The sequence below is a fragment of the Streptomonospora sp. PA3 genome (assembly GCF_009728995.1).
GTDB lineage: Bacteria > Actinomycetota > Actinomycetes > Streptosporangiales > Streptosporangiaceae > Streptomonospora.
Genome location: NZ_VTZW01000004.1, coordinates 1 through 115,343, shown reverse-complemented (window position 1 = coordinate 115,343; position 115,343 = coordinate 1). Strand labels below are relative to the sequence as shown.

General features: G+C 73.1%; 90 protein-coding genes and 2 pseudogenes (1 of these 92 running past the window's edge). 45 read left to right on the top strand and 47 right to left on the bottom strand.

The genetic code is table 11. The annotated features are described in order from the left end of the window. A protein-coding gene (locus tag FZ103_RS03305; RefSeq protein ID WP_155998765.1) for a 2-hydroxy-3-oxopropionate reductase crosses the window boundary here: on the bottom strand, positions 1–725 show its 5' portion. 163 nt of this gene lie to the left of the window's left edge; 725 of the gene's 888 nt are visible here — the first part of the coding sequence; the start codon lies at positions 723–725; the stop codon falls past the left edge of the window. A gap of 169 nt (positions 726–894) precedes the next feature. Further along, the gene (locus FZ103_RS03300; RefSeq protein ID WP_155998764.1) at positions 895–1,695 is read right to left on the bottom strand and encodes a hydroxypyruvate isomerase family protein; all 801 of its coding nucleotides are present in this window, start codon (positions 1,693–1,695) and stop codon (positions 895–897) included. Between the two features lie 804 nt (positions 1,696–2,499). Between FZ103_RS03300 and FZ103_RS03295 the strand changes: the two genes are divergently transcribed. Then, entirely contained in the window at positions 2,500–3,234 is a 735-nt protein-coding gene (locus FZ103_RS03295; RefSeq protein ID WP_343233368.1) for an IclR family transcriptional regulator, read from the top strand. Positions 3,235–3,267: 33 nt separating this feature from the next. On the opposite strand, the gene era is transcribed toward FZ103_RS03295, so the two are convergent. The 6 genes from era to FZ103_RS25285 form a co-directional block, all read right to left on the bottom strand. Further along, positions 3,268–4,236 (bottom strand): GTPase Era, encoded by a 969-nt coding sequence (era, locus tag FZ103_RS03290; RefSeq protein WP_155998762.1) that lies wholly within the window; start codon positions 4,234–4,236, stop codon positions 3,268–3,270. Positions 4,237–4,298: 62 nt separating this feature from the next. After that, on the bottom strand, positions 4,299–4,652 hold the full coding sequence (locus FZ103_RS03285; protein WP_186355746.1) for a cytidine deaminase: 354 nt from the start codon (positions 4,650–4,652) through the stop codon (positions 4,299–4,301). A 72-nt stretch (positions 4,653–4,724) separates the two neighbouring features. Next, a complete protein-coding gene (locus FZ103_RS03280) occupies positions 4,725–6,107 on the bottom strand; it encodes a hemolysin family protein (protein ID WP_155998761.1) in 1,383 nt (460 codons plus the stop codon). Continuing rightward, on the bottom strand, positions 6,104–6,601 hold the full coding sequence (gene ybeY / locus FZ103_RS03275; RefSeq protein ID WP_155998760.1) for an rRNA maturation RNase YbeY: 498 nt from the start codon (positions 6,599–6,601) through the stop codon (positions 6,104–6,106). The genes FZ103_RS03280 and ybeY overlap by 4 nt, the downstream gene beginning before the upstream one ends. A gap of 92 nt (positions 6,602–6,693) precedes the next feature. Next, complete coding sequence (locus FZ103_RS03270) at positions 6,694–7,734, bottom strand: PhoH family protein (protein WP_155998759.1); 1,041 nt, start codon at positions 7,732–7,734, stop codon at positions 6,694–6,696. Positions 7,735–7,987: 253 nt separating this feature from the next. Continuing rightward, on the bottom strand, positions 7,988–8,344 hold the full coding sequence (locus FZ103_RS25285) for a histidine triad nucleotide-binding protein (protein ID WP_343233356.1): 357 nt from the start codon (positions 8,342–8,344) through the stop codon (positions 7,988–7,990). 524 nt (positions 8,345–8,868) lie between these two features. Between FZ103_RS25285 and FZ103_RS03260 the strand changes: the two genes are divergently transcribed. After that, entirely contained in the window at positions 8,869–9,399 is a 531-nt protein-coding gene (locus FZ103_RS03260; protein WP_155998879.1) for a SigE family RNA polymerase sigma factor, read from the top strand. Next, on the top strand, positions 9,396–10,142 hold the full coding sequence (locus FZ103_RS03255; RefSeq protein ID WP_155998757.1) for a hypothetical protein: 747 nt from the start codon (positions 9,396–9,398) through the stop codon (positions 10,140–10,142). Before FZ103_RS03260 ends, FZ103_RS03255 begins: the two co-directional genes overlap by 4 nt. Before the next feature lie 61 nt (positions 10,143–10,203). On the opposite strand, the gene FZ103_RS03250 is transcribed toward FZ103_RS03255, so the two are convergent. The 3 genes from FZ103_RS03250 to hrcA all read right to left on the bottom strand — a co-directional run bounded on the left by FZ103_RS03250 (position 10,204) and on the right by hrcA (position 13,268). After that, a complete protein-coding gene (locus FZ103_RS03250; protein WP_186355745.1) occupies positions 10,204–10,980 on the bottom strand; it encodes a 16S rRNA (uracil(1498)-N(3))-methyltransferase in 777 nt (258 codons plus the stop codon). Between the two features lie 122 nt (positions 10,981–11,102). Continuing rightward, positions 11,103–12,254: a molecular chaperone DnaJ gene (gene dnaJ / locus FZ103_RS03245; RefSeq protein WP_186355744.1), complete on the bottom strand. Its 1,152-nt coding sequence runs from the start codon at positions 12,252–12,254 to the stop codon at positions 11,103–11,105. Further along, positions 12,255–13,268 carry a heat-inducible transcriptional repressor HrcA gene (gene hrcA, locus FZ103_RS03240; RefSeq protein WP_186355743.1) on the bottom strand — a complete coding sequence of 338 codons (1,014 nt, stop codon included), beginning with the start codon at positions 13,266–13,268 and terminating at the stop codon, positions 12,255–12,257. A gap of 191 nt (positions 13,269–13,459) precedes the next feature. Here hrcA and FZ103_RS03235 point away from each other — a divergent pair, with 191 nt between their 5' ends. The 3 genes from FZ103_RS03235 to FZ103_RS03225 all read left to right on the top strand — a co-directional run bounded on the left by FZ103_RS03235 (position 13,460) and on the right by FZ103_RS03225 (position 16,433). Continuing rightward, entirely contained in the window at positions 13,460–14,272 is an 813-nt protein-coding gene (locus tag FZ103_RS03235) for a DUF3097 domain-containing protein (RefSeq protein ID WP_186355765.1), read from the top strand. 99 nt (positions 14,273–14,371) lie between these two features. Continuing rightward, positions 14,372–15,664 (top strand): DUF4870 domain-containing protein, encoded by a 1,293-nt coding sequence (locus FZ103_RS25845; RefSeq protein WP_275548846.1) that lies wholly within the window; start codon positions 14,372–14,374, stop codon positions 15,662–15,664. 202 nt (positions 15,665–15,866) lie between these two features. Further along, on the top strand, positions 15,867–16,433 hold the full coding sequence (locus FZ103_RS03225) for a DUF4870 domain-containing protein (RefSeq protein ID WP_155998756.1): 567 nt from the start codon (positions 15,867–15,869) through the stop codon (positions 16,431–16,433). 49 nt (positions 16,434–16,482) lie between these two features. On the opposite strand, the gene hemW is transcribed toward FZ103_RS03225, so the two are convergent. From hemW to FZ103_RS03210, 3 genes are all read right to left on the bottom strand, one after another. Next, entirely contained in the window at positions 16,483–17,715 is a 1,233-nt protein-coding gene (gene hemW / locus FZ103_RS03220) for a radical SAM family heme chaperone HemW (protein ID WP_155998755.1), read from the bottom strand. Between the two features lie 47 nt (positions 17,716–17,762). Further along, positions 17,763–18,401 (bottom strand): MOSC domain-containing protein, encoded by a 639-nt coding sequence (locus tag FZ103_RS03215; RefSeq protein ID WP_155998754.1) that lies wholly within the window; start codon positions 18,399–18,401, stop codon positions 17,763–17,765. An 88-nt stretch (positions 18,402–18,489) separates the two neighbouring features. Next, positions 18,490–19,527, bottom strand: coding sequence for a LacI family DNA-binding transcriptional regulator (locus tag FZ103_RS03210; RefSeq protein ID WP_155998753.1), 1,038 nt, complete (start codon positions 19,525–19,527; stop codon positions 18,490–18,492). A 117-nt stretch (positions 19,528–19,644) separates the two neighbouring features. Here FZ103_RS03210 and FZ103_RS03205 point away from each other — a divergent pair, with 117 nt between their 5' ends. The 4 genes from FZ103_RS03205 to FZ103_RS03190 all read left to right on the top strand — a co-directional run bounded on the left by FZ103_RS03205 (position 19,645) and on the right by FZ103_RS03190 (position 25,331). Then, positions 19,645–21,297, top strand: coding sequence for a glycoside hydrolase family 13 protein (locus tag FZ103_RS03205; protein WP_155998752.1), 1,653 nt, complete (start codon positions 19,645–19,647; stop codon positions 21,295–21,297). Positions 21,298–21,576: 279 nt separating this feature from the next. After that, entirely contained in the window at positions 21,577–22,812 is a 1,236-nt protein-coding gene (locus FZ103_RS03200) for a maltose ABC transporter substrate-binding protein (RefSeq protein WP_155998751.1), read from the top strand. 3 nt (positions 22,813–22,815) lie between these two features. Continuing rightward, positions 22,816–24,432, top strand: a complete 1,617-nt coding sequence (locus FZ103_RS03195; protein ID WP_186355742.1) for an ABC transporter permease subunit — start codon at positions 22,816–22,818, stop codon at positions 24,430–24,432. Next, positions 24,432–25,331, top strand: a complete 900-nt coding sequence (locus tag FZ103_RS03190; protein WP_155998750.1) for a sugar ABC transporter permease — start codon at positions 24,432–24,434, stop codon at positions 25,329–25,331. Before FZ103_RS03195 ends, FZ103_RS03190 begins: the two co-directional genes overlap by 1 nt. A 116-nt stretch (positions 25,332–25,447) precedes the next feature. Here the strand turns inward: FZ103_RS03190 and lepA are convergent, their stop codons facing one another. Further along, complete coding sequence (gene lepA, locus FZ103_RS03185; protein ID WP_186355741.1) at positions 25,448–27,292, bottom strand: translation elongation factor 4; 1,845 nt, start codon at positions 27,290–27,292, stop codon at positions 25,448–25,450. 185 nt (positions 27,293–27,477) lie between these two features. Between lepA and FZ103_RS03180 the strand changes: the two genes are divergently transcribed. From FZ103_RS03180 to FZ103_RS25275, 8 genes are all read left to right on the top strand, one after another. Next, positions 27,478–28,491, top strand: coding sequence for a hypothetical protein (locus FZ103_RS03180; RefSeq protein ID WP_186355740.1), 1,014 nt, complete (start codon positions 27,478–27,480; stop codon positions 28,489–28,491). A gap of 208 nt (positions 28,492–28,699) precedes the next feature. Further along, positions 28,700–28,972 (top strand): 30S ribosomal protein S20, encoded by a 273-nt coding sequence (gene rpsT / locus FZ103_RS03175; protein WP_155998749.1) that lies wholly within the window; start codon positions 28,700–28,702, stop codon positions 28,970–28,972. A gap of 162 nt (positions 28,973–29,134) precedes the next feature. Continuing rightward, positions 29,135–30,151: a phosphotransferase gene (locus FZ103_RS03170; protein WP_155998748.1), complete on the top strand. Its 1,017-nt coding sequence runs from the start codon at positions 29,135–29,137 to the stop codon at positions 30,149–30,151. 2,666 nt (positions 30,152–32,817) lie between these two features. Next, the gene (locus tag FZ103_RS03165; protein WP_343233354.1) at positions 32,818–33,405 is read left to right on the top strand and encodes a ComEA family DNA-binding protein; all 588 of its coding nucleotides are present in this window, start codon (positions 32,818–32,820) and stop codon (positions 33,403–33,405) included. A gap of 450 nt (positions 33,406–33,855) precedes the next feature. Further along, positions 33,856–36,309 carry a ComEC/Rec2 family competence protein gene (locus FZ103_RS03160; RefSeq protein WP_186355739.1) on the top strand — a complete coding sequence of 818 codons (2,454 nt, stop codon included), beginning with the start codon at positions 33,856–33,858 and terminating at the stop codon, positions 36,307–36,309. Positions 36,310–36,474: 165 nt separating this feature from the next. After that, positions 36,475–37,359, top strand: a complete 885-nt coding sequence (locus FZ103_RS03155) for an LLM class flavin-dependent oxidoreductase (RefSeq protein WP_155998746.1) — start codon at positions 36,475–36,477, stop codon at positions 37,357–37,359. Positions 37,360–37,420: 61 nt separating this feature from the next. Further along, on the top strand, positions 37,421–38,383 hold the full coding sequence (gene holA / locus FZ103_RS03150; protein ID WP_155998745.1) for a DNA polymerase III subunit delta: 963 nt from the start codon (positions 37,421–37,423) through the stop codon (positions 38,381–38,383). A gap of 500 nt (positions 38,384–38,883) precedes the next feature. Beyond that, a complete protein-coding gene (locus FZ103_RS25275; RefSeq protein WP_343233353.1) occupies positions 38,884–39,273 on the top strand; it encodes a GNAT family N-acetyltransferase in 390 nt (129 codons plus the stop codon). Between the two features lie 624 nt (positions 39,274–39,897). On the opposite strand, the gene hutI is transcribed toward FZ103_RS25275, so the two are convergent. Further along, positions 39,898–41,106 carry an imidazolonepropionase gene (gene hutI, locus FZ103_RS03140; RefSeq protein WP_155998744.1) on the bottom strand — a complete coding sequence of 403 codons (1,209 nt, stop codon included), beginning with the start codon at positions 41,104–41,106 and terminating at the stop codon, positions 39,898–39,900. 281 nt (positions 41,107–41,387) lie between these two features. Next, the gene (gene hflX, locus FZ103_RS03135; protein WP_155998743.1) at positions 41,388–42,872 is read right to left on the bottom strand and encodes a GTPase HflX; all 1,485 of its coding nucleotides are present in this window, start codon (positions 42,870–42,872) and stop codon (positions 41,388–41,390) included. Between the two features lie 607 nt (positions 42,873–43,479). Here hflX and aceB point away from each other — a divergent pair. The 5 genes from aceB to FZ103_RS03110 all read left to right on the top strand — a co-directional run bounded on the left by aceB (position 43,480) and on the right by FZ103_RS03110 (position 52,071). Next, on the top strand, positions 43,480–45,084 hold the full coding sequence (gene aceB, locus FZ103_RS03130) for a malate synthase A (RefSeq protein ID WP_155998742.1): 1,605 nt from the start codon (positions 43,480–43,482) through the stop codon (positions 45,082–45,084). A 141-nt stretch (positions 45,085–45,225) separates the two neighbouring features. Continuing rightward, the gene (locus FZ103_RS03125; protein WP_155998741.1) at positions 45,226–46,689 is read left to right on the top strand and encodes an FAD-linked oxidase C-terminal domain-containing protein; all 1,464 of its coding nucleotides are present in this window, start codon (positions 45,226–45,228) and stop codon (positions 46,687–46,689) included. Between the two features lie 73 nt (positions 46,690–46,762). Next, a complete protein-coding gene (locus FZ103_RS03120; protein WP_343233352.1) occupies positions 46,763–48,013 on the top strand; it encodes an FAD-binding oxidoreductase in 1,251 nt (416 codons plus the stop codon). Between the two features lie 124 nt (positions 48,014–48,137). Continuing rightward, positions 48,138–49,466 (top strand): heterodisulfide reductase-related iron-sulfur binding cluster, encoded by a 1,329-nt coding sequence (locus tag FZ103_RS03115; RefSeq protein WP_186355738.1) that lies wholly within the window; start codon positions 48,138–48,140, stop codon positions 49,464–49,466. Positions 49,467–50,013: 547 nt separating this feature from the next. Then, positions 50,014–52,071, top strand: a complete 2,058-nt coding sequence (locus FZ103_RS03110; RefSeq protein ID WP_155998739.1) for a glycosyltransferase — start codon at positions 50,014–50,016, stop codon at positions 52,069–52,071. Positions 52,072–52,116: 45 nt separating this feature from the next. Here the strand turns inward: FZ103_RS03110 and dapF are convergent, their stop codons facing one another. Then, a complete protein-coding gene (gene dapF, locus FZ103_RS03105; protein WP_155998738.1) occupies positions 52,117–52,941 on the bottom strand; it encodes a diaminopimelate epimerase in 825 nt (274 codons plus the stop codon). Between the two features lie 197 nt (positions 52,942–53,138). On the opposite strand from dapF, the gene miaA reads away from it, so the two are divergent. Both miaA and FZ103_RS03095 read left to right on the top strand, forming a co-directional pair. Continuing rightward, on the top strand, positions 53,139–54,101 hold the full coding sequence (miaA, locus tag FZ103_RS03100; RefSeq protein WP_343233351.1) for a tRNA (adenosine(37)-N6)-dimethylallyltransferase MiaA: 963 nt from the start codon (positions 53,139–53,141) through the stop codon (positions 54,099–54,101). Positions 54,102–54,181: 80 nt separating this feature from the next. Next, the gene (locus FZ103_RS03095; protein WP_155998736.1) at positions 54,182–54,940 is read left to right on the top strand and encodes a VOC family protein; all 759 of its coding nucleotides are present in this window, start codon (positions 54,182–54,184) and stop codon (positions 54,938–54,940) included. A 19-nt stretch (positions 54,941–54,959) separates the two neighbouring features. On the opposite strand, the gene FZ103_RS03090 is transcribed toward FZ103_RS03095, so the two are convergent. After that, complete coding sequence (locus FZ103_RS03090; protein WP_186355737.1) at positions 54,960–55,640, bottom strand: hypothetical protein; 681 nt, start codon at positions 55,638–55,640, stop codon at positions 54,960–54,962. Positions 55,641–55,778: 138 nt separating this feature from the next. Here FZ103_RS03090 and FZ103_RS03085 point away from each other — a divergent pair, with 138 nt between their 5' ends. Both FZ103_RS03085 and FZ103_RS03080 read left to right on the top strand, forming a co-directional pair. Next, entirely contained in the window at positions 55,779–56,561 is a 783-nt protein-coding gene (locus tag FZ103_RS03085) for a TetR/AcrR family transcriptional regulator (protein WP_155998735.1), read from the top strand. Between the two features lie 21 nt (positions 56,562–56,582). Beyond that, complete coding sequence (locus FZ103_RS03080) at positions 56,583–57,869, top strand: cytochrome P450 (RefSeq protein ID WP_343233350.1); 1,287 nt, start codon at positions 56,583–56,585, stop codon at positions 57,867–57,869. 49 nt (positions 57,870–57,918) lie between these two features. Here the strand turns inward: FZ103_RS03080 and miaB are convergent, their stop codons facing one another. The 5 genes from miaB to FZ103_RS03055 form a co-directional block, all read right to left on the bottom strand. After that, positions 57,919–59,385, bottom strand: coding sequence for a tRNA (N6-isopentenyl adenosine(37)-C2)-methylthiotransferase MiaB (miaB, locus tag FZ103_RS03075; RefSeq protein WP_343233367.1), 1,467 nt, complete (start codon positions 59,383–59,385; stop codon positions 57,919–57,921). A 142-nt stretch (positions 59,386–59,527) separates the two neighbouring features. After that, the gene (locus tag FZ103_RS03070) at positions 59,528–59,932 is read right to left on the bottom strand and encodes a Uma2 family endonuclease (protein WP_155998734.1); all 405 of its coding nucleotides are present in this window, start codon (positions 59,930–59,932) and stop codon (positions 59,528–59,530) included. 79 nt (positions 59,933–60,011) lie between these two features. Beyond that, a complete protein-coding gene (locus tag FZ103_RS03065) occupies positions 60,012–62,294 on the bottom strand; it encodes a TRAP transporter permease (RefSeq protein ID WP_155998733.1) in 2,283 nt (760 codons plus the stop codon). A gap of 58 nt (positions 62,295–62,352) precedes the next feature. Beyond that, positions 62,353–62,862 (bottom strand): DUF1850 domain-containing protein, encoded by a 510-nt coding sequence (locus FZ103_RS03060; protein ID WP_343233349.1) that lies wholly within the window; start codon positions 62,860–62,862, stop codon positions 62,353–62,355. A 64-nt stretch (positions 62,863–62,926) separates the two neighbouring features. Continuing rightward, entirely contained in the window at positions 62,927–63,916 is a 990-nt protein-coding gene (locus tag FZ103_RS03055) for a TAXI family TRAP transporter solute-binding subunit (RefSeq protein WP_155998732.1), read from the bottom strand. 322 nt (positions 63,917–64,238) lie between these two features. Between FZ103_RS03055 and FZ103_RS03050 the strand changes: the two genes are divergently transcribed. Beyond that, positions 64,239–66,470, top strand: a complete 2,232-nt coding sequence (locus tag FZ103_RS03050) for a prolyl oligopeptidase family serine peptidase (protein WP_155998731.1) — start codon at positions 64,239–64,241, stop codon at positions 66,468–66,470. 832 nt (positions 66,471–67,302) lie between these two features. After that, on the top strand, positions 67,303–67,824 hold the full coding sequence (locus FZ103_RS03045; protein ID WP_155998730.1) for a GNAT family N-acetyltransferase: 522 nt from the start codon (positions 67,303–67,305) through the stop codon (positions 67,822–67,824). Between the two features lie 58 nt (positions 67,825–67,882). Here the strand turns inward: FZ103_RS03045 and FZ103_RS03040 are convergent, their stop codons facing one another. From FZ103_RS03040 to FZ103_RS03025, 6 genes and pseudogenes are all read right to left on the bottom strand, one after another. Continuing rightward, the gene (locus tag FZ103_RS03040) at positions 67,883–68,614 is read right to left on the bottom strand and encodes a MerR family transcriptional regulator (protein ID WP_343233348.1); all 732 of its coding nucleotides are present in this window, start codon (positions 68,612–68,614) and stop codon (positions 67,883–67,885) included. Between the two features lie 113 nt (positions 68,615–68,727). Further along, positions 68,728–69,297: a recombination regulator RecX gene (recX, locus tag FZ103_RS03035; RefSeq protein ID WP_155998729.1), complete on the bottom strand. Its 570-nt coding sequence runs from the start codon at positions 69,295–69,297 to the stop codon at positions 68,728–68,730. Then, positions 69,290–70,045: a hypothetical protein gene (locus FZ103_RS25955; protein ID WP_343233366.1), complete on the bottom strand. Its 756-nt coding sequence runs from the start codon at positions 70,043–70,045 to the stop codon at positions 69,290–69,292. The genes recX and FZ103_RS25955 overlap by 8 nt, the downstream gene beginning before the upstream one ends. Positions 70,046–70,090: 45 nt before the next feature. Then, positions 70,091–71,347 (bottom strand): annotated as a pseudogene (locus FZ103_RS26145) (hypothetical protein); the annotation flags it as partial. A gap of 6 nt (positions 71,348–71,353) precedes the next feature. Beyond that, positions 71,354–72,865: pseudogene (locus tag FZ103_RS25940) on the bottom strand (LAGLIDADG family homing endonuclease); the annotation flags it as partial. A gap of 386 nt (positions 72,866–73,251) precedes the next feature. Beyond that, positions 73,252–73,446, bottom strand: a complete 195-nt coding sequence (locus FZ103_RS03025; RefSeq protein ID WP_155998727.1) for a DUF3046 domain-containing protein — start codon at positions 73,444–73,446, stop codon at positions 73,252–73,254. Between the two features lie 122 nt (positions 73,447–73,568). Here FZ103_RS03025 and FZ103_RS03020 point away from each other — a divergent pair, with 122 nt between their 5' ends. Then, entirely contained in the window at positions 73,569–78,335 is a 4,767-nt protein-coding gene (locus tag FZ103_RS03020; protein ID WP_155998726.1) for an ATP-dependent helicase, read from the top strand. 112 nt (positions 78,336–78,447) lie between these two features. After that, entirely contained in the window at positions 78,448–78,966 is a 519-nt protein-coding gene (locus FZ103_RS03015) for a GNAT family N-acetyltransferase (RefSeq protein WP_394350068.1), read from the top strand. Between the two features lie 60 nt (positions 78,967–79,026). Here the strand turns inward: FZ103_RS03015 and FZ103_RS03010 are convergent, their stop codons facing one another. Further along, on the bottom strand, positions 79,027–80,241 hold the full coding sequence (locus FZ103_RS03010; protein ID WP_155998724.1) for an ROK family transcriptional regulator: 1,215 nt from the start codon (positions 80,239–80,241) through the stop codon (positions 79,027–79,029). Positions 80,242–80,471: 230 nt separating this feature from the next. Here FZ103_RS03010 and FZ103_RS03005 point away from each other — a divergent pair, with 230 nt between their 5' ends. The 5 genes from FZ103_RS03005 (at position 80,472) to FZ103_RS02985 (ending at position 86,001) form a co-directional block, all read left to right on the top strand. Beyond that, a complete protein-coding gene (locus tag FZ103_RS03005) occupies positions 80,472–81,758 on the top strand; it encodes an extracellular solute-binding protein (protein WP_155998723.1) in 1,287 nt (428 codons plus the stop codon). A 143-nt stretch (positions 81,759–81,901) separates the two neighbouring features. After that, on the top strand, positions 81,902–82,897 hold the full coding sequence (locus FZ103_RS03000; protein WP_155998722.1) for a carbohydrate ABC transporter permease: 996 nt from the start codon (positions 81,902–81,904) through the stop codon (positions 82,895–82,897). Continuing rightward, positions 82,894–83,817: a carbohydrate ABC transporter permease gene (locus tag FZ103_RS02995; RefSeq protein ID WP_155998721.1), complete on the top strand. Its 924-nt coding sequence runs from the start codon at positions 82,894–82,896 to the stop codon at positions 83,815–83,817. Before FZ103_RS03000 ends, FZ103_RS02995 begins: the two co-directional genes overlap by 4 nt. Positions 83,818–83,931: 114 nt before the next feature. Further along, complete coding sequence (locus FZ103_RS02990; RefSeq protein ID WP_155998720.1) at positions 83,932–85,383, top strand: glycoside hydrolase family 3 protein; 1,452 nt, start codon at positions 83,932–83,934, stop codon at positions 85,381–85,383. 165 nt (positions 85,384–85,548) lie between these two features. Continuing rightward, on the top strand, positions 85,549–86,001 hold the full coding sequence (locus tag FZ103_RS02985) for an Rrf2 family transcriptional regulator (protein ID WP_155998719.1): 453 nt from the start codon (positions 85,549–85,551) through the stop codon (positions 85,999–86,001). 203 nt (positions 86,002–86,204) lie between these two features. Here FZ103_RS02985 and FZ103_RS02980 read toward each other — a convergent pair whose 3' ends face one another. The 9 genes from FZ103_RS02980 to dapA all read right to left on the bottom strand — a co-directional run bounded on the left by FZ103_RS02980 (position 86,205) and on the right by dapA (position 97,284). Beyond that, positions 86,205–86,672 carry a Dps family protein gene (locus FZ103_RS02980; RefSeq protein WP_155998718.1) on the bottom strand — a complete coding sequence of 156 codons (468 nt, stop codon included), beginning with the start codon at positions 86,670–86,672 and terminating at the stop codon, positions 86,205–86,207. Between the two features lie 358 nt (positions 86,673–87,030). After that, positions 87,031–87,390 (bottom strand): helix-turn-helix domain-containing protein, encoded by a 360-nt coding sequence (locus FZ103_RS02975; protein WP_155998717.1) that lies wholly within the window; start codon positions 87,388–87,390, stop codon positions 87,031–87,033. A 158-nt stretch (positions 87,391–87,548) separates the two neighbouring features. After that, on the bottom strand, positions 87,549–88,073 hold the full coding sequence (locus tag FZ103_RS02970; protein ID WP_155998716.1) for a CinA family protein: 525 nt from the start codon (positions 88,071–88,073) through the stop codon (positions 87,549–87,551). Further along, positions 88,070–88,669, bottom strand: coding sequence for a CDP-diacylglycerol--glycerol-3-phosphate 3-phosphatidyltransferase (pgsA, locus tag FZ103_RS02965; RefSeq protein ID WP_155998715.1), 600 nt, complete (start codon positions 88,667–88,669; stop codon positions 88,070–88,072). The genes FZ103_RS02970 and pgsA overlap by 4 nt, the downstream gene beginning before the upstream one ends. After that, entirely contained in the window at positions 88,666–90,114 is a 1,449-nt protein-coding gene (rimO, locus tag FZ103_RS02960; protein WP_155998714.1) for a 30S ribosomal protein S12 methylthiotransferase RimO, read from the bottom strand. The genes pgsA and rimO overlap by 4 nt, the downstream gene beginning before the upstream one ends. 155 nt (positions 90,115–90,269) lie before the next feature. Next, a complete protein-coding gene (locus tag FZ103_RS02955; RefSeq protein ID WP_155998713.1) occupies positions 90,270–91,658 on the bottom strand; it encodes a RodZ domain-containing protein in 1,389 nt (462 codons plus the stop codon). 280 nt (positions 91,659–91,938) lie between these two features. Further along, complete coding sequence (locus FZ103_RS02950) at positions 91,939–94,467, bottom strand: DNA translocase FtsK (RefSeq protein WP_155998712.1); 2,529 nt, start codon at positions 94,465–94,467, stop codon at positions 91,939–91,941. Between the two features lie 157 nt (positions 94,468–94,624). Beyond that, a complete protein-coding gene (locus tag FZ103_RS02945; RefSeq protein WP_155998711.1) occupies positions 94,625–96,310 on the bottom strand; it encodes a ribonuclease J in 1,686 nt (561 codons plus the stop codon). Continuing rightward, positions 96,307–97,284 carry a 4-hydroxy-tetrahydrodipicolinate synthase gene (dapA, locus tag FZ103_RS02940; RefSeq protein ID WP_155998710.1) on the bottom strand — a complete coding sequence of 326 codons (978 nt, stop codon included), beginning with the start codon at positions 97,282–97,284 and terminating at the stop codon, positions 96,307–96,309. Before dapA ends, FZ103_RS02945 begins: the two co-directional genes overlap by 4 nt. Positions 97,285–97,648: 364 nt before the next feature. Here dapA and FZ103_RS02935 point away from each other — a divergent pair, with 364 nt between their 5' ends. Further along, on the top strand, positions 97,649–99,085 hold the full coding sequence (locus FZ103_RS02935; protein WP_155998709.1) for a short-chain fatty acid transporter: 1,437 nt from the start codon (positions 97,649–97,651) through the stop codon (positions 99,083–99,085). A 63-nt stretch (positions 99,086–99,148) separates the two neighbouring features. Here the strand turns inward: FZ103_RS02935 and FZ103_RS25270 are convergent, their stop codons facing one another. Then, positions 99,149–99,529 carry a phage holin family protein gene (locus FZ103_RS25270; protein WP_186355733.1) on the bottom strand — a complete coding sequence of 127 codons (381 nt, stop codon included), beginning with the start codon at positions 99,527–99,529 and terminating at the stop codon, positions 99,149–99,151. Positions 99,530–99,749: 220 nt separating this feature from the next. On the opposite strand from FZ103_RS25270, the gene FZ103_RS02925 reads away from it, so the two are divergent. From FZ103_RS02925 to FZ103_RS02915, 3 genes are all read left to right on the top strand, one after another. Beyond that, positions 99,750–100,292, top strand: a complete 543-nt coding sequence (locus FZ103_RS02925) for a GNAT family N-acetyltransferase (protein WP_186355732.1) — start codon at positions 99,750–99,752, stop codon at positions 100,290–100,292. Between the two features lie 105 nt (positions 100,293–100,397). Next, on the top strand, positions 100,398–101,279 hold the full coding sequence (locus FZ103_RS02920) for a 1,4-dihydroxy-2-naphthoate polyprenyltransferase (RefSeq protein WP_186355763.1): 882 nt from the start codon (positions 100,398–100,400) through the stop codon (positions 101,277–101,279). 337 nt (positions 101,280–101,616) lie between these two features. Then, complete coding sequence (locus FZ103_RS02915) at positions 101,617–102,369, top strand: MIP/aquaporin family protein (protein ID WP_155998706.1); 753 nt, start codon at positions 101,617–101,619, stop codon at positions 102,367–102,369. A gap of 19 nt (positions 102,370–102,388) precedes the next feature. Here FZ103_RS02915 and dapB read toward each other — a convergent pair whose 3' ends face one another. From dapB to egtA, 5 genes are all read right to left on the bottom strand, one after another. Then, positions 102,389–103,138, bottom strand: coding sequence for a 4-hydroxy-tetrahydrodipicolinate reductase (gene dapB, locus FZ103_RS02910; RefSeq protein ID WP_155998705.1), 750 nt, complete (start codon positions 103,136–103,138; stop codon positions 102,389–102,391). A 133-nt stretch (positions 103,139–103,271) separates the two neighbouring features. Next, positions 103,272–104,234, bottom strand: coding sequence for an L-histidine N(alpha)-methyltransferase (egtD, locus tag FZ103_RS02905; protein ID WP_155998704.1), 963 nt, complete (start codon positions 104,232–104,234; stop codon positions 103,272–103,274). Positions 104,235–104,246: 12 nt separating this feature from the next. Continuing rightward, complete coding sequence (gene egtC / locus FZ103_RS02900; protein WP_155998703.1) at positions 104,247–104,990, bottom strand: ergothioneine biosynthesis protein EgtC; 744 nt, start codon at positions 104,988–104,990, stop codon at positions 104,247–104,249. Between the two features lie 43 nt (positions 104,991–105,033). Beyond that, positions 105,034–106,380: an ergothioneine biosynthesis protein EgtB gene (egtB, locus tag FZ103_RS02895; RefSeq protein WP_155998702.1), complete on the bottom strand. Its 1,347-nt coding sequence runs from the start codon at positions 106,378–106,380 to the stop codon at positions 105,034–105,036. A 159-nt stretch (positions 106,381–106,539) separates the two neighbouring features. After that, entirely contained in the window at positions 106,540–107,745 is a 1,206-nt protein-coding gene (gene egtA / locus FZ103_RS02890) for an ergothioneine biosynthesis glutamate--cysteine ligase EgtA (protein ID WP_186355731.1), read from the bottom strand. 305 nt (positions 107,746–108,050) lie between these two features. On the opposite strand from egtA, the gene FZ103_RS02885 reads away from it, so the two are divergent. The 3 genes from FZ103_RS02885 (at position 108,051) to FZ103_RS02875 (ending at position 110,851) form a co-directional block, all read left to right on the top strand. Next, complete coding sequence (locus tag FZ103_RS02885; protein WP_343233347.1) at positions 108,051–108,350, top strand: type II toxin-antitoxin system RelE/ParE family toxin; 300 nt, start codon at positions 108,051–108,053, stop codon at positions 108,348–108,350. Continuing rightward, positions 108,350–108,658, top strand: a complete 309-nt coding sequence (locus FZ103_RS02880) for a helix-turn-helix domain-containing protein (protein ID WP_155998700.1) — start codon at positions 108,350–108,352, stop codon at positions 108,656–108,658. The genes FZ103_RS02885 and FZ103_RS02880 overlap by 1 nt, the downstream gene beginning before the upstream one ends. Positions 108,659–108,877: 219 nt before the next feature. Beyond that, positions 108,878–110,851: an acyl-CoA dehydrogenase gene (locus FZ103_RS02875; RefSeq protein WP_155998699.1), complete on the top strand. Its 1,974-nt coding sequence runs from the start codon at positions 108,878–108,880 to the stop codon at positions 110,849–110,851. A gap of 32 nt (positions 110,852–110,883) precedes the next feature. Here the strand turns inward: FZ103_RS02875 and FZ103_RS02870 are convergent, their stop codons facing one another. Further along, entirely contained in the window at positions 110,884–113,268 is a 2,385-nt protein-coding gene (locus FZ103_RS02870) for a phosphoketolase (protein ID WP_155998698.1), read from the bottom strand. A 212-nt stretch (positions 113,269–113,480) separates the two neighbouring features. Between FZ103_RS02870 and FZ103_RS02865 the strand changes: the two genes are divergently transcribed. Then, on the top strand, positions 113,481–114,095 hold the full coding sequence (locus tag FZ103_RS02865; RefSeq protein WP_155998697.1) for a hypothetical protein: 615 nt from the start codon (positions 113,481–113,483) through the stop codon (positions 114,093–114,095). A gap of 341 nt (positions 114,096–114,436) precedes the next feature. Further along, positions 114,437–115,343 (top strand): polysaccharide lyase family 1 protein (locus tag FZ103_RS02860; RefSeq protein ID WP_155998696.1); only part of this gene is annotated, 907 nt, incomplete at its 3' end.

Here is a 115,343-nt window from a genome sequence, read left to right as displayed (position 1 = left end):
TCCTTGTCGTGCAGCGCGATGCGGAATCCGGGCTCGAAGCGGCGGTGGCGCATGGCCTCGCCCTTGCGGGTGAGCACGGTGCTGCCGGCCAGGCCGCCGTTGAGGACGCGCAGGCCCGCCTCGGTCTCGACGCCGTGGGCCTCCAGGAACACCAGCGCCTCGGCGACGAGCTGGATGTTGCCCGCGACGATGAGCTGGTTGGCGGCCTTGACGGTCTGGCCGGCGCCGGAGGGCCCCACGAGCACGGCCGTGCCCAGCGGGGCGAACACCTCGGCGGCGGAGTCGAAGTCGGCGGCGTCCCCGCCGACCATGATGGACAGCACGCCCTCGACCGCCCCGGCCTCCCCGCCGCTGACGGGCGCGTCGAGGACCCGCAGGCCGCGCTTGGCGCCCTCCTCGGCGACGGCGCGCGCGGTGTCGGGGCGGATGGTGCTCATGTCGACGACCAGGGTCCCCGGCGCCGCGCTGTCGAAGACGCCGCCGGCGGAGTACATGACCTCCTCCACGTCGGGCGAGTCGGGGACCATGGTGATGACGACGTCGGCGCCGGCGACGGCCTCGGCGGGCGAGGCCGCGGGGCTGCCGCCCGCGCCGGCGAGGCGGTCGTTCTGCTGGGGACTGCGGTCGTAGCCGCGCACGGTGAAGCCCGCGGAGACGAGGTTGGCGGCCATGGGCAGGCCCATGATGCCGAGCCCGATGAACGCGATCGTCCGGTTCTGGGACATGGATGTTCCCTCCTTGCACAGGGCGGTCGGGATGCAGGCGCGGGGTGCGCCGGCGGGACGGGGCGGGCGCCCGCGCCGGACGCGGGGCGCAGCGGGGTGGCGGTGCCGAGCGGGCGCCGCGTGCGGCAGGGCGGCGCCCGGGCGGCGCGGGTGTCCGCAGCGGCCGCGCTCAGCCGCGCAGCCAGCCGAAGCTGTCGGCGGTGGCGCCGGTGGGCTTGTACTCCAGCCCCACGTACCCGCTGTAGCCGCCCTCCTGCGCGGCGGCGAGCAGGTCCATCAGGGGGAGTTCGCCGCTGCCCGGCTCGCCGCGGCCGGGAGAGTCGGCGATCTGGATGTGGCCGAACTCGGCGGCGTGGTCACGCACGACGGCGGCGACGTCGTCGCCGTTGACGGCCAGGTGGAAGAAGTCGGCCAGCAGTGCGACGTTGCCGGCGCCCGCCTCCCGCGCGGCGGCGACGAAGGCGCGCCCCTGCGCGGCGGTGAGCAGCGGGTAGTCGGCGGAGCCGCTGATCGGTTCGATGAGCACCGTGCCGCCGACCGCCTCCAGGGCCTTGGCGGCGGCCAGGGTGTTCTGCAGGGCGGTCTCGTCGTGCTCGGCGGGGTCCACGCCTTCCTGGCGCAGGCCGTAGAGCGCGTTGAAGGCGGTCGTGCCGGTGCGTTCGGCGATCCCTGCGACGACGTCGAGGTTGTCGCGGAACTCCTGGACCCGGTCCGGGTGGCAGAGGACGCCGCGGTCCGGTCCGGGCAGGCGCCCGGCGAACAGGTTCAGCCCGGTGAGGCTGACGCCGGCGTCCTCGATCGCGGCGACGAACGCGTCGACCTCGGCGTCGCCGGGTGCGGCACTCTCGAAGGGCCACCAGAACTCGACGGCGTCGAACCCGGCCCGGCGCGCGGCCGCGGGGCGCTCGTTCACGGGGAGCTCGGTGAACAGTAGGGAGCAGTTGACGGTGTAGGGCAGCGAGTGGCTCATGGCTCGCCTCCGGGTGAGAGCGGGAAGGGGCGGTGCGGTCGCGCAGCATCCGGGCGGGGTCCGGGCCGCGGCGTATGGCTGGAGACCCGTGGGAGGGGTCGATGAAGCAGCGGGGTGGCCGTGTCGGCATCGCTGTCGCCGCACGGGTTCTCGTGCTCGACTTTCACGATGCAGAATAAAGTTTTCACTTGAAGGAATAACTGTGAGTTTGCGCCACGCCCATGGGGTTGTCAACCACCCCTGGCGCGCTACTTCGCACCCGCACCCCGGCCGAAGGCACCGGCACCGCCTCGCCACCGCTGCCGCTGAGCACCTCCGCTCCGAGCCGGGTACGGTCGCATCCGCGCACGGCCGCGACCGCCCCGCCACGTGCCGCGGATCCGCCGGCACCGCACCCGGCACCGGATCCCGCCCATGTGCTTCCATATAGCGAACTCAGACTTCTACAATTCGAAACCGAGGCGCGAGTGGGCGTGGGGGGCGCGCCCCGCACACCCGCGGGAAAGCCCGAGCGGGTGTGCGGGGCGCGGCGCCGTCTGGACTGACGAGCGAGGAAGCGAGGCCCCGAGCGAGGAGGGAAGGCGGCGCCTCAAAGCACCCCGCAGGCCCGCGGAAAACACCCGCGACCGAGCGAGGAGGGAAGACGGCGCGTCGAAGCGCCCCGCACACCTGCGGGAAAATGGAGTCGGTGGGACGCCGCGCCCCGAGCGCCGCGGCCGCCGCACGACGATGGGAGCAGCAGACTTGGCTACGTCACAGGAGGCGGTCGGCGCCCAGGCCGAACCCCGGGTGCGCTCGGGCGGCGTGCAGTCGCTGGACCGCGCGTTCGCACTGCTGGAGATCATGGCCGACGCCGGAGGCGAGGTCTCCCTGAGCCAGCTCGCCGAGGCGTCCGGCCTCCCGCTGCCCACCATCCACCGCATCATCCGCACCCTGCTGTCCAACGGCTACGTGCGCCAGCTCCCCTCGCGGCGCTACGCGCTGGGCCCCCGCCTGATCGGCCTGGGCGACAGCGCCTCGCGGATGCTGGGCACCTGGGCGCGGCCGCACCTGACCCACCTCGTCGACGAGCTGGGCGAGACGGCCAATCTGGCCATGCTCGACGGCGACAAGGTCGTCTACGTCGCCCAAGTGCCCTCCCCGCACGCGATGCGGATGTTCACCGAGGTCGGCCGGCGCGTGCCGGCCCACTCGGCGGGCGTGGGCAAGGCGCTGCTGGCCCAGCTGCCCGAGAAGGAGGCGCTGGCCACCCTGCGCAGGACCGGCATGCCCGCCGCCACCGACCGCACCATCACCACCACCGAGGCGTTCGTCGCCGAGATGAACCGCATCCGCGAGCGGGGCTATGCCATCGACGACGGCGAGCAGGAGATCGGCGTGCGCTGCCTCGCGGTTCCCGTACAGGGCGGGCCGGCGATGACGGCGGTCTCGATTTCGGGCCCCGAAGCCCGGGTGAGCTGGGACTTCGTCGCGCGCGCCGCCCCGATCGTGCGCCGCATCGCACTGCAGCTGGCCGGCGATCTCGACCACCGCGACTAGCCGGGCAGGGCCGCGGCGCCGGCCGGCCGCGGTTCAGGTCTGCTGGTCGAAGCCGAGCCGGCGCAGCTGCTTGGGGTCGCGCTGCCAGTCCTTGGCCACCCGCACCCGCAGGTCCAAGTACACCTTGGTGCCCAGCAGCGCCTCGATGTGGCGGCGGGCGACCGAGCCCACCTCCCGCAGCCGGGCTCCCTTGGCGCCGATCACGATCGCCTTCTGGCTGGGGCGCTCCACATACAGCGACGCGTAGACGTCGATCATCTCGCGGCCCGCTCGGGTGTCCTCGCGCGGCAGCATCTCCTCGACCACCACCGCGATGGAGTGCGGCAGCTCGTCGCGGACCCCCTCAAGCGACGCCTCGCGGATCAGCTCGGCGACGAGCATCTCCTCGGGCTCGTCGGTGAGGTCGCCCCCGGGATACAGCGGCGGCCCCTCGGGAAGGTGCCCGCACAGCACGTCGGCGACCGTGTCGACCTGGAACCCGCTCTCGGCGGAGACGGGGACGATGTCGGCCCACTCCCCCAGTTGCTCGACGGCCACCAGCTGCTCGGCGACCGCGGCCCGGTCGGCGCGGTCGGTCTTGGTGACCAGCGCGACGACCGGGGTCTCGCGCTGCGCGGCGAGCTCGCGGGCGATGTAGGTGTCGCCGCGCCCGATCGGCTCGTCGGCGGGGACGCAGAAGCCGATCACGTCGACCTCGACCAGGGTCGAGCGCACCAGGCTGTCCAGCCGCTCCCCCAGCAGTGTGCGCGGCTTGTGCAGGCCGGGCGTGTCCACGATGATCAGCTGGGCGTCGTCGCGGTGCACGATCCCGCGCACGGTGCGCCGGGTGGTCTGCGGCCGGGTGCTGGTGATGGCCACCTTCTGGCCCACCAGCGCGTTCATCAGGGTCGACTTGCCCACGTTGGGGCGGCCGACGAAGCAGGCGAAGCCGCTTTTGAAGCCCTCCGGGTAGGAGGGCATCGCCAGCGGCGTCCGCAGCTTGTCCAGGTCGAGGTCGTCCATCTCTCCAGTCTCGTCTGCTCCCGCGGCGGGCGCCACCGCCGCGGTGTCGGGCGCTCGCGCGCTCAGGCGCGCAGAGCCGCCGTGGGGGTGCCGTCGGGGGCGGCGAGCAGCACCAGGGGCGTCTTCATGTCGGCAGCGACCGCCCGGTCGGCCTCGGCGGCCTCGGCGGCGCCGGTGACGATCGCCGCCGCCTCCAGGGCCGCGGCCTCGCTGGAGACCGCGGCCGCGACGGCCGCCTGCAGCGCCGTCAGCTTCAGCGACGGCAGAGCCACCGTGACGGCCGTGTAGGTGCGGCCCGTCTCGTCGCGCACGGCGGCGCCCTCGGCGGCGCCGGTGCGGGCGCGCGAGGCGCGCGCGAGGGTGATCAGCTTCTCGTCCTCGGGGTCGAGCGGTTCCGGCGCGGCGGTCTCGGTCACGGGCACTCTCCTCCAGCTGTCTCGTCGGTCTGGGCGGCCGGGTGCGCACCGGGCGAGCGGCCGGACCGCGGCTCACTCCTCATCGGGCGGCTCGGGCTCCAGGGCCTCCACCAGGACCGTGGCGGTCTGGTTGCGGCGCCCCACCGTGTCCTCGGCTGTCAGCCGCAACCCAGCGTAGACGGCCTGGGACCCGGTGATGGGCACCCGCCCCAGCGCGTAGGCGAGCAGGCCGCCGACCGTCTCGACGTCGGGCACGTCCAGCTCGATGCCGAACAGCTCGGCCAGCTCGCCCAGCGGCAGGCGGGCGGTGACGCGCGCCCGGCGCTCGTCCAGGCGCTCGATGGGCGGGATCTCGTCGTCGTACTCGTCGGTGATCTCGCCGACGATCTCCTCGACGATGTCCTCGATGGTGACCAGCCCGGCGGTGCCGCCGTACTCGTCGATCACCACGGCGGCGTGGATGCGGCGCTGCTGCATGTCGCGCAGCAGCTCGTCGATGGGCTTGGAGTCGGGCACGTAGGAGGCGGCGCGCATCACCTCGCCCACGGTCCGGGCCTCGCCCGCGCCCCCGTCCTGCACGCCGCGCGCCCACTCCTGGCGCATGCGCGCGACCACGTCTTTGAGGTAGACGATGCCCACGACGTCGTCCTCGTCCTCGCCGGTGACCGGGATGCGCGAGAAGCCGCTGCGCAGCGCAAGGGAAAGGCCGTCGTCCAGGGACGCGTCGCGCTCGACGAAGACGATGTCGGTGCGCGGGACCATGACCTCGCGCACCGAGGTGTCGTCGAGCTTGAACACCGAGTGAATCATCTCGCGCTCTTCGGCGTCGATCACATGGCCGCGCTCGGCCAGGTCGACCAGGCGGCGCAGCTCGCTCTCACTGGTGAAGGGGCCGCTGCGGTCCCCGATGTTGCGCGGGGTCAGCGACCGGCCCAGGCGCACCAGCAGGTGGGAGACCGGCCCCAGAACGGGCGCCAGGGGCGCGAGGGCGGTGACGCTCGCCGCGGCCACCGAGGGCGCGAACTGGCGCCCCAGGATGCGCGGAGTGACGCCGACGAACACGTAGTCGACGGCGGTCATCACCACCACCGCGCAGGCGGCGGCCCACCAGCCCAGACCCAGCCAGCCGAGGAAGCCCACCGCCAGCGACACCGCCGCCAGCGCCTCGCAGGCCACCCGCAGCAGCAGCACCGCGTTCAGGTGCGGGGTCGGTTCGGCCAGGACCCGGCGCAGGCGCCGGGCGCCCGCGCTGTCGTCGGCGGCCTGCTCCAGTTCCATCCCGGCGGTGCGCGTGACCGCGACCTCGGCGCTCACGAAGAACGCCGCGGCCAGGGAGAACACCAGCGCGGCCGGGAACGCGTAGAGCGGGTCGAGGGTGCCTTGGCCCGCGGCCGCGGCCAGGATTGCCGGGTCGGCGACCGCCACCGGTCCCGCACCCGGCGAGCCGGGGCTCATCGGGCCGTGTCTTCTCTCTCCTGCGGCGTGCCGGCGATCGAGCCCTCAGCGGCGCGCCAGCCCGAGAGCAGTTCGCCCTGCAGCCCGAACATCTCCTTGTGCTCGTCGGGCTCGGCGTGGTCGTAGCCCAGGAGGTGGAGGATGCCGTGGGTGCACAGCAGGTCGATCTCCTCCTGGGCGCTGTGGCCGGCCTTCTCGGCCTGGCGCGCGGCGACCTGCGGGCAGATGATCACATCGCCCAGCACGCCCGGTTCGGAGGGGCGGTCCTGGCCGCCGGGGCGCAGCTCGTCCATCGGGAACGACAGCACGTCGGTGGGTCCGGGCTCGTCCATCCAGCGCACGTGCAGCTCGGTCATCGGCTCCTCGTCGACGAGGACGACCGACAGCTCGGCCAGCGGGTGGATCCGCATGGCGTCCAGCACGTAGCGGGCCAGGCGGGAGAGGCGTTCCTCGTCGGCCGGGACGCCGGACTCGTTCGCGACGTCAATGCTCATTGCTCAGCGCGCCTTCATCTCGTGGTCGGTGTCGGGAGGCGGCACGCAGGCCGCCGCTCCCGCCGGGGGCGGGGCGGCGGCCTGCTGCGGTGTCATCCGGTGGTGCCGGTGCTCTTGCGGGGCGCTCCCGGCCGTCCGCGCGCGCCCTGGGACCCGTTCTGCTGCATGTCGTACCGACCATAGGCGTCGACGATGGCGCTGACCAGCTTGTGCCGCACCACGTCGGTGCTGCTCAGGCGGCAGAAACCGATGTCGTCGATGCCGTGGAGGATGTTCTCGATGGTGCGCAGCCCGCTGGTGGTGCCGTCAGGCAGGTCGACCTGGGTGACGTCGCCCGTGACCACGATCTTCGAGCCGAAGCCCAGCCGCGTCAGGAACATCTTCATCTGCTCGGGCGAGGTGTTCTGCGCCTCGTCGAGGATGATGAAGGAGTCGTTGAGCGTGCGGCCGCGCATGTAGGCCAGCGGCGCGACCTCGATCGTGCCCGCCGACATCAGCTTGGGGATCGACTCCGGCGCCAGCATGTCGTGCAGGGCGTCGTAAAGCGGGCGCAGGTAGGGGTCGATCTTCTCGTAGAGGGTGCCCGGCAGGAATCCCAGCCGCTCGCCGGCCTCGACCGCGGGCCGGGTCAGGATGATCCGGTTGACCTGCTTGTTCTGCAGCGCCTTGACCGCCTTGGCCATGGCCAGATACGTCTTGCCCGTGCCGGCGGGGCCGATGCCGAAGACCACGGTGTGGCGGTCGATGGCGTCGACGTAGCGCTTCTGGTTGAGGGTCTTGGGCCGGATCGTGCGCCCGCGCGCCGAGAGGATGTTGTGCGTCAGCACTTCGGCGGGACGCTCGCCGTCGCCGCTGGAGCGCAGCATGCCCAGCGTGCGGTCGATGGCGTCGGGGGTGACCACGGTGCCGTTCTTGACCAGTTCCAGCAGCTCTTCGATCAGCCGCACGACCACCGAGGTCTCCTCGGGACTGCCGCTGATCGTGATCTCGTTGCCGCGGACGTGGATGTCGCTGTCGAACGAGCGCTCGACGCTGTGGAGCAGCTCGTCGCCCGAGCCCAGCAGGTTGACCATCATGTGCTCTTCGGGCACCACGATCTTGACCTGAGTGCTCTGTTGTGTTGACTCGACCATGATGTGGCCTTGCGGCCGTCTCGCCCCTGCCTCTCGCGTGTACGGAGTTTCGGGTTCGCCTGACGCGCGGCCCCGCACCGGGGACGTGATCACCGTGGCCGCAGTGATCGAAGCGAACTCTGTCGTCGATTCCAGTCTACCAACGGCGCCTGGTGAGCCCGAGCGGTTTGTGCTCCGCCCTCGGCCGAAGCGCCGCGCCGCCCGAGGTCCCCGCCGAAGCACTCCGCACCCTGCTTGTCCGCCGTATCCCGCCTCATCCGGGAGGCCACTCCATGCCGCGGCCGCCCAGCAGGTGGCAGTGCAGGTGGAAGACCGTCTGACCGGCGCCGGAGCCGGTGTTGAAGACGAGGCGGTAGCCGGTGCCCGCGATGCCCTCCTCCTCGGCGAGGGCGTGCGCCTCGGCGACGATCTCGTCCACCAGGCCGGTCTCGGCCCGGGCGGCCGATGCGACGTCGGGGTGGTGCTCGCGCGGGATGACCAGGATGTGAGTGGGCGCCTGCGGGTTGATGTCGCGGAAGGCCAGCACGCGCTCGCCGTCGCGGACGATCTCAGCGGGCACCTGGCCGGCGGCGATCTTGCAGAACAGGCAGTCGGACTCGGCTGTGGTCACCGTTGGGCCCCTCCGTCTCCGTTGTCGAACGCGGTCGCTGCGGCGGCGGGTTCGCCGGTCCGCACGGGCGCCCCTCCATGATGCCCGAGGTGCGGACGCATGATGCCCGTGGTGCGCGCGGGGCGGAGCGGGCGGGCGGGGAGATTCCGCCGCGACTGCGGCCATCCGGCTGCCGAGCGTCCCCGCAATCTTCTACGGTTGCGTCGTGCCCCTCTTCATCGGTGTGCCTCGTACCGTCGTCCCCTCAGCAAGCGGTGATTCCGTGCGGTCTCCCCACCCCCTCGCGCCGCCGCCCGCAGTACCGCCGCGGCGCGTTCCCCGCCGCGCCGGGGGCTATCCTTACCCCAGGCGGGACGGGCGTCCCGCCGCCCTGTACTGTCGGCCCCCCATCGCGGGCAGCGCAGGCAGCGGGACAGCCGGGGGCCGCACCATCCCGGCGACGACGAGGCGGAACGAGAAGTACAGGTATGCCCTTTCGTAAACCGGACGACAAGGGCGCGCGTCAAACCGACGTGACTGAAACGATGGTCGCAGGAGCCTCAGCGCCACCGGTGGACATCGACTGGGACGCCGATCAAGCCGTCACCCAGCTCTACACCACGCAGTACCGACCGCTGGTGCGGCTGGCCACCCTGCTCGTTCGCGACTCCGCCACCGCCGAGGAAGTGGTGCAGGACGCCTTCGTCGCCATGCACGGCGCCTGGCGGCGGCTGCGCGATCCGAACAAGGCCCTGTCCTACCTGCGCCAGTCGGTCGTCAACCGGGCCCGTTCCGTACTGCGGCACCGGGCCGTGGTCGAAAAGCACGCGCCCAAGGCCCTGCCCGACGCTCCCAGCGCCGAGCAGGGAGCCATGGGCGAACTCGAGCGAGCGGCCGTCATCGAGGCCCTGCGCGAGCTCCCCACCCGCCAGCGTGAGGCGATCGTGCTCCGGTATTACGGTGATCTATCGGAGGCGCAGATCGCAGACGCGATGGGCATCAGCCGCGGCGCCGTCAAAAGCCACACCGCACGGGGGATAGCCGCGCTCCGCTCGGTTCTGGAGCAGACGACATGACCGAACCACCCGAGGACCCGATCGAAGAGCGCCTCCGCGCCATCCTGCGCGCCGAGGCGGACTCCGTCGATCCCTCCCCGGAGGCGCTCAACGCCATCCGGGCCCGCACCCAGCGCACCAGTTGGCTGACGGCCCTGGTCAACGCCTCGTGGCTGCGCCCCTCCCTGGCAGTGGGAGCCGCCGCGTTGATCGCCTGCTCCGTCCTGCTGGGCACTCCGCAGGTACGCGACCAGATCCTGCCGCAGTCGCTGACCACGCCGACCGAGGACACGCAGACTCCGCCCGAGGACGGCGGCGGCTCCGAGGGAGCCGAAACCGAACCCGGCCGCGTCCCGCCCCGGCCCGATCCCGCCGAGCGCCCCAGCGGCGGCGCCGATCCCACATCCGGCCCCGCCGCCCCCGATGAGCCCGACAGCAGCGCGGTGCCCTTCGGCACGACCGAGCACTGCGCCACCGGGTCCTCGCCCGCGCCCGATCCCCAGCCCAGCGCCACGGCCGGCACCGGCGGCACCGGGGACGGCCAGACCTCCGGCGACGAGTGCGCCTCCAGCGGCGACCCGGTCGAGCCCAGCGAGGAGCCGCCACCGCAGGATCCGGGTGACGGATCCACCGGCGACTCCACTCCGCCGCCCGCCGGCGGCGGCGACACCGGCGGCGACGGCGGGGACACCCCCACCACGGCGCCCGACACCTCCGCCGGCGCGGGTGCCGACACCGGCGACACCGTTACCGAGACCAACTAGGCAGGGCGGCGGCCCGCACGCGGCCCAAGCACGCGCGCGGGCCGCCGGCCCGCGCGCGGCCTCACCACCGGCCGCAGCGCGCCTGCAGTACCGCCAGGGCGGCCACTCCGGCCGTTGAGGTGCGCAGCACCGTGGGGCCCAGCAGCGCGCGGACCGCGCCCGCGGCGTCCAGGGCGCGCAGTTCGCTGTCGGAGAACCCGCCTTCCGGGCCGACCACGACGACGATCCCCCCGGCGTCGGGCCGCCCGGCGTCCCCCTGCGCCGCGGCCTCCAGTACCGGCGCGGGCAGCGGCACCGACGACAGCCGGGAGCCGGCGTCCTCGTGCAGCACGATCCCCGCACCGGCGGCCGCCACGTGCGCGCAGACCTCGCCGGTTCCGGCCAGCTCGGCCACCTCGGGCACCCGGCTGCGCCGCGACTGCTTGGCGGCCTCCCGCGCTGTCGAGCGCCATTTGGCCAGCGCCTTGGGGGCGCGCTCGGGCTTCCAGCGGGTGATGCACCGCTCGGCCGCCCAGGGCACGATGCGGTCCACGCCCGCCTCGGTCATGACCTCCACCGCCAGCTCGCCGCGGTCGCCCTTGGGCAGCGCCTGCACCACGGTCAGGTGCGGGTGCGGCGCCGGCTCGACTCCGCGCTCCTCCACCGCGCAGACGACGCGGTCCTTGCCGACCTCAAGCACGCGGCAGCGCGCCCGGGTCCCGGCTCCGTCGACCAGGTGGACGGTCTCGCCCGCGGCGATCCGCCGCACCGCCGCGGCGTGCCTGCCCTCGGGGCCGGACAGCACGACGGTGTCGGCGTCGAGTTCGCCCGGTTCACTGAGGAAGACCAGTGGTGTCACATGTCACCCGCTTCCACGGTCCGCGGCCCGACACAGGCACGGGCCGGCGCCGCGACGTGCGCGGCACCGGCCCCGCCCGCGCCGATCAGCCGGTCGCGGCGATGTCGATGGTGGGCGGCGGCTCAGCGCGCGCCGAAGGCGTCGCGCAGCCGCGAGAACAGGCCGCCGTGCCCCGGGCTGAACTTGCCCGGAGGCTGGTCCTCGCCGCGCAGCTCGGCGAACTTGCGCAGCAGCGCCTCCTGCTCCTCGTCCAGCTTCGCGGGGGTCTCGACGTCGACCTGGATCATCAGGTCGCCGCGCCCGGCACCGTCGAGGTGGCGGGTGCCGTGCCCCGGCAGGGTGATGACGTGGCCGGAGCTGGTGCCCGGCCGCAGGTCGATCTCCTCGGTGCCGTCGAGGGTGTCGAAGGTGAACGAGGCGCCCAGCGCCGCGGCGGTCATGGGAACCGTGATCGTGCAGTGCAGGTCGTCGCCGCGCCGCTCGAACGTGGGGTGGGGACGCTGCACGATCTCCAGGAAGATGTCGCCGCGCGGACCGCCGTTGGGGCCGACCTCGCCCTCGCCGGCGAGCTGGATCTGGGTGCCGTCCTCGACGCCCGCGGGGATCTGCACCTTGCGGGTGACCTTCTCGCGCACGCGGCCCTCGCCGGCGCAGTCGGCGCAGGGGTCGGTGATGATCGTCCCCTGGCCGGAGCACTGCGGGCACGGCCGCGTGGTCATGACCTGGCCGAGGAAGGAGCGCGCGACCTGCGAGACCTCGCCGCGGCCCTGGCACATGTCGCAGGTCTGGCGGTGGGTGCCCTTGGCCGTGCCCTCGCCCTGGCAGGTGTTGCACAGCACCGCCGTGGGAAAGGTGACGTCCTTGGTGACGCCGAACGCGGTCTCGGCCAGGTCCAGCTCGATGCGCACCTTGATGCTGCGGCCGCGCCGCACCCGGTCGCGGGCGCTGCGCCCGGCGCCGGGCTGGCCGCCGCCGAAGAACGCGTTCATGATGTCGTCGAAGGGGAACCCGGCCGCGCCGAAGCCGCCGGCTCCCGCGCCGCCGCCTCCGCCGGAGGGTGCGAAGGGGTCGGCGCCCATGTCGAACATCCGGCGCTTGCTGTCGTCGGAGAGGACCTCGTAGGCCTGGGTCACTTCCTTGAAGCGATCCTGGGTGGCCGGATCCGGGTTGACGTCCGGGTGGAGTTCGCGGGCGAGCCGCCGATACGCCTTCTTGATCTCGTCCTTGGATGCGTCGCGCCGCACCCCGAGGATCTCGTAGTAGTCTCTCGCCACTTACTGCCCCGCAAGTATCTGTCCGAGGTACCGAGCCACAGCGCGTACCGCTCCCATCGTTCCTGGGTAGTCCATCCGGGTAGGACCCACAACACCGATCTTGGCCAGAGGCTGGTCGCCGATTCCGTAACCGGCCGAGACGATCGAGGTGGATCGCAGACCCTCGTGAGAGTTCTCGGCGCCGATGCGCACCGTCAGCATGGAACGGTCGCCCATCTCTCCCAGCAAACGGAGCAGGACGACGTTTTCTTCCAACGCCTCCAGTACCTCCCGCAGGCTAGCCGAGAAATCCATAGCGGCGAGATTCGCCGTACCACCGAGGACGATCTTCTCGTCGTGGCGCTCGACGAGGCTCTCCAGCAGCACCGACAGCACGGCCGCCGCCAGGGCGCGGTCGTCGGGCGGCAACTGGGCGGGCAGGTCCTCCACGGCGTTGGGCACGTTGGTGAGCCACTTGCCCACCAGCGCCCGGTTGAGCATCTGGCGGAGGCGGTCGACCGCCTCCTCGCTGACGTCCTCCAAGCCGTCGATGACCCGCTGCTCGACGCGGCCGGTGTCGGTGATCAGCACCATCATCACGCGCTGCTGGCCCAGCGGGACCAGTTCCACGTGCTGCACCGAGGAGCGGGTGAGCGACGGGTACTGGACCACCGCGACCTGGCGGGTGAGCTGGGCGAGCAGCCGCACCGTCCGACCCACGATCTCGTCGAGGTCGACCGCGCCGCCGAGGAAGGTCTCGATCGCGCGGCGCTCGGCGCTGGAGAGCGGTTTGACCGTGGACAACCGGTCCACGAACAGCCGGTAGCCCTTGTCGGTGGGGACCCGCCCCGCACTGGTGTGCGGCTGGGCGATGTAGCCCTCCTCCTCCAGCGCAACCATGTCGTTGCGGATGGTGGCGGGAGATACGCCCAGGGTGTGGCGGTCGGCGAGCGCCTTGGATCCCACGGGCTCGTTCGTGGACACGTAATCCTCGACGATCGCACGCAGAACCGCAAGCTTCCGGTCGTCGAGCACGTGCTCACCTCCTGGCACTCCATGGTCCTAAGTGCTAATTCTATGCCGTCGCGCAAGGACAGGCGGAGAGCGGGGCGGCCGGGTTCCGCGCCGGCGGCCACGCGGCACCCGGCATTCGGAGGCGTGCGCCGCTACAATCCCCGCCCGTGCACACCAACTCGGGAAGCTCGGGCAAGCGGTACGGCGAGGACGTGCTGGCCGGGGACTGGCGCCGGCCGCGCAAGGGCGCCGTCGCCGAGGTCGCGCTGGAGCACGGGCTCGTGCTGGAGTCGGCCGACGAAGGGTTCTGCGGCGCGGTCGTCGGCTGGGACAAGCGGACGGTGACGCTGGAGGACCGCCGGGGCCGCCACCGCGTCTTCGACCTGGAACCCGCGGCGTTCCTGCTCGACGGCCGCCCCGTGACCGCGGTGCGGCCCGCCCCGGAGCAGGCGGCGGGGACCGGACCCGCCCGCAGCGCCTCCGGTTCGATCGCCGTGCGGGGCGCGCGCTCGCGGGTGGCGCGGGAGAGCCGCATCTACGTGGAGGGCGTGCACGACGCCGAACTGGTCGAGAAGATCTGGGGCCACGATCTGCGCATCGAGGGCGTGGTCGTGGAGTATCTGGAAGGCGTGGACCGCCTGCCCGCGATCGTCGCGGACTTCGCTCCGGGCCCGGGGCGCCGGCTGGGCGTCCTGGTGGACCACCTCGTGCCGGGCTCCAAGGAGAGCCGGATCGCCGAGGAGGTCTCCTCCCCGCACGTGCTGGTGACCGGACATCCCTTCGTCGACATCTGGCAGGCGGTGAAGCCGTCGGTGCTGGGTTTCTCCGCGTGGCCCGATGTGCCGCGCGGGGTCCCGTGGAAGGAGGGGGTCCTGCGGGCGCTGGGAAGCGGCGAGGAGCCCGGTGAGGCCTGGCGGCGCATCCTGGGGTCGGTGCGCACCTACGCCGACCTCGAACCGGAGCTGCTGGGCCGCGTCGAAGAGCTCATCGACTTCGTCACCGCGCCCCTGGCAGTGCAAGACTAGACCTGTCCGGGAGTGTCGCGCGCCGCGAGCGCGCGGTGGCCTGCCGGGGCACCGGATGGCACTATCGGCCCAACGCAATCGGCACAGCCAAGGGACAAGATGAGCGAGACCCCGCCCAACCGACCACAGCCCCAGGAGGGGCCCTCCGGTGACCAGTCGGCACCAGGCCGCGCACCCTCTGACGGGCAGCCCGGCCAGGGGCAGGCGGGCACCGGCGAGCAGCAGCCCGGATATCCGCAGCCGGGAGGCGGGCAGCCCGGTGAGGTCCACCCGGGCTACGGGCACCCCGATTACGGGCAGCCCCCTCAGCCGGGCTACGACCAGTCCAGCGGCGGCCAGCCGGGGTGGGCCCCCCCGGGGTACGCTCAACCCGGCCGTGAGCAGCCCGGCTACGGCCAGTCCCCGCAGCCGGGATACGGCCGGCCCGAATACGGATATCCCTCCGGGGGCCAGCCGGGCTACGCCCAGCCCGGCGGAGAACAACCCGGATACGGCCACCCCACCGGAGGCCAGCCCGGATACGCCCAGCCCAGCGGCGGCCAGCCCGGTTACGGCCACCCCACCGGCGGCCAGCCCGGATACGGCGCTCCCGGCGGTGACCAGCCGGGCTACGGACAGCCCGCACAGCCCGGATACGCCCAGCCCAGCGGAGAACAACCCGGATACGGCCACCCCTCCGGAGGCCGGCTCAGCGCAGAGCAGCCCGGCTACGCGCAGGCGGGCAGCGGGCAGCCCTACCAGCAACCCCAGCCGGGATATGCCCAGCCGGGCTATCCCCAGCCGGGTTACCAGCAGCAGCCGGGGCAGCAGCCCCCATCGGCCGGGTACCAGCCCCCGGGCGCCGGCCCTCAGCAGCCGCAGGCGCCCCAGCCCGGGTACGCCCCGCCGCAGCCCCAGCCGGGGATCCCCCAGGGCTACGAGCAGCAGCCCGCGGGATACCCGGGCACCCCGCAGGCGCCCGGTCAGCCGGGTTACCCGCAGGGCTACCCCCAGCAGCAGCCCAGCGGTCCCCAGCCCGACTTCGGCCCCCAGCCCGGCGCCGCCGACGACGCCACCTGGGCGATGATCGCCCACCTCTCCGGGGTCATCCTGTCCTGCTTCGGCTGGCTGCCCGCCCTCATCATCTACTCGGTGAAGCGCAAGGACTCCCCGTTCGTCCGCCACCAGGCCGGCGAGGCGCTCAACTTCCAGCTCACCCTGCTCATCCCGTACTTCGTCGCCTGGGCGGTCTACATCGGGCTCGGGGTCTTCGCGCCGCCGATCTCCTGGATCGGTTCCGTGCTCGTCGCGGTGATCTGGGTCGGCTCGATCGTCCTGGGCGTGCTGGCCGCGCTCAGCGCCAACCGGGGTATCCGCTACCGCTACCCGGTGTCGATCCGCATGGTGAAGTGACCCTCGGGGCGGAGGCCGGCGCGTCTCGAACGCCTCCGCCCTGTGGGAACCCCGCACTCCGTGAAAGAGTCTCATCAGCGAGGCCTTTCCGCAGCCGGGCGCTCGGCCGATTCCCGATCCCCGCCGCAGCGCCGCCGCACGTGATGCGATCGCAGCGCCCCGGCGCCCGCCGGGGCCGACCCCACAGAGGAGACCACGAGAGATGAGCTACCCGCCCCAGCCCGACCAGCCCTACGGCGGCGGCCAGCAGCCCGGCGGCTACCCGAACCACCCCGGCGGCTACAACCCGCCGCCCGGGTACGACCCCAACTACGGCCCCCCGTCGGGTCCGCAGCCCGGCTACGGCCCCCAGTCGGGGCCCCAGCCCGGCTACGGCCAGCCGCAGTATCCGGCGCCGGTGCCCTACCAGCAGGGCTACGGCCAGCCCGGCGGCTATGGCGCGCCCAGCTCGGACGACCGGACCATGGGCATGGCGGCCCACATCGGCGGGCTGTTCACCGGGTTCCTGCTCCCGCTGATCCTCTACTTGGTCAAGAAGGACGAGTCGCCCTTCATCCGCCACCAGTCGGCCCAGGCGTTCAACTTCCAGGTGACGATGGCCATCGGCTACATAGTGTCGAGCATCCTGATGATCGTCATCATCGGCATCTTCACGCTCTTCGCCGTACTTATCTGCAGTGTCATCTTCGCGATCATGGCGGGTGTAGCCGCCAACAAGGGCGAGTGGTACGAGTACCCGAAGTGGCTGGCCTTCCCGATGATGAAGTAGGCGCCGGAGTCTGCGGCGCGGGAGTCCGGGCGGCCCGGCCCAAGCGTCCTCAGGTGAGCTCGCGCACGACCGCGTCGGCCAGGAGGCGACCGCGCCGGGTGAGGACGGCGCGGCCGTCGGCGTGGGCTGCGGGCTCCAGCAGCCCGTCGGCGACGGCGCGAGCGGCGGCGGCCCGCCCGCTCGCGTCGAGCAGCTCCAGCGGGCACCCCTCGGCCAGCCGCAGTTCGAGCATGATGCGCTCGAAGCGCCGGTCCTCGGCCTCCAGCACCTCGCGGGCGTGGCCGGGCGAGCGCCCCTCGGCCAGGCGGGCGGCGTAGGCGGCCGGATGCTTGACGTTCCACCAGCGGGTGCCGCCGACGTGGCTGTGCGCGCCGGGTCCCACCCCCCACCAGTCGCCGCCGGTCCAGTAGAGGCGGTTGTGGCGGCTGCGGGCGGCGGTGCCCCGGGCCCAGTTGGAGACCTCGTAGGGGTGCAGGCCGGCGGCGGTGAGGGCGTCGTCGGCCATGGTGTAGCGGTCGGCCAGCACGTCCTCGTCCGGTTCGCTCAGCTCGCCGCGGCGTACGCGCGCCGCCAGGCGGGTGCCCTCCTCGACGATCAGCGAGTAGGCCGAGATGTGGTCGACCCCGGCCTGGACCGCCGCCTGCAGCGACTCCTTCCAGTCGGCGTCGGTCTCGCCGGGCGCGCCGTAGATCAGGTCCAGGTTGACGTGGCTGAACCCGGCCTCGCGGGCCCACTGGACGCACTGCTGGGCGCGGCCCGGGGTGTGCGCGCGCTCCAGGACGGCCAGCACGTGCGCAGCCGCGCTCTGCATGCCGAAGGAGACGCGGGTGATGCCCTGTTCGCGCAGCCGGGCCAGGACCGCCGGGTCGACGGTCTCGGGGTTGGCCTCGGTGGTGACCTCGGCTCCGGGCTCCAGCCCGAACTCGGCGTCGACGGCGGCGAGGATGCGCCCCAGGTCCTCTGGGGGCAGCAGCGTGGGGGTGCCGCCGCCGAAGAACACGGTGCTTACGGGGACCTCGGCGGCGCCCAGGACGCGGCGGGCCAGGCGGATCTCGGCCACGGCGAGATCGGCGTAGCCCTCGCGGGTGGCGGTGTGCCCGCCGTCGCGGGAGCGCAGTTCGGCGGCGGTGTAGGTGTTGAAGTCGCAGTAGCCGCAGCGGGTGGCGCAGAAGGGCACGTGCACGTACACGCCGAAGGGGCGGGTGCCCGCTCCGGCCGCGGCGCCGGCGGGCAGGGCGCCGTCGGCGGGTACGGGCTCGCCGTCGAGAGGCACGGAAGGCATGCCTCCAGTGTCGGCGATGGCGGCGACCGGACGGTCCCGGCCCGGTCTCAGCCCTCCGCCGCCCCGACGGCGGCGGCCGCCTCCTCCCACACCGCCGAGCGTCCCGGGATCGCCAGCACGCGGCGCAGCAGCTCGCGGTCGGGCTCGTAGCGGGCACGGAAGGCGGCGGCGACGGCGATCCCGTGCTCGGGCCGGTGCACGACGCGGACCTCGTCGCCGGCGCTGATCTCCCCCTCGGCCAGGACGCGCAGGTAGACGCCGGTGCGGCCCTCCTCGGTGAAGCGCTTGACCCAGCCGGTCTCCTCCATCCACGCGCGGAACACCCCGCAGGGGGTCCGCGGCAGGGCGGCCTCCAGCAGCACCGTCCCCACGCGCCAGCGCTCGCCGATGAGCACCGCGTCGAGGTCGAACCCGCGGGTGGTGAGGTTCTCGCCGAACACGCCGTCGCGCAGCGGCCTGCCCAGCCGCTCCTGCCACAGGTCCAGGTCCTCGCGGGCGTAGGCGTAGACGGCCTTGTCGGGGCCGCCGTGGTGCTCGCGGTCGGCCTGCTCGTCGCCGGCGAGGCCGTGTGCCCGCACGGCCACCGGGCCGGGCACCGGCCGCTTGTCGATGGCGGTGCGCTTCAGCCGCCCCGCCCACGCGGCGGAGACGGCCGTTCCCGTGTTGACCGAGGCGATGCGGGGCATGGCGGCAAGGCTATAGGGCGGCCGCGCCGGCGAGGACGGCGGGGCGGGGTTCGACGGCCGGGCGCGGGCCGCGACGCGGCCGCGCGGTTCAGGAGACTCTGACGGCGCGGGAGCGGGCCGCGGCCGCGGGTGCCGCGGCGGTCGAGCCGCGCACGACCAGTTCGGGGTCGAACAGGTACTCCGTGCGGGAGACGTTGTGGCCGGCGATCTCGTCGCACAGCGTGCGCACGGTGGCCATCGCCATGGCCTGTATCGGCTGGCGCACGGTGGTCAGCGGCGGATCGGTGAAGGCGATGAGCTGGGAGTCGTCGTAGCCCACCACGGAGAAGTCGCCGGGGACCGAGAGCCCGTGCTGGCGGGCGGCGCGCACCGCGCCCAGCGCCATGAGGTCGGAGCCGCAGACCATGGCGGTGACCCCGCGCTGCAGCAGCCGCGACGCCGCCGCGTGGCCGCCCTCGACCCCGAACAGCGAGAGTTCGACGAGGTCGGTGCAGTCGAGGCCGTGCGCGGCCATGGCCGCCCGATAGCCGATGAGCTTGCGCTGCACGGGCACGTAGCGCTCGGGACCGCTGGTGAACCCGATCCGGGTGTGGCCCAGTTCGGCGAGGTGGTTGACGGCCAGCCGCCCGGCCTCGCGGTCGTCGCAGGAGACGAACGCCGCCGGCACCTCCTCGGCGAAGCCGTTGACCAGCACGATCGGCAGCTTCTGGGCGATCAGGCGGTGGTAGCGGCCGTGGTCGGCGGTGGCGTCGGCGTGCAGGCCGGAGACGAAGACGATGCCCGAGACGTTGCGCTCCAGCAGCAGTTCGACGTACTCGTCCTCGACGATGCCGCCGGGCGGGCGGGTGCACAGCACCGGCGTGTAGCCCTGGCGGGCGAGCGCGCCCTCGGCCGCCTGGGCGAACATCGGGAAGACCGGGTTCTCCAGCTCGGGCACGACCATGCCGACCAGTCCGGCCGACCGCCGCCGCAGCCGCTCGGGGCGCTCGTAGCCCAGCACGTCGAGCGCGGTGAGGACGGCTGCCCGGGTGTCGGAGCCGACACCGGGCTTGTTGTTCAGCACTCGGGAGACCGTCGCCTCGCTCACCTCGGCATGGCGGGCTATGTCGGCCAAACGTGGACCCATGGGAGCACTCTAATGCAGTTTGCCCCACGCTCCTTGCAACCGATAGGTAATCTTGCGCAATAGCTTGCACGGACCCACTCGGCTGACCCGCTCGGCCAGGCACACGGAGGGACTCCTATGCCCACGCCCCCACAGCACGCGCCCGCACCGCCCACCGCCGACCGGGAGTGGTGGCGCGACGCGGTCATCTACCAGGTCTACGTCCGCAGCTTCGCCGACTCCGACGGCGACGGCGAGGGCGACCTGCGCGGGGTGCACGACCGGCTCGGCGAACTCGCCTCGCTGGGGGTCGACGCGGTGTGGCTGACCCCCTTCTACGTCTCTCCGCTTGCCGACGGCGGCTACGACGTGGCCGACTACCGCGACGTCGATCCCCGCTTCGGCACGCTCGCCGACTTCGACGCCCTCATCTCCCGGGCACACGAGCTGGACCTGCGGATCATCATCGACATCGTGCCCAACCACACCTCCTCGGCCCACGCCTGGTTCCGCGCCGCGGTGGCCGCCGAGCCGGGCAGCCCGGCGCGCTCGCGCTACATCTTCCGCCCCGGCCGGGGCCCGGGCGGCGACCGTCCCCCCAACAACTGGAAGTCGATCTTCGGCGGCCCGGCCTGGACCCGGCTGAAGCGGCCGGACGGCACGCCCGAGGAGTGGTATCTGCACCTGTTCGACGCCGAGCAGCCCGACCTGGACTGGACCAACCCCGACGTGCACGCGGAGTTCGACGACGTGCTGCGCTTCTGGCTGGACCGCGGGGTCGACGGGTTCCGCATCGACGTGGCGCACGGCATGGTCAAGGACCCCGAGCTGCCCGACCTGCCCGAGGGGCAGAAGGCCGACCTGCTCGACGGCTCCACGCAGCTCCCCTATTTCGACCAGGACGGCGTGCACGAGATCTACCGCAGGTGGCACGGCATCGTCGGCTCCTACCCGGGCGAGCGCGCGCTGGTGGCCGAGGCGTGGGTGGAGGACGCCGACCGGGTGGCCCGCTATCTGCGGCCCGACGAGCTGCACCAGGCGTTCAACTTCCAGTACCTGACCGCGGGCTGGGACCCCGCGGTGCTGCGGCGGGTCATCGACGGCTCGCTGGCGGCCAACGCCGCGGTCGGGGCGCCCACGACCTGGGTGCTGTCCAACCACGACGTCACCCGGCACCCCACCAGGTTCGGCGGCGGCGAGCGCGGGCTGCGCCGGGCGCGCGCGGCCACCCTGCTCACGCTGGCGCTGCCGGGCTCGACCTACCTCTACCAGGGTGAGGAGCTGGGCCTGCCCGAGGTCACCGACCTGCCCGAGGACGCGCTGCAGGATCCGACCTGGCTGCGCTCGGGACGCACCGAGCGCGGGCGCGACGGCTGCCGGGTGCCCCTGCCCTGGGAGGGCGAGCGGCCGCCCTTCGGCTTCTCGCCCGAGGGCGGCCGGCCCTGGCTGCCGATGCCCGAGGAGTGGGCGCGCTACACCCGCGAGTCCCAGCGGCGCGATCCCGACTCGACACTGGCGATGTACACCGTGGCGCTGCGTCACCGGCGCACGGCGATCGAGGCGGCCGCCGGCCTGGACTGGCTGGAGGCCGGCGAGGGGCTGCTGGCGTTCCGCCGCGGCGCGGGGTTCGCCTGCGCGGCCAACCTCGGCGGCGCGCCGGCAAAGGTCCCCGCGGACGCCCTCCCGTCCGCGGCGCGCGTGCTGCTGTCCAGCGGGGAGGTCCGGTGGGAGGCGGGGGCGCTGGTGCTGCCGGCCGACACCGCGGTGTGGCTGGTGCCCGAGGGGGACTGAGCCGACCGGGCGGCCCGGCGACCGGGTACCGTCGCCTGACGGTGCCGGGCCGCCCGCCCCGCTGCCTGCACGAATGCGGGCGGGACCACCGGCGCGGGCCGCGCCCGGCGGCGTGCGCGTGCCGCGGGGGTGTCCGCGGCGTTTCCACATCGTGACCGGTTTTCCCTGCAAGTGCTTTCAGTTCTTGCAATGAATTGCTAACGTCACCTCACCTGCCAACAGACAAGCCGGGACAGATCGGGGGAAACGTCCGCGGCACCAGCCCCTAGAGGGAGCCACATGAGAATCCGCAGCGCCGGCCTGCTGGCCGCGACCGCCGCCCTCGCGCTGACGACGGCGTGCGGAGGCGGCGGCCAGGAGGCCGCCGACCAGCCCAAGGGCACGATGGTCATCTGGGCCGACCCCGAGCGCACCGAGGTCCTGCAGCCGTTCGCCGAGGAGTTCGGCTCGGCCAACGGCATCAAGGTCGATGTCCAGGAGGTCGCCGCCGACACCATCCAGTCCGACTTCGTGACCGCCCACGAGGGCGGCTCAGGCCCCGACGTGCTCGTCGGCGCCCACGACTGGATCGGCAACCTGGTGCAGAACGGCGCCATCGACCCCCTCCAGCTGCCCCAGGAGAAGGTCGACGCCCTCAACGAGGTCGCCGTGGAGGCCACCACCTACGACGGGCAGCTCTACGGCGTCCCCTACGCCATGGAGAACCTGGCCCTGATCCGCAACACCGAGCTCGCCCCCGAGGCCCCCGAGACCTTCGAGGACCTCGTCGAGACCGGCAAGCGGCTGAAGCAGGACGGCGAGGTCGAGGAGGTCCTGGGCCTGCAGGTCGGCCAGACGGGCGACCCCTACCACATGCAGCCCTTCTACACCTCGGCCGGCGGCTACCTCTTCGGCACCGACGACCAGGGCAACCCCGACCCCGCGGACCTGGGCGTGGGCACGCCCGAGTCGGTCGCGGCCTTCGAGAAGATCGCCGAGTTCGGCGAGGAGGGCGAGGGCGTCTTCAAGCGCTCCATCGACGCCGAGAACGTGGCCAGCCTGTTCCACCAGGGCAAGACCGCCTTCTTCGTCACCGGCCCGTGGTCGCTGGGCGCCGTGCAGGAGGCCGGCGTCGAATACGACGTCTCCCCCGTCCCCGGCTTCGCCGGCGGTGAGGAGCCCCGGCCCTTCGTGGGCGTGCAGGCGTTCTTCGTGGCATCCGGCAGCAAGAACAAGGTGCTGGCCGAGGAGTTCGTCACCAACTACGTCACCGACCCCGAGCTGGCCACCGCGCTGTATGAGGCCGACCCGCGCCCGCCCGCGCTGACGGAGGTCATGGAGAAGGTCAGCAAGGACGACCCCGCAGTCGCCAAGTTCATCGACGCCGGTGCCGACGGCCGCCCCATGCCGGCCATCCCCCAGATGGACGCGATCTGGGACCCCTTCGGCAAGGCGCAGGCGGCCGTGATCGGCGGCGCCGATCCCCAGAAGGCCGTCGAGTCGGCCGCCGAGACGATCCGCGAAGAGATCGGCTGAGCCGTGGCAGGCAACCGCCCCAGCGGTGCGGGCGCCCCCGGCGGGGCGCCCGCACGCCCGCCGCTGCCCGGAGGATCGCTGGCCCCGCGCGGGTCGGCGGCCGGGCAGGCGGCCAGGATCGGCATGCTCGGCCTCGCGGCGGCCGTCGCCCTGTGGGCCGTGTTCCCCCTGTACTCGGCCGGGAACTGGGCGGGCGTCGGAGCGGTGGTGGCCGTGACGGGGCTGATCTTCTACGTCTACCTGTCCAAGCGCGCGGTGCCCGCCAAGTACCTGGTGCCCGGCACGCTGTTCCTGGTCGCCTTCCAGATCATCCCGGTGCTCTACACGCTGAGCACCTCGGTGACCAACTACAGCGACGGCCACCGCGGCACCAAGGAGGAGGCCGTCGAGCAGATCGAGGCCTCCTCGGTCCAGCGGAGCCCCGACTCCACCTCCTACACCCTCACCGTGGCCGCCCGCGGCTCCGCGCCTGGGGGCGAACTGGTGTTCCTGCTGACCGCGCCCGACGGCAGCGCCTACGCGGGCGATGCCCAGGGGCTGCAGCCGCTGCCCGGCGCCACCGTCACCCCGTCGGGAAAGATCACGGCCGCGCCCGGATACACCGTCCTGCCGCCCAGCCAGGCCAACGCGCGCAGCGAGGAGATCACCGGGCTCGCCGTCCCCAGCGGATCGGGCACCGGGATCCGCTCCAGCGGGTTCTCCACGGCCTACGAGGGCCGCTCCACGCTCACCTACGACGCCGGCTGCGACTGCATCACCGACGCCGAGACCGGCCGGGTCTACACCGCCGACGACGAGCGCGGCGCGTTCGTCGCCGACAACGGCGACCGGCTGCCGCAGGGCTGGCGGGTCGGCGTGGGCATGGCCAACTTCGCGCGCTTCCTGACCGACCCCGACATCCGGTCGTCCTTCCTGGGCATTCTGACCTGGAACATCGCCTTCGCCGCCGGAACCACGGCGATGGTGTTCGCGCTGGGGCTGTGCGTGGCGCTGACCCTGCACACCCGGGAGCACTTCACCGGGCGCACCGCCTACCGCCTGCTGGTGGTGCTGCCCTACGCCATGCCCTCCTTCGCGATGTTCCTGCTGTGGCGGTCGATGTTCAACTCCGACTTCGGGCTGCTGAACCGGATGCTGGGGCTGGATACCGACTGGTTCGGCGAGCCCTGGACGGCCCGGGCCGCGGTGCTGATCGTCAACATCTGGCTCGGTTTCCCCTACATGTTCCTGGTGGCCACCGGAGCGCTGCAGTCGATCCCGCGCGAGCTGGTGCAGGCCGCCCGCATCGACGGTGCCGGGGCCTGGCAGGCGTTCCGCCAGGTCACCCTCCCCCTGCTGATGGTGGCCATGGCGCCCATCCTGGTGGCCACGTTCGCGTTCAACTTCAACAACTTCAACGCCGTGTGGCTGACGACCGAGGGCGGCCCCTTCCCGACCGACAACCCGATGGCGGGAGCGACCGACCTGCTGATCACCTACACCTACCGGCTGGCGTTCGGCGCCAGCGGGGCCCAGTACGGCTACGCGGCCGCGCTGTCGGTGTTCATCTTCCTCATCGTCACGGTCATGTCGGTGGTCAGTCTGCGCAGAAGCGCGTCCCTGGAGGAGGTGCACCGGTGATGGCCCGATCCGCCGCCGCGAAGGCGCCCGCGCGGCACGGCAGGGCTCACCCCCTGTCGCTGTGGGCGCGCCGCACCGGGTGGCGGCACCTGGTGATGCTCGTCTTCCTGGTCTTCGCGCTGTTCCCGATCCTGTTCGTGGTCTCGGCGGCGCTGAACCCGCTCGGCACGCTCAGCTCGTCCACGCTCGTCCCCCGCTCCGCCGGGTTGCAGAACTTCCTGCAGCTGCTCGGCGGAACCCACTTCGGGCGGTGGTACGCCAACTCGCTGCTGATCGCGATGGCCAACGCGGCGGCGACGGTGTTCCTCTCGGCGCTGGCGGCCTACGTCTTCAGCCGGTTCCGCTTCGCGGGGCGCCGGCTGGGGCTCTACGGGCTGCTGGTGATCCAGATGTTCCCGCAGTTCCTGGCGATCGTCGCGATCTACCTGATGTTCAGCACGGTCAGCGACTACTGGCCCGCCGTCGGATTCAACACCCCCTGGGGGCTGATGCTGGTCTACCTCGGCGGTGCACTGAGCATCAACACCTGGCTGATGAAGGGCTTCTTCGACACCATCCCCGCGGCGCTGGACGAGTCGGCCCAGGTCGACGGCGCGACCCACGCCCAGGCGTTCTTCCGGATCATGCTGCCGCTAGTGACCCCGGTGCTGGCCGTGGTGGGGCTGCTGGTGTTCATCGCCACCGTCAACGAGTTCCTGATCGCCAGCGTGTTCCTGCGCGATCCCGAGGCCAAGACCGTTGCGGTGGGGCTGTACGGCATGGTCGCCGACCAGCGCGACGCCAACTTCGGCATGTTCTCCGCGGGCACCCTGCTGCTGGCGGTGCCGGTGCTGTCGGTGTTCTGGTTCCTGCAGCGCTACATCGCCGAGGGCCTCACCAGCGGAGCGGTCAAGGGCTGAGGCCCGGCCGGATGCCGGCCGCACCACGGTGCGGCCGGCCGCCCCGGTGCGGTCGCGGCGGTCCTCGGCCGCACCGGGGCGGCGGGCCGCGGCGGCCCTGAGCGGGCGCCGCGGCCTCAGCGCTTCTTGGAGTCCTTCTCGGAACCGGAGTCCTCGGTCGACAGCGCGGAGATGAACGCCTCCTGGGGCACCTCGACGCGGCCGACCATCTTCATCCGCCGCTTGCCCTCCTTCTGGCGCTCCAGCAGTTTGCGCTTGCGGCTGATGTCGCCGCCGTAGCACTTGGAGAGCACGTCCTTGCGGATGGCGCGGATGTTCTCGCGGGCGATCACCCGCGAGCCGATCGCGGCCTGCACCGGCACCTCGAACTGCTGGCGCGGAATCAGCTCGCGCAGCTTCTTGGTCATCTCCACGCCGTAGGAGTAGGCCTTCTCGCGGTGCACGATCGCCGAGAACGCGTCGACCATCTCGCCCTGCAGCAGGATGTCGACCTTGACCAGGTCCGACACCTGCTCGCCCGAGGGCTCGTAGTCCAGCGACGCGAACCCCTTCGTGCGCGACTTGAGCTGGTCGAAGAAGTCGAACACGATCTCGGCGAGCGGCAGGGTGTAGCGCATCTCGACGCGGTCCTCGGAGAGGTAGTCCATGCCGTCCAGGGCGCCGCGGCGGGCCTGGCACAGCTCCATGATCGGACCGACGAACTCGGCGGGCGCCAGCAGCGTGCCCTTGACGATCGGCTCGTGGACCTCTTGGATCTTGCCCTCGGGGAACTCGCTGGGGTTGGTCACCGAGTGCTCGGTGCCGTCCTCCATGATCACCCGGTAGATGACGTTGGGGGCCGTGGAGATCAGGTCCAGGTCGTACTCCCGCTCCAGGCGGGCGCGGGTGATCTCCAGGTGCAGCAGCCCCAGGAATCCGCAGCGGAAGCCGAAGCCCAGCGCCGCGGAGGTCTCGGGCTCGAATGCCAGGGCGGCGTCGTTGAGCTGCAGCTTCTCCAGCGCGTCGCGCAGCACCGGGTAGTCGCCGCCGTCGATGGGGTACAGGCCCGAGAACACCATCGGCTTGGGGTCCTGGTAGCCCGGCAGCATCTGCGAGGCCCCGTTGGCCTGGGAGGTCACCGTGTCGCCGACCCGCGACTGGCGCACGTCCTTGACACCGGTGATGAGGTAGCCCACCTCGCCCACACCCAGGCCCTCGACCTTGGTGGGCTCGGGTGAGATGACGCCCACCTCCAGCATCTCGTGGGTGGCGCCGGTCGACATCATCTGGATGCGCTGGCGGGTGCCCAGGTGGCCGTCGACCACGCGGACGTAGGTGACCACGCCGCGGTAGGTGTCGTAGATCGAGTCGAAGATCATCGCCCGGGGAGGCGCGTCGGCGTCGCCGACCGGCGGCGGGACCTGGCCCACGATCTCGTTGAGCAGCTCCTCGACGCCCTCGCCGGTCTTGGCGCTGACCCGGAGCACGTCGGAGGGCTCGCAGCCGATGATCCCGGCCAGCTCGGCGGCGTACTTCTCGGGCATGGCCGCCGGCAGGTCGATCTTGTTCAGCACCGGGATGATGGTGAGGTCGTGCTCCAGGGCCAGGTAGAGGTTGGCCAGCGTCTGGGCCTCGATGCCCTGGGCTGCGTCGACCAGCAGGACCGCGCCCTCGCAGGCGGCCAGCGACCGCGACACCTCGTAGGTGAAGTCGACGTGGCCGGGGGTGTCGATCAGGTTGAGGACGTAGGTGGTGTCGTCGAGCGCCGTGAACGGCAGCCGCACCGCCTGGGACTTGATGGTGATGCCGCGTTCGCGCTCGATGTCCATGCGGTCGAGGTACTGCGCGCGCATCAGGCGGTCCTCGACGATGCCGGTCAGCTGAAGCATGCGGTCGGCCAGCGTCGACTTGCCATGGTCGATGTGCGCGATGATGCAGAAGTTGCGGATCAGCGCGGGATCGGTCCGGTTCGGCTGAGGCACCGTGCTCCGTTCGGATAGCTCGCTGGTTGGCCAGGATGGCAGGGGCGCTGGGCCGCGGCGTCGCGGCGAAGCTGCGCGGTGGTGCCGTCCATGATCCCACCCGCCCGAAGCGGCACCGCAGGGCGCGTCGGGGCGAGAATGGCTCACGCGGCATACATCAGGTTATGTGAGATCGGAGGACGCTCGTGAAGTGGTTCCTGCAGCGCGTGCTCGCAGCGGTGGCCGCCGTCCTCGTCGTGGCGCTGGGCGCGGCGGTGCTGGTGCGCGTGCAGTACACCGGCGAGCCCGCCTCCTGGGCGGTGTCCGACGGCACCAACGCGCTGTGGATGGGCCACGCCTGGGTCGACGGGCGCTACGGCGAGCAGGAGCTGGCCGAGCTGAAACCCCGGATCGACGAGGGCGGGATCAGCGACGTGTACGTGCACGTCGGACCGCTCGGCTACGACGGGCGGCTGGATCCGGCCAAGCACCCCGAGGCCGCGGCGTTCCTGCGCATGTTCCGCGCGGAGCTGCCCAAGGTGCGGGTCTCGGCGTGGGTGGGCCAGCGGGTCGAGGTGGGGCGGCTCGACCTCGGCGACGAGGCCGTGCGCACACGCGTGGTCGAGGCCGCCGACCGCCTCGTGGGCATGGGGTTCGACGGCGTCCACTACAACTTCGAGCCCGTGCCCAACAACGATCCGGGCCTGCTCGCGCTGCTGGAACGCACCCGCGCGGAGCTGCCCGCGGACGCGCTGCTCTCCAGCGCGGTGCCCACGGTGGAGCCGCTGGCGGGGCTGGCGTTCACCCTCGGGCTGGTGCTGCCCAAGGACCCGTTCTGGTCGAGCGGGTACCTCGGGCGCGTCGCCGAGCACCTGGACCAGGTGGCCGTGATGTCCTACGACACGGGGATGCCCACCGAGGGCCTGTACGGGGGGTTCGTGGTGCGGCAGACCACCGCGGCCATGGACGCCGTCCCCCAGGACGTGCACCTGCTGATGGGCGTGCCCGCCTATCCCGACGACCACGCCGGGCGCAACCCCGAGGCGGAGACGACCGCGGCCGCGGTGCGGGCGGTGCGGCTCGGGCTCTCCGACGGCGGCGAGCGGCGCGAGCGGTTCGGCACGGCCCTCTACGCCGATTTCTCTGCGACCGGCGACCAGTGGAGCGCCTACCTGGACGGGTGGGCCGGGCCGGACGGCGAGGCGGGCCGGCCGGGGTGAGCAGCGGGCCTCGGGCGCCGGTCGCGAGCACTCCCCCGCGCAAGGCATAATGGTAGTCCCGTGTCTCGAACGTTCCACGTTCAGTTTGAGCCCTTCGGACTCACACCCTGGCGTCGGCGCGCGACCGGCCTCCCCGCGGAACGGCTGCCCGCGGCAGGGGCACGCGCGCCCGAGCCGCAGATCAGAAGCTACTGGAGCACGTTTTCGCATGGCGAACATCAAGTCGCAGAAGAAGCGCAACCGGCAGAACGAGCAGCGCCGGCAGCGGAACCAGTCGGTGCGCTCCTCGCTGAAGACGGCCATCCGCAAGTTCCGCGTGGCCGCCGAGGCCGGGGACGTCGAGCAGGCCGTCGTCCTGCAGCGCTCGGCTGCGCGCCAGCTCGACAAGGCGGCGAGCAAGGGCGTCATCCACAAGAACCAGGCCGCCAACCGCAAGAGCGCCATCGCCAAGCGGCTGGAGAAGGTGCAGAGCGCCGGCTGAGACCCGACCGGGCATTCCCGGTCGAGCCGAGACTCGGCGCGCCAAGGCCGCCTTCCGCATCGCGGGAGGCGGCCTTCGCCGTGCGGCCGGCGCCCCACCGTGCGCGCTGCCGCGCCAAAGCGGCGTCCGCCGCCCCGCAAGGCGGAGATTAGCGTAGTGGCCGTGGACTTCACCGACCTCCGACTGAGCCTGTGGGATGACCCCGATCAACGCGACGAGCTGCATTCCTGGGTCCGGGCGTGCCTGGCCGAACGCGGCGAGCGGCTGCTGGCCGACCCTCCGCGGGTGCGAGTGCGGCCGTGGTCGACGACGGCCCGCTTCTCCTCCACCGCGGGGCCGGTCTGGTTCAAGGCCAGCGCGCCGGGAGGGGAGTTCGAGGCGGCGCTGCACGGGGCCCTGTACACGTGGGTGCCCGGCAGTGTGCTGACCCCGCTGGGCATGGACGTCAAGCGCGGCTGGTCGCTGCTGCCCGGCGCCGGCGTCCCCCTGCGCGAGCAGATGGCCTCGATCGACGACTTCGCGGTGTGGGAGGCCATCCTCGGCGCCTACAGCGAGACGCAGCGCGTCCTCGCCGGGCGTGTGCGCGACCTGCTGGCGCTGGACGTCCCCGACCTGCGCCCTGCGGCGCTGGGACGGCTGCTCGACGGGTTCCTCGCCGATCCGGGCGTGACCGCGGCGCTCGGGGACGGCGCCGACCTGCTGCTGCGCCACCGTTCGGCCTTCGACGCCGAGTGCAAGGCACTGGACGACTCCGGCCTTCCGCCGTCGCTGGACCACTCCGACCTGCACGTGGGCAACGTCTTCGTCCTCGACGGCCGCTACCGCTTCGCCGACTGGGGCGACGCCGTGGTGGGCCACCCGTTCTTCAGCCTGCTCGTGCCGCTGCGCATCGCCGTCCGCGAGCTCAACGCCGACACCCGCACCCGGCAGCGCCTGCGCGACGCCTACCTGGAGCCCTGGACGGAGTCGCATCCGGCCTCGGCCCTGCGCGCCGAGGTCCCGCGGGCCACCCGCCTGGCCGCCCTGAGCCGGTCCCTGGCCTGGAGCCGCGCGTTCTGCGAACTGCGGTCGGCGGTGGCCGGCGACCAGCACCGGGAGATCGCGGCACTGCTGCGAGGCATGATCAGCGACATCACCGCCGCAGAGGACGGCCCGGACGCAGACGCCGGAACCCGCTGACCCGGCAGCGGGAGGCACGGGGATGTGCAGCGGGGCGGAGCGGGAGCCGCCCACGCGAGGGCCTGCGCGCAACGAGCCGGCCGAAGCACCCGCCGCAGACTCCGAGCCGAACGGCCCGTCCCCCGCGGGACGGGCCACCCACGCTGGGCGCCGCGCGGAACAGACGCTACGCGCGACCCGGCCCCATTGCCGCAGCTTTTGTGGTGTCCGACTCCGGGTGGTTCCCGGAGGGTGCCTGCTGCGGGCGGGATGAGAAGGCCCTCTCCGGAAACCTTCTGGGGCCGGTCACCGGGGGGTGCGGCCATGGGCGCGGACCGCGAAGCGCGGCCCGCCCGTCAGCCCACCACCACCCCAACGGAGACGCTGCGCGTCACCTGTTTCCTGGCCGCCGAGCGCACGGGTGCCTTTCAGATGGCGCCGCGCCCCGGGGGGCCGGGTTCCAGCGCAATGGGTGCTGCGTGCGTTCGGCGGCATCTGGCGCACAGCGCTTCGCACATCACAGCCCCATTGCCGCAGCTTTTGTGGTGTCCGATTCCGGGTGGTTCCCGGAGGGTGCCTGCTGCGGGCGGGACCGGAGGGTGCCTGCTGCGGGCGGGATGAGAAGGCCCTCTCCGGGAATCGTCCGGGGCCGGTCACCGGGGGGTTGCGGCAATGGGCGCGGACCGCGAAGCGCGATCGCAGCTTGCCGCCGAGCGCACGCGTTGTCTTTCAGATGGGGCCGCGCCCCGGGGGGCCGGGTTCCGGTGGAATGGGAACTCCGTGCATTCGGCGGCAAGCCGGCCCGCAGGCCAGCCCGCGTCCGCGCGGTGATCGGCCGCGCCGCCCTCGCTCAGCGAGACAAGCGAACCTCTGCCGGGCGGCGAAACCGCAGCACGCCGCCTCCGCACGATCACCGGCGCGGTCGCGCGCGCGGAATCCCGAGGGCGGTGCCCTGGCAGGGCAGGGGGTCGCGTGCCGACAGCGACGGCGGTCGGGCAGTGCGTCCGGCTCCGGGTTTTCCACAGCCGCGGAATCCGGGGGGACGACCGTGGGTGCGAGTGCCTAGCTTCGTGGCTATGTCGCCGATTCTGCGCTCGCTCCGTCCTTCCGCCCATCCGACCTCCACCGCCGACTCCGCCGCCACCGACCCGGCAGCCGTCAGCGCCCTGCGCCGTCTGCAGGCCCTGTCGAATCGATCGGCCCGCGGCCCCGCCGCACAGCCCGCCACCGGCTCCGTTCCCACCGGCGCTGCGCGACCGCTCGACGCCGAGCACGCGGCGCCCGCGCCTGGTGCCGCCGAACCCGGCACCGACCAGAACCCGCGCGTGCCCGCCCACCCCGCCCCGCACCGGCCGGGTTCGCATGCCGCGAGCCCTCCCGACGAGGACGGGCGGGCCGCCGTCCCGCCGGTACCCCCCGCAGGCTCCGCCCGCGCTGCGCCGACCGGCACCGCCCACCCCAGCGACGGCTCCCCGGGCACACCGCCGCACGACCCCGGTAGCGCACCGAGTCCTACCGCGGACGGCACCGCCCCCGCACTCCCGGCCGGCGCCGAGGAGCCGCCACCGCCGCCTTACGCCCACCAGCCGGTGGCGGGCCGAGGCGGGCCGCCCGGCCCCGGCCTCATCGCCGAGCAGTACCGGCCGACCGGCGTTCATCACCCGCTCCCCGGACCGCCGACTCCGCCCGCCTTCAGCGCCCCCGAGGCACCTCCTCCGCCCTACGCGTCCCCGGAGGGCGACGACACGGCCGAGCCCGCACGGGCCGCCGAGGGGATCCCACCCCCCATCGACGAGGCTGCGCCCCCGCCCTCCACCACCGGGACCGGTGGCGCACAGCCCGCACGGCAGCCGGCCGACCCGCCCGGGACCGGCCGCCACCTCCCAGCGGCTCCGCTCCCGCCCTACAAAGATCACCACGGCGACGCCGGCCGGACGGCACGGTCTGCCGGGGAGTCCGTTCCCCGACCCGGCGAGGCTCCCGCCCCGCCCGTCCCGATGAGTCCGAGGCCGCAAGGGCCGGGACACCGCGTGGCGGGGGCCGGTGAACGCGCTACGGAACGGGCCTGCCGAGACGATGACGGCGCCGTGCCGCCCGGACCGGACGGCGCGCAGCCACCGGCCGTCGTCGGACCCGGTGCGCCGGCGGCGGGCGGCGGGGCCGCCGGGGGCGGCGTTTCCGACTCCCCCGAGCGGGATGCCGGTGTCGGCCGGCACCGGCGTCCCGCGGAGGAGGGCGCTGCGGCCGAGCGAGGCGGCGGGAACGGTGCGAATCGGCCGCCGCCGCGAACCGCGCCCCGCGGCAAGCACGCGCGGATCGGCGGTCGGCGGGAAGAGCAGGCACGGGCGGGCCGCCGACCGCCCGATGTCCCCGGCAGACGCATGGAGCCGCCGGGGCAGCGGGGCGATGGTGCGGCACCGCACGGACACGGCCGCTCCTCGCGGACCGGCGGCCGGGACCCCGCACCGTCCGCGGCACGGCGCGCGCATCCGCGACCCGGTATTCCCGCCCCGGACGAGGAACCGCCACCTGCCGTCCCCGACCCTCCGCGCGGCTACGAGCAGGTCGGCCCCGGCCTCCTCCGGCGCCAGCGCTGGTCCTCCGTCGTAGAGCTCCTCGTCCCGGGACTGGCCGACCAGCCCCGGCTGGGCCGCTCGGGACTGCGGGCGCTCATCGGCGTGTGCGCGGTGGCCGCCGCGGTGACGGTCTGGTTCCTGTTCCAGTCGCGCCCGGCACCGGAACCGCCGCCCGCGCTGCAGGCCGACGCCTCGCCCTTGGCCGCCGGCGGATCCGCACCGCCGCCGCCGACGGCCGCGGCGGCGTCCACCCCGGCAGCGGAGGTCACCGTGCATGTCGGCGGGGACGTCCGCTCCCCCGGCCTCGTCACCCTGCCGTCCGGATCACGCGTCGCCGACGCCATCGAGGAGGCCGGCGGCACCACCCCCGATGCCGACCCCGGAAACCTCAACCTGGCGCGGCAGCTGGTCGACGGCGAACAGATCCTCGTGGGCGCCCCGGCGCCTGCTCAGGCGGCGCCGGGACCCGCTCCCGGGTCCTCGGCTCCGCCCGCACCGGTCGACCTCAACACCGCCACCGCCGACCAGCTCCAGGAACTCCCCGGTGTCGGACCGGTGCTCGCCGAGCGCATCATCGCCTTCCGCACCGAGAACGGCGGATTCGCCGCGGTCGAGCAGCTCCGCGACGTCAGCGGCATCGGCGAGCAGCGCTTCGCCGAACTCGCCGACCTCGTCCACGTCGCAGGAGTCACCGGATGACGGCTCCCCCGCCAAGGCAGCGGTCTTCCTCTGCAGGCCGAACCCCGGTTGCGCAACCCCCGCCGACGGCCCGAGGGCGGTCCCGTTCGGGCATCGCCCGCGCCGGGGGCGCGGCGCCGACTCCGTTCCGCCGCCGAACAACGCGTCCGCTCTCCGGCGGTCCGGCACCGTTCTCGGCTCGCTCCGCAGGGGCCGGTTGTCCTGCCCCCTCGGGAGCGAGCCGGCGGCCGACCGTGATGAGACGAGGACACCGCGGCCGGCTCCGCGGCAGGAACGTCCACATCGCGCCCGCCGCCTCCGTCGGCGAACAACCGGAACTTCCTGCAGGGGGTTCGGCGGGTCCGGCCCCCGCCGAGCGCATCGCATGCTCCGCCGCCGGTTCGCCCTTGCCGACTGCCCGCTGTGCCCCCCGGGAGCCCAGGCACCGCGCGCGCCCCTCCGGCGGCTGACGTGGTCTACCTGGGCACCGACGCACCCGACTACTCGGCGGCGCCCGACCTGCGGCTGGTGGCGCCCGCGGTGGGGACGTGGTGCTGCATCGCCGCGCTGCTGGGCGGCTCGTCGGGGACCGCGTTCCTGGTGGCGGGGCTGCTCGTGGTGGGCGCGGCGCTGGTGTGGAGCGCGGCGCGGCGGCGGGCGGGCCCGTTCACGACGATGGCCGTGGCGGTGCTGGTCTGCGCGGGCGCCGGCGCGCTGGCGACGGGCGGGCGGCTGGCGGCCGTCGAGTCCGGTCCGCTCCCCGAGCTGGCCGCAGAGCGCGCGTGGGCAGAGCTGGAACTCGTCGTCACGGCCGATCCCCGCCGGCGCAGCGGCCCGCCCGCCCCCGGCCGGGCGCGGCTCGTCATCGAGGCCCGCGCGGAGCTGGTGCGCGCCCGTGCCAGCGGCCATTCGTCGGGCGAGACCGTACCCACGCGCACCCGGGTGCCCGTGGTCGTGCTGGCCTCCGGCGACGCCTGGCGCCGGCTGCTGCCCAGCCAGCGCGTGCGCGCCTCCGGCACCGTGCTCCCCGCCCGGGGCGGCCTGGTGGGCGGCCTGCTGGTCGTGCGGGGCCCGCCCGATCACGTTCAACCGCCGTCGGCCTGGCAGGAATGGGCCGGCCACGCGCGGGCGAGGCTGCGCGACGCGTCGGCGGCCCTGCCTCAGCCCGCCTCCGGCCTGCTGCCGGCGCTCGTGGTCGGCGACACGTCGGGGCTGCGGCCGCAGACGGTCGCGGCGTTCGAGGACAGCGGCATGAGCCACCTGCTCGCCGTCAGCGGCTCCAACCTCGCGATCATGACCGGGGTTGCGCTCGCCGCCTGCCGCGGGCTCGGGCGGCCGGCCTGGGTGGCCGCCGCCGTCGGCGCGCTGACCATCGCGGTCTTCGTGCTGCTGGCGCGGGCGGAGCCGAGCGTGCTGCGGGCGGCGTTCATGGCCGCCGTCGCCCTGGCCGCGCTGGCGCTGGGGCGGCAGCGCGTCGGGCTGACCGCTCTGGCGGCCTCGGTGCTGGGTCTGCTGCTGTTCGATCCCGGCCTCGCCAGGTCGTTCGGATTCGCGCTGTCCGTGCTGGCGACCGGCGGGATCATGGTGCTCGCCCCCGGCTGGCGCGACCGCTGGTCGGCGCGCATCCCGCGCTGGGTCGCCGAGGCCGTCGCGGTGGCGCTGGCGGCGCACGTCGCGTGCCTGCCCCTGCTCGCCGTGCTCTCCGCCGAGGTCAGCTGGGTGGCGGTGCCCGCGAACGTGCTCGCCGCGCCCGCGGTGCCGGTGGCGACGGTCGGCGGGTTCGCGATCGCCGGCCTCGCCCTGGTGTGGCCGGCGCCTGCCGCGGTGGCCGCCTGGGTCCCGGGCGCGGCCGTGCTGTGGATCGGCGGCGTGGCCTCTGCCGCGGCGCGGCTGCCCGGACGCGCCCTGCCGTGGCCGGCCACGGCGGCGGGGGCGCTGACCCTGGCCGCCGTACTCGTGCTGCTGCTGGTGCTGCGCGGCCGGGTGCGCCTGGTGGTCTGCGCGGCGGGTATGGCGGTGGCGCTGACGGCGCTCACCGTGCACTGGCTGGTCCCGGCCTGGCCACCGGCGGGATGGGCGCTGGTCGCCTGCCGCATCGGCCAGGGCGACGCGCTGGTACTGCGCGCGGACTCGGGGCGGGCGATCGTGGTCGACACCGGTCCGGATCCGGTGGCGGTGTCGCGGTGCCTGAACGATCTGCGCATCAGACGGGTCGGCCTGCTGGTGGTCACCCACGGCGACGTCGACCACGCCGGCGGCACCGCCGGGGTGCTGGCGGGCCGCGGTGTCCGTGCGGCGCTGCTGCCGCCCGGATTCGACCATCCCCCGACCGCGCGGCTGCTGCGCGCCGCCGGGATACCGCTGCACACCGGAGCCGCCGGCCAGCGGTGGAGCATGGCGCCTTGGACCCTGGACGTGATATGGCCCGAGCCGCACTCCCCGGGCGGCAACGACGGCAGCATCGTGCTGCTCGCGCGCTGGACGCCGCCCCCGGGCGGCGGCGCCGCACCGATGCGGGTGCTGCTGACCGGCGACATCGAGGAGCCCGCGCAGCGGGCGCTGCTGCGCAGCTCGCACGCCGTCCGGGGCGTGGACGTCCTCAAAGTCCCCCACCACGGCGCGGGCACCCAGGAGCCCGCGTTCATCACCGCCACCCGCCCCGACATCACGCTCACCTCGGTCGGTGCCGACAACCCCCACGGCCATCCCGACCCGGCCACCTGGTCGCTGCTGCGCTCCGTCGCACCGGCCAACTACCGCACCGACGTGCACGGGGACATCGCGGTCGTTCCCGGCTCGCCCGATCCCGGCGTCGTCTGCCGCGACCCCGGCCCCCGCCGCGGCACGCGCCGCCGACCGCCGCCCGGCCCGGCGCCGCGCGGTCCGGTCCCCCTCCGCCTCCACGTTGACCTCGATCAAAGTTGAGGTTCTAGCGTGGGCACCGCGAGGGCCGCGGCCTTGAGCGCGGCCGAGTTGTGGACACCCGCCCGGCCGCGAACACGGGGGCACCCGTCGAGGCGCGACCCGAACTCGCGGACGGGCGCCGTGCCGGCCGCCCGGCGGACAAACACGACCGACCTTGGAGTCCCGATGCGGATCAGCACCAGCCTGCCCACGACCGGCGCCGGGATCGTGGACGTCTCCATGGTCGGGCATCTGGAGGACCTCGGCCTGGACGGAGTCTCGATGCCCGACCTCCTCCTCGGCGAAGGGACACCCGGACTGGACCCGCTGATCGTTCTTGCCGCGGCGGCCCAGCGCACACGCCGGATCAGCCTGGAATTCGGCGTGCTCAGCCTGCCCCTGCGCCCTGTGGCGCTCGTCGCCGCCCAGATCCAGGCGCTCCAGCACCTCTCCGGGGAGCGGGTCGTCCTGGGCACCGGGCTCGGCGGCTTCCCCGGAACCCCCTTCTGGCGTGCCGCCGGCGCCCCGCGCACCGAGCGCGGCCGGCGCGCGGACAGGGTGCTGGCGGCTCTGCCGGGACTCGTCGGGGGCGATCCCACGGAGGTGGACGGCGAGCTCGTCACCCTCGCGCCCTCGGCCGCCGTTCCACCGATCCACGTCGGCGGGAACTCCGAGGCCGCCATGCGCCGCGCTGTCCGCTACGGCGACGGCTGGGCGCCGTCGCTTGTCACTCCGTCCGCTCTGGCCGCGAAGGTCGAACGGCTGCGGGAGATCGCCGAAGAGCTCGGCCGACCGGTGCCCGCCGTCAGCGTGGGCGGCCACGCCGTGCTCAACGGCTCCACCGCGGCTGTGCAGTCTTTCGTCGACAACGTGGTCCGCATGCAAGGCATCCCCCGGGAGGAGGCCGCGCGGCTTCCGGTGACCGGAGGGCCGGCCGAGGTCGCCGAGCGCATCGCGTCCTACGCCGACGCCGGCGCAGGGGCCGCCACGCTCAGCCTCGACGGCGGTTCATGGGCCGAGCAGGCGGAAACCCTCGCCGACGCCGCGTCGCGGCTGAGGGCGGGCCGCTGATCCCGGTCGCCGCCGTCGGGCTGTGAGCACAACGGTCTCCGCGGCATGGCATGCTGCAGCCATGACCTCCGTTCCCCTGCTGTCCGTCGTCGTCGGCGACGAGGAGCTGCTCGCCGACCGCGCCGTCGCCGAGATCGTCGCCGCGGCCCGCGCCGAAGAGCCCGGGGTCGACGTGCACGACCTGGTACCCGCGCAGGTCACCTCGGGGAAACTGGCCGAGGCCACCTCGCCCTCGCTGTTCGGCGAGCGGCGAGTCGTAGTGCTGCGCTCGGCGCAGGACCTGACCAAGGACCTGGCCGCAGAGGTCACCGGCCTGCTGCAGAACCCGGCGGACGACGTCATGCTGGTGCTGGTGCACGCCGGCGGCGCCAAGGGCAAGGCGCTGCTGGACGCCGCGGTCAAGGCGGGCGCCCGCCGCATCGACTGCGCCAAGCCGACCAAGGCCGCCGAACGGATCCAGTTCATCAAGGGCGAGTTCTCCCGTGCGGGCCGCCAGATCACCGGCGACGCCGCCCAGGCGCTGCTGGACGCGGTCGGCAACGACCTGCGCGAGCTCGCCGCGGCCTGCACGCAGCTGGTCGCCGACACCGAGGGCCGCGTCGACACCGCCGCCGTCGCCCGCTACCACAGCGGCAAGGCCGAGGCCACGGGCTTCACCGTCGCCGACCGCGCCGTGGAGGGCCGCCTGCCCGAGGCCCTGGAGCAGTTGCGCTGGTGCCTGGCCGTGGGGACCGCTCCGGTGCTGATCAACAGCGCCTTGGCGGGCGCCGTGCGCGGGCTGGCGGTGGTGGCCCAACCGCAGCGCGGCGCCCCCGATGCCGAACTCGCCAAGCGCGCCAAGATCCCGCCGTGGAAGCTCAAGACGCTGCGCCAGCAGGCGCGCGGGTGGTCGCCGCAGGGAGTGGCGCGCGCGATGGCCGTGGTCGCCGAGACCGACGCCCTGATCAAGGGGGCCGGCCGCGACCCCGCTTACGCGCTTGAACGCGCGGTCATCGAAATCGCCACCGCCCGCAACCAGCGCTGATCACGGTCCCGCGCCGCGGCCCGACTCCGCCCGGGCCGGCCGGTCGGGGACGGACGGGTTCGTGCACCAGTGGGCGGTCGGCTCCCGGCTGGTCCTCGCGGTTGGAGGCGCGGTGGCGGTTCCCGATACGGCAGGCACCGCGGACCTGGTCCGGGGCCTGCAGGAGCGCGCGGCTCGGGCCCTGCCCGCGCAGCGCTCCGACGATACGGGCGGATGGCTGGTGCGCCACTCGCCGGGCTGCGCCTGGTGGGTGAGCGCGGCGCTGCCGCACGGCGGTCCTGCGCGCCACGAGGAACTGGAGCAGGGTCGCCCTGGCGGAGGAGTTCTACACCGGCCGCGGCGCACCTCCTCGCTTCCAGATCACCCCGGGAGCATGCCCCGAACGGCTCGACGCGGCACTGGCCGGGCGGGGCTACCGCCGCCGGGGGAGGCTGTCGCTGCAGACCGCCCCGACCGCGCGGATCCGCGAGCGCGTCCCCGCGGGACCGCTGCGCGTCCGGGTGGACGAACGGCCGACAGACGGCTGGTTCGCCGCCTGGTTCGCCGTGCACGGCCGTGAAGGGCTCGCCGAACCCGAAAAGGCGCTGCTCGGCCGCGTGCGCGGCCCGTCCGCCCATGTCCGGGCGATCGCCGGAAGCGCCGTCGTCGCGGTCGGCCGCGCCGTCGCCGACACGGGCTGGGCGGGGGTCTTCGGGATGGCGACGCTGCCCGAGGCACGCGGCCGGGGCGCGGCCGGCGTCGTCCTCGCCGCGCTGGCACAGTGGGCCCACGCTCGGGGAGCCGAGCGAATGTACCTCCAGGTCGAGCGCGACAACACCCCGGCCCTGCGCCTTTACCAACGCGCGGGTTTCACCGAGGCCTGCCGCTACCACTACCGCACCCTCGATTGATCTCGATTCCGCCGCGGGCCGGGGCGGCGGTGGGTTGAGCCGGCGCGGATCGGTAGGGGTGCTCGTCGGTGGCGGTGGGCGACGGGGCAGCGAGGCCGACAGGGGTTCGGGCTGGTGCGCCTCCCGCCCGTCACCCGCCACCACCCCAACGGAGGCGCCTCGCGCCACGCACCTACTCCCGTCACCCGCCACCACCCCAACGGAGGCGCCTCGCGCCACGCACCTACTCCCGTCACCCGCCACCACCCCAACGGAGGCGCCTCGCGCCATGTACTCGTTCTGCGCCGGCTTGCCGGCGAGCGCACCGTGCACTCTTCCCGCCCGAGCCTGCCGCGGTGCGGCTCCACCCGGCAGGTACCGCGTGCGCTCGGCGGCCAGGAAACAGGTGACGCGCAGCGTCTCCGCTGGGGTGGTGGCGGGCTGACGGGCGGGCCACGCTTCGCGAACCGCGCCCATTGCCGCAGCCTCTGCGGTGCCCGCCGGCGCGGGGTTCCGGAGGCCCCTTGAGCGGCGGCGGCCCAGCCCGCGACCCTCGCCGTCCTCACCAATCTCGTCGGGTGCGGCGCCATGCGGCGGCGGGACCACATCGCAGGATCCCCCGCTCCCGGCAACCCGGTAGGCGTTCTAGCGGATCGTCTCGCCGCCCCGCCAGACGCGGATGGTGTTGAGGCCGTAGGACCAGGCGAACGCGCCCTCGTGGTCGGCGTCCCACTGGACGATGTCGGCGTAGTGACCCGGAGCCAGAATGCCGCGGTCGTTGAGCCCCAGCGCGTAGGCACCGCCCACCGTGGCCGCGCGCAGGGCCTCCAGAACGCTCATGTTGAACATGGAGATGGCCATGGAGATCGCCAGCGGAAGCGACATGGTGCCCGACTGCCCGGGGTTGTGGTCGGTGCCCAGCCCCACGGGCACGCCGTGGTCCAGCAGCGAGCGCACCGGCGGGGTGCGGCGCTCGTGCAGCGAGGTGGTCGGGCACACGACCACCGGCGTGGTGGTCTTGGCCAGCGCGAGGACGTCGTCCTCGTCGGTCTCGTGCAGCAGGTCGACCGACGAGCACTGCATGTCGGCGCCCATGCGCACGGCGCCGTGGCGGGGCTTCGCGCAGGCGTGCATGTGCGTGGCCAGCCCCACCGCGCGCCCGGAGGACAGCAGCCGGGCGGCGTCGTCGGTGGTGAACTGCTGGTTGTCGCAGTAGACGTCGACACCGTCCGCGCCGGCCTGGGCGGCGTCGCTCAGCCAGGAGGCCACCGCGTCGACGTAGTCGCGGGGGCGGCCGAAGTACTCGGGCGGCACCGCGTGGGCGGCGAAGAAGGTCACCTGCAGCCGCGGCATGCCCGGCTCCTCCTCCAGCGCCCGCAGCAGCCGCACGTCGGCCAGCTCGCCGTCGCGGGTCAGGTGGTAGCCGGTCTTGGCCTCGACCGTGGTGCAGCCCGACAGCACCCAGTGCCGCAGCCGTTCGCGGACCGCGTTGCACAGGGTCCAGGGGTCGGTGCCGCGGGTCACGGTGACGGTGGAGGCGACGCCTCCGCCCGCGCCGGTGATCTCGGACTTGGAGGCGCCGCTGGCGCGCATGGCGACCTCGGCGTAGCGGTTGCCCGCGTAGACCGGGTGGCAGTGGGCGTCGATCAGCCCGGGAGTGACCAGGCCGCCGCCGATGTTGTCGACCTCGTCGACGTCGACGATGTCGTCGATGACCCCGGGCAGGCTCTGCGGGAGGTCGGCGGCCGGGCCGACCCAGGCGATGCGGTCGTGGTGCACGAGCATGGCCGCGTTACTGAGCAGATCGGTTCCGGTCCACAGCCGCCCGATGTTGGTCAGCAGTCGTACTGTCATCGTCTCACCGGCCCGCCCCAGTACTCATGGCCGCCGGATCGCGGGTGCGGACCGGTACGCGCGAGCGGACATAGGCGACCTCGTTCTCGACTCAACTGGCGGGGGGAGGTGGTGCGGCCGGGGAGGCGGGCAACTCACGGGGCTGGGTGCCAGTGGCTCAAAACCGTAGTTCATCCTCCGACGCCGTGTACACCTCTTCGCCGTCTCATTCACCCATCGCGGAATACAACGGCGGAACCCCGCGCGGGGTTCCGCCGTGTGGGTGACGTCCGCGGCTCAGATTACACTGCGGCGTACTCGTCGAGCTTGCCGGCGAGCAGTCCGGGAACGTAGGCGTGCAGCCGGGTGCCCTCGCCGGTGTGCTCCTGCTCGAGGATGCGGCCCTCCTCGTAGACGCGGGAGACCAGGTCGCCCCGGTCGTAGGGCAGCATGACCCGCACTTCGCGATCCAGGCTGGGCAGCGCGTCGGCCACGGCCGCGACCAGTTCCTGCACACCCGCCCCGGTGCGCGCGGAGACCTCGACGGCCCGCGGCTCCTTGGCGCGCAGCTGCTTGAGCACGAGCGGGTCCGCGGCGTCGGTCTTGTTGAGGACAACGACCTCGGGCACGCCGCCCGCGCCGATCTCGGCGAAGACCTCGCGTACCGACGAGAGCTGCTGCTCGGGGTCGGGGTGCGAGGCGTCGACGACGTGCAGGATCAGGTCGGAGTCGGCGACCTCCTCCAGCGTGGATCGGAACGCCTCGACCAGCTCGTGGGGCAGGTGGCGGACGAACCCGACGGTGTCGCTGAGCGTGAAAGCCCTGCCGTCGGGCGTGCGCGCCTGCCGCACGGTGGGGTCGAGGGTGGCGAAGAGCGCGTCCTCGACCAGCACTCCGGCGTTGGTGAGCCGGTTGAGCAGACTGGACTTGCCGGCGTTGGTGTATCCGGCGATGGATACGGCCGGCACCTGGCGGGCCTGGCGCTTGTCGCGCTTGACGTCGCGGGACGTCACCATTTGGCCGAGCTGGCGGCGCAGCTTGGCCATGCGGGCGTTGATGCGCCGCCGGTCGGTCTCGATCTTGGTCTCACCGGGGCCGCGCAGACCCACGCCGCCGTTGCCGCCGCCGGCGCGGCCGCCGGCCTGGCGGGAGAGCGTGGCGCCCCATCCGCGCAGTCGGGGCAGCAGGTAGCTGAGCTGGGCGAGTTCGACCTGGGCCTTGCCCTCGCGGCTGCGCGCGTGCTGGGCGAAGATGTCGAGGATGAGCGCGGTGCGGTCGATGACCTTGACCTTGACGATGTCCTCGAGCTGGCGCAGCTGGCCGGGCGCCAGTTCGCCGTCGCAGATGAGGGTGTCGGCGCCGGTGCTCTCGACGATCTCCCGCAGCTCCTCGGCCTTGCCGCGACCGATGTAGGTGGCCGGGTCGGGCTTGCGGCGGCGCTGTGTGACGCCTTCGAGGACGACCGCGCCCGCCGTCTCGGCGAGCTGCTTGAGCTCGGTCAGCGAGTTGTCGGCGTCCACCTGGGTTCCGCTGGTCCACACGCCCATCAGGACGACGCGCTCCAAGCGCAGGGCGCGGTATTCGACCTCGGTGACGTCGGTGAGCTCGGTGGAGAGCCCTTCGACGCGGCGCAGCGCCTGGCGCTCGGCGAGTTCGAGTTCCCCCTGCTCGGGCGATCCGGTCGTGTGCTCAGCGATCTGCGGCCCGGTTGCGGCCGCCCGGTCCGGCGACTCCGCGAAGACCTGCTCGGCGGAGTCCAGCGAACCGCGATCAACGAATGTATTCATATCCCTCCGGATGCTTGAACGCCCAGGCGGCGGGAACTTGTTCCCGCGATCGATAGTGGCACGCCCTGCTGACATGCGGCACCCCTTTTCTTCCCGGCCCGGTCTCCAGTTCGGATTCCCCGACCCGCCGGCGGGGCGGTGCTCGTCCCGCGGTCCTTCGGACCGGTCGGTCCCCGAGCGGTTGGGTAGCGGCCACGGAAGCGGGCGGCGCGCCGGCGCCTCCGTCAGGGGCGGTGGTGGGTGACGGGCACACAAGCACGCGGCGCGCCGGCGCCTCCGTCAGGGGCGGTGGTGGGTGACGGGCACACAAGCACGCGGCGCGCCGGCGCCTCCGTCAGGGGCGGTGGTGGGTGACGGGCACACAAGCACGCGGCGCGCCGGCGCCTCCGTCAGGGGCGGTGGTGGGTGACGGGCACACAAGCACGCGGCGCGTCAGCGCCTCCGTCAGGGGCGGTGGTGGGTGACGGGTGGGCAAATTGCCCCAACCTTTCCACCAGGGCAAAGAGTGCCCCCACGTCCGGCGCGCCCTCCGTTGACCGTGATCGAACCCGTCAGTAACGTAAATTCCACATACCAGAAGTTACTTCCGCTTCGCGAAAGGATTCCGATGGCCGCCACCACCGGGGTCGAGATCACCGGCCCCATGCACGAACGCTTCGACCAGATCCTCACCGACGACGCACTGGCGCTGGTCGCCGAGCTGCACCGGCGGTTCGAAGGGCGGCGCCAGGAGCTGCTGGCCGCGCGCGTCCGCCGCCAGGAGCAGATCTCCGCCGGCACCGATCTGGATTTCCCGCCCGAGACCCGCCACATCCGCGAGGACACGTCCTGGCAGGTCGCGCCGCCCGCGCCCGGAATCACCGACCGGCGCATCGAGATCACCGGCCCCACCGACCGCAAGATGACGGTCAACGCCCTCAACTCCGGCGCAAAGGTGTGGCTGGCCGACTTCGAGGACGCCAACACCCCGCTGTGGGAGAACATGATCGGGGGCCACCTCAACCTCCGCGACGCCCTCGACCGCACGATCGACTTCACCACCCCCGAGGGCAAGACCTACGCACTCAAGGACGACTCCGAGCTGGCCTCGATCATCGTGCGCCCCCGCGGCTGGCATCTGGACGAGAAGCACATCCTCGTCGACGGCGCCCGCACCGCCGGCGGCATCGTCGACTTCGCGCTCTACCTGTTCCACTGCGCCCAGCGCCAGCTCGACAAGGGCAAGGGCCCCTACTTCTACCTGCCCAAGCTGGAGAGCCACCTCGAAGCGCGGCTGTGGAACGACATCTTCGTCGCCGCCCAGGAGCACCTGGGCATCCCGCGCGGCACCATCCGCGCCACGGTGCTCATCGAGACGATCCCCGCCGCCTTCGAGATGGAGGAGATCCTCTACGAGCTGCGCGAGCACTCCGCCGGCCTCAACGCCGGGCGCTGGGACTACCTGTTCAGCATCATCAAGGTGCACCGCACCCGCGGCCGCAGCTTCCTGATGCCCGAGCGCAACGCCGTCACCATGACCGCCCCGTTCATGCGCGCCTACACCGAACTGCTGGTGAGCACCTGCCACCGGCGCGGCGCCCACGCCATCGGCGGCATGGCCGCGTTCATCCCCAGCCGCCGCGACCCCGAGGTCAACGAGCGCGCCCTGGCCAAGGTCCGCGACGACAAGGCGCGCGAGTCCGGTGACGGTTTCGACGGCTCCTGGGTGGCCCACCCCGACCTCGTCCCGGTGGCCAAGGAGGTCTTCGACGGCGTCCTGGGCGAGGCGCCCCACCAGATCGACCGCAAGCGCGAGGACGTGTCGGTCAAGGCGGCCGACCTGCTGGCCGTGGACTCCGCCGAGGGCGGCATCACCGAGGCCGGGCTGCGCGGCAACATCAACGTCGGCCTGCAGTACCTCGCCTCCTGGCTCGGCGGAAACGGCGCCGCGGCCATCCACAACCTGATGGAGGACGCCGCCACCGCCGAGATCTCCCGTTCGCAGGTCTGGCAGTGGCTGCACAACGACGTGACCCTCGACGACGGCCCCCGGGTCACCCGCGACCTGGTCCGCCGGCTCATCGACGAGGAGATGGCCGCCATCCGCGAGCAGCACGGCGACGCCTACGACGCCCGGCTGTTCGAGCAGGCCAAGGAACTGTTCGCCGAAGTGGCGCTCGCCGACGACTACGTGGACTTCCTGACGCTGCCCGCCTACGAGCGCATGCCGTGAACCCCTCGGGCGCGGCGGCATGCGGTATACGAAAGACCGCCGCGCCCGGTTCCCTTGCCCTTGTGCGGGGAATCGAGAGAGAGTACGGACCCACCGCGGCGACCCGCCGCGGTGTTCGACGAGGGGGAGGGCGAGCCCCGCATGCCGCAACCGCTCACCGCGCTGATCCCGCGACTGCGCGAGATCTGCGGCGACGACGGCGTCATCACCGACCGCACCCGCCGCCGCACCTACGAAAGCGACGGCCTCACCTACCACGCCAGCACGCCCGGGGTGGTGGTGCTGCCCACCACCACCGACCAGGTCGCCGCCGTGGTCCGGCTGTGCGCCGACGCCGGGGTGCCCTTCGTGCCGCGCGGCGCAGGCACCGGCCTGTCGGCGGGTGCGCTGCCGCACAGCGAAGGCGTCCTCATCGTCACCTCCAGGATGCGCCGCATCCTGGAGATCGACGTCGCCAACGAGCGCGCCGTCGTCCAGCCCGGCGTGGCCAACCTGGAGGTCACCCGCGCCGCCGCGCCGCACGGCTACTACTACGCCCCCGACCCCTCCAGCCAGCAGGTGTGCTCGGTGGGCGGCAACATCGCCGAGAACTCCGGGGGCGCGCACTGCCTCAAGTACGGATTCACCGTCAACCACGTGCTCGGGCTGGAGATCGTCACCCCGCAGGGCGAGGTGGTGCGGCTGGGAGGCAAGGCGGCCGACGCGCCGGGCTACGACCTGCTGGGGGCGTTCGTCGGCTCCGAGGGCACCCTGGGCATCGCCACCGAGATCACGGTGCGGCTGCTGCGCGCGCCGCAGAAGGTCCGCACACTGCTGGCCGCCTTCGAGACCATGGACGCCGGAGGCGCGGCCGTCTCGGCCATCATCTCCGCCGGAGTGCTGCCCGCCGCGGTGGAGATGATGGACGCCCTCTCGATCGAGGCCGCCGAGGCGGCGGTGGCCTGCGACTACCCGCCCGGCGCCGGCGCGGTGCTGATCGTGGAGCTGGACGGCCCCGCCGCCGACGTCGACGCCCAGTTCGAGCGCGCGACCCGGCTGTGCCGCGAGTCGGGGGCCTTCGAGGTCCGCACCGCCGACGACGCCGCGGAACGCGCCCGCATCTGGAAGGGCCGCAAGTCGGCGTTCGCCGCGGTCGGCCGCATCAGCCCCGCCTACATCGTCCAGGACGGCGTCGTTCCGCGCACCGCGCTTCCCGACGTGCTGCGCCGCATCGCCGAGCTGTCGGCGGCGTCGGGCATCCGGGTCGCCAACGTCTTCCACGCCGGCGACGGCAACCTCCACCCCCTGGTGCTGTTCGACGACGCCGAGCCCGGGGCCTCCGAGCGGGCCGCCGAGGTATCCGGCAGGATCCTGGACCTGTGCATCGAGCACGGCGGCTCCATCACCGGCGAGCACGGGGTCGGGGTCGACAAGGCCTGCCAGATGCCGGAGATGTTCTCCCCCGCCGACCTGGAGACCATGGACCTGTTCCGCTCGGCATTCGACCCGGCGGGCATCGCCAACCCCGAGAAGCTGCTGCCCACGCCCCGGCTGTGCGGGGAGCGGCCGGGAGTGCGCAAGGGCGTGCACCCCCTCGTGGCCGAGGGCGCGGCGGAGCAGTTCTGATGCGGGGTGAAAGCCGGACGGGGCGGCGGGCCACCACCGCCGGCACCGCGCCCCACACAGCGGGAGCACATCAGTGACACAGGACGAGACGATCACCACCCCCCTGGCCGAGGAGCTGGGCGCCGGCGGGGCGCAGGTGCGTGAGGGCACCCCCGGCGACGCCGTCGGCGGCCGCGTCCCGCGCTACGTCGCCCGGCCGCCCGACACCGCGGCGGCCCAAGCCCTGCTGGCGGCCGCCCACCGCCGCGGCCTGGCCACCGTCGTGCGCGGCAACGGCACGGCGTCCGACTGGGGCGCCCCGCCGCGGCGCTGCGACCTGGTGCTGGAGACCGCCGCCCTGACCGGCATCGAGCACGCGGCCGGCGACCTCGTCGTCCGGGTCGGCGCGGGCACCCCGCTGGCCGACCTGCAGGCCGAACTCGCCGCCTCCGGGCAGCGGCTGACGCTGGACCCGCTGGTGGCAGGCGGCACCGTCGGCGGAGCCGTGGCCACCGGGCTGTCGGGACCCCGCCGCCTGCTGCACGGCCCGCTGCGCGACCTCATCATCGGGATGACCGCCGTCCGCGCCGACGGCGTCGCCGCCTCCTCCGGCGGGCGCGTCGTCAAGAACGTCGCAGGCTATGACCTGGGCAAGCTGCACACGGGCGCGCTGGGCACCCTCGGGCTGATCACCTCGGTCACCTTCCGGCTGCACCCGCTGCCGGAGGCGCTGCGCACCGTCAGCGCCGGCGCCCCCAACCCCGAGACGGCGCAGCGCTGGACGCACGCCGTTCTGGGCTCGGGCGCCGTGCCCGCCGCGGTGGAGCTCGACTGGCCCGAAACCGGCCCGTTGACCCTGCGGGTCCTGCTGGAGGGCGCGGAAGGCGGTATCGACGCCCGAGCCCGAGCCGTGGCCGAGCTGATGGAGGGCTCGGGGATCAGCGAGGGGGCTCCCGCCCAGTGGGGGGCGCTGCCCGGCGCGGCCGGGGACACCCTGCTCAAGGCCGCCGTGCCCATCGGGCAGGTCGCCGAGGCCGCGCGGCTGCTGCACGAGGCCGCCCAGGACCAGGGCACCACCGCCGCCGTCGCCGGTTCGGCGGGCGCCGGCGTGCTCTTGGCGGCCCTGCCCGCCTCGGCGGGCGCCGCGTCCGTCAACGGCGTGGTCCGCAGGGTGCGCGCGGCCGTGGAGGGCGGCGTGACCGTCGCCCGACCCGCGCCCGCGCTCGCCGACGCCGAGTTGGACCTCTGGGGCGAGGTGCCCGGGTTGGAGCTGATGCGCGCCGTCAAGCTGCGGTTCGACCCCCGCGGTCTCCTGGCACCCGGCCGGGGTCCCGGAGGGATCTGATGAGGGCGGCCCGCGCACAGCGCCCGGATCGGCGGCTGGGGCCCCACGCACGGCCGCGGCCGTGCGGCCCCCGCCCTGAGCGGCGTCCGGCACCAGGCGACATCCGTTGGGAAAGGCAGGAACCGTGACCGACAGCGATACCGCACCCGGCGCCGGCGAGGGCTCGCGCTCCTTCGACGATCTGCTCGGCGACTGCGTGCACTGCGGGTTCTGCCTGCCGACGTGCCCCACCTACGTGCTGTGGGGCGAGGAGATGGACTCCCCGCGCGGGCGCATCCACCTGATGGGCCAGATGCGCGAGGACGACGTGCTCAGCGAGGCCGCGGCGGGCCACTTCGACAACTGCCTGGGCTGCCTGGCCTGTGTCAGCTCCTGCCCCTCGGGCGTGGCCTACGACGCGCTGATCGAGTCCACCCGCGCCACCGTCGAGCAGGAGCACCGCCGCCCCGCCGGGGAGCGGCTGCTGCGGGCGGCGGTCTTCGCGCTGTTCCCCTACCGCAGGCGGCTGGAGCTGATGCGCGGCCCGCTGAAGGCCTACCAGGCCAGCGGGCTGAACCGGCTGGTGCGGCGCACGGGCGTGCTGGAGCGCATCTCCCCCTCGCTGGCGACGATGGAGCGCATCGCTCCGCCGCTGACCGGCGCCGTGCCCGCCCTGCCCGAGGTGGTTCCGGCGCGCGGGCGGCGCCGCGCCGTGGTGGGCATGCTGACCGGCTGCGTGCAGGGAGCGTTCTTCCCGCAGGTCAACACGGCGACGGCGCGGGTGCTGGCCAGTGAGGGCTGCGACGTGGTCATCCCGCGCGAGCAGGGCTGCTGCGGCGCGCTGTCCGCCCACACCGGGCGCGCCGCCGAGGCGGCCGGCTTCGCGCGCGCCACCGCGGCCGCCTTCGCCGACGCCGGCGTGGACGCGGTCGTGGTCAACTCCGCCGGGTGCGGGGGCACCATGAAGCACTACGGACGGGTGCTGGAGGAGGCCGGCGCCGCCCCCGAGGAGGTGCGCCGCGCCGAGGAGCTGTCGGCACGGGTGGTGGACCTGTCGGAGTACCTGGTCCAGCTGGGTCCGCGGGCGCCGCGCCACCCGCTGCCGGTGCGCGCCGCCTACCACGACGCCTGCCACCTCTCCCACGGCCAGGGCGTCACCTCCCAGCCGCGCGAGCTGCTGCGCGCGATCCCCGAACTGGAGGTGGCCGACCTGCCCAACCCGGAGATCTGCTGCGGCTCGGCCGGGGTCTACAACCTGCTGCGCCCGCAGGCGGCCGGCGATTTGGGCGAGCGCAAGAGCGAGGACGTGCGCTCGACCGGCGCGGAGCTGCTGGTTGCGGGCAATCCCGGCTGCTCGCTGCAGATCGCCTCGGCCATGGACCGCGCCGGGGAGCCGATCTCCGTGGCCCACACCGCCCAGGTGCTCGACGCCTCCATCCGCGGCCTGGATCCGGCGGTGCTGCTCACGCGCTGAGCGGGCGGGCCGGGGCCGGTTGCGGGCCGTGTCGAGGTCGGGCCCACCGGTTTGCGCCCGGTGCCACGCGCGCGGCCGCCTGCGCACTGCGCGGGACGTCCGCACAGCTCATAGCAGGAGAGACCGGGCGGCGGCCATCCGATCGCCCACCTGGCGCCACTGCGGGGCCCCGGAGGCGGGCGCCCTCGCCGGGTGGCGCCCTCGCAGGGCGGAGTCGCCGCCGCCGCGACCGCGGCGATGCCCCGCCGCTCACCGGCGGGTCGCGACGAGGGCGGGCAGACGGCCGGAGTCGGCCAACCGCGGCCCGTAAAGGGACGCCCGACCCGGTTAACACCGGACATATGGCACAATAACTGTTAATCCCCCAAACAGTATCTTGAGGAGCACCCCCACCTCCCATCCACGCCGCATCCCCCATCCCCCGCATGACCGCGCTTTAGGCCCGATGAGCAGATCATCCGCTGATCGGGTCTAACACCCATGCCCGCTTGGCGCGCACTGTCCCCGCTCGGCACTCCGCGCGTGTCCACCACGGAGTCACCCCACCTTGCGCATCACGTTTCTGCTGCACAACGCCTATGGCATCGGCGGCACCATCCGCTCCACGGTCAACCTCGCCACCGCGCTCTCCCAGCGCCACGACGTCGAGATCGTCAGCATCCACCGCCCCGTCGACACCCCCAGCCTGCCCGCCGGCCCGCGCGTGGCCCTGCGCTCACTCGTCGACGTCCGCGACGACACCGGACCCGCCCGCGACGAACGCGAGCAGCGGCTCCTGGAGCAGCCCAACACCGTCTACCCCGACTCCGGTGTCGACGGCGACCGCCGGATGCACTACACCGCGCTGCACGACGAGCGCATCGGCGCCCTCCTCGACGAGAGCGAGGCCGACGTCGTCATCGCGACGCGCCCGATCCTCAACGGCTACCTCGCCCGCCACCGCAAGCGCGGCCGGATCCACATCGGGCAGGAGCACCTGTCCATGGACGCCCACGACGACCGGCTGCGCGAGGACCAGAACGCGGCCGTGGCCCGCTTGGACGGCTTCGTCACCGTCTCCGAAGGCGACGCCGCCCAGTACCGCGCCGCCCTGCCCGACGTCGCCACCCGGATCCTGTGCATCCCCAACGGAGTCCCGGCGCCCGAGGTCGAGCCCTCCACCCTGGACTCCAAGACCATCGTTGCGGCCGGCCGGCTGATCCAGATCAAACGCTACGACCGGCTCCTGGACGCCTTCGCCAAGATCGTCCCGCAGTACCCGGACTGGACCCTGCGCATCTACGGGCGCGGACCGGCACGCCTGCAGCTGCGCAGGCGCATCGACGAGCTCGGCCTCAACGACAGCGCGATGCTGATGGGCCCGGCCTCCCCCATCGAGACCGAGTGGGCCAAAGGCGCCGTCGCCGCCGTCGCCTCCGACCGCGAATCCTTCGGCATGACCATCGTTGAGGCCATGCACTGCGGCGTCCCGGTGGTGGCCACCGACTGCCCGTTCGGCCCCGCCGAGATCATCTCCCACGGCTCCACCGGCCTGCTCGTGCCCCTGGAGGGCGGCGCCGACGCGTTCGCCCAGGCCCTGACACGCCTCGTGGCCGACGAGGACGAGCGCCGCGCCATGGGCAAGGCCGCCCGCGAAGCGGCGCCGGCCTGGGCCCCCGACGCGATCGCGCGCCGCTACGAGGCTCTGATCGAGGAACTGGCGCCGCGCCGGCGACGGCTCACCCGGCTGCTTGGGCGCCGCAGGCCGGCCCCTGCCGCCCGGCAGGAGACCGCGCCGGCGCCCAAGCACCCCGAAGCGCGGGCGCGCGCCCGCGAAGACGGCCGGGTCGAACTGACCCTTTCCGCGGACATGCTGCCCGCGGGCGCGTGGGACTTCCTCACCCGCCTGCGCCGCGGAGAGCGGGAACTGCGCCTCCCCCTTCCCGCCGCCGACAGCACCGGCCGCGTGCGGCTGCTGCTCGCGCCGCTGGAGGAGGACTTCACCGAAGGGCGCTGGGACTGCTGGATCCTCCCGCGCGAAGGCGAGGGCAAGCGCCGCCGGATCAAAGCGGCGCAGGTCGAGCAGGCGCGGCTGCTGCGCAACCCCGAACCCGCCGCCGACGGGCGGCGCACGCGGCACTGCATCCCCTACACCACCGCCGACGGGTTCCTGGCGCTGCGGATGTGGAACCGCGCCGCCCACGCCGAGGTCGCCGCCGCCCGCCCGGACGACTCGGGAATCCGCATCACCGCGCGGATGCTCTCCGCACGCCCTCTCCCCCGGGAGGGAATGCGCCTGCAGGCGGTGCACCGCGCGGAGCCGGAATCGTCCTTCGACGTCGAGGCCCTACCCGACCCGGACGATCCGAACCGCTTCCACGCCCAGGTGCCCCACACCGTGCGACGCACCGGCGACGACGGCATCTGGGACCTGCGGCTGCTGCCGGGCCCGGACGAGCCGGCCGTGCCCCTGGGCCGGATCGGCGGCGACCTCGCCGACCGGAAGAAGGCGCACGTCTATGCGCCCACCCGCCTGGACCATCCCGAACTGGGCCGCACCCGCGTGCGCCTGTACTACACGGTCGACAACCACCTAGCGCTGGCCCACCGCACCGATCCCGGGTAGCGGCCGCGCGCCCGCGAGCGGGTGTGCTCGGCTGGGCGGCCGGGGTCAGCCGCCCAGCCCCATCAGCACCTCGCCCTCGGCGACGAGGGCCGCGGGGCCGCGGAGGCGGGCGCCCTCGGCGTCGAGGAAGACGATGCACTCGCCGCCGGGCACGCGCACCCGCCAGGTGGCGCCCTCGCCGGGCGGAGTCGCCGCCGCCGCGACCGCGACGATGCCGGTGCCGCAGGAGCGCGTCTCGCCCGAACCGCGCTCGTTGACGCGCATCTCCAGCGTCCCGGGCGCGGCCGCGGCGAACACCTCGACGTTGGCTCCGTCGGGGAACTGCGCCGGGTCCAAGCGCGGGCGGCCGCTCAGATCCACCTCCGCGGGGCTGCGATCCACCCGGCAGGCCAGGTGCGGGTTGCCCACCCACACGCGGGTCCCCTCGACCCTGCCGTCGGCCAGCTCCGCGCTGCCCTCGCCCAGCAGTTCGGGACGGCCCATGTCCACCGTGACGTCGCCGTCGTCCTCCAGCACGACGCGGCGCGCACCGGCCCGGGTGCCCACCGCCAGCTCCTTGCCGGAGACCAGGCCGCGGTCGGCCAGGTAGCGGGCGAAGACCCGCACGCCGTTGCCGCACATCTCGGCGACGCTGCCGTCGGCGTTGCGGTAGTCCATGAACCATTCGCAGTCGGCCGCCGAGGCCGCGGGCCCGGTCAGCGTCTCGCCCAGGGCCGCTGTGCGCACCACGCGCAGCACCCCGTCGGCCCCGATGCCGGCGCGGCGGTCGCACAGTGCGGCCACCGCGGCCGGGCGCAGGTCCAACGCGCCGTCGGGGTCGGGGAGGATCACGAAGTCGTTCTCGGTGCCGTGCCCTTTGGCGAATCGCATGGGCCTCATCCTAAGCCGGTGCCACCGGCCGCCGGTGCCGCTGAACGGCGCGGACTCCGTCCCGCCGGCCGCCGCGGGCCGGCCGGTCCGGCGCAGGGCACCGGCACCCGCGGGCCGCCGCCGCTGCCACACTGGAACCACGGCGCCGGCGCGTCCGGCGGCCACGGCACGGCAGCGGCACACGAGGAGGCGGATCCGTGGACGGGCGGCAGGACGGCGCGTATCCCCCGGTGATCGCCGTGGTCGGGGCCACCGCCGCCGGGAAATCCGACCTCGCCGTGGAACTGGCGCTGCGGCTGGGGGCCGCCTCCGGCGGCGCCGAGGTCGTCAACGCCGACTCCATGCAGCTCTACCGCGGCATGGACATCGGCACCGCCAAGCTCACCCCGCAGGAGCGCCGCGGCGTCGTCCACCATCTGCTCGACATCTGGGACGTCACCCGCACCGCCAACGTCGCCGAGTACCAGGAGCTGGCGCGCGCCCGCATCGACGGCCTGCGCCGCCGCGGCGCGGCGCCCGTCCTGGTGGGCGGGTCGGGCCTGTACGTGCGCGCGGCGCTGGACGAGCTCGACTTCCCCGGGACCGATCCCGCCGTCCGCGCCCGGCTGGAGGCCGAACTGGCCGAACGCGGCCCCGCCCCTCTGCATGAGCGCCTGGCAGAGCGCGACCCGCGGGCGGCCGGGGCCATCCTGCCCGGCAACGGCCGGCGCATCGTACGCGCGCTGGAGGTCATCGAACTGACCGGACGCCCCTTCACCGCGACGCTGCCCGAGCACACCTCGCGCTACCCGTGCGTGCAGATCGGGGTGCACGTACCGCGTCCTCGCCTGGACGCCCGCATCGAGGACCGGGTGGACCGGATGTGGCGCGCCGGGCTGGTCGAGGAGGTGCGGGCCCTGCGCGCGCAGGGGCTCGCCGAGGGACGCACCGCCTCGCGCGCCCTGGGCTACGCCCAGGTGCTGCGCTTCCTCGCGGGCGAGTACGACGAGGAGGCGGCTCGCGCCGAGACCGTGCGCGCCACCCGCCGCTTCGCCCGCCGCCAGGAGTCCTGGTTCCGCCGCGATCCGCGCGTGCACTGGCTCGACCACGACGACCCCGAGCTGGTCGAGCGAGCACTGGAGCTGGTCCGCACCGCCCAGGCGGCCGCCCGCACCGGCTGAGCACGCCCCGCTCGGGTCCCCGGCGCCCCCGGGGAGCCGAGCGGCGAATGCGGGTTTGCGAACACGGGTACGAACCCGCCATGACGACTGCGGTGGAGTACCCGGCGGGCGCCCCCTGCTGGATGGAGATCTCGGTGCCCGAGCTGGGCCGCGCCAAGGAGTTCTACGGCGGGCTGTTCGGGTGGGAGTTCGACGACCGCCCCTACACCCTGGCGCGCCTCGGCCCGCGCCGGGTCGCCGGCCTCAGCGAGCAGTGGGGCACCGACACCGACCCCGCCGAGCCCGCCGCCTGGACGGTCTTCCTGTCCACCCGCGACCTCGACACCGCCCTGCGCACCCTCACCGAGGCCGGCGGGCGCCTGCTGGCGGCCCGCCAGGACATCGGCGACCTCGGCGCCATGGCCCTGGCCCGCGACCCCACGGGCGCGGCGCTGGGCCTGTGGCAGCCGGACACCCTGCGCGGCTGCGAGGCCTCCGGCCCCGGGGCTCCGGTGTGGACGGAGGTCGCCAGCGCCGATATCCGCGCGACCACCGCGTTTTTGGTCCGGGTCTTCGGCTGCGAGCCCGAGCGGGTGGATGGCTTCGACTTCGTCACCCTCTACAGCGGGGGCTCCCCGGTGCTGGGGGTCTACGGCGACGACGACCGCCCCCGCCGAGACCACGCCGCCTGGCTCACCTACTTCGCGGTGCGCAGCGCCGACGCCGCGGCCGAGTACACGCGCAGCGCGGGCGGCCGGGTCCTCCGGCCCGCCGCCGACTCCCCCTACGGCCGCTGGTGCGTGCTGTCCGACCCCTTCGGCGCGCGCTTCGCCGCGGTCGAACCCGACGAGGCGGCCTGACCGCGGCCTCCCCGCCCGGTCACCGCCACAGCGCCGCGAAATAGCCCACGCCGTAGGGCGCCTCGTGGGCGAGCAGCTCACCGCGCAGCCCGGCGCCCTTGGCCGCCCCCGCGAGCACCTGCCAGGCCGCCCGGCCGCCCGCCATCAGCTCCACGGCCAGGGCGGGATCCACCCGCTCCAGCGCCGCGGTGTCGGCCGCGGCCAGCGCCTCGGCCACCGCCGCATCGAACCCGGGGGCGCGCTCGTCGGCGGGCCCGGGCGCGTGCTCGCCGCGGCGGGCGCTGCCGTCGCCCATGACCAGCAGCGCGACCCGGCCCGCGGAAGCGGCCAGAGCCGCGCCGCGCTCGCCGCACCGCCCCGGCCCGGCCTGCGGATCCACCTCGACGTAGCGGTTGGGCCGCAGCCCCGAGCGCTCGCACAGCCACCGCCCCACCGTCAGCGACAGGGGAAGCTCGGGCGGCCCCTCCCCCACGCGCACCGCGACGCCGTAGCCGTCCAGACCACCGGCGGCGCCGGGGCCATGCGTCCGGTCGGCGTCCCCGCACCCCACGACCGCGATCGCGTCGGGACCTGTTGCGGCCAGCCCCGCCAGCACCCGGTCGCAGGCCGCGCGCAGCCCGTCGAGCTCGGCGGCGGCCCCCTGCGCGACCTGCGGCACAAGCAGCGGCGGATGGGGGCACACGGCCGCGGAGATCAGCACAGGGGCGAGGCTATCGCGCCCGCGGCGGCTCTTTGCGGATTCCTAGCACCGGCAGGGCCTTGCGCCGCGGGCAGCCGGTGCTACCGTCGAACCATGACCGTTTGACCAGATGCCTAATCCGGTCAAACAGTCAGAACAGTGTCCCCGACCACCAGGAGCAGCAAGCCCGTGCCCCTGCCCGACCCTCCCGCGACCTCCCCGCACACCGACGACGCCGAGCGCGACGCCCGCGCCGAACGCATCCTCGACGCCGCCGCCGAACTCCTCGTCTCCTGGGGCTACCGCCGCGTCACCGTCGAGGACGTCGCCAAGCGCGCCGGCATCGGCAAGGGCACGGTCTATCTGCACTTCCACACCAAGGAGCTGCTGTTTCTCACCGTGCTGCTGCGCGTCCAGGCGGCCATGGTGGAACGCCTCATCCGCGCCTTCCGCGACGACCCCGAGCAGGTGCGCCCCAGCGCGCTCGCGCGCACCAACTACCACATGGTCGCCGAGGACCCCATCGCCCGAGCCATGCTCTTGGGCGACAGCGAAACCCTCGGCTCCCTGACCAGCAGCGGCGTCCGCGACCTCGGCGACTTCATGCAGGCCCGGATCACCCTGATGACCGAGTACTTCCAGACGCTGCACGACCACGGCATCCTGCGCGCCGACGCGCCGCTGGAACTGCAGATGCACGCCTACTTCCGCATCTTCTTCGGCTACATCGCCACCGAACCGGCGACCGAGTCCCTGCGCAGCGACCCCCTGCACCGCGTCGCGGCCGACGCCGACATGCTCGCCCACATCATCGGCGCCTCCCTGGAAGCGCCCGGCGACGACCCCGACCGCGCCCGCGCGGCCGCCCCCCGCATCGTCGCCCTGTTCGAGCGGCTGCTCACCCGCATCCGCGAAGAGATCGCCAACCAGAAGCAGACCTGACGCCCGAAGGAGGGCCCAGCCGTGACCGCCTCCACCCGCGACGGCTCCGCACCCGACTCACCCGACGTCGACTTCATGGACCCCGCGCTGAGCCTCGACCCCTACACCGGGTTCGGCCGGCTCCGCGAGGAACGGCCCGTGGCGCGCACGCGCAACCTCGACGGGTCCGCGATGTGGATCCTCACCCGCCACGACGACGTGCGCGCGGTCCTGGACGACCCGCGCTTCGCCAACGACCCGCGCTCCGTACCGGGCATCGACACCGACAAGCGCGCCGACATGCTCGTCCGGCTGGGCATGCCCGAGGACTACGTCGGCTACCTCGCCGACAGCATCCTCGACACCGACCCGCCCGACCACACCCGGCTGCGCAAACTGGTCTCGCGCGCGTTCACGGTGCGCCGCGTCAACCGGCTCCGCCCCCGCGTCGAGGAGATCGCCTCCGGGCTCCTCGACACCCTGCCCGCCCGCGCCGGCGAGGACGGCACCGTCGATCTCATCGAGCACTTCGCCTACCCGCTGCCCATCACGGTCATCTGCGAGATGGTCGGGGTGCCCGAGCAGGACCGGCCGCTGTGGCGCCGGTGGGGCGCCGACCTGGTCCGCATGGAGTCGCCGGAGCGGATGCGCGACGCCACCGTCGAGATGGTCGAGCACATCCGCGAGCTGATCGCGCGCCGGCGCGAGGCTCCCGGCGACGACCTGATCGACGCCCTCATCGCCGTCCGCGAGGAGGACGGCGACCGGCTCACCGAGAAAGAACTCATCACCATGGTGCTCACCCTGGTGATCGCCGGCCACGAGACCACCGCCAACCTCATCGGCAACGGGACCGCGGCCCTGCTCACCCACCCCGACCAACTCGCGCTGCTGCGCGGCGACGCCGATCTGGCGCCGCGGGCCGTGCACGAGCTGATGCGCTGGTGCGGCCCCATCCTCGCCACCCGGGCGCGCTGGGCCACCGAGGACATCGAGCTCGGCGGGCAGCTCATCCGGCGCGGCGAACCGGTCATGGCGATGATCGTCGGCGCCAACCGCGACCCGCGCCGCTTCCCCGACCCCGACCGCCTCGACATCACCCGCACCTACGAGACCCGCGGCGAGCAGCACACCGGGTTCGGCCACGGCGTGCACTACTGCCTGGGCGCGGCCCTGGCCCGCCAGGAGGGGGAGGTGGCGTTCACCCGCCTGTTCGAGCGCTACCCCCGCCTGGAACTGGGCACGGCAGCCGACGAGCTGGAGTGGATGCCGCGGCCGGGCATGCGCCGACTCGCGCGGCTGCCGCTGCGGCTGAACCAGGGGGAGTGAGCGCACCCGGCGGGCGGCCCCGGACCCGCCGCGGCCGCCCGCCGGGGCCTCAGCCGATCCCGCAGCCCCCGGAGGCGGCCGGCTGCGCCTCGGGCGCGCCGACCGTGGGCATGCCCAGCAGCACCCCCGGCTGGGCGGGCTCGCGGCCGTTGCGCGCCGCCCAGGCATCGCCCGCACGCGTGCGCCGCACCGCGCGCACCCCGGAGTCGGCCACCAGGTGGTGCGGCGCGGCGTAGGTGACCTCGACGGTGGCGAAGTCGCCCGGACGCAGGCCCGCGGCGGTGTCGTCGTCGACGGCGAAGTGCACCAGCCGGTTGTCGGGCGCCCGCCCCGACAGCCGGCGCCGCTCGCCGTCCTTGCGGCCCTCGCCCTCGGCCACCAGCAACTCGACCTCGCGGCCCACGAGCTTGCGGTTCTCTTCGGCCGAGATGGACTCCTGCAGGGCCACCAGCCGCTCGTAGCGCTCCTGCACGACCTCCTTGGGCAGCTGGCCCTCCATCTCCGCGGCGGGGGTGCCCGGCCGCTTGGAGTACTGGAAGGTGAACGCGGCGGCGAAGCGGGCCTCGCGCACCACGTGCAGGGTCTCCTCGAAGTCCTCCTCGGTCTCGCCGGGGAAGCCCACGATGATGTCGGTGGTGATCGCGGCTTCGGGCATGGCCTCGCGCACCCGGCGCACGATCCCCAGGAAGCGCTCCTGGCGGTAGGACCGCCGCATCGCCTTGAGCACCCGGCTGGAGCCCGACTGCAGCGGCATGTGCAGCTGCGGCATCACGTTGGGGGTCTCGGCCATCGCCTCGATGACGTCGTCGGTGAAGTCGCGCGGGTGCGGCGAGGTGAACCGCACGCGCTCCAGCCCGTCGATCTCGCCGCAGGCCCGCAGCAGCTTGGAGAACGCCTGCCGGTCGCCGAACTCGCTGCCGTAGGCGTTGACGTTCTGCCCCAGCAGGGTGACCTCGGCGACGCCCTCGCCGACCAGCGCCCGCACCTCGGCCAGCACATCGCCGGGGCGGCGGTCCTTCTCCTTGCCGCGCAGCGCCGGGACGATGCAGAACGTGCAGGTGTTGTTGCAGCCCACCGACACCGACACCCAGGCGGCATAGGCCGACTCGCGGCGGCTGGGCAGGGTGGAGGGGAAGGTCTCCAGCGACTCCTCGATCTCGACCTGCGCCTCGCGCTGCACCCGGGCGCGCTCCAGCAGCACCGGGAGTGAGCCGATGTTGTGCGTCCCGAAGACCACGTCCACCCACGGCGCGCGGCGCACGATCTCGCCGCGGTCCTTCTGGGCCAGGCACCCGCCCACGGCGATCTGCATGCCGGGATGGGCGTCCTTGACCGGGCGCAGGTGCCCGAGGTTGCCGTAGAGGCGGTTGTCCGCGTTCTCCCGGACCGCGCAGGTGTTGAATACGACGACGTCTGCGGTGGTGTCCTCGGCTGCGCGCTCGTAGCCCGCGTCCTCCAGCAGACCGGAGAGGCGCTCGGAGTCGTGGACGTTCATCTGGCAGCCGTAGGTCCGCACTTGGTAGGTACGACTCTGGCTCACGGCTCCCAGGCTAGTGCCTGTGCCGCCTTGCGCCGTCCGCCCCGGCGAAGGCGTGGAAAAGGCGGCCGCCCGGCCCTCGCGACGCGGGCCGGGACGGGCGGTGCGGGCCCGGCGGCGCTCAGCGCGCCGGCGCGGGCGCCGAGCGGGTGAAGCCGGCGACGCGCGGATGGAACGCCACGGGCGCCCCCGACTCCCGGGAGAAGGAGTCCAGCCCCTCGCGCACGGCCGCATCCGGTTCGCCGTAGACGTCCAGTCCCAGCACGGTGCTGTACTCCATGACCTCGCGGATGTGGGGATCGGAGATCCGCCAGTGCTCCAGCACGGCCGCGGAGTCCGGGTAGAGCTGGAAGCTGTAGGCCAGCGAGCGGTCCTCGTCGAAGTAGACCTCCACCATGAGCTGCGGCGCGTGCCGCTCGGTGAAGGCCGCCGCCCGCTCGACCGCGGCGCGGAAGCCCTCCCGGTGTCCGGGTTCCACCCGCATCGTGTTGCGGAACATGATCGGTGACTGCGGTGTCGATGCCATGACCCGATCCTGCAACCTCAACCATAGTCGAGGTCAACGGCCGCCGCCCCCTCCTCGGCCGAGGCGGCGGCCCGCCGGACTACGGCACCGCCGGGGCCTCGCGGCGCTCCTGACCCGAGCCCCGGCCCGGCCGGTACTGCCAGGCCAGCACCGCCGCACCGGCCACCAGCCCGAACACGTCGCTCTCCCAGCCGGCGTGCAGCATCGCCAGCCCGGCCGCCGCCACGAGCAGGCGCAGCGACCAGTGCAGCCGCGTGCGCATGTAGCCCACGACCGCGACGCCCACCAGCCAGATGCCCAGCAGCGCGGTCGCCACCGCCCACGTGCCCGTCAGCCACGTCACGTCCTGCAGCAGCAGCTGCGGCGAGAACACGAACATGTAGGGCACCAGGAACCCCGACACCGCGATCCGCACCGAATGCACGCCCGTCATGATCGGGTTGCCGCCGGAGATGCCCGTGGCCGCATACGCCGCCAGGCACACCGGCGGGGTGATGTCGGCCAGGACACCGAAGTAGTACACGAACATGTGCGCCATCAGCAGCACCGCGACGGAGTTCTGCGGAACCCCCGGCTCCAGGATCGCCATGATCGCCGGCGCCGCCAGAGTCGCGGTGATGACGTAGTTCGCCGTGGTCGGCACCCCGATGCCCAGGATCAGGCACGCCAGCATCGTCAGCACCAGCGTGCACACCAGCAGCCCGGTGGTGGGGTCGACCGTCTCGAAGGTGACCGCCTGCAGTGCCGGCGCCAGGAAGTCCCGGGCCACGCCCACCAGGCCGTCGCTGAGCTTCTGGCCCAGCCCGGTCAGGGTGATGACGCCCGCGATGATGCCCGCGGCCGCACACGCCACGATGATCGGCAGCGCCACCCGGGCGGCGTCGACCAGCCCGTCCAGCAGGCTCCACAGCGTCAGCCTGTCCTCCATGCCGCGCCAGCGCCGCAGCGCGAACATGACGATCTGCGTCAGCAGGTTGACCGCGACGGTGAGCCCGATCGCGCCCATCGCCGAATAGATCGGCGAGTAGCCCACCGACAGCAGCGCGAACAGCCCGATGATGGGCACCAGCAGGTAGCCGCGCGTGGCCAGCAGCAGCCGCACATTCGGCAGCACGCTGCGCGGCATCCCCCGGATGCCCATCCGCTTGGCGTCGTAGTGCACCACCACGAACTGAGCCACGAAGAACAGCACCGCCGGGATGATCGCCGCCTGGATGATCTGCAGGTAGGGGATCCCGGTGAACTCGATCATGATGAAGGCCGCCGCCCCCATGATCGGCGGCGCGATCTGCCCGCCCGTGGAGGACGCCGCCTCGACCGCGCCGGCGTAGTTGGCCGGATAACCCGACCGCTTCATCATCGGGATGGTGAAGGCGCCGTTGCTGACGGTGTTGGCCACCGAGCTTCCGGTGATCGTGCCCGAGAACGCGCTGGTGACCACCCCGACCTTGGCCGTGCCGCCCGTGGCGCCGCCGGTCAGCCCCAGTGCCAGGTCGGTGAAGAAGCGCTCCATCCCCGTGCGGGTCAGCATCGCCGCGAAGATCAGGAACAGGAAGATGAACGTCGAGGAGATCGCCAGCGGCGTGCCGAACACGCCCTCGGTTCCCAGGAACAGCTCGGTGACGATCCGGTCGATCGTGTAGCCGGAGTGGTGCAGGAACCCGGGCAGAATCGGGCCGAAGAAGGCGTAGGCCACCATCAGCGAGGCCAGCAGCACCAGCGCCGCGCCCAGCGTCCGCTGCGCCGCCACCAGCACCAGCAGGGTCCCCACCGTGCCCACCGCCACATGCGCGGGGTCGATGACCCCCTGGGTGCGCACGATGTCCTCGTAGAACACGAACAGGTACAGCCCCGAGCCGATGCCCAGCAGCGCGAGCACGACGTCGGCCGCCGGGATCCCCAGCGGCCGCAGCGGCACATACCGCGCCGCCTGCACCAGCCCCAGGATCGCCACCGCCGGCGCCAGGACGTACCACTCGGCGATGCCCTCGACGATCGTGTAGACGACGATGCCGATCCCGCCGGCGGTCAGCGCCCAGCCGTACCACTGCTGGCGGCGGGTCTCCTGGGGGGTGTACGGGTAGAGCAGGAACACCATGCCCAGCCCCAGCGCAAGGTGGAACGAGCGCTGCTGCAGCCCCGGCAGAGTGCCGAAGTAGCCGGTGTAGAGATGGAACAGGCTCAGCGCCAGCCCCACACCGAAGATCACCCACCGCCACAGCGCGCGCACGTCGCGGCGGGTGCCCGCCGTCTCCGCGGCGACGTTGTACTGCTCGAGCTCGGCGACCTCCTTCTGCGCCTCGATGTCGCTGAAGTCGGGTCCCTCACCCGGCGGTGCCGCCGACCGCGAGTCGCTCGTCATCGCCAATCCCCTTCTCATCCGTCGTGCGGCGCGGTGCGCAGGGCAGCGCCCGCCGCCGTCAGGGCCAGGCCCCCGGCCCGCCCTCCACGCTCCACTTCAGCCGAGTGCCGTACTCGGCGACGTCCAGCAGCCGCACCCGCCGCCCGCCCGGCAGCAGCAGCACCTGCCCCGACCGGCGGCTGTTGACCATCAACTGCACCTCGCCCAGCACCCGCCCGTGGTGCAGCACCCGGTAGCCGTCCTTCCCGCGCAGGAACGTGGTGGTCGTCGCACCGATGTGCTCCGGCCCCACCGGCAGGTTCGCCCCGAAGGTGTCGAAACGCATCTCCTCCATGGCCAGCCGACCGGGCGCGGCGATCGAGAACTCCTCCTCCACCGGCCGCTTGCTCACCGAATGGGTGTAGCGCAGCGTCAGATGCTCGCCCACGGCCACCGGCTGGGACACCACCACGCGGCCCCGCTCGGCGTCGGTTATCACCAGCCGCAGCCGCCGGCCCGCCGGCGGTGCGCCCGCGGCGGCGGCACCCACCAGCCCCGCGGCCAGCACGGCCCCGCCCGCGCGCAGCACGCGGCGGCGCACGAGGACCGGCCCGCGCGCCGCCGTCGACCGCTGCTGCTGGGGTGCCCGAGCGCTACCCGAGGACGCCCTCCTCCTCGTAGTAGCGCCGCGCACCCGGGTGGAGCTCGATCGGGCCCTGGCCCTCGAGCGCGGTCTCCAGCTTGATCTGGCTGCCGACGTCGTGTCCGATCTTCCCGGCACGCTCGTACATCTCCTTCACCAGGTTGTACGCCGTGTCCTCGCCCAGGTCGGCCGTGGTGTAGAGCGTCGCCCAGTTGGTGACCGTCTCGGCCGGCTCCTCCTGGCCGCTGTAGGTGCCCGCCTCGATCGTCAGCGGGCTGTAGCTCGGGTTGTCGGAGGTCAGCTGCTCCAGACCGTCGCCGGTGATGTCGACCAGCCGCACGTCGGTGGTGGTGGCGACCTGCTCGATGCTGCCCGCCGGCAGCGCGAGGATCGCGAAGGCGGCGTCGGTCTGGCCGTCGCTGAGCTTGGAGGCCGCGTCCTCGAACGTGCTGTTGAAGACCTCGATGTCCTCCAGGCTCATCCCGTAGGCCTCGAGGATCTGCTCGGCGGCCACGGCCGTGCCGCTTCCGGGCGGGCCGATGTCCACGCGCTTGCCCTCGAGGTCCTCGATCGTCTCGATGCCGGACTCCTGGGTGGCGACGATCTGCATGACCTCGGGATAGACGTTGCCCAGCATGCGGACCTCGCCGGGATTGGACAGCGGCTCCTCCTTGAAGTCCGCCTGGCCCTGGACCGCGCTGGCCGCCACCCCGTTGACCGCCATGATCAGCTCGTTCTCGCCCTGGTCGAGCAGGCGCATGTTCTCCACCGACGCCCCGCTGGACTGGGTGCTGACGTTGACGCCCTCGATGTTGTCCGACCAGATCTTGGCCAGCTCGGCGCCGAGGGGGTAGTAGGTACCGCCGGTGCTGCCCGTGGCCATGGTCAGCTCACCGCCGGCGCCGGCGTCGCCGACCCCGCAGCCCGCGAGCGCGATGACCCCTGCGGCGGCGGCCGCGGTGACGCCCGCCAGTCGCCCGGTCCTGAGTCCCGTCCTCATTGCGCGAGTCCTCCTTGAAGAGTGCGCTGCGGCGGTGCTGTAGCACCGGCGCGAGCCCTTGACGTGTCTAGCGTGATCACCGGCCTTGAACACTGGCTGGACTATAGACACGGCGGTGATACACCGTCGCGCCCGCCGGATTACAACTAGGGAACGAATGCGCTGTTCCGGCAGCCCGCAGCGCCTGCCCGGCGATACCCCGCTCCGCCCCGTACCCGCACCGCCGCCCGCGGCACACCCTCTCCGACCTACTGCACACACGGCCGTATACCACTAAGGTCGACATGTCATCCATCCAGCCATCCGAGTGCGAAGTTTCCACATGACCGACCGCGTGACGGCCCCCTACGGCGCCTGGCCATCGCCGATCACTGCGAGCGACGTCGCCCGAGGAGAACGACGGCTGGGCCACCCCAGCGTCGCGGGCGAGGAGATCTGGTGGGAGGAGTCCCGCCCCGAGGAGGGCGGACGCACCACCGTCATGCACCGCGACGCCGAAGGCGCGGTCACCGAGCTCCTCGGCCCGGCATGGGACGTGCGCACCCGCGTCCACGAGTACGGCGGACGCTCCTACCTGCCCGTACCGCGCCGCGACGACAAGGCCCTCACCCGGTACGGCATCGTCTTCGCCAACCGCGCCGACCAGCGGCTCTACCTGCTGGAGAAGGGCGCCGCCGCGCCCGTGCCCATCAGCCCCGAACCCGAGGCCCCCTGCGGCCTGCGCTACGCCGACCTCGCCCTCGGCCCCGACGGCAAGAGCATCATCTGCGTCCAGGAGCGCCACCCCGCCCCCGGCGGCGACGGCGGCCCCGACGCCGACGCGCGGCGCCCCACCCGGTCGATCGTGTCCCTGCCGCTGTCGGGCCGCGCCGCCCACGACCCCGGCGCCGTCACCGAACTGGTCACCGGCGCCGACTTCTACGCCGCCCCCACCCCCGCACCCGACGGGCGGCACCTCGCCTGGATCGCCTGGAACCACCCCCGCATGCCCTGGGACGGCACCGAACTGCGCGTCGGCACGCTCGAAGACGCCGCAGACGGCGCAGGCCGCGCCGTCACCCACGCCTACACCCTCAAGGGCGGCGTCGCCGAGTCGGTGCTCTCCCCCCTCTGGCGCGACGACAACACCGTCGTGTTCCTCTCCGACTGGTCGGGGTGGTGGAACCTCTACGAGATCGGACTGACCGGACCGGCCGCCGCGCTCTACCCCGCCGAGGAAGAGTTCACCCACGGCTTCTCCCTGGGCCTGCAGCCCTACCGGCGGCTCGACGACGGCCGCATCGTCGCCCTGCACGGCCACGCCGACCTCACCCCCGGCGTCTACGACCCCGGCACCGCCGAACTCACCCCCTTGGACACGGGCCTGGAGAGCTGGCAGACCCTCAGCAGCGACGGACGCACCGTCGTCGGCCTGGCCGCAGGAACCCACACCCCCCAGAGCCTGGTCCGGCTCGACCCCGCGACCGGCCGCATCGAGGTCCTGCGCCGCGCCCTCGACGACCCGCCCGAACCCGGCTACCTGCCCACCCCGCGCAGCACCACCTTCAGCGGGCGCTACGGCGGCACCGTGCACGCCGCCGTCTACCCGCCCGCCAACCCCGCGGCCACCGGCGAGGGCCCTGCGCCCTATGTCGTGTGGGTGCACGGCGGGCCCGTCGCCAAGGCGCTCACCTCGCTCGACCTCGCCAAGGCCTACTTCACCAGCCGCGGGATCGGCATCGTGGACGTCAACTACGGCGGTTCGATCGGCTTCGGACGCACCTACCGCGAACGCCTGCACGAGCAGTGGGGCATCGTCGACGTCGAGGACGCCACCGCCGCCGCCCGGGCCCTGGTCGAGGAAGGCTCCGCCGACCCCGCGCGCCTGGCCGTGCGCGGCGGCAGCGCCGGCGGCCTCACCACCCTCCTCGCGCTCTGCGGCGACACCTTCGCCTGCGGCACCTCCTCCTGGGGGGTGACCGACCTGCTGCGGCTGGCCGCCGAGACCCACGACTTCGAGTCGCGCTACCTGGACGGGCTGATCGGCCCCCTGCCGGGCTACGCCGCCACCTACCGCGAACGCTCGCCCATCAACCGCACCGCCGAGATGAACGCACCCGTCCTGCTCCTGCAGGGCACCGACGACCCCGTGGTCCCGCGCGACCAGGCGCGCGCGCTCGCGGCGGGCCTGGCCGAACGCGCGATCCCGCACGCGCTGCTGGAATTCGAGGGCGAGGGCCACGGGCTGCGCTCGGCGGCCAACCAGCAGCGGGCCCTTGAGGCCGAACTCGCCTTCTACGGCGAGGTCTTCGGCTTCACCCCACCCGACGTGCCGCCGATCGAACTGGTCACCGAGGCACCGCCGGAGCGCCCGGAGACGGAGAGCGGAGACGACGGGACGAGCGGCGCCGACTCGGAGGAGGACTCCGACGCCGACCTGGTCGCCGAACCGCTGCCGCCGCTGGAGCAGACCGGCGCGGCCGGCGTGAACAGGGAGAACGGAGAGAAGGAGAAGGCCGCAGAGGCCGAGGCGACCGGCAGCCACCGGGCCGACGAACAGGCGGGCCGCGCCTGATCAAGGGCCGCTGGACTCCGCCCGCGCCCGATCACCCGCCCCTTCGTCCGGCTTCGACGTCGGGGGTGTCCGTGCGGTCGCGCTCGGCGCCGAAAGCGGCCGCACGGACACCCCCGGCGCGACCGGGACGGGAACGAGCTGCATCGAACGCCGCGGCACAGGTTCCCCCTGCCCGAACCCCGCATCGGCGCCATGGCCACATCCGGACATCTGCGGCCCCGATGCCACCGCACGCGCGGCCATCAAGGCAAACAGGGCCTTCTGACCCGAAGAACGGGGATGAAACGCCCTTGCGCGGAAATGTCCCATCGTCCCCGGACACGGGATCGGCGCCGCAACGGCGGAACCCCCGGTTCTGCACCAGGCGCCACCGCCCCGCCGCAATCACGGGCCGACCGCGCGCACACCCGGCTCTTGTGGCCGCCTGCGCCCGTCCGTAACCTCACCGTTGCCGCCGCACTGTCACAGTCCCCCTGGTTCTCGACAGCGCGGAATACGCGGTTCCGGCCCCGCGTCACCGCCACAGCCCTCGGCGGCGCCGCGGGGTGCCGCCACCGCCCCGGCACTTCCCTCCCGCCGCAAAGGGCGCGACCACCGATCCGACACATCGGAGCCCGCGGCCGACCCGCCTCCCGCCCAGCCGCGCAGCCGCGCCGCCGCCGCACCCGACCCGTGCCCGCAGTCGGCCGGCCGCTCCTCCCGCCTCGACGGTGATCGGCACCGCCGCGCACTCCGCCGCCCGGCTACCCTTCACCCCGGATGCCGCAGCGCGGCCGGAGGACGCAGCACCCTCCCCGGCCGCCCGAACACCACACGCGAGGGGGAGTCCGCGATGCCCACGACACGGCTGTTCACCTCTGCGGACGCACCCGAGCTGGCGGCGCTGGTGCGGCGCAACCGCGACTTCCTCGCCCCCTGGGAACCCGAGCGCGACGAGAGCTACTACGCCACCGAGACCCAGCACGCCCGCCTCCAGCACGCGTTGCGGGAACACGCGGCGGGCCGGATGGTCCCGCTGGCGATCCTGGACGACGCCGACCGGATCGCCGGAGGCGTCACCGTGAACTCGATCGACCGCGGCGCCTTCCAATCCGCCGCCATCGGCTACTGGGTCAGCGAATCCCACAACGGCCGCGGCCTGGCCACCCGGGCCGTCGCCGAAACCGTCCGGATGGCGTTCACCGACCTCGGCCTGCACCGCCTCCAGGCCGAGACCCTCCCCCACAACACGGCCTCGCAGCGGGTGCTGCTCAGCAACGGCTTCACCCCCTACGGCAGGGCACCGGAATACCTGCGCATCGCCGGCCGGTGGCAGGAGCACATCCTCTACCAGGCCATCACCCCGAGCAGCTGACCTCCACCCCTCCCCCGGCCCGCTCCCCGCAGGCGCGCCCGCCGGGAACGGGCCGCCCTCACTCCTCCCGCGGTGCCGCGGGTCCGCCGTCGCGGGTGAGAAAGGCGTGCAGCAGCCCCGCACCCCGCAGCATCTCCCGGGTCCGGCGGTCGTGGGAGGCCCGGCGCTCGGCGATCGCCTCACGCAGCGCGCCCGTACCGCCCGTCCGCCTCAGCTCATCGAGCACCGGGCGGATACGGTCGAAGGAATACCGGCCCTGCCGCAGCATGCGGATGATCCGAGCATCGCGCACCGCCTCGGGACCGTACCTGCGGTACCCGGTGCCCGCCTCGCGCGCCGGCGCCAGCAGCCCCGCCGCCTCCCACACCCGCAGCGCCGACGTGCGCACCCCCAGCAGGCCCGCCAACTCGCCGACCCGCAGCGCCGGACCTCCCGGCTCCGGGCGCCCGTCCAGGTAGGACGCAGCGGCCTCCGCCACCGCCTCGCTCACCGCATCGGCCGCCACCCGCTGCTCGTAGACCTCCGCGTGTCCCGCATCGACCGACCGCAGGGCCAGCGGCTCGTCGCCGGCGTGAACCGCACGCATGATCGCGCGCGCCCGCTCCGGCCCGAATCCCGCGGCCAGCGCCCGGTAGGCCAGCAGCGCCTGCAGATGCCCGCGATCGTAGACCCGGTAGCCGGACTCCGTCCGCGGCACGGGCGGCAGCACGCCCTCCTCCTCGTGGTTGCGGACCTGCTGCGTCGAGATCCCCGCCTCCCGGGCCAGGTCGACCGTGCGCAACCGTGCCACCACACACTCCACCCATCCACCGGGCGCAGACGCCGCAATCCGGCCACGCCGCCCGACCGCCGCGCCGAACCTCGTACTCGGGGCGCCACCACCGCAGCGCCGGACCCGTTCGACTACTCCATGTCGGGATCGGGAAGCTCCACCTCGGCGCCCTCGGCCTCCAACTCCTCGCGGACCACGCGGTAGGCCAGACCGGCCGCGTACCCCTTCCGCGCCAGCATGGCCAGCGCACGGCGCGCCCGCGCCGCCGCATCCAGTCCGCGGGAGGAAGCCAGCTTGCGCCGCGCCAACCGCCGCGCCGTCTCCTCCTCCTGATCGGGGCTGAGCTCCTCGACGGCGTCGCGCACCGTGACCTCGTCCACCCCGCGCCGCCGCAGCTCGGCCGCCAGCGCCTTGCGGCCCAACCCCCGCCCAGCGTGCCGGGAGTCGACCCAGGCGTCGGCGAACGCCGCGTCGTCGATCAGCCCGACCTCGCTGAAGCGGCCCAGCACCGACTCGGCCACGTCGTCGTCGACGCCCCGCCGCCGCAGTGCCTGGGCGAGCTGGGCCCGCGTGCGCGGGGCCGAGGTCAGCAGGCGCAGGCAGATGCCGCGCGCCCTGGCCTCGGGATCCCCGCCGTCAGCGGACCCGCCCGCCCAGGAACCGGAGTCGGCGTCGCCGAACCCCTCGTGCTGATCAGGCATCCGCCGGCGGGGTGGTCTTGGCCCTGCTCGCCCGCTTGGCCGGCGCGGCCGCGGCGTCGGTGTCCTTGCCCGCGGCGTCCTTGGCACCGGCGTCCTTCGCGCCCGCGCCCTTGGCGGAATCGGCCGCCTTGGCATCGGACGCCGAGGACTCCGCGGAGTCGTCGCCCGCACCGGGCACGCCCAGCTTCTCCTTGATCTTCTTCTCGATCTCGTTGGCCATGTCGACGTTCTCGCGCAGGAAGTTGCGGGCGTTCTCCTTACCCTGCCCGAGCTGGGTGCCCTCGTAGGTGTACCAGGCACCCGACTTGCGCACGACGCCCTGCTCCACCCCGAGATCGATCAGCCCGCCCTCGCGGGAGATGCCGACGCCGTAGAGGATGTCGAACTCCGCCTGCTTGAACGGCGGCGCCACCTTGTTCTTCACGACCTTGACCCGAGTCCGGTTCCCGACCGCGTCGGTCCCGTCCTTCAACGTCTCGATCCGCCGCACATCCAGCCGCACCGATGAATAAAACTTCAACGCCCGCCCGCCGGTGGTGGTCTCAGGGCTGTTGTGAACCATGATCCCGTCGGCGAAGTAGTTGTGGGAGCCCTCCACTTCGATGTCATAGCGGCCCGCGCGCCCCGCGGTCGGAGCCTTCGGGGTGATATCCCGCACAACTGCTGGGCTGGGTCGCAGGACGGGTTCGGACAACTCGGGCTCGATATCGAAATACCCACGGAACCCCGGAAGGAGTTTGTAGTCCATAGATGGATGCACGTAAGGCGCAATAAGTTCTTGGAATTTCTTGGACGATTCCGCGGTGAACGTCAGGTACCAGACCTTCCGCGCCCCTCGCGGACGCAACTTCACATCGAATTCGAAGGTATCGCGAAGGTAGTCGGCGATCCTCTGCCTCGATCCGGGACTCATAGCTTCGACGCAGATCTCGACACGCCCGCTTCCCCCCTCGGTGCGGGCCTGGCGTCCATCGGTTCGCAGCGCGAATGAACCATCATCCATGTACCAGACGGCCAGTGCAAGCGGTGTCAAGCTCTTCAGGTAGTCCCACGTTATATGCTTCTGACCGTCTCCGGCATAGACCGTCCGGCGAAGCTCGCCCAGTTCCGCCAGCGGGGTGAAGTCAGCGAATACAGCGCCCTTGGTGTTCGAGGTCAGCGAATGAGGAATGTTCTCCAGCATCGCGACCTTCCAGTTCAGGTAATCCGCCTGCTTGGCACCGTGTCCCATCCGGAAACGACCGCTCTCGGCATCCCTCCGCACGGGCGCTGAAAGGCAGCCGTCCCCGAGCAGCGAGCCCAGGACGACCTGTTTTTGAGTGTCGTTGAGATAGTAAGGTTGAGCCAGCATGACTCGGTCGCCCACCATGAGCTCACCGGCCTCGCGCCAACCGCCTGGAGTTCGCACGAGGTGGTTCGGCGTCAGCTCCATGTGGGCGTAACCGTGGCCCCTTCCGCCACCTGCTCGCTCGACCTTGAAGTGCAGAAATTCTTCTGTCCGGCCGTTGTCGAACCAATTAGTGATGCGCCGAGGAACGATCTCTCCGAGTTCTGGGTCGTACGAAAGTACATCGACATCCATCTTCTGATTGACGATCTTTCCGATCCGCTCACGAGAACCGTCGGAAAGCGTCACCCAAGTATCCCAAGATGCGCATCCGAACATTACCCCGACCTTCTCCCTCAGCTGATTAATGAAAATCGCCGTGGTTCCGGTCTGGTGCAATGCACCCGCGATTTTTCGGAGTGCCTGGGACATCAGGCGGGCCTGGAGACCGACGTGGCTGTCGCCCATCTCGCCCTCGATCTCCGCGCGCGGGACGAGGGCCGCCACGGAGTCGACGACCAGAATCGTGACCGCGCCGGAGCGGATCAGCATGTCCGCGATTTCCAGGGCCTGCTCACCGGTGTCGGGCTGGGAAAGCAGCAGATCGTCGGTGTTGACGCCGATCTTCTTCGCGTATTCCGGGTCGAGCGCGTGCTCCGCGTCGATGAATGCGGCGATCCCTCCGGACTTTTGCGCATTCGCCACGGCGTGCAGCGCGACACTCGTGTTGTGCGAAAGCATGCCCTCGGCCAGGAAGCTGTGGGTGTCCGGCAGCATCAGGTCGAAGGTGGGCTGGAGTCCGCCGTCCTCGATGGCGGCGACCGCCTCGTAGGTGTAGGGCGCGTTGGAGAGGTAGCGCAGGTAGTCCAGAATCGGCTGGACGGACGGACCGATCAGATGCGGGCGGTCCTCGGCCCAGCGGACGATGTTGCGCAGGGTCTCGCGGTCGCAGGGGAGGTCCATGTCGGTGCGGAAGAGGTCGCCCGCGATCTCGTCGAAGTAGCGGTCGCCGCCGAGGGCGTCGCGCAGGCTGCGCACCAGGCCGCTCAGGTGCGGAACGCTCTCCAGGCGGGCGTTGTGCAGGGTCAGCCGGAAGTTGCGCTCGACCTGGGCGGCGCGGCGCTCGGAGCGGAATCCGACCTCTTCGAGGAAGCGGTGGGCGACCGTCGGGTTGACGATGACGCTCCAGTAGGTGCGCTTGTAGTCGGCGTTGTACTTGCCGTACACGGAAGCCGGGACGCCCAGCCCGTAGAGCATCAGTTGGACGTCGCGGGCGAGTTCCTCGGAGGCCGTGCCGAGTCCGATGGTGGAGCTGGTGTCGATCCAGCCGTCTCCCTCGAAGAGCGCCGAGAGGAACGCGCGCTGGGCCTTGTCGCCCGCCGTTCGGACGCAGTGGGGCACGGTCTTCTTGGCCGCACCGCAGTAGTCGAGGCCGTAGGTCGCGGCCACGTGCTCGCGGGTCGCCTTGCCCGAGATGATGTACTCGGTGCAGTTGCTGCCTGCGTATTCGCGGACTTCGGTGTCGAGCAGCCAGCGGGCGAGGCTGCTGAATTCGGCGCCGACTTCCGGGTTGCCGTTGGTGAACCGCAGCGAGTACTTCTCGCCCAGGGTTCCTTCGGCGACGAGGTAGCCGAGGAATACGGCTTCGTCCTCGCTCAGGCCGCCGCCCGAGGCCGCCTCCTTGGCCCCGAACCGGGCGGAGACGACGGTGTCGCCGGGAGCGAGGTCGCCGGCCTTGCGCCAGACGATGTAGCCGTCGGTGTTCATCACCCGCAGCGGGTGGTTGTGTGTCACCGAGACGCGGCGCCCCGACTCCAGGGTGATGCGCAGGACCGGCTTGCGGTTGTTGTGGGTGAGTGCGGCGACGGGTTCGAGTTCGCCGCGCTCGTTGACGGCGCGGATTCCCAGCTCACGAACGTCGGTGGTCCTGCTGGTGCAGCTGGTGCGCTGCCCGGCGCGCTCGAACAGCTCCTCAACGGTCTCCAGACCGCGGTCCGTCCACACGCGGGTGTCGGCGACGAGACACTTCCCCGACGATTCCGGTCCGTATACCTCCACAATGCGGCCGCGCGGGATTCCGCCGATCCCAAGGGCGACGTCGAGGGAAATGGATCCGGTGGGAATGGATTCGATCGGCGGGCGGTCGTCATCGCCGAGGCGCATGACGGAGCCCTTGCCGAATTGGCGCTCGATCTGTGCGAGCGCGGTTTCGAGAGCCTTCTCTCGATCAGCAGCAGCCACGGGGAACCCCTGTTGGGTCGACGTCTTCTTGTTCATCTTGGGTGCGACGCTACGCGGCGGCGGGGACAAACCTCGACCGCGGTGGTGCGCCTGTGGACGGGCGCGGCGGCCGCGGGCCGACCGCCGGGTGCGCGTCCACTCGCAGACGCCCGACCGAGGGGCGTCGTGGTCCGCCGGAGGCCGAACGGCGAGCACGGCACGCCGCACCTCGTCGGCCCCGGATACATCGCAAGCCTACCCGAACCTCTGTTCGACCGCCCGCCGTACCCGGCGATCCGGGCGCGTCGGCCGGGGCGGCGGGCGGTTGCCGCGGGCGGGGCGGCGTTTCCCTCTCCGGTGCAGGTCGGCGGCGCTCGCGCCGACCCGTCGCCGGGTTCTCGGTGTTCTCAGCGTGCGTTGGCGGGCAGGTCGAAGGTGTCGCAGACGGCTCGCCACACCTCCTTGGCGCTGATGCCGTCGGCGAGGGCCTGTTCGACCGTGCGGGAGCCGAGCGCTTCGATGACGTGGTCGCGGGCGAGGCTCTCGGCGTAGGCCTCGCCGAACTCCTCGTGCATGCGCTCCCAAAAGTGCGAAAGTCTCATCACCACCAGTATCGACCGCCGCGGCGGCTCTGTCACCTCCGCAGACGCGGTTGTGGACGGGCGCGGCCCGGCCGGGCGGCGGCCTGCTCGGTTTCGTCACAGGCGCGTTGCAGACTGGGGCCATGTCCTCGGCAGGCGATCCCGGCACCAGCGGCTCCGGAACCGGTGGCGGCGACCCGCTGGGCCGCTTCTCGCGGGCCACGCGCGCGTGGTTCGAGCAGGCCTTTCCCGCGGGTCCCACGCCGGCGCAGACCGGCGCGTGGGATGCCGTCTCGCGCGGCGAGAACACGCTGGTGGTGGCTCCGACCGGGTCGGGCAAGACGCTCTCGGCGTTCCTGTGGGCGCTGGACGGCCTGGCCGGGCGGCCGGTGCCCGAGGAGCGGGCGCGGCGGTGCCGGGTGCTGTACGTCTCGCCGCTGAAGGCGCTGGCGGCCGACATCGAGCGCAACCTGCGGGCGCCGCTGTCGGGTATCCGGCGGGCCGCCGAGTCGGCCGGGATCGCGGCCCCCGAGTTGTCGGTGGGGCTGCGCACCGGCGACACCCCGGCCGACGAGCGGCGCAGGCTGGCCACCCGCCCTCCCGACATCCTGATCACCACGCCGGAGTCGCTGTTTCTGGTGCTGACCTCGCAGGCGCGGGCGGGGCTGTCGGGTGTCGAGACGGTGATCGTGGACGAGGTGCACGCGCTGGCGGGCACGAAGCGGGGCGCGCATCTGGCGTTGAGCCTGGAGCGGCTGGACGCGCTGCTGGCGGCTCCGGCGCAGCGGATCGGGCTGTCGGCGACGGTGCGTCCGCCGGAGGAGGTGGCGGCGTTTCTGGGCGGACCGCGTCCGGCCGCGGTGGTGGCGCCGCCGAACACGCCGTCGCTGGATGTGCGGATCGTGGTGCCCGTCGAGGACATGACCGAGTTGGAGGCGTCGGTCCCGGCGCCGCGGGCGGACGACCGCGCGTCGAAGGCGCGCGCGTCGATCTGGCCGCATGTGGAGGAGCGGGTGCTGGATCTGGTGGAGCGGCACTCCTCCTCGATCGTGTTCTGCAATTCGCGGCGGGTGGCCGAGCGGTTGTGTGCGCGGTTGAACGAGCTCGCCGACGAGCGGCGCGCGGCCGCCGGAGGTTCGGCGGGCTCCGGTGCTCCGCCCGGCGCGTCTTCCCCCGTGCCGGGCGGTTCGCCGGGGCCGCGGGTGTCTCCGGCGGAGCTGATGGCCGAGGCGGGGCAGACCTATGGGGCCGAGGCGGGAGTGGTGGCGCGGGCGCACCACGGTTCGGTGTCCAAGGGCGAGCGCGCGGTCATCGAGGCGGACCTGAAGGCGGGGCGCCTGCCGTGCGTGGTGGCCACCTCCAGTCTGGAGCTGGGCATCGACATGGGGGCGGTGGATCTGGTGGTCCAGGTGGAGTCTCCGCCGTCGGTGGCCAGCGGGCTGCAGCGTGTGGGCCGTGCGGGGCACAGTGTGGGCGAGGTGTCGCGGGGGGTGGTGTTTCCGAAGTTCCGGGGGGATCTGCTGGCGGCGTCGGTGGTGGTCGAGCGTATGCGCGGGGGGCTGATCGAGGAGCTGCGGATGCCGCGCAATCCGCTGGATGTGCTGGCGCAGCAGGTGGTGGCGATGGCGGCGATGGACGAGTGGGAGGTGGCGGGGCTGGGTGCGCTGGTGCGGCGTGCGGCTCCGTTCGCGTCGCTGCCGGATTCGGCGCTGGCGGGGGTGCTGGACATGCTTTCGGGGCGTTATCCCTCGGATGAGTTCGCGGAGCTGCGGCCGCGGCTGGTGTGGGATCGCGAGGACGGCGGGTCGGGTTCGGGCGGCCGGGTGCGGGGGCGGCCGGGTGCGCAGCGGCTGGCGGTGACCAGCGGCGGGACGATTCCGGATCGGGGCATGTATGCGGTGCATCTGGCGTCGGGGGGCGGTTCGGGGCCGTCGCGGGTGGGTGAGCTGGATGAGGAGATGGTCTATGAGTCGCGGGTGGGCGATGTGTTCGTGCTGGGTGCGAGCGCGTGGCGGATCGAGTCGATCACCGCGGACCGGGTGATGGTGTCGCCGGCTCCGGGGCGTCCGGGGCGGTTGCCGTTCTGGAAGGCGGATGCGTTGGGGCGTCCGGCGGAGTTGGGGCGGGCGATCGGCGGGTTGGCGCGGGAGTTGCGCGGGCTCGGGGAGCCGGCGGCGGTGGAGCGTGCGCGGGATGCGGGGTTGGACGCGTGGGCGGCGGCCAATCTCGTGGGTTATCTGGATGAGCAGGCGGAGTCGACGGGGTGGGTGCCCGACGACCGGACGATCGTGGTGGAGCGGTTCCGCGACGAGTTGGGTGATTGGCGGGCGGTGGTGCATTCGCCGCTGGGTGCGCGGGTGCACGCGCCCTGGGCGCTGGTGGTGGGGGCGCGGTTGCGCGAGCGCTATGGAGTGGATGCGCAGGTGGTGCACGGCGATGACGGGATCGTGGTGCGGTTGCCGGATGTCGAGGACGACGGTGGGGCCGGGCCGGGCCGGGGCCGCGGCGGTCCGGGCGGGTTGGCGGAGTCGCTGCTGGTGGCTCCGGACGAGGTCGAGGACGCGGTCGCGGCGGAGCTGGGTTCCTCGGCGCTGTTCGCGGCGCGGTTCCGGGAGTGTGCGGCGCGGGCGCTGCTGCTGCCGCGGCGGCGTCCGGGGCGGCGGATGCCGTTGTGGCAGCAGCGGCAGCGGTCGGCGCAGTTGTTGTCGGTTGCGGGGCGGTTCGGGTCGTTTCCGATCGTTTCGGAGGCGGCGCGGGAGTGTCTGCGTGATGTGTTCGACGTGGGCGCCTTGGCGGAGCTGATGGCCGATGTGCGGGCGCGTCGGGTGCGGGTGGTGGAGGTCGAGACGCAGCGGGCGTCGCCGTTCGCGCAGTCGTTGCTGATGGGGTACACGGCGGCGTTTCTGTATGAGGGGGATGCGCCGGCGGCGGAGTTGCGGGCGCAGGCGCTGACTCTGGATTCGCAGTTGCTGGCGGATCTGCTGGGGCGGGCGGATCTGCGGGAGCTGCTGGATGGCGAGGCGGTGGCGGAGTACGAGGCGTGGTTGCAGCGGTTGGCGCCGGAGCGGCGGATGGATCCGGCGTGGGGGCGCGAGGGGGCTGCGGATCTGCTGCGGGAGTTGGGGCCGCTGAGTGCGGCGGAGGCGGGCGAGCGGGGGGTCTCGGCGGAGTCGCTGGCGGAGCTGGGTGAAGCCGGGCGGGCTGTGCTGGTGCGTGTGGGCGGTGAGTGGCGGTGGGCGGCGGTGGAGGACGCCGCTCGGCTGCGTGATGGTGCGGGTGTGGAGCTGCCGGAGTGGTTGGCGGCGCCGGAGGGGTCGGGCGGCGGTGCGTTCGAGGGGGCGGCTGAGGCGTTCGCGGCTGCGGTGGCCGATCCGCTGGGGGATCTGGTGTCGCGGTATGCGCGGACGCACGGCCCGTTTTCTGCGGGGGAGGCGGCGGCGCGGCTGGGTGTGGACCGGGGTGCCGTGGTGGAGGTGCTGCGCCGGTTGGCGGGCGGCGGGCGCGTGGTCGAGGGCGAGTTCCGGCCGGGCGGTCAGGGCGCGGAGTGGTGTGATGCCGATGTGCTGCGGGCGCTGCGGCGGCGGTCGGTGGCGCGGTTGCGGCGCGAGGTGGAGCCGGTGCCGCAGCGTGCGTTGGGGCGGTTCGTGCCGGCGTGGCAGCGTGTGGGGCCGGGGCGGCGGTTGAGCGGTGCGGACGGCGTTTTCGCGGCGGTGGAGTCGTTGCGAGGGGCGCCGGTGCCGGCTTCTGCGCTGGAGTCGCTGGTGCTGCCGGCGCGGGTCGAGGGGTATGCGCCGGCGCTGCTGGACGGGTTGACGCATGCGGGCGAGGTGCTGTGGGTGGGGGCGGGTCCGCTGGCGGGCAACGACGGGTGGGTGTGCCTGGTGCCGGCCGATGAGGCGGAGGTGCTGCTGCCGGAGCCGGCGGTCGAGGACGCGGGGGCGTCGGGGGTGCATGCGGCGGTGGTGGCGGCGCTGCGCGAGGGGGGTGCGCTGTTCTTCCGGGATGTCGCCGATCGGGTGGTGCGGGCCGAGGGGGCGGCCGCGGTGTCGGATGCGGCGGTCGTGGCGGCGTTGTGGGATCTGGTGTGGGCGGGCCGGGTCGGCAACGACTCTCTGGCCGGGTTGCGTGCGCTGCTGGGCGCGGGTGGTACGGCGCATCGGAGCCGGTCGCGCCGGGCGGTGATGCCGAGCCGGACGGGTCCGCCGACGGCGGCGGGGCGGTGGTGGCTGCTTCCGGAGCGGGAGCCGGATCCGACGCGGCGGGCGGCGGCGGGTGCGGGTGCGCTGCTGGACCGCTACGGGGTGGTCACGCGCGGGTCCGTGGTGGCCGAGCAGGTGCGGCGGGGCGATCGCCGGTCGGGCGGGCGCGGTGCTGGGGGTTTCAGCGCGGTGTATCCGGTGCTGCGGGGGTTCGAGGATGCGGGGCGTGCGCGGCGGGGCTATTTCGTGGAGGGGCTGGGGGCGGCGCAGTTCGCGCTGCCGGGTGCGGTGGATCGGCTGCGTTCGTTCGGAGGCGGGGACGCGCGTACGGGGGCGGGCGGCGGCGAGGCTCCGCTGGTGCTCGCGGCGGCGGATCCGGCCAACGTCTACGGTGCGGCGCTGCCGTGGCCCGCGGTGGCGGAGTCGGCGGGGCGGCCGGGGCGCAAGGCGGGTGCGCTGGTGGTGCTGGACGGCGGTGTGCCGACGCTGTATCTGGAGCGGGGTGGCCGTTCGGCGGTCACGTTCGGGTCGGGTGCCGCGGAGCTGGAGCGCGCGGCGCGGGCGCTGGCGGAGCTGGTGCACGCGGGGAGTGTGGCGTCGCTGACGGTGGAGCGCTGCGACGGCGCGGGGGTGTTCGGGTCGCCGTTGGATGCGGCGCTGGCCGGCGCCGGTTTCCACGCGACTCCCAAGGCGCTGCGGCTGCGGCGGTGAGGGGCGGCGTGGCCGCCGTGGTGCGGGCCGCGGGGTAATCGGCTCGCGTCGGCGGGTGGCGGCCGGTGAGGATGGGTGCGTCGGGTGGCGTCGTCGCCGGGAGGCTGTGGCTGTGGCGGGTTCGGGTCGTGGTGCGGTGCGGGTTCGCTCGTTGCGGCCGGCCGATGTGGATGCGGCGGTGGAGGCGAGCCTGGCGGCTGATGGGCTGCTGGCCGAGGCTGGGTTGGTGCTGCCGCCGGACGACCCGCGGGAGGTGCTGCGCGGGGCGCGCTGGGTGCTGGTGGCGGGCGAGCCGGTGCGGGGGTTGGCGGCGGTGGGTGTGTTGGACGGTGCCGCCCATCTGGAGCAGTTGGCGGTGCACCGCGAGCACGGTCGGCGGGGTGTGGGCACGGCGCTGCTGGAGGCGGTGTGCGGCCTGGCGCGGTCGGAGGGTTTCGGGGCGGTGACGCTTACGACGTTTCGCGATGTGGTGTTCAATGCGCCGTGGTACGGGCGGCGGGGGTTCGTCGAGTTCCCGAGGCCGGAGTGGGGGCCGCAGCTGTGTGCGCAGTGGCGGCGTGAGGAGGAGGCGGGCATCGCGGTGGCGCCGCAGGTGGCGATGCGCCGCGGGCGGGGTGCCGCAGGCGCGTGAGCGGCCGCGGTCGCGGGCCGCCCGAGCTGCCCGCCGGGGCGGGGCGGCCCGCCGCGCGGTTCATTCGACGGTGGAGTCGAAGACGTCTTCGCGGGCGTGTTGGAGGGCCGACAGCAGGGCGCCGCGCAGGACGGGCGACTGGACGCGGCCGACGCTGACCTGGGGGGCGTTGGGTCCGATGCGGTCGGCGGCCGCGGCGACGCGCTGGGCGAGGCCGTCGCCGCCGCTTTCGGCGACTTCGCCGCCGAGCACGACGAGGCCGGGGTCGAGGACGACGCATACGGCGGCGACGCCGCGGGCGATGCGTTCGGCGAGTTCGTCGAGGAAGCCGTCGCCGGCCGGGCCCGCTTCGGCGGCGGCGGTGAGGACGTCGCCGACGGTTTTGCCGGTGAAGCCGTGGGTCTCGCCGAGTGCGCGGATCTCCTGGGCGCCGACGAGCGCTTGGAATCCGTGGGCGATGGTGGGCCGCTCGGGTGTGCGGCGCAGCGACTGGTAGCCGCCGGGCAGGCCGACGTCGCCGGGCAGGGGCGCGCCGGGGACGGGTAGGTAGCCGATTTCGCCTGCGCCGCCGGTGGCGCCCCAGTGGATGCGGTCGTCGAGCATGATGGCCATGCCCACGCCGCCGCCTCCGCCGAGCCAGATGAGGACGAAGTCGGAGGCGTCTTCGCCGGCGCCTTCGGCGTGTTCGGCGAGTGCGGCGAGGTTGACGTCGTTTTCGATGCGGACGATGGGGCCGAGTTCGGTGCGCAGCGCGTGGAACGCGTCTTCGAGCCAGGTGTGCAGGTCGAAGGAGAACCGCACGGCTCCGGTGCGGGGGTCGACGACGCCGGGTGTGCCGATGGTGCAGGCGCTGAGGCGTTCGAGGGGGACTTCGCAGGTCTGCAGCAGCCGCAGGACGGCGCGGGTGATCTGGTGGACGGGGTCGGCGGTGTCTTCGGGGTCGAGGGTGAACTCGCCGACGACCTGGCCGGTGATGTCGGCGAGGGCGCCGGTGACTTCGGCGGCGCGGATGTCGAGGGCGAGGGCGTAGGCGCTGGAGGGGACGACGGCGTAGAGGGCGGCGTTGGGTCCGCGCCCGCCGGCCTGGCTGCCGACGACGTGGACGAGCCGCCGCTCTTCGAGCCGGGCGAGCAGCTGTGATGCGGTGACCTTGGACAGGCCGGTCTCCTGGCCGAGCTGGGTGCGGGTCAGCGGCCCCGAGGCGAGCAGGAGCTCCAGAGCGGCCCGGTCGTTGAGTTGGCGCAGCAGGCGTGGAGTTCCCGGACGTCGAGACATAACCGTGACACCCCGTTCTCTATCAATTAGGAAAGTTTGTTGTTAGTTTAACGGCCAATCCGAGGGGCGCCTCACCGGCGCCTCTCACGTGCAGGCCCTCCGCGGCGCCCGCCGGGGCGGGGTCCGAGCACACCGCTATCCCAGCACACTTCCCGACCGACCCAGAGATGGCCGGGGGCGTCGTCTCGACGCAACGTCGCGCGTGGCAACGCGTGAAGGGAGATACCAGCATGAGATCCCTGAAGACCGCAGCCTTTTCGACCGCGGTGCTGCTCGCCGCGACCGCCTGCGGCGGAGGCGGTTCCGAAGGCGGCGCCTCCGAGGCTCCCGACAGCCTGACGGTGTGGGTGATGGGCACCGCCCAGGACCCGATCCAGAAGTACTTCGACACCGTGGAGGAGCGGTACCAGCAGGACCACCCCGGCACCAAGGTCGAGGTGGAGTTCATCCCCTGGCCCGACGCCCAGCAGTCCATCAACAACGCCCTGGCCGGCGGCGACGCCCCCGACGTGCTGGAGGTCGGCAACGACCAGGTCGCCAACTGGGCCTCCCAGGGCGCGATCATGGACGTCACCTCCCGCACCGAGCAGTGGGACGCGGTGGCCGACATGGACCAGGCCGCGGTGGACTACGGCAAGTACGACGGCTCCCAGTACGGCATTCCCTGGTTCTCCGGGGTGCGCACCCTCTACTACCGAGCCGACTGGCTCAAGGACATCGGCATGGACCCGCCCCAGACCTGGGACGAGCTGGTCGAGGTGGCCAAGGCAATCGAGGAGGAGAAGGGCGTGCCCGGCTTCGCCGCCCCGACCGACTTCACCAACGGCATCGCCAGCTTCATCTGGAGCAACGGCGGCGAGATCGCCGTCCGGCAGGACGGCGAATGGCAGGGCCGGCTGACCTCGCCCGAGACCCGGGAGGCCATCGAGTTCTACGCCGGGCTGACCACCGGGGAGAAGGTCTCCCCGCAGTCCTACGTCGGCGAGAACGAGCTGGTGCCGCTGGCCGACATGGCCAACAGCGAGGTCGGCATGTACATCGACGGGGGCTGGGCGCTGACCTCCATGGAGGAGCAGGCAGAGGACCCCGCCGTGCTGGAGAACATCGAGGCCGCGCCCATCCCCGGCGCCGACGGCACGGCCCCCGCCTTCGCGGGCGGGTCGGCGCTGACCGTCTTCGCCACCACCGAGCACCCCGACGCCGCGTGGGAGCTGCTCACGGTCATGGGCGACAAGAAGGGCGGCAAGGGCTACGCCGACGCCGCCGGCTACTTCCCGGCCTACCCGGAGATGCTCGACGACGAGGCCTACCAGTCCGACCCGGTCACCGCGGCCGCGGCCGAGCAGATGAAGAACACCAAGTTCTTCCCGACCACGCCGAACTGGAACGCCGCCGACCAGGACGGCAAGATCCTGCCCGGCGCCGTGCTGCGGATCGTCAAGGGCGAGGACCCCGGCAAGGTCCTGGAAGAGGCGAACACCGAGCTGACCGAGACGCTGAACAAGCCGGTCGCCTGACCCTCCGCGCCCGGCGGGGTCCGGGCGGCGGGTCTCCCCTCCCGCCGCCCGGACCCCGAGTCCCCCGTCAAGCCCCTCGGTGAGCGCCGGGGCGGCGCACCTCTCCTCCCGCCGCCCCGGCCCCGACCTGATTGCGAAGCCCCATGGCACAGACCGCCGAAGCGGTGCGGGCCGAGCCCTCGCCGCAGCCGCCGCCCGCCGGCCGCGGCAGCCCCGGCCGAAAACGCCGCCGCATCGTCCCCGCGCCCTACCTGCTGATCGCGCCCGCTCTCGCCATCCTGATCGCGGTGCTGGTGTGGCCGGTGGTGCAGATGGTGTGGAACTCGCTGCACGACTACACGATCCGCAACCTGCTGCCCAACGCCCCCGCACCGGAGTGGAACGACTTCGCCCACTACCGCCGGCTGCTCAGCGACCGGGAGTTCTGGACCATCCTGCGCAACACCGTGGCGGTGTGCGTGCTGATGGTCGGGATCACCATGGTGCTGGGCACCCTGGTGGGCATCCTGCTGCACAAGCTGCCGCGGTGGTTCTCGGTCACGGTGTCGGTGGGCATGATGCTGGCCTGGGCCACCCCGGCCATCAGCGCCTCGCTGGTGTTCCGCTGGCTGTTCCTGCCCGAGCGGGGCCTGGTCAACGTGGCGCTGGACCGGATGCCCGACTGGCTGGTGGGCGGCGGCTGGCTGAACTACAACTGGTTCCTGGAGCCGCTGCCGCTGTTCAGCGTGCTGATCGCGGTGATCGTGTGGCAGTCGTTCCCGTTCATCGCCGTCTCGGTGCTCGCCGGGCTCAAGAGCATCCCGCACGAGCTCTACGAGGCCGCCCGGGTCGACGGCGCCGGCGGCTGGCGCTCGTTCTGGAACGTGACCTTCCCGATGCTGCGCCCGCTGTTCGCGCTGCTGCTGGTGCTGCAGATCATCTGGGACCTGCGCGTGTTCACCCAGCTCTACATCCTGGCCAACAGCTTCCAGAACAAGTCGGTCTACCTGCTCTCGTACTACATCTACCAGCAGGGCTTCTCGGCGAGCCCGGCCAACTACGGCATGGGCTCGGCGATCGCGGTGGTGATGACCGTGATGATCCTCGCCGTCACCGCCTACTACCTGCGCATCATGATCCGCCAGGGGGAGACCCGATGACCGCGACAACCGGGGCGGCCCCGCACGCGGCGCCCCGCCGCCGGCGCCGCGCACCCGCCGGGGTGCTGCTGCGCAGGGCCGGCCTGTACGCCTGCGGAGCGGCCGTGTTCCTGTTCGCGGTGTTCCCCGTCTACTGGATGGTGGCCACCGCGTTCAAACCGGTCGGCGAGATCTTCTCCAAGGACACCCGGCTGTTCCCGGGCACCCTGACGCTGGAGCACTTCGACCGGGTGATCAACGGCGAGCTGATCCCCGGCGTGAACTTCTGGGAGTTCCTGGTCAACAGCCTGCTGGTCACGCTGGGCTCGGTCGCCGCAGGCGCGGTGCTGTCGCTGCTGGCGGCCGTGGCGGTGGCCCGGTTCCGGTTCCGGATGCGCAGCGCCTTCATCATCCTGCTGATGGTGATCCAGATGGTGCCCGCCGAGGCGCTGATCATCTCGATCTTCATCAACTTCCGCCGGTTCCAGGACGCCACCGGCCTGCAGATGCTGGGCAACCTCTCGGGCATCCTCATCGTCTACACCGCCGTCGCGCTGCCCATCACGATCATGATGCTGCGCGGCTTCGTGGCCGCGGTGCCCCGGGAGCTGGAGGAGGCCGCCGCCATCGACGGCGCCGGTCCCTGGACGGTGTTCTGGCGGATTCTGATGCCGCTTGTCGCGCCGGGCCTGGTCGCCGCCAGCATCTTCGCCTTCATCACCGCCTGGAACGAGTTCATCGTCGCACTGACGTTCCTGGGCCGCAGCACCGAGGAGTACACACTGCCGCTGTCGCTGTCCTACTACTTCGGCCGCTTCGGCACCGAGTGGGGAGCGATCATGGCCGCCTCCACGCTGTTGACCCTGCCGGTGATGGCGTTCTTCCTGTTCGTCCAGCGCCGCATGGTCACGGGCCTGACCATGGGCGCGGTCAAGGGCTGAGCCCGATCCGCCGATCCGCCGACCGGGCGGGTGCGGCGCCGCACCCGCCCCGGCGCGGCGCCGCCCCGCGCGGTGCCGCCGCACCGCTCGCCATCGTTCCTGAACGGAGTCTCCATGCCCGCTGATCCGCACCTGGATCGCCTCGCCAACGCCACCCTGCTGGTGCCGTTCGAGTCCTACGACGCTCCGCGCTGGGTGCTCGACGGCCTCGCCGCGGGGATGGCCGGCGTCTGCCTGTTCCACAACAACATCGCCGAGCCCGAGCAGGTGGCGCGGCTCAACGGCGTCCTCGCCGAAGCCGCCGAGTCTCCGCTGATCTCGCTCGACGAGGAGGGCGGCGACGTCACCCGCATCGGGCAGCGCCAGGGCAGCCGCTACCCCGGCAGCGCCGCGCTGGGCGCGGTCGACGACACGTCCCTGACGCGGGCGGTGCACTGCTCGCTGGGCGCGGAGCTGCGCGGGCTGGGCTTCACCATGGACCTGGCGCCCTCGGCCGACGTCAACACCGTCGCCGAAAACCCCGGCATCGGCACGCGCTCCTTCGGCGCGGACGCGGAGCTGGTGGCCCGCCACACCGCGGCCGCGGTGGCCGGGCTGCAGGAGGGCGGCGTCGCCGCGTGCGCCAAGCACTTCCCCGGCCACGGCGCCACCCACCAGGACTCCCACCTGGAGCTGCCGGTCGTAAGCGCCGACCGGGACCTGCTGTTCGATCGCGAGCTGCGGCCGTTCCAGGCGGCCATCGGGGCGGGGGTGCGCAGCATCCTCACCGCCCACATCCGGCTGCCCGAGCTGGGCCTGTCCGGGCCGGCGACGCTGGCGCCCAGCGTGGTCGGCGGGCTGCTGCGCACGGAACTGGGGTTCGACGGCGTCATCGTCACCGACGCGATCGAGATGGAGGGCGTCAGCGCCCGCATCGGCATGCCCGAGGCCGCCGTCCGCGCGCTGATCGCCGGGTGCGACCTGCTGTGCCTGGGCCGGTTCGTCTACGCCGACGGCGTGGCGGGGATCCGCGCGGCCATCACCGAGGCCGTCGCCCAGGGGCGGCTGAGCGGGGAGCGGTTGGAAGAGGCGGCCTGGCGCACCTCGCAGCTGCGGGCGTGGACGTCCGACCGCCCCGCCGCCGAGGTGGTCGAGCGCATCGGGCTGGACTCGGCCCGGCGGGCGGTGCGGGTCGACGGCGAGCTGGCGGAGCTGCGCGACCCGGTGGTGGTGGAGGTCGACGCGCCGCCCGGCATCGCGGTGGGCGAGGTCCCGTGGGGCCTGTCGCCGTGGTTCCCCGGCACCGAGCGGCTGGACGCGGCCACGGCGCGCCCGGCCGACGTGCTGGCCTCGGCCCGAGGGCGGGACCTGGTGGTGGTGGTGCGCGACGCCCACCGCTACCCGGCCACCCGGGAGTTCGTGGCCGAGCTGTGCCGGGCCCGCCCCGAGCTGGTGGTGGTCGAGATGGGGCTGCCCGCCTGGCGGCCGCAGTGCCGGGTGCACATCAGCACCTACGGCGCCGCGCGGGTCAACGGGCAGAGCGCGGCCGAGGTGCTGGGGGCGCCCGCCGTCGCCTCGGTAGGCTGAAGGGGGCGGGCGCGGACGGCGTCCCCGAGGTCCGGCGCCGCTGAACCCGTCGCCGGCCCGCAATCCGCATAGGAGAGGGACAGATGCAGCTCATCGCGGCCACCGCAGGACTTCTTCACGGCCCCACTGGCGCGCCGGCTCCGGCCGTCGCGGCATAATCGCAGCATGCGCCTTTCTGCCCGGGTCGACTACGCACTGCGTGCCGCGGCCGAGCTCGCCGCCGCCAGCGGCGGCCCGGTGACGGCCGAACAGCTGGCGCGCGCCCAGGCCATCCCCGGCAAGTTCCTGGAGAACATCCTCACCCAGCTGCGCCGCGCCGGTCTCGTGCGCAGCCAGCGGGGCCCGGTGGGCGGCTACTGGCTGGCGCGCTCCCCCGCCGACATCTCCCTGGCCGATGTGATCCGGGCGGTGGACGGCCCCCTGGCCAACGTCCGCGGGGAGCGTCCCGAGCACGTCGACTACGACGGGGCCGCGCGCAGCCTTCAGCAGGTGTGGATCGCGCTGCGGGCCAGCGAGCGCTCGATCCTGGAGAGTGTGACGCTGGAGGACGTCTCGACCGGCAGGCTCCCGCCGACGGTGCGCACCCTGTCGGAGGATCCCGACGCCTGGGCCAGCTGAGGCGGGGAGGAGCAGGCGAGAAGGGCACCTCTCGCGGGGAACCTACTGGGAACCCAGCCCAGGGCCCCCGCCGAGGCTGCGGCAATGGGTGCGCCTCGCGAGGCGCACCCATTGCCGCAGCCGACCCCCTGGGCGGCTGCAGGAGTGGAACGTAGCGGCCGGCGGCAGGGCCGCCGGCGTCGCCGCGGGCCGGGCGGCCGGCCTCAGCGCATGGCCTCGAACATCCAGTGCTGCTGCTCGAGGTCCTCGGCCGCCTCGATGAGCATGTCCTGGCTGACCGGGTCCGACTCCTCGGTGGTGCTGATGCGCTCGCGGAAGCGCGACACCACGCCGCTGAGGGCGTCGGTGACCGCGGCGATCACCTTGTCGTCCTGCAGGTAGCCCGGGTCGGGCTGGGAGATGCGGGTGTCGGCGGCGACCTTCACCGAGCGGCCGTCAGGGGTGACTCCGATGGCGACCGCCCGCTCGGCCAGCTGGTCGGTGTGCTTGCGCGCCACATCCACGAGCTCGTCCAGCTGGAGGTGGACCGAGCGGAAGGAGCGCCCGATCACGTTCCAGTGGCACTGCTTGGCCATCAGCGAGAGGTCGATGAGGTCCACGACCGATCCCTGCAGCGCCTCGCCCGTGGTCTTGCGAGCACTGTCCTCAAGCGGTCCGTGAATCTTCGTCATGTCGATCATCCCCCGATGCGGAGTTCGGCTGTCTCCACTGTTCCAGCTGCCCCCGCGGGCCCCTGGAAAAACACGCGGCGCGAAGCGTCTCCGTCGGGGCGGCGGCGGGTGACGGGCGGGCACGTGGCGGCTCCCAAGCGCCCCCGCCGGCAGCCGTGACCGCGGGCACACGGCCGGTGGGGGGCGGCGCGGTGCCCTCCCCCGCTCCCCCGCCGAACAGAGGGGCGTGCGGCATCGGCACCCGGCCGGGGCCGGGTGCGAAAAAGCGCCGACCGCGGGGATTCGCGGTCGGCGCCTTCGCCGTTTGCGCGCCGTGCGGGTCACGGGGCGGTCGGTAAGTTCAGGGATCGGGCGGGCGTCACACACCCACCATGTCGACGACATCGGGAACGCGGTCGGGCACCGAGTCGATGCCGAGGTGGTCGTGGGAGGGGACGGAGTCGGCCGGAACCGATCCACTGAGCAGCGCGGCCTCCTGCAGCTCGGCGAGAGCCAGCTGGTCGGCGACCTCGCGCAGTACCTGGGAGAGCGGCACACCCAGGGCACCGCAGATCGAGGAGAGCAGTTCGGAGGAGGCCTCCTTCTGCCCGCGCTCGACCTCGGACAGATACCCCAATGACACTCGAGCATCGGCCGACACCTCGCGGAGGGTGCGGCCCTGTCGCTGCCGTAGCCGCCGTAGCACGTCACCAGTCAGGTGACGAAGCAGGACCATCATTCGCGCTCCCTCCCACCGGTAGCGACCTTCATGAAAAACACCGTACCTGCCTCTTGCCCGATCGTCGCACCTCACGGCTTCCTGTTCGCTGCAGGGGTAACACGATCTTGGTGACGGTTTGTTCCCTCGAATGGCCGGTTGGAACTGCGCAAAGGCCGTTATCTGCCCGTGATAGCGGCCACCTCGGAGCGCAGCAGGCGAAGTGCCTGTTCAGTGGTTGCCGCCCGGATCTCGGCCCGGTCGCCGGTGAGGAAGAACTCGCTCACGCGGGACAGGCCGCCGGTGCCGTGGACGGCGGCGAACACGGTGCCGGCGGTGCGACCGTCCTGGGGCTCGGGCCCTGCGACACCGGTGACGGCCAGCCCGAAATCGGCCTCCAGTACGGCGGCCGCACCCCGGGCCATGGCGCTCGCCACGTCGGGGTCGACGGCGCCGCGGGCCTCCAGCAGCTCGCGGGGGACGCCGAGCATGCGGGCCTTGAGCTCGGTGGCATAGGCGACGGCCCCGCCCCGGTAGACGGCCGAGGCGCCGGGGACGCTGGTCAGGGCCGCGCCGATCAGCCCGCCGGTCAGCGACTCGGCGGTGGCCAGGGTGGCGCCGGCCGCCTCCAGGGCGCGCAGCGCCGCCGCGGCGTCGGCGGCGCCGGGCAGCGGCGGCCGCTCCGGGCCGCTTCGGCCGCTCATCCGGCGGCGGCGCCGGATGAGCGGCTGCCGCGCAGCCGCACCGCCTGGATGACGTAGTCGCCGCCGGTCCACAGGGTGACCGCCAGGGCGGCGGCCATGATCGCGTGGGCGACGATCATCATCGGCTCGGGCAGCGGGAACAGGTAGACCGAGATCGCCACGACCTGCAGCACGGTCTTGAGCTTGCCGCCGCGGCTGGCCGGGATGACGCCGTGGCGGATCACCGCGAAGCGCAGCAGGGTGATGCCCAGCTCGCGCACCAGGATGGCGATGGTCACCCACCACCACAGTTCGCCCAGCATCGACAGCACGATCAGGGCGGCGCCGGTCAGCGCCTTGTCGGCGATGGGGTCGGCGACCTTGCCGAAGTCGGTGACGAGGTTGCGCCGTCGGGCGATCTCGCCGTCGACGCGGTCGGTGACCGCGGCCACCACGAACACCGCGAAGGCGGCGAACCGCCAGGCCGGGTGGTCCAGGAACATGAACGCCACGAACAGCGGGACCATCACCAGCCGGCTGGCGGTGAGGACGTTGGCGATGTTCCACAGCGGAACGCGGCCCGGGGCGGGGCCGGGCGCGGAAGGGCCGGTGCTCATCGCGGTGCCGCACCCGGGGTGGCGGCCTCGGCGACGAGGTCGGCACCCATCGCCTCGGTGACGGTCGCGGTGACGACGTCGCCGGCGGCCAGGCCGGTGCCGTACACCACCGTGCTGCCGTCGACCTCGGGGGCCTGGTGCGCCGATCGGCCTTCGTAGGCGCCCTCGCCCAGCTCGGATTCGACGAGGACCTCCACGGTGGAGCCGACGCGCTCCTCGGACCGTTGCGCCATGAGTTCCTCCGCTAGCCGGTTGAGCCGGTCGACCCGTTCGGTAATCGTCTCGTCTGGGAGCTTGCCGTCAAGCCCCGCCGCCTCGGTGCCCTCCTCGTCGGAGTAGCCGAACACCCCCACGGCGTCCAGCCGCGCCTCCTCCAGGAAGGAGGTCAGCTCGGCGAGGTCGGCCTCGGTCTCGCCGGGGAACCCGACGATGAAGTTGGACCGGACGCCGGCCTCCGGCGCGCGGGCGCGGACGGTCTGCAGCAGCTCCAGGAACTGCTCGCGCGAGCCGAAGCGGCGCATCCGGCGCAGCAGCGGGCCGCTGGCGTGCTGGAAGGACAGGTCGAAGTAGGGGACGACGCCGGGGGTGGAGGTCAGTACCTCGATCAGGCCGGGCCGCATCTCGGCGGGCTGGAGGTAGCTGACCCGCACCCGCTCGATGCCCTCGACGCCGGCCAGCCGGGGCAGCAGTCCCTCCAGTGCGCGCAGGTCGCCCAGGTCCTTGCCGTAGGACGTGGAGTTCTCGCTGACCAGGAACAGCTCGCGCACCCCCTGGCCGGCCAGCCACTCGGCCTCGCGCACGACGTCGTCGGGGCGGCGGGAGATGTAGGCGCCGCGGAAGGCGGGGATCGCGCAGAAGGTGCAGCGGCGGTCGCAGCCCGAGGCGATCTTGAGGTTGGCGACCGGTCCCCCGGTCAGGCGGCGGCGCGGGATGCGGGGCCCCGACGCGGGCGCCAGGCCCTCGGGCAGCGGGTCGGGGGTGTCGAAGGGCGCGTGGCCGGGGACGTGGGCGTGCTGCCGGTCGGGCCGCTCGACCGGGGTGATCGGCAGCAGGGTGCGGCGGTCGCGGGGGTCGTGGGGGGTGAGGCTGCGGCCGGCGAGGACGTCGTCGAGCCGGTGGGAGATCTCGGCGTAGTCGTCGAACCCGATGACCTGGGCCTCGGGCAGCGCTTCGGCCAGTTGGGAGCCGTAGCGCTCGGCCATGCAGCCGGCGGCGACGACCTTGGCCCCGTCCGCGGCCGAGGAGAGCAGCGCGTCGATGGAGTCCTGCTTGGCCGCGTCGATGAACCCGCAGGTGTTGACGACCACGACGTCGGCCTGCTCACCGCCTTCGGGGTCGACCAGGTCCCATCCGTCCGATTCGAGGCGTCCGGCGAGCTCTTCGGAGTCGACCTCGTTGCGGGCGCAGCCGAGGGTGACGAGCGAGACTTTGCGGCGCGATGACATGGCTTCCAAGGTTAGGGGAGCGGTTCACGGGCGGCGGGACTCCCCGCCTCTCCCAGGGTAGATCCTCCCGGCGGGGGCTTCGCCCGCGCCCGCACCCTGTGCCGCGCCGTTCGGTCCGGGCGCCGCGACCGTCGCGGCGCCCGGAGCGGCCCGTGTCAGACCAGGTCGGTGGCCGAGAAGGTGAAGTGCGCCACGCGGGCGACGTCGTCGGGTGTGCCGCGGTGCTCGCCGTTGACGCTTATGCGCACCGCCGAGGCCTTGGCCACGTGCAGCCGCAGTTCGTCGCGGTGGGTCCAGGCGCGCAGCTCCCCCTTGCGCAGCACCCCGGTGAAGCGGTTGTCGCCCTCGGCGTCGGTGACCCGCAGCCAGACGCGCTCGGTGGCGCTGACCGTGAGGTGGACCTGCTCGGCCTTGCGCTCGCCGGTGAGCATGCCGCTGAGGTTCTCGCCGCGCTCGGCGGTCTTTCGCGGACTGGGCGAGCCTTCGGGCTGCTGGGACTCCTGGGCCTGCCCGGGCTGCTGCGAGGGCGGGGCCGCCGCGGCGGGCTGGGACTCCTGGGCCCGCCCGGGCTGCTCGGCCTGCCCGGAGGGGCCGTCCTCCTCGGGCGCCGGTGCGGCGTCGGCGGAGGGTTCCTCGCTGCGGACGATGGGGCCCGCGCCGGCTCGCTGCTCGGTGCGGCCGTCGGGCCAGGCCAGCAGGGCGGCCACCACGGCGGCGCCGGCCAGGAGCGCGAACACCGCCAGCGGCCAGGAGCGGCGCGCGGCGGCGATGGTCGCCGCCAGCAGGGAGCCCCGGCGTCTGCGCCGCCGGGTGGGCGCGCGGCCGGTGCTGGGCGCGCCGGCGGCGCCGGTTTCGCGCTCGGCGCCCTCGGCGCGGGTGCGGGCGCCGCCGCGGCCGCCGTCGGCGTCGTCGCGCCGGCCGTGCCTGCCGCGGGGACTGGGGACCGCGCCGTGTGCGGCGGAGTCGGGCGGCGGCGCTGCGGGTGAGGTCGGCGGTGGCGCCGGTTCGGACCTGGGGGCGGGCGGGCCGCTCCAGGGCTGCCGGTCGCGGGTGTCGTCGTCCGGTGCGGGCGGGCGGGGTGCCGCGGCGGCCTGCGGCGCTCCGGCGTCGCCGTGGGGCGCCCGGGGGCGCCCGGCCGCGGCCTCGGGCCGCCCGCGGGCTCCGGCGGCGCTGACGGCCTCTTCAGCGCCGCTGTCGGCGCGACCGCCGGCACCGGTGTGCGGTGGCGGCTGCGGGGCGCCGGCTGCGGAGCCGGATTCGCCGTCGCGTTCGGTGATCGGCTTGTCGGTGAATGCCGGGACGGTGCGCTCGCGGGCGTGCTCGCTGTCGTAGAGCTCGATCAGCTCCGCCGGGTCGATGCCCAGTTCGCGGCAGACCGAGCGGATGTGGCCGCGGGCGTAGAAGTCGCCGCCGCAGCCGCGGAAGTCGTCGGCCTCGATGCCGGCGAGCACCGGCCGGCGGATGCAGGTGCGGGCGCTCAGCTCGGCGAGGGTGTAGCCGGCGCTTTCGCGAGCGGCGGCGATGGTCCGGCCGATCGTGGTCATGGTCGTCCGCCCCTTCCCAGGGTGAGGGTACGGTCGCGGTGCCTCGCGGGCCGGGAAGCGCCCTCGGGCGGCACCCCGGCGCGCGGTGCGCCCGACTGCGCCACACCGCAGAGTAGGTCTTTCACCACTGTGCGTGTTCGCTGGTGGAAAGGCACTCTGACACACCCCATGAAGCGGTTAAAACTGCGTCAATGCCCCGAGACCGCCGCAGAGCGGGACCTCCGGACGAAACCGCACTCCTGTGCCCGCCCCTCAGAGCGCCGGCCTCAGGAGGCGGTCCTCACTCCGTGTCCCCCGCCCCGCGGACGCGCGCCAGGACCTCGGGCAGGTCGTCGGGTTTGACCAGGACGTCGCGCGCCTTGGAGCCCTCGCTGGGGCCGACGACGTCGCGGCTCTCCATGAGGTCCATCAGCCGACCGGCCTTGGCGAAGCCCACCCGCAGCTTGCGCTGCAGCATCGAGGTGGAGCCGAACTGGGTGGTGACCACCAGCTCGATGGCCTGCAGCAGCAGGTCCAGGTCGTCGCCGACCTCCTCGTCGATCTCCTTCTTCTTGGCCTCGGCCGTGCCCACGTCGTCGCGGTAGGTGGGTTCGGCCTGCTTCTTGCAGTGCTCGACGACCCCCCGGATCTCCTTCTCGGTGACCCAGGCGTTCTGCAGGCGGATCGGCTTGCCGGCGCCCATGGGCAGGAACAGCGCGTCGCCCTTGCCGACGAGCTTCTCGGCGCCGGGCTGGTCGAGGATGACGCGGCTGTCGGAGAGGCTGGAGGTGGCGAAGGCCAGCCGGGAGGGGACGTTGGCCTTGATCAGCCCGGTGACGACGTCGACGCTGGGGCGCTGGGTGGCCAGCACCAGGTGGATGCCCGCGGCGCGGGCCAGCTGGGTGATGCGCACGATGGCGTCCTCGACGTCGCGGGGAGCGACCATCATCAGGTCGGCCAGCTCGTCGACGATGACCACCAGGTAGGGGTAGGGCTCGTAGACGCGCTCGCTGCCGGGCGGGGCGGTCAGCTCCCCGGCCCGCACCGCGGCGTTGAAGTCGTCGATGTGGCGGTAGCCCGAGGCGGCCAGGTCGTCGTAGCGGCGGTCCATCTCGCCCACGACCCACTGCAGGGCGTCGGCGGCCTTCTTCGGGCTGGTGATGATGGGCGTGATCAGGTGCGGGATGCCCTCGTACATGGTCAGCTCGACCCGCTTGGGGTCGACCAGGATGAGCCGCACCTCGTCGGGGGTCGCGCGCATCATGATCGAGGTGATCAGCCCGTTGATGCAGGTCGACTTTCCGGCTCCGGTGGCGCCGGCCACCAGCACGTGCGGCATCTTGGCGAGGTTGGCCACCACCGTGGAGCCCTCGATGTCCTTGCCCAGCCCCACCAGCATCGGGTGCTCGTCGGAGGTGGCCGGGGCCGAGCGCAGGATGTCGCCGAGGCTGACGATGTCCTTGTCGGCGTTGGGGATCTCGACACCGATGGCCGACTTGCCGGGGATGGGCGACTGGATGCGCACGTCGGCGCTCTTGACGGCCAGCGAGATGTTCTTGGTCAGCGCGGTGACCTTCTCGACCTTCACCGCCGGGCCGAGCTCGATCTCGTAGCGGGTGACGGTGGGCCCGCGGGTGAACCCGGTGATCTCGGCGTCGATGTTGAACTGCTCCATGACGCCGTTGAGCGCCTCGACCACGGTGTCGTTGGCCTTGGTGCGCGGCTTGGGCGGGGTGCCGGGCTTGAGCATGGGCGGCGGGGGCAGCTCGTAGTCGCCGTCGACGACGCGCGGCGGGATGGACAGCTGCTCGGCGGCCTCGGGCGGCGGAGTGTGGTCGGGGGTGGCGGCAGCGGGCGCCTTGTCCGCGGTGCCCACGACGGGGGTGTCGTAGGGGCGCTCGTTGGCGCCGGCCACGCCTGCGGTGTCGTCGTCGGCGGCCTTGGCGCCCGCCGTCTCGCGCGGTTTGCGCTTGGTTTTGGGCCGGGGCTTGTCGTCCTTCCCGGCGGGGGTGTCGAGGATGTCCACCCCGGCGTCGGGACCGCCCTCGCGCTCCATCAGGCCGCCGAAGAGGGTGCGCATGCGCTCGGGGATGCGGTGGACGGGGGTGGCGGTGACCACCAGCAGGCCGAACAGCAGCAGCAGCCCCAGCAGCACCCCGGTGACCCACGGGGTGATGAGCAGGCTGAGCGGGCCGGAGGCGGCGAAGCCGATGATCCCGCCGGCGCGGCGCACCGCTTCGGAGCCGTCGGCGGGCCAGGGGATGCCGTGGCCGATGTGGATGAGCCCGAGCAGCCCCACCAGCAGCGCGGTGGAGCCGATGAACAGCCGGCCCACGTCGGTCTCGTCGCTGCCGGGAGTGCGCATCAGCCGCCAGGCGAAGGGCAGGAACAGCAGCGGCAGGACCGGGGAGAAGGTGCCGAAGGCGCCCACGACGACGGTTCGGGTGGCCTCGGGCAGCGGGCCCTGGGTGTCCCACCACACGGCGGCGGCGATGAGCAGCCCCAGCGCCAGCAGCACCAGGCCCAGCCCGTCGCGGCGCAGGTCGGGGTCGAGGTCGCGGGCGCTGCGCCCGGCGGCGCGGGCCAGCCCGCCGACGGTGTGGGCCATCAGCCGCCACACCAGCAGCAGGCCGCGGCCCGCCCAGACGAACAGCAGGGCGATGGGGCCCTCGGCGGCGGCGGGCCTGCGCTTGGCGGAGGAGGAGCCGGGGCGCCGCGCGGAGGCCGCCGAGGTCTTGCGCGCCGGCGCCTTCTTCTTCCCGCCGGTGCCGCCGCCCCTGGACGCTCCGCCGCCTGAGCCTCGGGGGGTTTTGGGCGCACGGGTGGCCATGGTGGGCAGCCTACAACCGGACCGGGCCCGAGGTGGGCAGCGCGGATCCGGCGTGTCGCCCGCCGGCGGCCGGGCCGCCTCGTGTCGCCGAGCAGGGCGCGGTGTGCGCTCGGCGGGCGAGGAGGGCCGACGGCGGGCGGTGCCGGGGCGGGCGCGGTCAGATCTCCACGATCACCGGGACGATCATCGGCCGGCGCCGGTAGGTCTCGTTGACCCACCGGCCGATCCCCCGGCGCACCAGCTGGCGCAGCTGCGTGGGGTCGGTGATGCCGTCGGAGGCCGCCTGCTCCAGGGAGTCCTGGATCTTGGGGATGACCTCGTCGTAGGCCTCGACGTCGATGCCGGCGCCCCGGGTGTGGATCTCGGGCTCGCCGACGATCTTGCCGGAGGTGGAGTCGACGGCCACGATGACCGAGATGAACCCCTCCTCGCCGAGGATGCGCCGGTCCTTGAGCGCGGACTCGGTGACGTCGCCGACCGAGGCGCCGTCGACGTAGACGTAGCCCGCCTGCACCTTGCCGGTGATGCGCGCCCGGCCCTTGTGCAGGTCGACGACCACGCCGTCCTCGGCCAGGCAGATGCGGTCCTCGTCGATCCCGGCCAGCGCGGCGACGCGGGCGTGGGCGCGCATGTGCCGCCACTCGCCGTGCACGGGCATGAAGTTGCGCGGCCGCACCATGTTGTGCACGTACAGCAGCTCGCCGGCCGGGGCGTGCCCGGAGACGTGCACCAGCGCGTTGCCCTTGTGCACCACCTTGGCGCCCCAGCGGGTCAGGCCGTTGATGACGCGGTTGACCGAGTTCTCGTTGCCCGGGATCAGCGAGGAGGCCAGCAGGACGGTGTCGCCCTCCTCGATGCGGATCTGGTGGTCGCGGTTGGCCATGCGGGTCAGCGCCGACATCGGCTCGCCCTGGGAGCCGGTGGAGACCAGCACGGCCTCCTCGGGGCGCATGTCGTCGAGTTGCTTGACGTCGACCAGCAGGTCGCCGGGCACGGTCAGGTAGCCGAGGTCGCGCGCGATGTTCATGTTGCGCACCATCGAGCGGCCGACGAAGGCGACCTTGCGCCCGTGGGCCTTGGCCGAGTCGAGCACCTGCTGGACGCGGTGCACGTGGGAGGCGAAGCAGGCCACGATGATGCGCTGGTCGGCCTGGTGGAAGACGTTGTCGATGACCGGCGAGATGTCGCGCTCGCTGGTGACGAAGCCGGGGACCTCGGCGTTGGTGGAGTCGGCCAGCAGCAGGTCGACGCCCTCGCTGCCCAGGCGGGCGAACCCGGCCAGGTCGGTCAGCCGCCCGTCGAGCGGGAGCTGGTCCATCTTGAAGTCGCCGGTGTGCAGCAGGGTGCCGGCCTCGGTGCGGATCGCCACCGCCAGCGCGTCGGGGATGGAGTGGTTGACCGCGAGGAACTCCAGGTCGAAGGGCCCGAAGGAGCGGCGGTCGTCCTCGGCCACCTGCACGGTCTCGGGCTTGATGCGGTGCTCGCCGAGCTTGGCCGAAAGCAGCGCCAGCGTCAGCCGCGATCCCACCAGGGGGATGTCGGGGCGTTCGCGCAGCAGGAACGGCACAGCCCCGATGTGGTCCTCGTGGCCGTGGGTGAGCACGAGGGCCTCAACGTCGTCGAGCCGGTCCCGGATGTAGTCGAAGTCGGGCAGGATCAGGTCGATTCCGGGCTGCTCCTCCTCGGGGAAGAGCACACCGCAGTCGACGATCAGCAGTTTGCCCGCGTACTCGAAGACCGTCATGTTGCGGCCGATCTCGCCGAGGCCGCCCAGGGCCACGACGCGGAGCGTGTCCGCGCTCAACGGGGGCGGCGGGCCGAGCTCGGGGTGGGGATGACTCATGCGGATCCTTCCGTCAGCCGTTCGACCCCCACCACGCTGGCCGGCACCGCCTGGTGGGGGGCCAGTCCGATCGGTCCCTTGACGCCGGCCGCGGCGAGGTCCTCGCGCAGCAGTGCCTGCAGTTCGGGCGAGGCGTCGGCCAGCGGCGTGCGCACCGGGCCGCCGGGCAGGCCGAACATGTTCAGCACCGCCTTGGTGGTGATGACGCCCTGGGTGCGGAAGATGCCGGTGTAGACCGGGGTCAGGCGCCGGTGGATGGCCAGGGCGCGCACGACGTCGCCGCTCTGGTAGGCGTCGATCATGTCGTGCAGGTCGGAGCCGACGATGTGGCCCACGACGCTGACGAAGCCGGAGGCGCCCACCGACAGCAGCGGCAGGTTGAGGATGTCGGAGCCGCAGTAGAACGCCATGTCGGTGCGCTCCATCACCCACGAGCTGGCGCCGAGGTCGTCCTTGGCGTCCTTGTTGGCGACGATGCGCGGGTGCTCGGCCAGCCGCACCAGGGTCTCCGAGGCGATCGGGGTACCGGTGCGCTGAGGGATGTCGTAGAGCATCACCGGCAGCTCGGTGGCGTCGGCGATGGAGGTGAAGTGCCGGATCAGCCCCTCCTGCGGGGGCTTGTTGTAGTAGGGCGTGACCAGGAGCAGGCCGTGCGCACCGGCGCGTTCCGCGCTGCGGGCGAGGTCGATGCTGTGGCGGGTGTCGTTGGTGCCGACTCCGGCCACGACCACGGCCCGGTCGCCGACCGCTTCCAGCACGGCGCGCAGCAACCGGTCCTTCTCCTCGTCACTGGTGGTCGGCGACTCTCCAGTGGTACCGCTGATGATGAGGCCGTCATTGCGCTGCTCATCGACCAGGTAGGTGGCGAGGCGGGCGGCGCCGTCGTAGTCGACGTCGCCGTTCTCCTGCATGGGCGTGACCATGGCGGTCAACATCTGGCCGAAAGGCGCGCTCGGCGAAGTGCTGCCTGACATAGGGAAAACGTACCGCGCCACGACCCCGACTGCGCCCATGCGACCCTCACCGAAGTGGATTTTCCGCCTGATTCACCCATCATCCGACCTCTGGCGGCGGGGGCCGTGGGACGCCGGCGCCTCGGAACGGCTCGGCAGCCCCCGCCGCGCGAGCGAACTGCGCTCCGCGCCTCTCCGCGACCGCCGCGTGCGCCGATGCGCGCCGATGATCTTGACGCCGCAGTGACCCGCGTTACACACTTCGACCGCACATCGGCGGCGCCCCCGGTCCCGGCGGCGCCTGCTCCCCGCCCCCCGCGGCGGCCGCGGCGACGACCTCGCCCGCCCCCGCTCCCCCACTCACCCGCTCCCGCTGGAGGGTCCCTTGCGCCGGATCGGCAACGCCCTCGCCGCGTTCAGCACGCGGTGGATCCCCGACGCGTTCGTCTTCGCGATCGCGCTGACGGTACTCGTCTACCTGCTGGCCCTCGGGTTGACCGACCACGGGCCGCTCACCCTCGTCGACGACTGGTACGCCGGCTTCTGGGGTCTGCTGGAGTTCGCCATGCAGATGTCGCTGGTGCTGGTGACCGGCTATGCGCTGGCCTCGTCCCCGCCCGCCAAACGCGGCATCGCGGCGCTGGCCCGGCTGCCCCGCGGCCCCCGCTCGGCCTACGTGCTCACCGCGGCGGGCGCCGCGGTCCTGGGGATGATCCACTGGGGCCTGGGGCTGATCGCCGGTGCGCTGCTGGCGGTGGAGGTGGCGCGCTCCTGCAGGGCGCGCGGCATCAAGGTCCACTTCCCGCTGCTGGCGGCGGGCGGATACGTCGGCCTGATGGTCTGGCACAGCGGCCTGTCGGGCTCGGCGCCGCTGCTGGTCAACACCGAGGGCCACTTCCTGGAGGGCGAGATCGGCGTGCTGCCGCTGAGCGAGACGCTCCTGCAGCCGTTCAACCTCGTCTTCCTCGCGGCGATGCTCATCGGGGCCCCGCTGCTGATCATGAGCATGCACCCGCGCGCCGAGGACGCCGAGGAGATCGCCGAGGAGCGCGAGACCGCCGCCGCGGCCCACAGCGGCAACGGGAACGGTGCGGGCGCCGGGCCGCTGACCGGGGCCCAGCGGCGCCGCGAGCGCAAGAAGCAGCTGGGCCGCAAGAACGGCTCCGGCGGCTCCTCGGCCGGCGCCCGGTCCCTCGCCCCGGCCGAGCGGCTGATGCACAGCCGGATCCCGGTGCTGATCGTGGTGGCCGCGGGCGCGGTCTACCTGGTTCCCGAGCTGGTGCGCAGCGGGATCGTGGGCATGGACCTCAACCTGCTCAACTTCACGTTCCTGATGCTGGGCCTGGCACTGCACGGCACTCTGGCGAGCTACTCCGCTGCCGCGGCCGAGGGTGCCCGCAACGCCTCCTCGGTCATCGTGCAGTTCCCGTTCTACGCCGGGATCATGGGCATCATGGAGCACTCGGGCCTGCTGGCGACCATCGCCGAGTGGTTCGTGTCCTTCTCGACGCCGCTGACCTACCCGTTCTGGGCGATGATCAGCGCCTGCCTGGTGAACCTGGCGGTGCCCTCCGGCGGCGGCCAGTGGGCGGTGCAGGGCCCGATCGTCACCCAGGCCGCGTCCTCGCTCGGCCTGGAACCGGGCGTGGGCGTGATGGCGGTGGCGATGGGCGACCAGCTGACCAACGGCATCCAGCCGTTCTGGGCCCTGCCGCTGCTGGCGCTGACCCGGTTGCGGGCGGGCAGGGTGCTGGGCTACAGCGCCGCGGTGATGCTCTTCGGCATCGTCGCCGCGTCGCTGTGCATCACCTTCCTGCGCTGAGGCGCCCGCCGAGCGCGCGAAGCGGCGGCCCGGCCACTCCCCGGGCCGCCGCCTGGGTCGTGCTCAGTCGTCGTCGCGACCGGGCAGCAGCAGGCTCAGCAGCCAGCTGACGACCGCGACGACGATCGCGCCCAGCAGGGCGGGCCAGAAGCCGTCGATGGTGAAGGGCAGGCCGAGGACCCCGGCGATCCATGCGGTCAGCAGGAGCAGCAGGGCGTTGACGACCAGCGAGATCAGGCCGAGGGTGAGCACGTAGAAGGCGCACCCGACCGTCTTGACGATCGGCTTGATCACCGCGTTGACCACGCCGAAGATGGCGCCGAGGGCGAGGTAGACGACGATCGTCTCGCCCGTCGACGCGGAGTCGACGTTGAGCCCGTCGATCAGGAAGACCGCCGCGGCGAGGGCGACGGCGTTGACGAGGATTCTGATGATGATGCTCACCTGCACGATGCTGCCATGCCCGCGGCGCCGGGTGAACGCGGAAGCGGGGTATTGCGGGTCGGGGCAGGGTTCTCCCCGAGCCGGGGCCAGGGTGCGCACCGGGCGCGCCGCGCCTGTTTTGCCGGAGGCGGCGGCCTGCTGAAACCATGCCCGGCAGGAGGTCGGACCGCGCAGGCGCGCGCCGGCCGGTGGAGTCGAGGACGGGATCGGGGTCGCAGCGGTGTCGACAGAGCGCTTTGTCAGGTCCGCCCGGGCGGCGGACATCGACGCCGTCGTGGACGTGCAGGTCGCCGCCTGGCGGTCGATGTACGGTCCGGTGCTGCCCGAGCCGGTGCTGGCCGAGATCGGCAGCGGCGAGGCCGCCGACCGCTTCCGGGAGCAGTGGCACGACGCGCTGGCCAACCCGCCGACCTCCCGGCACCGGCTGCTGGTGGCCACCGACCGGCGCGCGGTGGTGGGCTTCGCCGCGCTGGGTCCGGCCGGGGATCCCGACCTCTGGCCGGCCACCGACGCCGAGGTCTACGCCCTGCACGTGCACCCCGATCACCTGCGCAGCGGGCACGGCAGCCGGCTGCTCAACGCGGCGGTGGACCACCTGGTCGACGACGGTTTCCGCACCGCGGTGCTGTGGGTGCTGGAGGCCGGAAATCCGCTGCGGTCCTTCGCCGAGGCGGCCGGGTGGCGCCCCGACGGCGCGACGCGGGAGCTGGACGTGGGGGCGCCCCTGCCCATGGTCCGGATGCACGCCGCGATCGGCGAGTGAGCCCGCCGGGCCCCGGGCGGGCGCGGTACCGGACGGCGCTAACGTGGATTCCCGGCCTTGAGCGCACCGCTTGAGGCGGTCGGCACGAGCAGGAGGGGCCGAGGGGTGGCCACGGTCAGCGAGTGGGTGGCGGGGGCGCGTCCCCGCACGTTGCCGAATTCGATCGTCCCGGTCGCGGTGGGCACGGGGGTGGCGGTGGGCGCCGGGGCCGCCGTGTGGTGGAAGGCGCTGCTGGCGGTCGGGGTGGCGCTCGCGCTGCAGGTGGGCGTGAACTACGCCAACGACTACAGCGACGGAATCCGCGGCACCGACACCGAGCAGCGGGTGGGCCCCACCCGGCTGACCGCCGCCCGGCTGGCGGTGCCCAAGCGGGTGCTCTCGGCCGCCTGGGTGTGCTTCGCGGTGGCGGCGGTGCTGGGATTGGTGCTGGCGGCGACGACCGCGTGGTGGCTGGTGCTGGTGGGCGCGGTGTCCATCGTCGCGGCGTGGTTCTACACCGGCGGGCGGCGGCCCTACGGCTACCGGGCGCTGGGCGAGCTGTCGGTGTTCGTGTTCTTCGGGCTGGTGGCCGTGGTCGGCACGGTGTTCGTGCAGATGGAGGCGGTCCCCTGGCAGGGGTGGGTGGCGGCGGTCCCTGTTGGGCTGCTCTCCTGCTCGGTGCTGGTGATCAACAACCTGCGCGACATCGGCACCGACGCCCAGACCGGGAAGAACACGCTGGCGGTGCGGCTGGGCGATGCGGGCACGCGGCGGCTGTACGCGGGGTGTGTGGCCGGGGCGTTCGTGTGCGCGCTGGCGACCGCGGCCGCGAGCTGGTGGGCGGCGCTGGTGCTGCTGGCGGTGCCGGCCGCGGTGCCGCCGCTGCGGCGGGTGCTGGGCGGCCAGGTGGGCCGCGACCTGGTGGCGGGACTGGGCGAGACCGGCCGGCTGCAGCTGCTGTTCGGTGCGCTGTTCACGGCGGGCCTGGGCCTGGGCGCGGTGGGGTGAGCGCGGGCCCGCCCGGCCGGGGCGGGTCGTGCCCGAGCGCCGGACAGCGGCCGGATCGCGGCCGGCCCGCGCGGCGGTCGCGGCCGCCGACCGCCCCAGAGGGCCGTTTGACACACGGCGCATCCGGAAATGCCTATTGCGCCGGACTTCCGCGCGATGTCCGCTGGACACGGAACGATCGTTGACATTCAGTGTGACCTGAATCACACTCTTTCCAGCGTTCCGCACCGGCCCACCGCGTGCGGGTCCGCTGCGGCCGCGGGGCCGGCCACCATGCCGCCCTCGCTGCCGGTTCCGCGTCCCACCCGGCCGCGGCGGCGTCACGGCGGAGGTCCTCATGATTTATCTGGCCGAGTTCGTCGGAACGGCGATCCTGACGCTGCTGGGCTGCGGCGTCGTCGCCGGAGTCACCCTCGCTCATTCCAAGGCCGCCGGCGGCGGCTGGATCGTCATCACCTTCGGCTGGGGCCTGGCCGTGGCCATGGCCGTCTACACCGTGGGGCAGTACAGCGGCGCCCACATCAACCCGGCCGTCACCCTGGCCATGGCGTCCATCGGCGAACTGCCCTGGACGCAGGTGCCGGGCTACATCGTCGCGCAGATCGCCGGCGGCCTGTTCGGCTCCGTGATCGTGTTCCTCGCCTACTACCCCCACTGGCGCGACACCCCCGACGCCGCGACCAAGCTCGGGGTCTTCAGCACCATTCCCGCTGTGCGCAGCATCCCGGCCAACTTCCTCACCGAGGTCGTCGGCACCTTCATGCTGATCTTCGGGATCCTGGGCATCAACGCCAACATGAACCCGCTGACCGAGGTCGGCAACGGCACCCTGGCCGACCTGTTCGCCACCGGCTTCGCGCCGCTGCTGGTCGGGTTCCTGGTGCTGTCCATCGGGCTGTCGCTGGGCGGACCCACCGGCTACGCCATCAACCCGGCGCGCGACCTGGGGCCCCGCATCGCCCACGCGCTGCTGCCCATCCCCGGCAAGGGCGGCTCGGACTGGTCCTATGCCTGGGTGCCCGTCGTCGCCCCGATCATCGGCGGAGTGCTGGCCGCCCAGACGTTCGTGCTGCTGGGCTTCACCGTGTAGGGCCGCCCGCGCGTGCGCTTCAGTCCAGGCCCAGCAGCGGTTCCAGCCCCAGGGTCACCCGCTCGGGCAGCTCCGCCACGCGGCGCACGCCCAGCAGGACGCCCGGCATGAACGACTCGCGGTTCATGGAGTCGTGGCGGATCCGCAGCGTCTCGCCGTGGGTTCCGAAGACGACCTCCTGGTGGGCGATCATGCCGGTCATGCGCAGCGCGTGCACCCGCACCCCCTCGACGTCGGCGCCGCGGGCGCCGGGAACCTCGGAGGTGGTGGCGTCGGGCATCGGCTCGGCGCCGGCCCGCGCACGCGCGTCGGCCACCAGCTCGGCCGTGCGGTAGGCGGTGCCGCTGGGCGCGTCGGCCTTGTTGGGGTGGTGCAGCTCGATGATCTCGGTGGACTCGAAGTAGGGCGCGGCCTTGGCGGCGAAGTTCATCATCAGCACGGCCGCGATGCCGAAGTTCGGGGCGATCAGCACGTTGGGGCCGGGGTTGGCGGCCAGGATCTCGCGCACCTCGGCGACGCGGGCGTCGTCGAAGCCGCTGGTGCCCACCACGGCGTGGATGCCGTTCTCCGCGAGCCAGCGGAGGTTGCCCATCACCTCGTCGGGGTGGGTGAAATCGACGACGACGTCGGCCCCGCGCACCCGGTCGTGCTCGGCCGCGTCGTCGACCGCGGCGACCAGTTCGGTGTCGTCGGCCGCCTCGACCGCCTTGACGACTTCGGACCCCATGCGCCCTCGGGCGCCGAACACTCCTACCTTGATCACGGCCATACCGTACCGGAGCCCGCGGCGGTGCGACTCCGAACGGGGCCGGGCGCCGGGAAACGCCGGCGCCCGGCCCCGCCGAGCCTGCGGGGCGGCGGACGCCCCGAGCGGTTCGCAGGCGGGTGCCTTCCCCGCGGCCTCAGGGCCGCGCCAGCAGCACCGCGAAGTCGCCGGCGGAATCGGTCCACCAGGTCTCCAGGGTGAACCCGGCGGCGCGCAGCTCGGCCTCGATCCGCTCGCGGCGGAACTTGGCGGAGATCTCGGTGCGCATCTCCTCGCCCTCGGCGAACTCGACGTCGATGTCGAGGGCAGCGAGCCGCACCCGCTGACGCGCCTGCGAGCGCAGCCGCATCTCCACCCACTCGGCCCGGGCGTTCCACACCGCCGCGTGGTCGAAGGCGGCCGGGTCGAAGTCCGCGCCGAGCTCGCGGTTGAGCACGTGCAGCACGTTGCGGTTGAACTCGGCGGTGACCCCGCGCGCGTCGTCGTAGGCGGCGACCAGGCGCCCGGTGTCCTTGACCAGGTCGACGCCCAGCAGCAGCGTGTCCCGCTCGGTGCACCCGCTGTGCAGGTCGCCGAGGAAGGACACCCGTTCGGCGGGCGGCTGGTTGCCCAGCGTCGAGCCGAGCACCGCGACCAGCCGCCTCCCTCCCGCGGGCAGCAGGTGCAGGTGCCGCTCGAAGTCGGCGACGACCGCGTGCACCTCCAGACCGGGGTAGGCGGCGCCGATGCCGGCGGCGGCCTCGCTGAGGAAGTCGCCGCTGACGTCGACGGGCACGAACCGGCGCAGGGTGCCCGCTGCGCCGAGGGCGTCCAGCAGCAGCCGGGTCTTCTCCCCCGAGCCAGACCCCAGTTCGACGAGCGTGTCGGCGCCGGTGGCGGCGGCGATCTCGCCGGCGCGATCGCCCAGGATCTCCCGCTCGGCGCGCGTGGGGTAGTACTCCTCCAGTCGGGTGATCTCCTCGAACAGCTCGCTTCCCCGCTCGTCGTAGAACCACTTCGGCGGCAGCGACTTGGGGTGTGCGGTCAGCCCCTCCACGGCGTCGCGTCGCAGCGCCTTGGAGAGGTCGTCGGCGGTCAGGTGGTGGTCGATGCGCAGCATGGACGCTCCGTCCTAGTGGGCCGCGGTGATCGGGCTGATGTGCAGGCCGCCCCGGTCGGCGGTGACCAGGGAGCCGTCGGGCACGGGCTGCCAGTCGGGGTCGTCGTCCAGCGGTTCGGAGGCCAGCCACACGCCGCCGCGCCCCTGGCGGGCGTAGAGGGTGTCGCCGTCGGCGGTGGCGGCCAGGCGGTGGCCGTCACCGGCCAGCAGGTTGTAGCGGCCGGGCGAGCAGGCGCGGGCGTCGGTGACCACCCGGGCCAGGGCCTCGCCCAGGCCGGCGCCCGAGCGCCAGTGCCGCAGCGCGGCGGCGAACAGCGGGGCGGAGTCCACGGGCGTGCGGGCGTCCAGCGCACCGTGGGGCGCGGGCGCGCCCAGGTGCGCGGCGAGCGCCTCGTCGTCCTTGGCGGCGCCGTTGTGCGAGAACAGCCAGGTGTCGGCGCGGAAGGGCTGGGCGCAGGACTCGTCGGTGCCGAAGCCGGGCGTGGCGTCGCGCACCGCGGCGACCACGCAGGTGGCGGTGACGGCGCGGGCGGCGTCGGCGAAGGAGGAGTCGGCCCAGATGGGCATCGCCCGGCGGTAGCGCAGCGGCTCGCTCCGGCCGCTGTCGTACCACCCCGCCCCGAATCCGTCGGCGTTGACGGTGCCGTGGCGCTGCTCGCGGGGTGCGTAGGACTGGGTGTGCAGCGAGTACGGGTCGGCGTAGAGCAGGTCGTAGAGGGTGCGCGGGGCGCCCAGGTAGGCCAGGTGGCGGCACATCAGCGCACCCCCTCCCGGTCCGCGCCCGTTGCGGCCGCCCGGCTCACCGCCGGCTCCCCTCGGCGTCGCGTGCGCAGCGGAACCCGCTGAAGATCTGCCTGCGGACGGGGTGGTCCCAGTTGCGGAAGGTGGTGCGCACGGCGGTGGGGTGGGTGGCCCAGGAGCCGCCGCGCAGCACCTTGTAGTCGCCGCCGAAGAACACCTCGGAGTACTCCCGGTAAGGGAAGGCTGTGAAGCCCGGGTAGCCGGTGAAGTCGGAGGAGGTCCACTCCCACACGTCGCCGAGCATCTGCAGCGCGCCGCAGGGCGCGGCACCCGCCGGGTAGCACCCGGCCGGTGCGGGGCGCAGGAGGCGCTGGCCGAGGTTGGCGTGGTCGGGGCCGGGCTCCTCGGCTCCCCACGGGAAGCGGTGGCAGCGGCCGGTGGCGGGGTCGAGGCGGGCGGCCTTCTCCCATTCGGCCTCCGTGGGCAGCCGCTTGCCGGCCCAGCGGGCGTAGGCCTCGGCCTCGTGGAAGCACACGTGCTGCACCGGCTCGTCGGGCGGCAGCGGCTCCACCCGGCCCAGGCGGCGCCGCAGCCACTGCCCGCCGTCGCGGATCCAGAAGGCGGGTGCGCGCTTGCCCGAGCGGGTGCGCCAGTCCCAGCCGCGCTCGCTCCACCAGCGGGGGTCGTCGTAGCCGCCGTCGGCGACGAAGTGCTGGTAGCGGGCGTTGGTGACCGCCCGGGTGTCGATCCAGAAGGCGGGCAGGTCGACGGTGTGGGCGGGGCGCTCGTTGTCGTAGGCCCACGGGTCGGCGGAGGTGCCCATGGTGAACGGCCCGGCGTCCACCAGGACCTCCTCGGGGCCGGTGAAGGGGGGCGCCGCCGGCGGCGCGGCCGCCTCGGCCAGCACCGGGTCTCCGCGGCGCAGCTGGTGGGTGGCCAGCATGGTCTCGTCGTGCTGGTGCTCGTGCTGGATGACCATGTGGTAGACGAACCCGTCGCCGAGGAGCGGATCGGGGCCGTCGAACGCGGCCCGATCCAGGGAGTCCAGCACGCGGGCGCGGACCCGGGCGTTGTAGTCCTGGGCCTCGGCGGGCGAGAGCAGCGGCAGGCTGATGCGATCGGCCCGCGGGTTCTCGAACGCGTCGTAGAGGGTGTCGATGTCGGGGCGCAGCGCGTCCTGGCCGGCCGCCGTGCGCACCAGCCACTGCTCCTCGTAGTTGCCGACGTGGGCCAGGTCCCACACCAGCGGGGACATCAGGGGCGAGTGCTGGGCGACGAGCTCGGCCTCGTCGAGGGCCTCCAGGGTGAGGCCGACGCTGCGCTCCCGGCCGCTGTCGAGTTCGGCGGCGATGCGTTCGCGCAGCCGCTCGGCCGCGGCGCGGTCGCCGGTGGTGTGCTCGGTCATGGGTGGTCTCCCCTCGTGCCCGGCGCCGCCCGCAGCGGGGTGCTGCGCGCGGCGCGCCGCGCTCGCCGCCTGTGGTGGCGTTCGCGGGAGGCGCTGCGCGCCGCGTGCCTGCTGCCCGGGGTCTGCGGGCGGGCGCGGTCGCTTCCGAATGGGGCGGCTCTAGGCCGCGATCTCCAGGTGCTGCAGGTCGGCGGGGCAGCGCCCGCGCTCGACGAAGTGCTCGCGGTAGTCGTCGACGACGCCGGCCAGTTCGGCGGCGTCCATGCGGCCCAGCCCTTCGGCGGCCGCGGTGAAGCAGGTGCGCGCGCAGGCCGCCAGGTCCGAATCGGCCAGCGCTGCGCGGGCGGCGCGCTCCCAGAGCCCGCGGTCGGGCTCGGCGCCCCCGGCGAGGCGGTCGAGGGCCTCCTCGGCCGCTGCGGATGCCGCCGGATCGTCCAGCAGGGCGGCCGCCACGGCGATGGGCACCGGCCACCACCGCGCGGGCAGCGCGTCGATCATCCGGAACTCCAGCCATCCCCGCGGCCGCACCGGCGGGAACAGGGTGCTCAGGTGGTAGGCGAGGTCCTCGCGGGTGGGCCGGCGCGGCCCGCCCCGGGCGATCCACTCGCCGAACGCCATACCGGGGTCGATGACCCAGGGGCGGGTGTCGTCGCGGATGGTCATCAGCCGCGCGCCGAGCGCGTATCCGGTCCAGGCCGCGACGGGGTCGCCGCAGGCGGCGGGGCGGGTTCGGGTCGGGTCGATGGCGTCCCAGATGGCCCAGCGGGTGGAGCGCCAGCCGGTGGTGCGGCCCCGGTGGATGGGCGAGTTGGCGAATGCGGCGACGAACAGCGGTCCGAGCCGGTTGGCCAGCCGCCAGCGGCGTGCGGCGTCGTCGGCGTCGGCGCCGATGTCCAGGCACACCTGCAGCGACGCGGTGCTGCACATCATCAGCGGGCCGGTGTCGCATCCGGCGGAGTGGAAGTAGCTCTCCATCGCGGCGTAGCGCGGGAGCGAGAGCTGGCGGACGGGTGGCCGACGCGGGTCCAGGCCGTTGCCGTCCAGGAGAAGTCCGGCGGTGCGCAGCCGGGTGCGGATCAGGGCGATGTCGGCGGCCAGGGCGGCGTGTGCGGCCGCCGGGCCGGGGAGGGGCGGCGAGCTGAGCTCAAGCTGCCCTCCGGGTTCGTAGGTGACGGCGCTGTTTCCGGGAAGCGGGCCGATCTGTTCGATCAACGCCGAGAGGCGGGCCAGTGGGACGGGTTCGCGGGGGCGCAGCGGGTCGCGGACGAGCCACTCGGTCTCGGCGCCCACCCGTCCGGGCGGGCCGGTCTTGAAGCAGATGCCGTTGATGTAGTCCTGCACGTCGTTCTCGGTGAGGTAGGCCAACGCTGACTCCTCGGCTCGCGGACGTAGCACTATCTCTGCCCCGGCCGGACCGCTTTGCAACATCGGTGGTGCGGCGGGCGGCGGAAAACGACGGCGAACTTTGGAAGACATGGCTCCGAACGCGCCGCGCCGCCCCGCGCAAGCGCCCTTTCCTCGGTCGGGGATCGGGCGAAAAGCTCATCACCGCGGGTGGTCGGACGGTAACTTTGGGCGCAGTTCCGACATGGTGGGAGCCCGAGTGCGTGAACTGCACGAGTTCGAGATCGAGCCAGAGGTGCGTGACTGGCTTGACAGTCTGAGCGACAGTGACTTCAAGCGTGTGGACGAGGTGGCCGGGATGCTGGCCGAGCGAGGCACCGGGCTTGGGCGGCCCTTGGTCAGACCACCTGCAGGGCCCGGTTTGGGAGTTGCGCCTTCGGTTGCGCGGCGTGGCCGCGCGTGTAACGTACTGGTGTAAGCCGGATGGCAGGATCGTGCTGCTCACAGTCTTCCGCAAGACGAAGCAGCATGATCAACGGCAAATCGACAGAGCGGTCCGGGCGCAGAAGCTCTGCGCCGGCGAGCACGATGGGCCGGTCGTCGAGCGCTATGAGAGGCGGGTGTGATGTCCGGATACCACACGCGTTGGGTGCGTCCGGCTCCTCAGCCTGAAGATCCCGAGCGGGTCGCGATCCGGGAGAGCCTGGCGTTCGGCAAGGCACTGCACGATCGGCGGACGGCTCTGGAGATGTCCGTTGAAGACCTGGCCGAGCGGGCAGGCATGACGACCGATGACATCGAGTGCATCGAGGAGGGCGGCACCCCTCCGACGGTTGCTCTGCTGCGCCGGCTGGCGGACGCCCTCAACGCTGATGTTCGGTTGACGGCCGGGCACGACCTCGACTCCGTCTGGTTCGAGCCGCATGCAGCCTGATCGGTAGTCGAGGAAGGACCCCGGGACGGCATCTGGGTGGCCTCCCTCTCTGCTGCCGGCCGAACGGACTGCGACCGTGGGTGGAACGGTGAGCAGCATCGTGCAGGCGGCGACCACCGACGCGCGTACCCCGGACCGAGGTTCCCGCAGCTCGGTGATACGACGGTGGAAGGATCCGATCAGGTTCGCCAAGGCCCCGGCCCGACAAGGGGGACCCGCATGACCGACGCCGACGAGCGCACCGGCTACCCGCCCGAACTGCGCACCCTGCTGGACGGCCGGTGGCGCGACATCCGCGAGCTCGCGCGCGAGAAGTTGCGCGGCGAGCTGTTCCGGCCGGTGGCGGGTCTGGGCATGGAGGAGCACCGCGAGCGCGTGCTGGAGCAGCTGCGGACGATCGCGGCCACCGAGATGGCCGGCCACGGCTTCTCCGCCGACTACGGCGGCAAGGACGACGTGGGCGGATCGGTGGTCGCCTTCGAGATGCTGGTGTGCGACCTGTCGCTGATGGTGAAGGTCGGCGTGCAGTGGGGGCTGTTCGGCGGGGCGATCCAGGCGCTGGGCACCGAGCGCCACCACGCCGCCTACCTGCCGCGGGTCATGTCGATGGAGCTGCCGGGCTGCTTCGCGATGACCGAGACCGGCCACGGCTCCGACGTGCAGGGGCTGCGCACCACGGCCGAGTACGACCCGGCCACCGAGGAGTTCGTCGTCACCACGCCCGACGACGCGGCCCGCAAGGACTACATCGGCAACGCCGCCCGCGACGGGCGCATGGCCGTCGTCTTCGCCCAGCTGATCACACAGGGAACCGGTCACGGCGTGCACGCGCTGCTGGTGCCGATCCGCGACGCGGACGGCAGCCCGATGCCCGGGGTGCGCATAGCCGACTGCGGGCCCAAGGCCGGGCTGAACGGCGTGGACAACGGCCGCATCTGGTTCGACTCGGTGCGCGTGCCCCGCGAGGCCCTGCTCAACCGCTACGCCGACGTCGCCCCCGACGGCACCTACTCCAGCCCCATCGACAGCGACAACCGGCGCTTCTTCACCATGCTGGGCACGCTCGTGCGCGGGCGCATCAGCGTCGCCGGCGGCGCCGGCAGCGCCACCAAGGCGGCTTTGGCGATCGCCGTCAAGTACGCCGCGGTCCGCCGCCAGTTCGACCGGCCCGACACCGGCGAGGAGGTCGCGCTGCTGGACTACCGGGCCCACCAGCGGCGGCTGCTGCCTGCGCTGGCGCGCACCTACGCTCTGCACTTCGCGCAGGAGGAGCTCGTCTCGACGCTGCACGAGCGCCACAGCGGCGAGGGCACCGGGGGCAGCGACGAGCGCGGCCAGCGCGAGCTGGAGGCGCGCGCCGCCGGGATCAAGGCGCTGTCCACCTGGCACGCCACCCGCACCATCCAGACCTGCAGGGAGGCCTGCGGCGGCGCGGGCTACCTGGAGGAGAACCGGCTGCCGCAGCTCAAGGCCGACACCGACGTCTTCACCACGTTCGAGGGCGACAACACGGTACTGCTGCAGCTGGTGGCCAAGGGCCTGCTGACCGATTACCGCCAGGAGTTCGGCGATCTGGACCCGCTGGGGATGGCGCGCTTCGCCGCCGGGCAGTTCCTGGGCGCGGTGATCGAGCGGACGGCCGCGCGCTCGCTGATCGAGCGGTTGGTCAGCGCCGCGCCGGGCCGCGGCGACGAGTCCGACCTCTACGACCGCGGGTGGCAGCTGCGGCTGCTGGAGGACCGGGAGAAGCACGTCCTCGACGGGCTCGCGCGGCGGCTGCGCCGGGCCGGCTCCTCGGGTTCCGACGCCTTCGAGGTGTTCAACGCGGCCCAGCCCCACGTGCTGTCGGCCGCGCGTGCGCACATGGAGCGGGTGGTGCTGGAGGCCTTCGTCGCCGCGATCGACCGCTGCTCCGACAAGGAGACCAGGGACCTGCTCGACCGGGTGTGCGACCTGTTCGTGCTTTCGGCCGTGGAGGAGGACCGGGCCTGGTTCCTGGAGCACGAGCGGCTGACCGCCACCCGCGCCAAGACGGTGACCCAGCAGGTCGACCGGCTGTGCGCGCAGCTGAGCCCGCGCGCCGAGGCGCTGGTGGACGCCTTCGGCCTGCCCGACGAGTGGCTGGCGGCGCCCATCGCGCTGGGCGAGGAGGAGCGGCGCCGGAGCGGGCAGCGCGCAGCCGCCCGGCGGTGAGGCCCGCCGGGCGCGCGCCGCCCGGCCCGGCCTCAGGGCTGCCAGGTCCAGTCCCGGATGTCGGGCGCGTCCTCGCCGTACCGGCGGGTGTGGGCGCGGCAGCGCAGCCGTTCGTTCTCCATCCGCTGGCGCAGGTGCGCGGCGCTGACGCCCAGGCCCGGCATGCGGTCGATGACGTCCATGACCAGGTGGAAGCGGTCCAGGTCGTTGAGCATGACCATGTCGAAGGGCGTGGTGGTGGTGCCCTCCTCCTTGTAGCCGCGCACGTGCAGGTTGAGGTGGCCGTTGCGGCGGTAGGTCAGCCGGTGGATGAGCCACGGGTAGCCGTGGAAGGCGAAGATCACCGGTTTGTCGGTGGTGAAGATCGCGTCGTAGGCGCTCTCCGGCAGCCCGTGCGGGTGCTCCTCGGCGGGCTGGAGCCGCATCAGGTCCACCACGTTGACCACGCGCACCCGCAGCTCGGGCAGGTGCTCGCGCAGCAGTTTCGCGGCCGCAAGCGTCTCGACCGCCGGAATGTCGCCGGCGCAGGCCAGCACCACGTCGGGTTCGACGCCGGCGTCGGTGCTGGCCCACTCCCAGATGCCCAGGCCGCGGGTGCAGTGGGCGACGGCGTCGTCCATGGGCATGTAGGTCAGCGCCGGCTGCTTGCCCGCGATGATGACGTTGACGTAGTCGCGCGAGCGCAGGCAGTGGTCGGCGGTCGACAGCAGGGTGTTGGCGTCCGGGGGCAGGTAGACCCGGATCAGTTCCGGCTTCTTGTTGACCACGTGGTCGATGAAGCCGGGGTCCTGGTGGCTGAAGCCGTTGTGGTCCTGGCGCCACACGTGCGAGCTGAGCAGGTAGTTCAGGGACGCGATGGGGCGGCGCCAGGGCAGTTGGCGGGTGACCTTGAGCCACTTGGCGTGCTGGTTGAACATCGAGTCGACGATGTGGATGAACGCCTCGTAGCTGTTGAACAGGCCGTGCCGGCCGGTGAGGAGGTAGCCCTCCAACCAGCCCTGGCACAGATGCTCGCTGAGCGCCTCCATCACGCGGCCGTCGGGCGCCAGGCCGCGGTCGGTGGGCAGGGTGGCCATGTTCCAGGCGCGGCCGGTCTCCTCGAACACGGCGCCCAGCCGGTTGGAGGCGGTCTCGTCGGGGCCCACGATGCGGAAGGTGCGCGGGTTGGCCCGCATGACGTCGCGCAGGTAGCCGCCCAGCACGCGGGTGGCCTCGGCGTAGGCCGCTCCCGGCGCCGGCACCTCGACCGCGTAGTCGTGGAAGTCGGGCAGGACCAGGTCCTTGAGCAGCAGCCCGCCGTTGGCGTGCGGACTGGCGCTGATGCGCGCTTCGCCCTCGGGCACCACCTGCACCGCCTCGGAAACGGGAGCGCCCGCGTCGTCGAAGAGCTCCTCGGGCCGGTAGGAGCGCAGCCACTCCTCCAGCCGGCGCAGGTGGTCGGGGTCGGAGCGCACGGCCGCCAGCGGGACCTGGTGGGCGCGCCAGGTGCCGGCCACCGGTTCGCCGTCGACCTCATCGGGGCCGGTCCAGCCTTTGGGGCTGCGCAGCACGATCATCGGCCAGCGCGCCGCGGTGCGCGCGCCGCGGCGGGCGGCGGCCTTGATCCCGGCAATCTCGTCGAGGACCTCGTCGAGGGCTGCCGCCATCGCGTGGTGCATGGCCGCCACGTCGTCGCCGGCGACGATGCGGGGGCGATAGCCGAACCCTTCGAGCATGGAGACCAGATCGCTCTCGGGGATGCGGGCCAGCACGGTGGGGCCGGCGATCTTGTAGCCGTTGAGGTGGAGGATGGGCAGCACGGTGCCGTCGCGGCGCGGGTCGGTGAAGTGGTGGGCTGTCCAGCTGCCGGCCAGGGGGCCGGTTTCGGCCTCGCCGTCGCCCACGACCGCCGCCACCACCAGGTCGGGGTTGTCGAAGGCGGCGCCGTAGGCGTGGGAGAGGGCGTAGCCCAGTTCGCCGCCCTCGTGGATGGATCCGGGCGTCTCAGGCGCGACGTGGCTGGGTACGCCGCCGGGGAACGAGAACTGCCGGAACAGCTTGCGCATGCCGGAGGCGTCGCGGGCGACCTCCGGGTAGGTCTCGGTGTAGGTGCCGTCGAGCCAGGCCGTGGCCACCGCCGCCGGACCGCCGTGGCCCGGTCCCACGATCCACATCATCTCGGTGCCGCGCCGCTTCACCTGGCGCGAGAGGTGGGTGTAGAGGAAGTTCAGGCCGGGCGTGGTGCCCCAGTGGCCCAGGAGGCGCGGTTTGACGTGCTCGGCTTGCAGGGGTTCGCGCAGCAGCGGGTTGTCGAGCAGGTAGATCTGGCCGACCGAAAGGTAGTTGGCCGCCCGGAAGTACAGGTCGGCCTGGCGCAGTTCCGTGTCGCCGAGCACCCGCGCGGCGGCGTCCCCGGCTCGTGGCGTGGTGTCCGTCATTGGTGATCCCCCTGGCGATGCGGATGTCGCGAAGACGTCGTCGCGGCGTTCGCCCTGCCCCCGGCCGCGATCGCGCCGCCCTTCACCTACCCCCGGCGCGCGGCCCTTAAGAGGCGGGCGCGGTCTTCCTTCCTGGTCACGCAGCAGACCGACCGCGGGCGCCTCGGCGCGCCGCACGGGGAGCGGGCGGGCCGCGGCGTAGGTTGGCGGCCATGGAGACGCCGTCTAGCAGGGACGACCGGTCGGAGGAGCCCGAGGACCGCGGCCAGGGCCCCGAGCCCGACCGGTCCCGCGGCGACGCGCCGCAGGAGGAGGAGGCGGGTACGGCTCCCCGTTCGGCCGAGGACACCGATCGCGACCCGTTCGCGCCCCTCATCGCCGAGGAGGACGAGGACGAGGACCCGCTCGACGCCGAGGAGGCCGCCGAGGTCGAGGAGGGCGAGGAGTCCCGGGAGCGCCGCGGCGCCGGTGCGGCGGGCGGCTCGGCCCACTGGGCCGGGCTGCTGTCCACCGAGACCTTCGCCGCCGCCTCCGTGCTGGCGGTGGCGGCGGCCCTGGTGGGCCCCCGCCTGGTGCAGATGTTCGCCACCGTGACCGCGCCGAACCAGGTCGCGGTCGCCACGGGCACGATCGTCGGCGACACCGTGACGGCCCTGTTCGGGGTGGTGCTGGGCCTGGTCGCCCTGGGGCTGGCGGAGGAGGACACCCGCCCCTGGGCGCGCTGGTGGGCCGGCGCGGCCGTGCTCATCGGGCTGCTGTTCACGGTGCTCTCGCTGATCGCCTTCACGCTGGTTCCGCCGCCGGCTCCGGCGGGACCACCCATGTAGGGCGGCCCGGGCCGGGGCACCGAACGGCGGGGGCACCTCGGGCCGTCGGGCCGGAAGGGGTTTCGCGCCGTCCGATACCCCGTACGCACGGCGAACGAGATCGCAGCGTGATCGACCGGCGACATGGCGTTGACACCGCAGTGGCGCTCCCGTACGTTACCGAGCATTGGAAAGCGCTTCCCAGCCTCCGTGACGGAGGATCGCCGGCCGTACACGGCGCCCGGCGGCCCCCTGGGACACCGTGCCCGGGGTCACCTGAAGGACGGTTCCACACCAACCGGGAACCGTCAGGCCGGCCCGGACGACCGGGCCCAATCCCTCCCCGCTAGGAGACCCGAAGCATGCACAGCACGAGCAAGCACCGCCGCCCCTCCCGCACCCGGGTGTTCGCCTGCGCCGGCGCGTTCGCCGCTCTGGGCGCCGGAGCCGCACTGATCGCCGCCGCCCTTCCCTCCTCGGCCGCACCCGGCGCCGAGGCCGCCGCCGTCTCCGCCGCCGCGCAGGCGGCCGATTCGCCGATGGGGTGGGCGAGCCAAAACGGTGGTACGACCGGTGGGGCCGGCGGTGCGACCGTGAGCGTGGACACCGCCGCCGAACTCACCCGCGCCGCGGCCGCCGAGGGCGCGGCCGTCATCGAGGTCCACGGCAGCATCGAACTGTCCGGCATGAACGACGTGACCTCGGACAAGACCATCATCGGCGCCGGCTCCGGCGCCACCGTCACCGGCGGGGGCCTCGACGTCGACGAGGCCCACAACGTCGTCATCCGCAACCTGGCCTTCGCGAACTGGGACGACGACGCCATCAACGTCCAGGACGGCTCCACCAACGTCTGGATCGACCACAACAGCTTCACCAACGGCTCCGACGGCGCGGTGGACATCAAGCGCGAGTCCGACTTCGTCACCGTCTCCTGGAACCACGTCTTCGACCACGGCAAGTCGATGCTGCTGGGCCACTCCGACGGCCACACCGCCGATGACGGCCACCTGCGGGTGACCTACCACCACAACTACTTCGACGGCTCCCAGAGCCGGCATCCGCGGGTGCGCTTCGGCGAGACCGTCCACGTCTACAACAACTACTACCGCGGCAACAGCGGCTACGGGGTGGCCTCGACCATGGACGCCGGGGTGCTGGTGGAGGACAACTACTTCGAGAACGTCGAGAACCCCACCCACGTGGGCTACGCCGACTCCGATCCGGGCCGGCTGGTGGCCCGCGGCAACGTCTTCGACGACTCCGGGC

Excerpts from the sequence above, each read along its gene's own strand:
- FZ103_RS02915 (WP_155998706.1), top strand. The coding sequence starts at position 101,617 with ATGATTTATCTGGCCGAGTTCGTCGGAACGGCGATCCTGACGCTGCTG.
- hflX (WP_155998743.1), bottom strand. The coding sequence starts at position 42,872 with ATGAATACATTCGTTGATCGCGGTTCGCTGGACTCCGCCGAGCAGGTC.
- holA (WP_155998745.1), top strand. The coding sequence starts at position 37,421 with ATGACCTCCGTTCCCCTGCTGTCCGTCGTCGTCGGCGACGAGGAGCTG.
- FZ103_RS03025 (WP_155998727.1), bottom strand. The coding sequence starts at position 73,446 with ATGAGACTTTCGCACTTTTGGGAGCGCATGCACGAGGAGTTCGGCGAG.
- FZ103_RS03200 (WP_155998751.1), top strand. The coding sequence starts at position 21,577 with ATGAGAATCCGCAGCGCCGGCCTGCTGGCCGCGACCGCCGCCCTCGCG.
- FZ103_RS02875 (WP_155998699.1), top strand. The coding sequence starts at position 108,878 with ATGACCGACGCCGACGAGCGCACCGGCTACCCGCCCGAACTGCGCACC.
- hemW (WP_155998755.1), bottom strand. The coding sequence starts at position 17,715 with ATGCCTTCCGTGCCTCTCGACGGCGAGCCCGTACCCGCCGACGGCGCC.
- FZ103_RS03255 (WP_155998757.1), top strand. The coding sequence starts at position 9,396 with ATGACCGAACCACCCGAGGACCCGATCGAAGAGCGCCTCCGCGCCATC.
- FZ103_RS02980 (WP_155998718.1), bottom strand. The coding sequence starts at position 86,672 with ATGACGAAGATTCACGGACCGCTTGAGGACAGTGCTCGCAAGACCACG.
- FZ103_RS25955 (WP_343233366.1), bottom strand. The coding sequence starts at position 70,045 with ATGGACTACAAACTCCTTCCGGGGTTCCGTGGGTATTTCGATATCGAG.
- FZ103_RS03260 (WP_155998879.1), top strand. The coding sequence starts at position 8,869 with ATGGTCGCAGGAGCCTCAGCGCCACCGGTGGACATCGACTGGGACGCC.
- FZ103_RS03055 (WP_155998732.1), bottom strand. The coding sequence starts at position 63,916 with ATGAGGACGGGACTCAGGACCGGGCGACTGGCGGGCGTCACCGCGGCC.
- era (WP_155998762.1), bottom strand. The coding sequence starts at position 4,236 with ATGGACGACCTCGACCTGGACAAGCTGCGGACGCCGCTGGCGATGCCC.
- FZ103_RS02870 (WP_155998698.1), bottom strand. The coding sequence starts at position 113,268 with ATGACGGACACCACGCCACGAGCCGGGGACGCCGCCGCGCGGGTGCTC.
- dapB (WP_155998705.1), bottom strand. The coding sequence starts at position 103,138 with ATGGCCGTGATCAAGGTAGGAGTGTTCGGCGCCCGAGGGCGCATGGGG.
- FZ103_RS03155 (WP_155998746.1), top strand. The coding sequence starts at position 36,475 with ATGCGGATCAGCACCAGCCTGCCCACGACCGGCGCCGGGATCGTGGAC.
- FZ103_RS03215 (WP_155998754.1), bottom strand. The coding sequence starts at position 18,401 with ATGCCCCGCATCGCCTCGGTCAACACGGGAACGGCCGTCTCCGCCGCG.
- FZ103_RS02880 (WP_155998700.1), top strand. The coding sequence starts at position 108,350 with ATGTCCGGATACCACACGCGTTGGGTGCGTCCGGCTCCTCAGCCTGAA.
- FZ103_RS02995 (WP_155998721.1), top strand. The coding sequence starts at position 82,894 with ATGACCGCGACAACCGGGGCGGCCCCGCACGCGGCGCCCCGCCGCCGG.
- egtD (WP_155998704.1), bottom strand. The coding sequence starts at position 104,234 with ATGCTGCGCATCGACCACCACCTGACCGCCGACGACCTCTCCAAGGCG.
- FZ103_RS02955 (WP_155998713.1), bottom strand. The coding sequence starts at position 91,658 with ATGACCACGATCGGCCGGACCATCGCCGCCGCTCGCGAAAGCGCCGGC.
- FZ103_RS03045 (WP_155998730.1), top strand. The coding sequence starts at position 67,303 with ATGCCCACGACACGGCTGTTCACCTCTGCGGACGCACCCGAGCTGGCG.
- FZ103_RS03050 (WP_155998731.1), top strand. The coding sequence starts at position 64,239 with ATGACCGACCGCGTGACGGCCCCCTACGGCGCCTGGCCATCGCCGATC.
- FZ103_RS03300 (WP_155998764.1), bottom strand. The coding sequence starts at position 1,695 with ATGAGCCACTCGCTGCCCTACACCGTCAACTGCTCCCTACTGTTCACC.
- FZ103_RS03000 (WP_155998722.1), top strand. The coding sequence starts at position 81,902 with ATGGCACAGACCGCCGAAGCGGTGCGGGCCGAGCCCTCGCCGCAGCCG.
- dapF (WP_155998738.1), bottom strand. The coding sequence starts at position 52,941 with ATGCGATTCGCCAAAGGGCACGGCACCGAGAACGACTTCGTGATCCTC.
- egtB (WP_155998702.1), bottom strand. The coding sequence starts at position 106,380 with ATGACCGAGCACACCACCGGCGACCGCGCCGCGGCCGAGCGGCTGCGC.
- aceB (WP_155998742.1), top strand. The coding sequence starts at position 43,480 with ATGGCCGCCACCACCGGGGTCGAGATCACCGGCCCCATGCACGAACGC.
- FZ103_RS02970 (WP_155998716.1), bottom strand. The coding sequence starts at position 88,073 with ATGAGCGGCCGAAGCGGCCCGGAGCGGCCGCCGCTGCCCGGCGCCGCC.
- egtC (WP_155998703.1), bottom strand. The coding sequence starts at position 104,990 with ATGTGCCGCCACCTGGCCTACCTGGGCGCCCCGCGCACCCTCTACGAC.
- FZ103_RS03205 (WP_155998752.1), top strand. The coding sequence starts at position 19,645 with ATGCCCACGCCCCCACAGCACGCGCCCGCACCGCCCACCGCCGACCGG.
- rimO (WP_155998714.1), bottom strand. The coding sequence starts at position 90,114 with ATGTCATCGCGCCGCAAAGTCTCGCTCGTCACCCTCGGCTGCGCCCGC.
- FZ103_RS25845 (WP_275548846.1), top strand. The coding sequence starts at position 14,372 with ATGAGCGAGACCCCGCCCAACCGACCACAGCCCCAGGAGGGGCCCTCC.
- rpsT (WP_155998749.1), top strand. The coding sequence starts at position 28,700 with ATGGCGAACATCAAGTCGCAGAAGAAGCGCAACCGGCAGAACGAGCAG.
- FZ103_RS02985 (WP_155998719.1), top strand. The coding sequence starts at position 85,549 with ATGCGCCTTTCTGCCCGGGTCGACTACGCACTGCGTGCCGCGGCCGAG.
- FZ103_RS03095 (WP_155998736.1), top strand. The coding sequence starts at position 54,182 with ATGACGACTGCGGTGGAGTACCCGGCGGGCGCCCCCTGCTGGATGGAG.
- FZ103_RS03210 (WP_155998753.1), bottom strand. The coding sequence starts at position 19,527 with ATGGGTCCACGTTTGGCCGACATAGCCCGCCATGCCGAGGTGAGCGAG.
- FZ103_RS02950 (WP_155998712.1), bottom strand. The coding sequence starts at position 94,467 with ATGGCCACCCGTGCGCCCAAAACCCCCCGAGGCTCAGGCGGCGGAGCG.
- FZ103_RS02990 (WP_155998720.1), top strand. The coding sequence starts at position 83,932 with ATGCCCGCTGATCCGCACCTGGATCGCCTCGCCAACGCCACCCTGCTG.
- FZ103_RS03280 (WP_155998761.1), bottom strand. The coding sequence starts at position 6,107 with ATGAGCCCCGGCTCGCCGGGTGCGGGACCGGTGGCGGTCGCCGACCCG.
- FZ103_RS02945 (WP_155998711.1), bottom strand. The coding sequence starts at position 96,310 with ATGAGTCATCCCCACCCCGAGCTCGGCCCGCCGCCCCCGTTGAGCGCG.
- FZ103_RS03010 (WP_155998724.1), bottom strand. The coding sequence starts at position 80,241 with ATGTCTCGACGTCCGGGAACTCCACGCCTGCTGCGCCAACTCAACGAC.
- recX (WP_155998729.1), bottom strand. The coding sequence starts at position 69,297 with ATGCCTGATCAGCACGAGGGGTTCGGCGACGCCGACTCCGGTTCCTGG.
- FZ103_RS03270 (WP_155998759.1), bottom strand. The coding sequence starts at position 7,734 with ATGGTCGAGTCAACACAACAGAGCACTCAGGTCAAGATCGTGGTGCCC.
- hutI (WP_155998744.1), bottom strand. The coding sequence starts at position 41,106 with ATGACAGTACGACTGCTGACCAACATCGGGCGGCTGTGGACCGGAACC.
- FZ103_RS03065 (WP_155998733.1), bottom strand. The coding sequence starts at position 62,294 with ATGACGAGCGACTCGCGGTCGGCGGCACCGCCGGGTGAGGGACCCGAC.
- FZ103_RS03070 (WP_155998734.1), bottom strand. The coding sequence starts at position 59,932 with ATGGCATCGACACCGCAGTCACCGATCATGTTCCGCAACACGATGCGG.
- dapA (WP_155998710.1), bottom strand. The coding sequence starts at position 97,284 with ATGTCAGGCAGCACTTCGCCGAGCGCGCCTTTCGGCCAGATGTTGACC.
- FZ103_RS03225 (WP_155998756.1), top strand. The coding sequence starts at position 15,867 with ATGAGCTACCCGCCCCAGCCCGACCAGCCCTACGGCGGCGGCCAGCAG.
- FZ103_RS03005 (WP_155998723.1), top strand. The coding sequence starts at position 80,472 with ATGAGATCCCTGAAGACCGCAGCCTTTTCGACCGCGGTGCTGCTCGCC.
- FZ103_RS02865 (WP_155998697.1), top strand. The coding sequence starts at position 113,481 with ATGGAGACGCCGTCTAGCAGGGACGACCGGTCGGAGGAGCCCGAGGAC.
- FZ103_RS03020 (WP_155998726.1), top strand. The coding sequence starts at position 73,569 with ATGTCCTCGGCAGGCGATCCCGGCACCAGCGGCTCCGGAACCGGTGGC.
- FZ103_RS03125 (WP_155998741.1), top strand. The coding sequence starts at position 45,226 with ATGCCGCAACCGCTCACCGCGCTGATCCCGCGACTGCGCGAGATCTGC.
- FZ103_RS02975 (WP_155998717.1), bottom strand. The coding sequence starts at position 87,390 with ATGATGGTCCTGCTTCGTCACCTGACTGGTGACGTGCTACGGCGGCTA.
- pgsA (WP_155998715.1), bottom strand. The coding sequence starts at position 88,669 with ATGAGCACCGGCCCTTCCGCGCCCGGCCCCGCCCCGGGCCGCGTTCCG.
- ybeY (WP_155998760.1), bottom strand. The coding sequence starts at position 6,601 with ATGAGCATTGACGTCGCGAACGAGTCCGGCGTCCCGGCCGACGAGGAA.
- FZ103_RS03190 (WP_155998750.1), top strand. The coding sequence starts at position 24,432 with ATGGCCCGATCCGCCGCCGCGAAGGCGCCCGCGCGGCACGGCAGGGCT.